Origin of the sequence: Chryseobacterium sp. CY350 (assembly GCF_027945075.1) — a bacterium.
Lineage (GTDB): Bacteria > Bacteroidota > Bacteroidia > Flavobacteriales > Weeksellaceae > Chryseobacterium.
Genome location: NZ_CP116034.1, coordinates 807400 through 922742 on the forward strand (window position 1 = coordinate 807400; position 115343 = coordinate 922742).

Annotated in this window: 108 protein-coding genes and 1 other RNA gene (1 of these 109 running past the window's edge); 26 read left to right on the forward strand and 83 right to left on the reverse strand. The window is 34.3% G+C overall.

From position 1 onward, the window contains the following. Window positions 1–97: 97 nt before the first annotated feature. The 3 genes from PGH12_RS03680 to PGH12_RS03690 all read left to right on the forward strand — a co-directional run bounded on the left by PGH12_RS03680 (window position 98) and on the right by PGH12_RS03690 (window position 3462). A complete protein-coding gene (locus PGH12_RS03680) occupies window positions 98–889 on the forward strand; it encodes a S1/P1 nuclease (RefSeq protein WP_267599155.1) in 792 nt (263 codons plus the stop codon). A gap of 353 nt (window positions 890–1242) precedes the next feature. Beyond that, a complete protein-coding gene (locus PGH12_RS03685; RefSeq protein ID WP_034757900.1) occupies window positions 1243–2109 on the forward strand; it encodes a sigma-70 family RNA polymerase sigma factor in 867 nt (288 codons plus the stop codon). Between the two features lie 234 nt (window positions 2110–2343). Then, complete coding sequence (locus PGH12_RS03690; protein ID WP_267599156.1) at window positions 2344–3462, forward strand: FAD-dependent monooxygenase; 1119 nt, start codon at window positions 2344–2346, stop codon at window positions 3460–3462. A 57-nt stretch (window positions 3463–3519) separates the two neighbouring features. On the opposite strand, the gene PGH12_RS03695 is transcribed toward PGH12_RS03690, so the two are convergent. From PGH12_RS03695 to PGH12_RS03725, 7 genes are all read right to left on the reverse strand, one after another. After that, entirely contained in the window at window positions 3520–5052 is a 1533-nt protein-coding gene (locus tag PGH12_RS03695) for a SulP family inorganic anion transporter (RefSeq protein WP_267599157.1), read from the reverse strand. Window positions 5053–5350: 298 nt separating this feature from the next. Further along, the gene (locus PGH12_RS03700; protein ID WP_267599158.1) at window positions 5351–5824 is read right to left on the reverse strand and encodes a DUF3347 domain-containing protein; all 474 of its coding nucleotides are present in this window, start codon (window positions 5822–5824) and stop codon (window positions 5351–5353) included. A 79-nt stretch (window positions 5825–5903) separates the two neighbouring features. After that, on the reverse strand, window positions 5904–8108 hold the full coding sequence (locus PGH12_RS03705) for a TonB-dependent receptor plug domain-containing protein (RefSeq protein WP_267599159.1): 2205 nt from the start codon (window positions 8106–8108) through the stop codon (window positions 5904–5906). 42 nt (window positions 8109–8150) lie between these two features. Then, the gene (gene kdsA / locus PGH12_RS03710) at window positions 8151–8960 is read right to left on the reverse strand and encodes a 3-deoxy-8-phosphooctulonate synthase (RefSeq protein ID WP_267599160.1); all 810 of its coding nucleotides are present in this window, start codon (window positions 8958–8960) and stop codon (window positions 8151–8153) included. Between the two features lie 403 nt (window positions 8961–9363). Further along, the gene (locus tag PGH12_RS03715) at window positions 9364–9888 is read right to left on the reverse strand and encodes a DUF1697 domain-containing protein (protein WP_267599161.1); all 525 of its coding nucleotides are present in this window, start codon (window positions 9886–9888) and stop codon (window positions 9364–9366) included. 29 nt (window positions 9889–9917) lie between these two features. Next, window positions 9918–11411 (reverse strand): DUF8728 domain-containing protein, encoded by a 1494-nt coding sequence (locus PGH12_RS03720; RefSeq protein ID WP_267599162.1) that lies wholly within the window; start codon window positions 11409–11411, stop codon window positions 9918–9920. A 102-nt stretch (window positions 11412–11513) separates the two neighbouring features. Continuing rightward, complete coding sequence (locus tag PGH12_RS03725; RefSeq protein WP_267599163.1) at window positions 11514–14999, reverse strand: glycosyltransferase family 117 protein; 3486 nt, start codon at window positions 14997–14999, stop codon at window positions 11514–11516. A gap of 224 nt (window positions 15000–15223) precedes the next feature. Between PGH12_RS03725 and PGH12_RS03730 the strand changes: the two genes are divergently transcribed. From PGH12_RS03730 to PGH12_RS03740, 3 genes are all read left to right on the forward strand, one after another. Continuing rightward, on the forward strand, window positions 15224–16261 hold the full coding sequence (locus PGH12_RS03730) for a PLP-dependent cysteine synthase family protein (protein ID WP_162089074.1): 1038 nt from the start codon (window positions 15224–15226) through the stop codon (window positions 16259–16261). A 74-nt stretch (window positions 16262–16335) separates the two neighbouring features. Next, complete coding sequence (locus tag PGH12_RS03735; protein WP_267599164.1) at window positions 16336–17598, forward strand: aminotransferase class I/II-fold pyridoxal phosphate-dependent enzyme; 1263 nt, start codon at window positions 16336–16338, stop codon at window positions 17596–17598. Between the two features lie 255 nt (window positions 17599–17853). Further along, window positions 17854–20040: a B12-binding domain-containing radical SAM protein gene (locus PGH12_RS03740; protein WP_267599165.1), complete on the forward strand. Its 2187-nt coding sequence runs from the start codon at window positions 17854–17856 to the stop codon at window positions 20038–20040. Between the two features lie 214 nt (window positions 20041–20254). Here the strand turns inward: PGH12_RS03740 and PGH12_RS03745 are convergent, their stop codons facing one another. The 3 genes from PGH12_RS03745 to atpD all read right to left on the reverse strand — a co-directional run bounded on the left by PGH12_RS03745 (window position 20255) and on the right by atpD (window position 23036). After that, the gene (locus tag PGH12_RS03745; RefSeq protein WP_267599166.1) at window positions 20255–21085 is read right to left on the reverse strand and encodes a hypothetical protein; all 831 of its coding nucleotides are present in this window, start codon (window positions 21083–21085) and stop codon (window positions 20255–20257) included. Window positions 21086–21163: 78 nt separating this feature from the next. Beyond that, window positions 21164–21445 (reverse strand): F0F1 ATP synthase subunit delta/epsilon, encoded by a 282-nt coding sequence (locus tag PGH12_RS03750; RefSeq protein ID WP_129536951.1) that lies wholly within the window; start codon window positions 21443–21445, stop codon window positions 21164–21166. Between the two features lie 82 nt (window positions 21446–21527). Then, window positions 21528–23036 carry a F0F1 ATP synthase subunit beta gene (gene atpD, locus PGH12_RS03755; protein ID WP_267599167.1) on the reverse strand — a complete coding sequence of 503 codons (1509 nt, stop codon included), beginning with the start codon at window positions 23034–23036 and terminating at the stop codon, window positions 21528–21530. A 183-nt stretch (window positions 23037–23219) separates the two neighbouring features. On the opposite strand from atpD, the gene PGH12_RS03760 reads away from it, so the two are divergent. Then, complete coding sequence (locus tag PGH12_RS03760; protein ID WP_267599168.1) at window positions 23220–24140, forward strand: bifunctional riboflavin kinase/FAD synthetase; 921 nt, start codon at window positions 23220–23222, stop codon at window positions 24138–24140. Between the two features lie 157 nt (window positions 24141–24297). Here the strand turns inward: PGH12_RS03760 and PGH12_RS03765 are convergent, their stop codons facing one another. Beyond that, on the reverse strand, window positions 24298–24657 hold the full coding sequence (locus PGH12_RS03765) for an MmcQ/YjbR family DNA-binding protein (protein ID WP_267599169.1): 360 nt from the start codon (window positions 24655–24657) through the stop codon (window positions 24298–24300). A gap of 97 nt (window positions 24658–24754) precedes the next feature. On the opposite strand from PGH12_RS03765, the gene PGH12_RS03770 reads away from it, so the two are divergent. Further along, window positions 24755–25411 carry an NAD(P)H-binding protein gene (locus tag PGH12_RS03770; RefSeq protein ID WP_267599170.1) on the forward strand — a complete coding sequence of 219 codons (657 nt, stop codon included), beginning with the start codon at window positions 24755–24757 and terminating at the stop codon, window positions 25409–25411. Window positions 25412–25509: 98 nt separating this feature from the next. Here the strand turns inward: PGH12_RS03770 and PGH12_RS03775 are convergent, their stop codons facing one another. The 11 genes from PGH12_RS03775 to PGH12_RS03825 form a co-directional block, all read right to left on the reverse strand. Continuing rightward, a complete protein-coding gene (locus PGH12_RS03775) occupies window positions 25510–26085 on the reverse strand; it encodes a glutathione peroxidase (protein WP_267599171.1) in 576 nt (191 codons plus the stop codon). A 25-nt stretch (window positions 26086–26110) separates the two neighbouring features. Beyond that, the gene (locus PGH12_RS03780; RefSeq protein ID WP_267599172.1) at window positions 26111–26773 is read right to left on the reverse strand and encodes a histidine kinase; all 663 of its coding nucleotides are present in this window, start codon (window positions 26771–26773) and stop codon (window positions 26111–26113) included. Window positions 26774–26915: 142 nt separating this feature from the next. Continuing rightward, window positions 26916–27638, reverse strand: a complete 723-nt coding sequence (gene kdsB, locus PGH12_RS03785) for a 3-deoxy-manno-octulosonate cytidylyltransferase (RefSeq protein WP_267599173.1) — start codon at window positions 27636–27638, stop codon at window positions 26916–26918. 243 nt (window positions 27639–27881) lie between these two features. Next, complete coding sequence (locus tag PGH12_RS03790; protein WP_267599174.1) at window positions 27882–30725, reverse strand: DUF2135 domain-containing protein; 2844 nt, start codon at window positions 30723–30725, stop codon at window positions 27882–27884. A gap of 45 nt (window positions 30726–30770) precedes the next feature. After that, a complete protein-coding gene (locus PGH12_RS03795) occupies window positions 30771–32066 on the reverse strand; it encodes a S1 family peptidase (protein ID WP_267599175.1) in 1296 nt (431 codons plus the stop codon). A gap of 79 nt (window positions 32067–32145) precedes the next feature. Further along, complete coding sequence (locus tag PGH12_RS03800) at window positions 32146–33399, reverse strand: pyridoxal phosphate-dependent aminotransferase (RefSeq protein WP_267599176.1); 1254 nt, start codon at window positions 33397–33399, stop codon at window positions 32146–32148. A gap of 45 nt (window positions 33400–33444) precedes the next feature. Further along, window positions 33445–33756, reverse strand: coding sequence for a four helix bundle protein (locus PGH12_RS03805; protein WP_324290986.1), 312 nt, complete (start codon window positions 33754–33756; stop codon window positions 33445–33447). A gap of 75 nt (window positions 33757–33831) precedes the next feature. Further along, window positions 33832–35547, reverse strand: coding sequence for a phospho-sugar mutase (locus PGH12_RS03810; RefSeq protein ID WP_267599177.1), 1716 nt, complete (start codon window positions 35545–35547; stop codon window positions 33832–33834). Between the two features lie 74 nt (window positions 35548–35621). Next, entirely contained in the window at window positions 35622–36323 is a 702-nt protein-coding gene (locus tag PGH12_RS03815) for a GIN domain-containing protein (RefSeq protein ID WP_267599178.1), read from the reverse strand. Window position 36324: 1 nt separating this feature from the next. After that, complete coding sequence (locus PGH12_RS03820) at window positions 36325–37275, reverse strand: glycosyltransferase family 2 protein (protein ID WP_267599179.1); 951 nt, start codon at window positions 37273–37275, stop codon at window positions 36325–36327. A gap of 17 nt (window positions 37276–37292) precedes the next feature. After that, entirely contained in the window at window positions 37293–37886 is a 594-nt protein-coding gene (locus tag PGH12_RS03825) for a DUF4199 domain-containing protein (protein WP_267599180.1), read from the reverse strand. A 132-nt stretch (window positions 37887–38018) separates the two neighbouring features. Between PGH12_RS03825 and ffs the strand changes: the two genes are divergently transcribed. After that, an RNA gene (gene ffs / locus PGH12_RS03830) (signal recognition particle sRNA small type) lies at window positions 38019–38116 on the forward strand. A 64-nt stretch (window positions 38117–38180) separates the two neighbouring features. Here ffs and PGH12_RS03835 read toward each other — a convergent pair. The 7 genes from PGH12_RS03835 to gyrA form a co-directional block, all read right to left on the reverse strand. Further along, window positions 38181–38867, reverse strand: coding sequence for a metal-dependent hydrolase (locus PGH12_RS03835; RefSeq protein WP_267599181.1), 687 nt, complete (start codon window positions 38865–38867; stop codon window positions 38181–38183). Window positions 38868–38968: 101 nt separating this feature from the next. Further along, window positions 38969–39898 carry a 1,4-dihydroxy-2-naphthoate octaprenyltransferase gene (gene menA, locus PGH12_RS03840; RefSeq protein ID WP_267599182.1) on the reverse strand — a complete coding sequence of 310 codons (930 nt, stop codon included), beginning with the start codon at window positions 39896–39898 and terminating at the stop codon, window positions 38969–38971. 57 nt (window positions 39899–39955) lie between these two features. Next, entirely contained in the window at window positions 39956–41452 is a 1497-nt protein-coding gene (locus PGH12_RS03845; RefSeq protein ID WP_267599183.1) for a PH domain-containing protein, read from the reverse strand. Next, window positions 41436–41981, reverse strand: a complete 546-nt coding sequence (locus tag PGH12_RS03850) for a PH domain-containing protein (RefSeq protein ID WP_267599184.1) — start codon at window positions 41979–41981, stop codon at window positions 41436–41438. Before PGH12_RS03850 ends, PGH12_RS03845 begins: the two co-directional genes overlap by 17 nt. A gap of 136 nt (window positions 41982–42117) precedes the next feature. After that, on the reverse strand, window positions 42118–42954 hold the full coding sequence (locus PGH12_RS03855; RefSeq protein WP_267599185.1) for a 1,4-dihydroxy-2-naphthoyl-CoA synthase: 837 nt from the start codon (window positions 42952–42954) through the stop codon (window positions 42118–42120). Between the two features lie 163 nt (window positions 42955–43117). Further along, window positions 43118–44170 (reverse strand): tetratricopeptide repeat protein, encoded by a 1053-nt coding sequence (locus PGH12_RS03860; protein WP_267599186.1) that lies wholly within the window; start codon window positions 44168–44170, stop codon window positions 43118–43120. Window positions 44171–44198: 28 nt separating this feature from the next. Then, entirely contained in the window at window positions 44199–46793 is a 2595-nt protein-coding gene (gene gyrA / locus PGH12_RS03865) for a DNA gyrase subunit A (RefSeq protein WP_267599187.1), read from the reverse strand. Window positions 46794–46941: 148 nt separating this feature from the next. On the opposite strand from gyrA, the gene PGH12_RS03870 reads away from it, so the two are divergent. Further along, on the forward strand, window positions 46942–47256 hold the full coding sequence (locus tag PGH12_RS03870) for a DUF4286 family protein (protein WP_267599188.1): 315 nt from the start codon (window positions 46942–46944) through the stop codon (window positions 47254–47256). 41 nt (window positions 47257–47297) lie between these two features. Here PGH12_RS03870 and PGH12_RS03875 read toward each other — a convergent pair whose 3' ends face one another. The 7 genes from PGH12_RS03875 to uvrA form a co-directional block, all read right to left on the reverse strand. Continuing rightward, complete coding sequence (locus PGH12_RS03875) at window positions 47298–47489, reverse strand: hypothetical protein (RefSeq protein ID WP_267599189.1); 192 nt, start codon at window positions 47487–47489, stop codon at window positions 47298–47300. 97 nt (window positions 47490–47586) lie between these two features. After that, window positions 47587–47733: a hypothetical protein gene (locus tag PGH12_RS03880; RefSeq protein ID WP_267599190.1), complete on the reverse strand. Its 147-nt coding sequence runs from the start codon at window positions 47731–47733 to the stop codon at window positions 47587–47589. An 83-nt stretch (window positions 47734–47816) separates the two neighbouring features. Next, window positions 47817–48311: a GNAT family N-acetyltransferase gene (locus PGH12_RS03885; RefSeq protein ID WP_267599191.1), complete on the reverse strand. Its 495-nt coding sequence runs from the start codon at window positions 48309–48311 to the stop codon at window positions 47817–47819. A 3-nt stretch (window positions 48312–48314) separates the two neighbouring features. Beyond that, window positions 48315–48827 (reverse strand): DUF421 domain-containing protein, encoded by a 513-nt coding sequence (locus PGH12_RS03890; protein WP_267599192.1) that lies wholly within the window; start codon window positions 48825–48827, stop codon window positions 48315–48317. A 109-nt stretch (window positions 48828–48936) separates the two neighbouring features. Beyond that, window positions 48937–49341: a hypothetical protein gene (locus PGH12_RS03895; RefSeq protein ID WP_267599193.1), complete on the reverse strand. Its 405-nt coding sequence runs from the start codon at window positions 49339–49341 to the stop codon at window positions 48937–48939. A gap of 378 nt (window positions 49342–49719) precedes the next feature. Continuing rightward, window positions 49720–50169, reverse strand: coding sequence for a hypothetical protein (locus PGH12_RS03900; protein WP_267599194.1), 450 nt, complete (start codon window positions 50167–50169; stop codon window positions 49720–49722). Window positions 50170–50179: 10 nt separating this feature from the next. After that, window positions 50180–53008: an excinuclease ABC subunit UvrA gene (gene uvrA / locus PGH12_RS03905; RefSeq protein WP_267599195.1), complete on the reverse strand. Its 2829-nt coding sequence runs from the start codon at window positions 53006–53008 to the stop codon at window positions 50180–50182. Between the two features lie 194 nt (window positions 53009–53202). On the opposite strand from uvrA, the gene PGH12_RS03910 reads away from it, so the two are divergent. From PGH12_RS03910 to PGH12_RS03920, 3 genes are all read left to right on the forward strand, one after another. Further along, window positions 53203–53772, forward strand: a complete 570-nt coding sequence (locus PGH12_RS03910; RefSeq protein ID WP_267599196.1) for a Crp/Fnr family transcriptional regulator — start codon at window positions 53203–53205, stop codon at window positions 53770–53772. Between the two features lie 417 nt (window positions 53773–54189). Continuing rightward, the gene (locus tag PGH12_RS03915) at window positions 54190–54873 is read left to right on the forward strand and encodes a type 1 glutamine amidotransferase domain-containing protein (protein ID WP_267599197.1); all 684 of its coding nucleotides are present in this window, start codon (window positions 54190–54192) and stop codon (window positions 54871–54873) included. Window positions 54874–54883: 10 nt separating this feature from the next. Then, entirely contained in the window at window positions 54884–55180 is a 297-nt protein-coding gene (locus PGH12_RS03920) for a putative quinol monooxygenase (protein ID WP_267599198.1), read from the forward strand. A gap of 99 nt (window positions 55181–55279) precedes the next feature. On the opposite strand, the gene PGH12_RS03925 is transcribed toward PGH12_RS03920, so the two are convergent. The 4 genes from PGH12_RS03925 to PGH12_RS03940 all read right to left on the reverse strand — a co-directional run bounded on the left by PGH12_RS03925 (window position 55280) and on the right by PGH12_RS03940 (window position 60483). After that, window positions 55280–56206, reverse strand: coding sequence for a DUF3829 domain-containing protein (locus PGH12_RS03925; protein ID WP_267599199.1), 927 nt, complete (start codon window positions 56204–56206; stop codon window positions 55280–55282). Window positions 56207–56230: 24 nt separating this feature from the next. Continuing rightward, window positions 56231–58114, reverse strand: coding sequence for a type VI secretion system baseplate subunit TssF (locus tag PGH12_RS03930; RefSeq protein WP_267599200.1), 1884 nt, complete (start codon window positions 58112–58114; stop codon window positions 56231–56233). Between the two features lie 19 nt (window positions 58115–58133). After that, the gene (locus PGH12_RS03935; RefSeq protein WP_267599201.1) at window positions 58134–58574 is read right to left on the reverse strand and encodes a GPW/gp25 family protein; all 441 of its coding nucleotides are present in this window, start codon (window positions 58572–58574) and stop codon (window positions 58134–58136) included. Between the two features lie 493 nt (window positions 58575–59067). Next, window positions 59068–60483: an APC family permease gene (locus tag PGH12_RS03940; RefSeq protein WP_267599202.1), complete on the reverse strand. Its 1416-nt coding sequence runs from the start codon at window positions 60481–60483 to the stop codon at window positions 59068–59070. 141 nt (window positions 60484–60624) lie between these two features. Between PGH12_RS03940 and PGH12_RS03945 the strand changes: the two genes are divergently transcribed. Continuing rightward, a complete protein-coding gene (locus PGH12_RS03945) occupies window positions 60625–61131 on the forward strand; it encodes a DUF4920 domain-containing protein (RefSeq protein ID WP_267599203.1) in 507 nt (168 codons plus the stop codon). Window positions 61132–61183: 52 nt separating this feature from the next. Here PGH12_RS03945 and PGH12_RS03950 read toward each other — a convergent pair whose 3' ends face one another. After that, window positions 61184–62293: a M14 family zinc carboxypeptidase gene (locus PGH12_RS03950; RefSeq protein ID WP_267599204.1), complete on the reverse strand. Its 1110-nt coding sequence runs from the start codon at window positions 62291–62293 to the stop codon at window positions 61184–61186. Between the two features lie 846 nt (window positions 62294–63139). Between PGH12_RS03950 and PGH12_RS03955 the strand changes: the two genes are divergently transcribed. Continuing rightward, window positions 63140–63676: a helix-turn-helix transcriptional regulator gene (locus tag PGH12_RS03955; RefSeq protein WP_267599205.1), complete on the forward strand. Its 537-nt coding sequence runs from the start codon at window positions 63140–63142 to the stop codon at window positions 63674–63676. Window positions 63677–63726: 50 nt separating this feature from the next. On the opposite strand, the gene PGH12_RS03960 is transcribed toward PGH12_RS03955, so the two are convergent. The 32 genes from PGH12_RS03960 to atpB all read right to left on the reverse strand — a co-directional run bounded on the left by PGH12_RS03960 (window position 63727) and on the right by atpB (window position 93498). Beyond that, on the reverse strand, window positions 63727–64893 hold the full coding sequence (locus PGH12_RS03960) for a proline dehydrogenase family protein (RefSeq protein WP_267599206.1): 1167 nt from the start codon (window positions 64891–64893) through the stop codon (window positions 63727–63729). Window positions 64894–64956: 63 nt separating this feature from the next. Next, window positions 64957–65886 carry a UbiA family prenyltransferase gene (locus PGH12_RS03965; protein ID WP_267599207.1) on the reverse strand — a complete coding sequence of 310 codons (930 nt, stop codon included), beginning with the start codon at window positions 65884–65886 and terminating at the stop codon, window positions 64957–64959. Window positions 65887–65896: 10 nt separating this feature from the next. After that, on the reverse strand, window positions 65897–66823 hold the full coding sequence (locus PGH12_RS03970) for a mevalonate kinase family protein (protein ID WP_267599208.1): 927 nt from the start codon (window positions 66821–66823) through the stop codon (window positions 65897–65899). A 62-nt stretch (window positions 66824–66885) separates the two neighbouring features. Beyond that, window positions 66886–68376 (reverse strand): MFS transporter, encoded by a 1491-nt coding sequence (locus PGH12_RS03975; protein ID WP_267599209.1) that lies wholly within the window; start codon window positions 68374–68376, stop codon window positions 66886–66888. A 797-nt stretch (window positions 68377–69173) separates the two neighbouring features. After that, entirely contained in the window at window positions 69174–70352 is a 1179-nt protein-coding gene (locus tag PGH12_RS03980; RefSeq protein WP_267599210.1) for an acetyl-CoA C-acyltransferase, read from the reverse strand. Window positions 70353–70376: 24 nt separating this feature from the next. Beyond that, complete coding sequence (locus tag PGH12_RS03985; protein WP_267599211.1) at window positions 70377–70730, reverse strand: hypothetical protein; 354 nt, start codon at window positions 70728–70730, stop codon at window positions 70377–70379. 44 nt (window positions 70731–70774) lie between these two features. Further along, window positions 70775–71158, reverse strand: a complete 384-nt coding sequence (locus PGH12_RS03990; protein WP_267599212.1) for a hypothetical protein — start codon at window positions 71156–71158, stop codon at window positions 70775–70777. Between the two features lie 158 nt (window positions 71159–71316). Next, window positions 71317–72399, reverse strand: a complete 1083-nt coding sequence (locus PGH12_RS03995; protein ID WP_267599213.1) for a hypothetical protein — start codon at window positions 72397–72399, stop codon at window positions 71317–71319. Window positions 72400–72477: 78 nt separating this feature from the next. After that, the gene (locus tag PGH12_RS04000) at window positions 72478–73167 is read right to left on the reverse strand and encodes a hypothetical protein (protein WP_267599214.1); all 690 of its coding nucleotides are present in this window, start codon (window positions 73165–73167) and stop codon (window positions 72478–72480) included. Next, window positions 73136–73687 (reverse strand): RNA polymerase sigma factor, encoded by a 552-nt coding sequence (locus PGH12_RS04005; protein ID WP_267599215.1) that lies wholly within the window; start codon window positions 73685–73687, stop codon window positions 73136–73138. The genes PGH12_RS04000 and PGH12_RS04005 overlap by 32 nt, the downstream gene beginning before the upstream one ends. A 108-nt stretch (window positions 73688–73795) precedes the next feature. Beyond that, window positions 73796–74770 carry a zinc metalloprotease gene (locus tag PGH12_RS04010; protein ID WP_267599216.1) on the reverse strand — a complete coding sequence of 325 codons (975 nt, stop codon included), beginning with the start codon at window positions 74768–74770 and terminating at the stop codon, window positions 73796–73798. A 194-nt stretch (window positions 74771–74964) separates the two neighbouring features. Then, on the reverse strand, window positions 74965–76224 hold the full coding sequence (locus PGH12_RS04015) for a nucleoside permease (protein ID WP_267599217.1): 1260 nt from the start codon (window positions 76222–76224) through the stop codon (window positions 74965–74967). 17 nt (window positions 76225–76241) lie between these two features. Continuing rightward, window positions 76242–76841, reverse strand: coding sequence for a bifunctional nuclease family protein (locus PGH12_RS04020; RefSeq protein ID WP_267599218.1), 600 nt, complete (start codon window positions 76839–76841; stop codon window positions 76242–76244). Between the two features lie 176 nt (window positions 76842–77017). After that, the gene (locus tag PGH12_RS04025) at window positions 77018–77965 is read right to left on the reverse strand and encodes an electron transfer flavoprotein subunit alpha/FixB family protein (RefSeq protein ID WP_267599219.1); all 948 of its coding nucleotides are present in this window, start codon (window positions 77963–77965) and stop codon (window positions 77018–77020) included. Between the two features lie 42 nt (window positions 77966–78007). After that, complete coding sequence (locus PGH12_RS04030; RefSeq protein ID WP_267599220.1) at window positions 78008–78754, reverse strand: electron transfer flavoprotein subunit beta/FixA family protein; 747 nt, start codon at window positions 78752–78754, stop codon at window positions 78008–78010. A 185-nt stretch (window positions 78755–78939) separates the two neighbouring features. Further along, a complete protein-coding gene (locus PGH12_RS04035; protein ID WP_267599221.1) occupies window positions 78940–79647 on the reverse strand; it encodes an SDR family oxidoreductase in 708 nt (235 codons plus the stop codon). A gap of 75 nt (window positions 79648–79722) precedes the next feature. Further along, window positions 79723–80727: a T9SS type A sorting domain-containing protein gene (locus PGH12_RS04040; protein ID WP_267599222.1), complete on the reverse strand. Its 1005-nt coding sequence runs from the start codon at window positions 80725–80727 to the stop codon at window positions 79723–79725. 115 nt (window positions 80728–80842) lie between these two features. Further along, window positions 80843–82222, reverse strand: a complete 1380-nt coding sequence (locus PGH12_RS04045) for a dipeptidase (protein ID WP_267599223.1) — start codon at window positions 82220–82222, stop codon at window positions 80843–80845. Between the two features lie 130 nt (window positions 82223–82352). After that, window positions 82353–82637, reverse strand: coding sequence for a hypothetical protein (locus PGH12_RS04050; protein WP_267599224.1), 285 nt, complete (start codon window positions 82635–82637; stop codon window positions 82353–82355). Window positions 82638–82692: 55 nt separating this feature from the next. Continuing rightward, entirely contained in the window at window positions 82693–83778 is a 1086-nt protein-coding gene (locus tag PGH12_RS04055; protein ID WP_420710320.1) for a class I SAM-dependent methyltransferase, read from the reverse strand. A gap of 67 nt (window positions 83779–83845) precedes the next feature. Beyond that, window positions 83846–84286: a DinB family protein gene (locus tag PGH12_RS04060; protein WP_267599225.1), complete on the reverse strand. Its 441-nt coding sequence runs from the start codon at window positions 84284–84286 to the stop codon at window positions 83846–83848. A gap of 12 nt (window positions 84287–84298) precedes the next feature. Continuing rightward, window positions 84299–85462: a methylmalonyl-CoA mutase family protein gene (locus PGH12_RS04065; RefSeq protein WP_267599226.1), complete on the reverse strand. Its 1164-nt coding sequence runs from the start codon at window positions 85460–85462 to the stop codon at window positions 84299–84301. Window positions 85463–85538: 76 nt separating this feature from the next. Beyond that, entirely contained in the window at window positions 85539–85895 is a 357-nt protein-coding gene (locus tag PGH12_RS04070) for an FtsB family cell division protein (protein WP_267599227.1), read from the reverse strand. Window positions 85896–85898: 3 nt separating this feature from the next. Next, window positions 85899–86513: a uridine kinase gene (udk, locus tag PGH12_RS04075; RefSeq protein ID WP_050380023.1), complete on the reverse strand. Its 615-nt coding sequence runs from the start codon at window positions 86511–86513 to the stop codon at window positions 85899–85901. A 107-nt stretch (window positions 86514–86620) separates the two neighbouring features. Continuing rightward, window positions 86621–86926 (reverse strand): ATP-dependent Clp protease adaptor ClpS, encoded by a 306-nt coding sequence (locus tag PGH12_RS04080; RefSeq protein ID WP_129536888.1) that lies wholly within the window; start codon window positions 86924–86926, stop codon window positions 86621–86623. 12 nt (window positions 86927–86938) lie between these two features. After that, on the reverse strand, window positions 86939–88300 hold the full coding sequence (locus tag PGH12_RS04085; protein WP_267599228.1) for a hemolysin family protein: 1362 nt from the start codon (window positions 88298–88300) through the stop codon (window positions 86939–86941). 96 nt (window positions 88301–88396) lie between these two features. Beyond that, entirely contained in the window at window positions 88397–89266 is an 870-nt protein-coding gene (gene atpG, locus PGH12_RS04090) for an ATP synthase F1 subunit gamma (RefSeq protein ID WP_267599229.1), read from the reverse strand. An 84-nt stretch (window positions 89267–89350) separates the two neighbouring features. Then, a complete protein-coding gene (atpA, locus tag PGH12_RS04095; protein ID WP_267599230.1) occupies window positions 89351–90928 on the reverse strand; it encodes a F0F1 ATP synthase subunit alpha in 1578 nt (525 codons plus the stop codon). A gap of 18 nt (window positions 90929–90946) precedes the next feature. Beyond that, complete coding sequence (gene atpH / locus PGH12_RS04100) at window positions 90947–91486, reverse strand: ATP synthase F1 subunit delta (RefSeq protein ID WP_267599231.1); 540 nt, start codon at window positions 91484–91486, stop codon at window positions 90947–90949. A 2-nt stretch (window positions 91487–91488) separates the two neighbouring features. Continuing rightward, the gene (locus PGH12_RS04105) at window positions 91489–91983 is read right to left on the reverse strand and encodes a F0F1 ATP synthase subunit B (protein WP_267599232.1); all 495 of its coding nucleotides are present in this window, start codon (window positions 91981–91983) and stop codon (window positions 91489–91491) included. Window positions 91984–92087: 104 nt separating this feature from the next. Further along, window positions 92088–92306, reverse strand: coding sequence for an ATP synthase F0 subunit C (locus tag PGH12_RS04110; RefSeq protein ID WP_050380016.1), 219 nt, complete (start codon window positions 92304–92306; stop codon window positions 92088–92090). 40 nt (window positions 92307–92346) lie between these two features. After that, on the reverse strand, window positions 92347–93498 hold the full coding sequence (atpB, locus tag PGH12_RS04115; RefSeq protein ID WP_267599233.1) for a F0F1 ATP synthase subunit A: 1152 nt from the start codon (window positions 93496–93498) through the stop codon (window positions 92347–92349). Between the two features lie 459 nt (window positions 93499–93957). Between atpB and ffh the strand changes: the two genes are divergently transcribed. Further along, window positions 93958–95319 carry a signal recognition particle protein gene (gene ffh / locus PGH12_RS04120; RefSeq protein WP_267599234.1) on the forward strand — a complete coding sequence of 454 codons (1362 nt, stop codon included), beginning with the start codon at window positions 93958–93960 and terminating at the stop codon, window positions 95317–95319. Between the two features lie 142 nt (window positions 95320–95461). On the opposite strand, the gene PGH12_RS04125 is transcribed toward ffh, so the two are convergent. The 4 genes from PGH12_RS04125 to PGH12_RS04140 all read right to left on the reverse strand — a co-directional run bounded on the left by PGH12_RS04125 (window position 95462) and on the right by PGH12_RS04140 (window position 98650). Then, on the reverse strand, window positions 95462–96076 hold the full coding sequence (locus PGH12_RS04125; protein WP_267599235.1) for an outer membrane beta-barrel protein: 615 nt from the start codon (window positions 96074–96076) through the stop codon (window positions 95462–95464). A 209-nt stretch (window positions 96077–96285) separates the two neighbouring features. Further along, window positions 96286–96807 (reverse strand): hypothetical protein, encoded by a 522-nt coding sequence (locus PGH12_RS04130; protein ID WP_267599236.1) that lies wholly within the window; start codon window positions 96805–96807, stop codon window positions 96286–96288. 128 nt (window positions 96808–96935) lie between these two features. Then, entirely contained in the window at window positions 96936–97598 is a 663-nt protein-coding gene (locus PGH12_RS04135; RefSeq protein WP_267599237.1) for a porin family protein, read from the reverse strand. A gap of 95 nt (window positions 97599–97693) precedes the next feature. After that, the gene (locus tag PGH12_RS04140) at window positions 97694–98650 is read right to left on the reverse strand and encodes a PhoH family protein (protein ID WP_267599238.1); all 957 of its coding nucleotides are present in this window, start codon (window positions 98648–98650) and stop codon (window positions 97694–97696) included. Window positions 98651–98778: 128 nt separating this feature from the next. Between PGH12_RS04140 and PGH12_RS04145 the strand changes: the two genes are divergently transcribed. The 7 genes from PGH12_RS04145 to rplI all read left to right on the forward strand — a co-directional run bounded on the left by PGH12_RS04145 (window position 98779) and on the right by rplI (window position 105581). Further along, window positions 98779–99606, forward strand: coding sequence for an SAM hydrolase/SAM-dependent halogenase family protein (locus PGH12_RS04145; protein WP_267599239.1), 828 nt, complete (start codon window positions 98779–98781; stop codon window positions 99604–99606). Window positions 99607–99669: 63 nt separating this feature from the next. Further along, window positions 99670–100989 (forward strand): dihydrolipoamide acetyltransferase family protein, encoded by a 1320-nt coding sequence (locus tag PGH12_RS04150; protein ID WP_267599240.1) that lies wholly within the window; start codon window positions 99670–99672, stop codon window positions 100987–100989. Window positions 100990–101168: 179 nt separating this feature from the next. Continuing rightward, window positions 101169–102599 (forward strand): serine hydrolase domain-containing protein, encoded by a 1431-nt coding sequence (locus PGH12_RS04155; protein ID WP_267599241.1) that lies wholly within the window; start codon window positions 101169–101171, stop codon window positions 102597–102599. 112 nt (window positions 102600–102711) lie between these two features. Continuing rightward, on the forward strand, window positions 102712–104076 hold the full coding sequence (locus tag PGH12_RS04160) for a chloride channel protein (protein ID WP_267599242.1): 1365 nt from the start codon (window positions 102712–102714) through the stop codon (window positions 104074–104076). A gap of 129 nt (window positions 104077–104205) precedes the next feature. Continuing rightward, window positions 104206–104547 (forward strand): 30S ribosomal protein S6, encoded by a 342-nt coding sequence (gene rpsF / locus PGH12_RS04165; protein ID WP_263002183.1) that lies wholly within the window; start codon window positions 104206–104208, stop codon window positions 104545–104547. A gap of 31 nt (window positions 104548–104578) precedes the next feature. Further along, window positions 104579–104881, forward strand: a complete 303-nt coding sequence (rpsR, locus tag PGH12_RS04170) for a 30S ribosomal protein S18 (RefSeq protein WP_034757623.1) — start codon at window positions 104579–104581, stop codon at window positions 104879–104881. 181 nt (window positions 104882–105062) lie between these two features. Continuing rightward, entirely contained in the window at window positions 105063–105581 is a 519-nt protein-coding gene (rplI, locus tag PGH12_RS04175; RefSeq protein ID WP_267599243.1) for a 50S ribosomal protein L9, read from the forward strand. Between the two features lie 297 nt (window positions 105582–105878). On the opposite strand, the gene PGH12_RS04180 is transcribed toward rplI, so the two are convergent. Continuing rightward, complete coding sequence (locus PGH12_RS04180) at window positions 105879–106460, reverse strand: thioredoxin family protein (protein WP_267599244.1); 582 nt, start codon at window positions 106458–106460, stop codon at window positions 105879–105881. A gap of 79 nt (window positions 106461–106539) precedes the next feature. Between PGH12_RS04180 and PGH12_RS04185 the strand changes: the two genes are divergently transcribed. Genes PGH12_RS04185 through PGH12_RS04195 form a run of 3 tightly spaced genes read left to right on the forward strand, consistent with a single transcriptional unit; the run spans window position 106540 to window position 109003 of the window. Continuing rightward, complete coding sequence (locus PGH12_RS04185; RefSeq protein ID WP_267599245.1) at window positions 106540–107424, forward strand: lysophospholipid acyltransferase family protein; 885 nt, start codon at window positions 106540–106542, stop codon at window positions 107422–107424. Between the two features lie 5 nt (window positions 107425–107429). After that, window positions 107430–108419, forward strand: coding sequence for a glycosyltransferase family 2 protein (locus tag PGH12_RS04190; protein WP_267599246.1), 990 nt, complete (start codon window positions 107430–107432; stop codon window positions 108417–108419). Window positions 108420–108448: 29 nt separating this feature from the next. Further along, window positions 108449–109003, forward strand: coding sequence for a 3'-5' exonuclease (locus tag PGH12_RS04195; RefSeq protein ID WP_267599247.1), 555 nt, complete (start codon window positions 108449–108451; stop codon window positions 109001–109003). A 3-nt stretch (window positions 109004–109006) separates the two neighbouring features. Here PGH12_RS04195 and apaG read toward each other — a convergent pair whose 3' ends face one another. The 5 genes from apaG to PGH12_RS04220 form a co-directional block, all read right to left on the reverse strand. After that, on the reverse strand, window positions 109007–109393 hold the full coding sequence (gene apaG / locus PGH12_RS04200) for a Co2+/Mg2+ efflux facilitator ApaG/CorD (RefSeq protein ID WP_267599248.1): 387 nt from the start codon (window positions 109391–109393) through the stop codon (window positions 109007–109009). Between the two features lie 80 nt (window positions 109394–109473). Continuing rightward, a complete protein-coding gene (odhB, locus tag PGH12_RS04205; protein WP_267599249.1) occupies window positions 109474–110724 on the reverse strand; it encodes a 2-oxoglutarate dehydrogenase complex dihydrolipoyllysine-residue succinyltransferase in 1251 nt (416 codons plus the stop codon). A 38-nt stretch (window positions 110725–110762) separates the two neighbouring features. After that, a complete protein-coding gene (locus tag PGH12_RS04210; RefSeq protein ID WP_267599250.1) occupies window positions 110763–113579 on the reverse strand; it encodes a 2-oxoglutarate dehydrogenase E1 component in 2817 nt (938 codons plus the stop codon). A 123-nt stretch (window positions 113580–113702) separates the two neighbouring features. Next, on the reverse strand, window positions 113703–114743 hold the full coding sequence (locus PGH12_RS04215; RefSeq protein ID WP_267599251.1) for an SRPBCC domain-containing protein: 1041 nt from the start codon (window positions 114741–114743) through the stop codon (window positions 113703–113705). A gap of 71 nt (window positions 114744–114814) precedes the next feature. After that, a protein-coding gene (locus PGH12_RS04220) for a glucose-1-phosphate adenylyltransferase (protein WP_267599252.1) crosses the window boundary here: on the reverse strand, window positions 114815–115343 show its 3' portion. 740 nt of this gene lie beyond the right edge of the window; the window shows 529 of its 1269 coding nt (coding positions 741–1269); the start codon falls outside the window, past its right edge — the gene reads right to left on this strand; it ends in the stop codon at window positions 114815–114817.

A 115343-nucleotide genomic window follows, 5' to 3' on the forward strand; every position in this document is an offset into this window, starting at 1 on the left:
ATTTAACAATGCTAAAAAGTTATTATAAAATAGATTGCATATTATCTGAATTCGGAAAGTGTACCTTATCTTTGTCGATCTAAAATTATTACTAAAAATGAAAAGTATTTATTTAAAAATGCTGTTTTTGATGTTGATCTCCAGTTCTTTATATTCTTATGCGTGGGGATTGACGGGACATCGTGTTATTGCCGAGATTGCAGAAAACCACCTTTCCGGAAAAGCGCGAAGAGAAATAAAAAAAATGATGGGACAAGAACGTCTTGCTTACTGGGCAAACTGGCCGGATTTTATTAAATCTGATACTACCGGAGTCTGGAAGCAGACATCAGTGTGGCACTATGTAAACATTGATCCACAGACAGATTTTTCATCTTTTGAAAAAAATCTTAAAGCTCAAGCCGGGCCGAGCCTTTACTCTCAGATCAAAACTTTATCTGCGCAAATAAAAGACGAAAAAACTTCTGAGAAAGACAGAAAAATAGCTTTGATTTTTCTGATTCATATGATGGGAGATCTTTCTCAGCCAATGCACACAGGAAGGTCTGAAGATCTTGGAGGAAATAAAATTAATGTTACTTATTTTGGAGAAAAAACAAATTTGCACTCAGTATGGGACGGAAAATTAGTAGATTCTCAAAAATACAGTTACACGGAATATGCTAAGCTTTTGGATATTAAGTCGAACGACGAAGTAAAGCAAATTCAGTCGGGAACGTTAGAAAACTGGTTATTTGATTCTCATCAAATCGCCAATAAAATCTATGCACAGACACCAGACGGCTCAAAATTAGCATACGATTATCAGTATAAATTTAATGATACAATGGAAAGACAGCTTCTATACGGAGGTTTAAGACTTGCAAAAGTGTTGAATGATTTATTTTAAATTTGAATTGTGAATCTGTGAATTTTTAATGTTAATTTTTAAATTCAATATAAATAGAAAGTGAGGCTTCGGTTTCACTTTTTTTATTTTCCACAATTCTACTACTTGTTTAGAAAATTATTGTAAATACTTAATTAATAAAAGATTGGTATGATTCATAAACCTGCCGATAGGTTTTATAGAAAGCTACGCTAATTGAAGATGATCTGTACATTAGATAATCAAGAGCGATAATTTACAACTAATTTCTCAACCATATTTTAATTAAATAAAAAATTATTAAAATCTCTGTAACCTTTTTAATATCTCAAACGTATAATAGAATAGTAACTCTATTTTTGAGAATAAAATAAATGAGACAATTAAAAATAACCAAGCAGGTTACCAACAGGGAAACCGCTTCACTAGACAAGTATTTGCAGGAAATCGGTAAAGTAGAATTGATTACGGCAGACGAAGAAGTTGATTTGGCACAAAAAATCCGCGCCGGCGATAGAGTCGCGTTGGAAAAATTGATCAAAGCCAACCTTCGTTTTGTAGTTTCAGTATCTAAACAATACCAAAATCAGGGACTTTCTCTTCCCGATTTGATCAATGAAGGGAATTTAGGACTGATGAAAGCTGCAAAAAGATATGACGAAACAAGAGGTTTTAAATTTATCTCTTACGCCGTATGGTGGATTCGTCAGTCGATTTTACAGGCTTTGGCTGAACAGTCGAGGATTGTAAGATTGCCACTGAACAAAATTGGTTCGATCAACAAAATCAATAAAGCTTACGCTCACCTTGAGCAGGAAAATGAAAGACCACCTTCTCCGGAAGAATTGGCTGAAGTTCTTGACATGAGTGAAGAAGACATCAAAGAATCAATGAAAAACTCTGGAAGACACCTATCAATGGACGCACCATTGGTAGAAGGAGAAGATTCTAACTTGTATGACGTATTGCGTTCAGGAGAATCTCCTAGTCCGGATAAAGATTTGATGCTGGAATCTCTTCAGATTGAAATTGAAAGAGCATTAAATACATTGACTCCAAGAGAGGCAGATTTGGTAAGATTGTATTTTGGACTGAACGGTAAACATCCAATGACATTAGAGGAAATCGGTGAAACTTTTGACCTTACAAGAGAGAGAGTTCGTCAGATCAAGGAAAAAGCAATTAAAAGACTAAAACATAATACGAGAAGTAAAATTTTGAAATCTTATTTAGGTAAATAATTTTAGTTTTAATAATTAAGGAGCGGAGTCTGAATTTTTCAGGCTCCGCTTTTTTTTGCAAAAATTATGAATATCTTTAACTGATTAAACTTGTAGGTTTAAAAATAAACTTAAATTTTATAATTTTAGCGCAAATACAATGAAAAAATTGAAAAATTAGTGTATATTTCTCCCGAAAAGCAAAATTAAAGAATAATTATCTAAAACAGATGCTTTAGAAAAATTTAAAAATAAATGAACCATATTTCAATTATCGGAGCCGGAATTGGTGGCTTAACTTTAGGAAACGTTCTGAAGCAGCAGAATTTAGACTTTACCATTTACGAATCTGCACAGGCAATAAAACCTGTGGGAGCAGGAATTATGATGGCAGTTAATGCAATGCAGATTTTCGACAAACTCGGTTTAAAAGAACAAATTGAAAATGCAGGAAACAAAATTCATGGAATTTCTATCACTGATGAAAAACTGAAAACAATTTCTACAAATAATATTTTAGCTTTAGAAAAGAAATTTAGTTCCTATAATGTCGCGATTCAAAGAGCTGATTTGCAAAATATTTTGGCAAAAAATCTAGGTTATGAAAATATAGAACTTGATCATCAATTAAATAGAATTGAAAAAACAGAAAATTATCACTTAACGTTCAAAAATGGCGATAACATTGAAAGCAAAATCGTTTTCGGCGCAGATGGAATTCACTCAAAAATTCGAAATCAAATTTTCAAAACGGGAAAAATCAGAAATGCTGAACAAAAATGCTGGCGCGGATTAACCCAATTTAATCTTCCTGAAAAATATCTTCATCATGCTTTAGAAATTTGGGGAAAAGGAAAACGCTTTGGTTTTGTTAAAATTTCTGAAAATAAAGTCTACTGGTACGCTTTGATCAACCAAAATAATTTTACAGAAAATATTGATCTAATTGAAACGTTCAGTGATTTTGACCCTTTAATTCTACAAATTCTGGAATCTACAAAACGCGAAAATATAATTGTGAATGATATCATTGACCTCGCTCCTATTCCCAAATGGTTTTCAGAAAACCTCTGTCTCATCGGCGACGCGGCTCACGCCACAACTCCTAATATGGGACAAGGAGCTTGTCAGTCGATTGAAGATGCTTATGTAATTGGGAAACTCTTAGAAAAAAACAGGAATTTTAATTCAGTATTTGAAGATTTTCAAAATATCAGAAGAAAAAAAGTTGATCATATCGTAAAAACCAGCTGGACAATTGGTAAGGTTTCGCAATGGGAAAAAGGAAACGCGATCCGGAATTTTTTCATGAGATTAATACCTGAAAGTACTAATCAGAAGATGATTGAGAAAATATTACAACTGGAAATATAAAAAAAAGAAACTCTTACAAGGGTTTCTTTTTACATTTTATAAGGACTTACTCATTTTTTATTTAGGTAGTACTTTATATGTAGGATCTTCATCAATATTCACTTCTATAAAACCTTCTGCATTCTTTAATAGTCTTGTACAATCTGCGCTTAGATGTTTTAAAATCACTTTTTTGTGATTATTTTCATATTTTTCTATTACTTTTTTTAAAGTCTCGATTGCCGACATATCTACAATTCTGGATTCCTTAAAGTCAATAATAATTTTTTGGGGATCACCGACGAAATCAAATTTTTCTGTAAATGCAGCAGTACTGCCAAAAAATAAAGGTCCGTAAATTTCATAAATTCTATTACCATCACTATCAGTAGATTTTCTTGCTCTAATTCGTTTTGCGCTGTCCCATGCAAAAACTAATGCTGAGATTATCACTCCAATCAGAACGGCCAACGCTAAATTATGCAGTAAAACCGTAATAACCGCTACAGTAATTCCGACAAAAATATCAGATTTTGGCATTTTCGTGATGATTCTGAATGATGCCCACTGAAATGTACCAATCGCTACCATCATCATTACACCTACCAGTGCAGCCATCGGAATCTGTTCGATTACAGGACCACCTGCCAAAATGATGATCAAAATAGTGACAGCTCCAATAATTGCAGAAATTTTGGTTCTCGCGCCCGCATCAATATTTACCAAAGTCTGTGCTACCATTGCGCAACCGCCCATTCCTCCAAAAAAACCGTTGGTAATATTAGCAATTCCCTGAGCCATTGCCTCTTGATTTGATTTTCCTTTTGTATTGGTAATTTCATCTACCATATTCAGAGTCAGAAGTGATTCTATTAATCCTACGCCCGCCATAATTGCAGCATAAGGCAAAATAATCTGAAAAGTTTCTATAGAAACAGGAATATTCGGTATGTGAAATTTTGGCAACGATCCGCTTACAGAAGCAATATCGATTACCTTTTTAGTATCTATTTTGAGAAAATAAACGACTGCGAACACTACAATGATTGCGACTAGAGAAGCCGGTACAGCTTTGGTAATCTTTGGAAAAACTATTACAATTGCGATCGTAAGTACCGTTAAACCCAGCATGGTATAAAATGGTGCACCATGCATTAAAGTGGAAACTCCATTTTCTACGACTTCAAATTGGGCAACCTGTGCCATAAAAATAATAACGGCAAGACCATTCAGGAAACCGTACATTACAGGTTGAGGAATTAACCTTACAAATTTCCCTAATTTTAAAACTCCCACAGAAAACTGAATTATCCCAGCCAAAACTACGGTCGCAAACAAATATTCAACACCATGAGCAGCTGCTAAAGCGATCAAAACTACTATGGTCGCTCCGGCACCACCTGAAACCATTCCGGGGCGGCCACCTAGAAAAGCGGTTACGATTCCCATCAAAAAAGCAGCGTAAAGTCCCGTCAAAGGTGACAGACCTGCAAGTATTGCAAAAGATAATGATTCAGGAATCATCGTCATTGCAACCGTAAGTCCTGCTAATATTTCAGTTTTTAAATTGACATTTTTTAATGATTGAAAACTTATTGTAATGTTTTCCATAAAGTAAAAAGATATATATTATTCCTCAAAGAGTTGGGAACTACATTATTAAAATCAGTTTGAATTACATAAGAATTCTGTCCAAAAAAGCAATTCCGGATATATAAATCATAAATCTAAATCAAGGCGATGTGATTTGCAATGTTGCAGAACAGAATTTTGTCATAAGAAGTGGCAAATTTATAAAAATTTAGTTAAGTTTTACAAATTTTCGTACATCGCCAGCGAAACCAATTTAAAGAAAATACATCTTATAAAAAAAGAGAAACCTACGTTGAGCTTCTCTTTTTTCTTTTTTTTACTTTATTTCAGATTTTACAGATCCGCAGTCAAGCATCGATTTTCCGTAATAAGGATTTACGATTTGCTTTTCGCTGCTTAGCCAACTTCCTTTTGCCATCGGACAGTATTGTACGAAAATGGTTTTGTCAGACAATTTATTTTCTTTAGCCAAACCAATCATGATATCTGATAAATTGTAAAATGCTTTTCTCTGAGTTTCAATTTTTTTTCCCTGAGCAATCGTCGTGGCATCAGTTTTTAACGAAATCAGATTCTTTTCTGCAATCATTTTTGCATTAACGGTTTTAGAAGTTTTTAAAAATTCTCCTGCAGCCATCGAAGTTTTCTTTACATCATCCGAAGCCAAAGCAGATTTTACAGAAAGATAATTCTGATAGAGCTTTACCAACTGCGGATTTGATTTTGACTGTGCCGTTGTTGAAACAAATCCTATTAAGACGAAAAGAAATGTTATTATATATTTTTTCATAATATTTTTATAATTGAGACAAATTTAAATGAATAATTCAGAATAAAAAAAACTCCTGAAAATTCGGGAGTTTGAAATCTTATTTTATTTTAAACTCAAGTTTTACATTAAAAAACCTTCCCGTCAACCGTACCGGAACAGGATACATCAAATTTGTATTCGCATCGGTAATCCATTGATTGGAAACCGTATTATTGATATTAAACGCATTGAAAACCTGAACACCTAAAATCAACTCTTCAAAATTCCCCCAAAATCCGTAGGTTTTTTTATTGTCTTTTCTGTCAATAAATACCTTCGATAATCCGATATCTACTCTTTTATAAGAAGGTAAAGTTTTTTGATATTGATAAGGATCTGTGAAAACAGGTGCTCCGTTTGGTAATCCCATCGCATAAGTCAACGTTAAATTCACACGCATAGAAGGAAATTTCGGCATATAATCCTGATAAAACATGGCAAATCTGAATCTTTGATCCGTAGGTCTAGGAATATCTCCTTTACCATCAATATTTTCATAAATTCTTGCATAACTGGCAGATAACCATGAATCTACACCTGGAACAAATTCTCCAAACAACCTTGTATCAATTCCGTAAGCGTATCCTGTCGCATTATTTTTTCCTGAATATCTAATTCTCACATTATCCATATAATAAGGAATCAGGTTATCCATCTTTTTATAATACAATTCGGTGGTAAGTTTGAAAGGGCGATTGTCAAATTCAAACTCAAAATCATTAGCAACGATTGCCTGAATCGAACGCTGGGATTTTATATTAGAATTAAAATTTCCATTGAGATCTTTTATTTCTTTGTAAAAAGGTGCCTGATAATAAACTCCTCCTGAAATTCTGAACAACATATCTGTATTCCAATCTGGTTTTATTGCAAACTGTGCTCTTGGTGAGAAAATCGTTTCATCATTGAAACTCCAGTGAGCAACTCTAGCGCCGGCGTTGACGAAAACTTTGCTTGATCCCCAATAAAACTTTTGAGAATATTGAGCGTAAGCTGAAAGTCTTGTCGGCTCAATTTTATTATTTCCGGCAATGCTGTAATATAAGTCTAAATCTGACGCGTCAGGAAACCTCGGATCGTCAACAGGATGCGGAATACTGTAACCTGAAGAGTCAACTAATTTCCACTCATTGGTGAGATCACTCAGATTTTCTTTTTCGAATTTAAAACCAACTTCAATATCTGTATTGATATTGGGTGAAAAACGGGTTCTAAACTGCGTTCCGTATGTTCTTACGAAAAGATCATTTCGTGCGTGTTCTATCTGTCCGGCAACATCATATGAGGTTACAGGATTTCCAGTAATGGGATCAAATGTTTGCAAGATGTAACTTGAAGATATCGTGTAATATTCCTTCTCTCTGTTCTGATAAGCAAACGTGTCTAAAGTAAATCTCCATTTATCAGACGGTTTATAATTCATCGAGAACGTTCCCATCATATTTTTATACTGATCATTTTCTTTACCATTATAAAAAACAGAGAGATTAATTGGTCGTTGTATAGATCCAAAATCTACAGAACGTTCCTTAGGAAACATCTCGTAGTCGTTTTTTGAATAATATCCGATGAATGACATTGTAAATTTTTCACTTACATGATAATTCAGATAGGTCTGAAAATCAAAGTATTTCGGGTTGAAATCTGTATCTTCATTCAGCGTATTCAAAACTAGATTGGTATTTCTGTATCTTCCTGAAAATAAAGCGGTCAGTTTATTATTTTTTGATGCTAAACCTGTTGTCAACCGTCCACCAATTAAACTTGCTTCACCTGAAAGTTCAAATTTCTCCGGCTCTCGGTAATAAATATTTAAAGCTGAAGACATTTTATCACCATATCTCGGCTCAAATCCTCCGGCAGAAAAGTTGACCGTAGAAACCATATCCGGATTGATGATACTGAGACCTTCCTGCTGAGAATTTCTAATCAGAAAAGGACGGTAAATTTCAATATCATTAATGTAAATAAGGTTTTCGTCATAGTTTCCACCACGCACCATGTATTGTGAAGAAAGCTCTGTATTTGAGTTTACAGACGGCAAGGTTTTTATTATTCCTTCAATACCTCCGGAAATGCTTGCAACATTCTGAGCATCTTTGGCAGATATTTTTACCGTGGTAAGGTCATTAGTACTTCCAACTACTTTTTTTTGGAAAACGACTTCCTCAATATCTGTTGTTCTTGTAGTATCTCTTTTTTTTGTTTGAGAGAATACTAACATGGGAACCATAAGGCTCAGTGGTAAAACTAGTTTTTTCAAAAGGAATGTTTTAGAATTCTAAAATTAAGGATTTTTTAACAATTACAAAATGGATTCTCTTACTCTTGTCAGTTTTTGTAACAAATCTTCTAATAAATCCAGTCGAAGCATGTTTGCACCATCAGATAAAGCAGTTTCGGGTGTTGGGTGTGTTTCGATAAAAATTCCGTCTGCGCCCACTGCAATTCCAGCTTTGGCTACCGTTTCTATTAAATCTGGTCTTCCGCCTGTAACACCTGAGCTTTGGTTTGGCTGCTGAAGAGAATGTGTAACATCTAAAATTACAGGAGCATAAGCTCTCATCGTTGGAATTCCTCTGTAATCAACAATTAAATCGGTGTATCCGAAAGAATTTCCTCTTTCGATGATCGCAACTTTTGGGTTATTAGAATCTGTGACTTTCTGAACGGCAAATTTCATCGATTCAGGTGAAAGAAACTGTCCTTTTTTTAATGAAACACATTTTCCAGTCTTTGCTGCGGCAATCAAAAGATCTGTCTGACGAACCAAAAATGCTGGAATCTGCAAAACATCAACATATTGAGCTGCCAAAGCGGCATGTTCGTTCTCATGAATATCTGTTGTCGTAGGAATATTAAAAGTTTCCCCGACTTTTTTAAGAATTTCCAGAGATTTTTCTTCACCGATTGACGTAAAAGAATCTACTCTACTTCTGTTTGCTTTTTTGAAACTTCCTTTGAAAATATATGGAATATTATATTTATTGGTCAGTTCAATTACTTTTTCGGCAATTCTCAACGCCATATCTTCACCTTCGATGATGCATGGCCCGGCTATTAAAAAAAAGTTTTTAGAATCTTTGTGTTGTATATTGTCTAAATATTGAATCATTTTTATTTGAATTAAAAGTTCAGTAAAAATACTTATAAAGTTTCAGAATTGGAAATTAATTATCACGAGTAATTAAAGATATCCTGCATTAAAGCAGTGTAAAAAACAGTAATCAAAATAAAAAGTAAAAAAAATAAAACTAAATACAAATAATAGTTTTCTACTTTAAATACTTTTATTAAAAGTAAATGAGAGAAAAATAAAATTGAAAAATAACCTCCAAAAGTTATAAAATCTTCCAAGATATAGTCAACTCCATCTATCAAACAATAAAATATTGAGAAAAGTATTATTATACTTAAACTTAATGAAAACCTTTTCAGTAAATTTATACGTATTGGAAAAACAAAGTAAAAGAAATTTGCTAGAGCAAAAGCTATTATTATTAATAAAATCCCAAACATTAAATTTTTTTCAAAATCTTCTCAAAAGTATTAATATTTCTGCTTGTAAACTGGTCTTTCAGATTTTTTCTACCTAAAATTTTCCCGAAAGTTGAATCTAAAGTATTCCCTTTCGGAACCTGCCAATAGAAATTCCCGTTAACGATTTTTGCTTCTTCATTTTCAGTTTTTAAAGCAGCGTCAAATTCTTTCATTAAAACATTCTCGACATCTTGATTTCCGATAAAAGTATAGACGTGCAAATCTTCGTTTTTCTCAAAAGGATTTGAATTCAAAAAACTTTCAATTTCATCCTGAGATTTTACAAATAGAAAAGCTTCGTATTTAAAATGCTCAGACATTGCTTTTTCGAGAATCAACTTTAAATTATCTGCTTTTTGATCAGATGAAAAAATTATATTTCCGGAAGCTAAAACCGAAAAAACATCTTTCATTCCTGCTTTTGTAAAAACTTCACAGACTTCCGCCATTTTCATGTTGGTTCCTTTTACATTAACGCCGCGAAGGAAAGCACAATATTTCATGGGTTTTGGTTTAGGTTAAAAGTTCGGAATTATTTATCTTTTAGTCTTTCATAAAGATTATAATCTGTTCCGGAAGGCTTCAGTTTGTAGATTTTCTCTAATATTTTGTTGTCATTTTGCAAATGATTTTTTATTCGGAATTCATTTAACAATTTGTAGTGGGTTTTGTAGTAAAAACCATCCTTTCCTTCAAATAAATTATTGTAAGACAACAGATATTTTGGTTGTCGCTTTTTTACTGTATTCAGCCAATAATGAGGTTTATCTTTTTTAATCTCTTCCTGAATTTGTTTGTCAACCAAGCCAACTTCATCGATGGTTTTTAAACCTGAGAAATAAGGGATATATCCTGCGGGTTCCAGCAAAATCCATTGTTTTTTGTCTTTCTCGTAATTATTCAGAAATATCCCGATAGATCGTCTGTAATTCCATTCTCCGTTTCCTGTTGCAATAGAATGTATGGTTTGGAAAGCCAGCATTGGCAGAATGTAAAAAATAATTAGTGCTGAAAGCCACCAGTTTCTTTTTATTTTTTGCTCTATTACAAATATTAAAACCGGAACGAAAAGTAAAATCTGAGGAACCCAGTAATACCAGTCAAAAAGACTTTTCTGAGAAAGAAAAATAATTTGTTTTGCCCATGCGAAAAGGAAGATCATCCAAAGAAAATAATTTCTTTTTTCCCGCTGTCTGATCAGGAAAATAAAACACAGCAATTCAAAAACTGCAATAATGATTGTAAATGGATTGAAGTCTCCCGGGAGTTTCAGCATTCCCCAAAAGTTGCCATAGTTTAATCTAAAATATTCAAAATCCTGACTTAAAGTATAAACTCTGTCATAAGCCAGTTTTTTAGCAACAATCGTATTATTAACGATTTCTCCAAAGTAAAACCAATTGAAAGCCAATGCTGCTGAAACGCCTAAAACTCCACCTAAAATATATCTCAAGTTTATTTTTTTATTCCAGAATACATCAACCAAAAAAACAATTCCGAGAAAAATTACGGTATCAATTCTTGTAAATAAAATTAAAACAGGAAATACAATAAATGCCCATTTTTTCTCATTTTTAAAGCCATAATAGAGCAAAGCCATTTCGAGGAAAAAGAGAATTCCGTATTCCATTCCGAGGATCGAAATTTTTATCGATGGTGGTAATAGCCCAAACAAAAAGATAAAAATTGCTTTATGCCAGGGATTTTTCAGCAATAAATGAGAAAGAAATAAACTTCCGATGGTAAAGAGAATCGTATTGGTCACCAAAAGCGGTACTATAAAATTTTCTTTTCCAAAAATTAAATTAAAAAAATAGGAAACAAAAACGTACAAGTGTGTTGTAGAAGCTGAAATTTTGGTATCGCCGTTGAAACCGATCACTCCGTAATCCAATAAATTCTGGGCAACTCGCCAGGTAATGAAAGCATCTTCCTGAATGTGATGCGTTAGAAGAAAATAAAGCTTGGCAATTACTGCAAATATCACAGCATACAACGGAAGATTTTTGTTTTTGTTCTCGGACATTGCGTTTTTTTGATGCACAAATATATATCTATTATTCTTGAATATCAACATAAAAAAAACGGAACCGAAGTTCCGTTTTTAAGTATTTGAGATTTATGTTTTCTACTGTGTTGCTTTAATAATAGAATTGGTAATCTGATCTTCTTTTTCTTTCGAATACGTAGAATCAAAAGGTTCCATAACATCAAATAAATATTGATAAAAAGGTGTAATTCTCTGTACGTTTTCAGACTCTTTTCTTGCCTTTTCTTTTCCCATCTGCTGCAGATCTTTGATGAAAACATTAAATTTCTTATCAATCGGCTCTATAGATTTTACCAGATACGAATAAGCTTTCTGATCCTGACCAATTTTTTTGTAAGCATCTGTAACTGATGAAACTACAAGAGAATATTCCATTGGTTTTGATCTCATCTGCCTTCCAACATATCTTTGATCGGCTTTACTTAATGTTAAATAATAATCATATTCTTCAAAAATTCCCTTTTTAAGAATCTCTGCAAGTTTTAATCCTTTTTGCTCTTTTCCGGCAACTATATATCCGTAAACCATTGAGCTTAAAGATCTTGGATCATTATACTTCTCAGCAGGAATTTCTTTTGCCGCCAAATCAAGAATTTCTAAAGCTTTAGCTTTTTGTCCTGATAATGCTAATGCTGCTGCTGCTCTGCTTGCTGAACTTCGGTAGCCTATTATATTTGACGTTGCAGTCTCATCAAAGTGAACATTCATATCTTTAAAGTTCCCCCATTTGAAGTTTTTCACGACGTTATATAATGAGTTTGCATCTACTCTACCCATCTCGCCGTCGCTGCTTCTTGGTGTTTTGATAGGAACCAATCTGTAGCTGAAACCATCAAACTGAAGATATTCATCCAGGAAGAAAATATTTTCACTGTCATAAACTCCACCTGACGAAAAATTAATCGGGCGTTTCCAGTCAAAATTGGCTAAAATATCAAACATCATCAGATTATTTTTATATAATGTTCCTGACTTATAAGTAATCATAATCTGGTCGACAGTATTTGGAAGATCAGAAGGATTGATGATTCCTGATTTAACTGCATTTTGCTTATTAACAGGTAAAATAAACTTGTTTACAGGTAAGAAATTATATTTCTCGAAACGTGCTTCACCAAAGATCATTTTTAAAACTTCATCTTTTTCAGGAGATTTTATTTTAAGGAAATTCACCGCATCTTTTAAAGTCATTGAATCCTGCACAAGATATTTCTCAAAAGGTTTAAGCATTTCTGCCGGAGCTCCGGATTCTTTCAGATTGCTTATAACACCTTGCCAATCGTCTTTTTTCATTAAATAAATCTGGTCATTCACACCATCTCTGTAATCTTCGTGCGTCAGCTGACTTGGGATCGGATTCGCATTGTACGTTTTTCTCTTCACCTGATCAATATTCCAAGGAGTTGAAAGAAGTGTAAAGTTTACAACTTTCACATCATCACGGAATCTCTCAGTTTCCTGCATTGCCCAAACCGGATACGTATCGTTGTCACCATAAACAAAAAGGATGTCTTCTTTCGGCAAAGATTTTAACATTGAGTATGAATAATCATACGCTGTATATCTTCCGCTTCTATCATGAACATTATAATTCTGGAAGCCCATCATTAAAGGAATCCCCAATAAAACAACACCAAACCCAATATTTGCAGCATTTGATTTTACTTTAGACTGTAAATACCAGAGAATTGCTCCGGCTCCCAGACCGATCCAAATTGCAAAGGCGTAAAAGGAACCGACAACCGCATAATCTCTTTCTCTTGGTTCAAAAGGTTTCATTCCTGTGTAGAAAACAATTCCGACACTTGTTAATATAAATAATGAAAGAATTGCATAAAATCTACCAAAATCTCGCATAAACTGGAAATAACATCCGATAATTCCTAATAACAACGGTAAGAAGAAAAATGCTACTGTACTTTCATTTTTAAATTTTGAAGGCATTGCATCCTGACTTCCCAACAACGCATTATCAATTGCAGGAATACCGGAAATCCAATTTCCTCTTGTGTTTTCACTGTTTCCTTCAAGATCATTCTGCCTTCCTGCAAAATTCCACAATAGATATCTTATAAAGTAGTATCCGTTTTGGAAAGTGATAAAATAGTCCATATTCTGAGCAAAAGATGGTCTCTGAACGGTAATCAGTTCATATGGTTTTACCTTCAGATAATCTGCTGCTGTTATACTTCCGTCTTCATATTTCCCTCTTAGTTCTTCAAAAATCTCTTTAGCCTGAGGATCATCTGCAATATTTTCGTTTCCATAATTAAACTGAAAATCCGGTGCTCCGTACATCGATATGTAGTTTGCCATGACGTCTTTATCTTCATTAAACATTCTTGGCATAAAACTCACATGAGCAGGATTAAATACATAATTAAAACGATCTCCTGTTTTTCTGTACGTTCCTAATTTCTCATCTTTTTCATAGATTTCTCCTGTCTTATTGGTTTTAAAACTTCCGTCTTCATTTTTTTCAATACCGCTGTTATCCAAAAATGCAGTGTAGTTCTGACCATAAATTGTAGGCCAGTCACCGTATTGCTCTCTGTTGTAGTAGTCAAGCATACCAATTGCAGTGTCAGGATCGTTTAAGTTCATTGGCGGATTGGCATTTGCTCTGATAGGAATTACCATCCAACATGAGAAACCAATCATCATATAAACAACTGACAACGCAATCGTCTGATAAATGTTCTTCTTCGCCTGTCTTGCATATTTTAAAATAAAGTAGCAAAGTGCAACTAAAATTATAAATCCGGCTATCGTTCCTGAGTGGAACGGAAGACCAATACCATTCACAAAAAATATTTCAAGTTTTCCGAATAGTGACATAATCACAGGGAAAATAATTTTGAAAACAACAATTAAAATTCCTAAAGTAATTGCATTTGCCCAAAGAAAATTCTTCCAGGTAAATTCATAATTTCTTGTATAATAAACTAAGCACACTGCCGGAATTGCCAACATACACATCATGTGAACACCCACAGAAAGACCTACTATAAAGAATATTAAAATAATCCATCGCTCATTATCAGATTCCGTATACTCATTTTCCCATTTTGTAATAAGCCAAACCAGAATTGCAATAAATAATGATGCCATTGAATAAACTTCGCCTTCTACCGCAGAAAACCAAAAAGTGTCTGACCACGTAAAACATAGAGAACCGATTACTCCGGCAAAAAGAATAGCTATTTCCTGATGTTTGGTCACTTCCTCAAAATCCTTATTGAGAAGTCTTCTTACAAAATGTGTAATCGTCCAGAATAGAAATAAAATCGTAAATGCGCTGAATAATGCAGACATTGCGTTGATTACAATAGAATAATTTTCACCTTGTCCAAACGCGAAAATCGCAGCAACCGCACCTACAATCTGGAACAGAGCTGCTCCCGGTGCGTGAGTTACCTCTAATTTCACGGCTGAAGAAATGTACTCGCCACAATCCCAAAAACTGAAGTTGGGTTCTATTGTTGAAAAGTACGTGAAAAATGCAATGACGAAAATCACCCATCCGATAAGGGTATTCCATTGCCTAAAAGTCCAGTTTTTCATAGTATAAAATCAATTAGTGCGAAAATAAGGTTTTTACTTCATTTTAAATTGATTTTAACAAAATTTAAAAGATTGGCTTGCTTTTTGCGAGCGTTTCGAGGCTGTTATGAAGAGCTTAAAAGCATATAATTTTACTTTCAACACTTATAATTTCTGAAAAGTTTAAGAATTATTTATTTTTTTGTATTTTTGCGGTCAGATTTTTATTTGAAAAATAACAAATAATGAGTAATGTTTACGATAATATTCTTGGCTTGATTGGGAACACCCCTTTAGTGAAACTTAATACGGTAACTAAAGAGATTCCTGCGAAAGTTTATGCCAAGTTAGAATCATATAATCCTGGACATTCCACCAAAGATAGAATCGCACTTCATATTATTGAAAACGCTGAGAAAAAAGGTTTATTAAAGGAAGATTCTGTAGTTGTAGAAACTACTTCCGGAAATACAGGTTTTTCACTCGCTATGGTTTGTATCATTAAAGGATACAAATGTATTTTAGCTGTAAGTGATAAAACGAAGGCTGAAAAGATAGCATATCTGAAAGCTCTTGGTGCAACAGTATATATATGTCCTGCGAATGTACCTGCGAATGACCCTAGATCATATTATGAAGTAGCTAAGAGAATTGCTGCCGAAACCCCAAATTCTGTTTATATCAATCAGTATTTTAATGAGTTAAATGTTGATGCCCATTATCAGACCACAGGTCCTGAGATTTGGGAACAGACAGAAGGAAAAATTACTCACCTTTTTGCATGTACAGGAACTGGCGGAACATTATCCGGTTCGGCAAAATTCTTAAAAGAAAAGAATCCAAACATCAAAATTATCGGTGTAGATGCTGACGGATCTATTTTGAAAAGTTATCACGAAACTGGAGAAATTCATAAAGAAGACGTTCATCCTTACCAGATTGAAGGTATGGGGAAAAATTTAATCCCTTCTGCTCTACTTTTTGATAAAGTGGATGAATTTGTAAGAGTAAACGACGAAATGTCTGCATACAGAACCCGCGAGATTGCTTTAAAAGAAGCTATAATGGGTGGCTACACAACTGGAGCCGTTACTCAGGGATTGATTCAATATGCACAATCTCACGAACTAACTGAAAATGATTTCGTTGTGATGATTTATCCGGATCACGGTTCACGTTATATTACAAAGGTATACAGTGACAAATGGATGGAAGAACAAGGATTCATCAACAACTGTTTCCACAATTATGATGAAGTTTTCAAAACTGAATTCATCAAATAAGAAAAATATATTAATACAAATTAAGCCTTTTCGTAAATCACAAAAGGCTTTTTTACATAAAACATACTCATACAATGGTAGATATTTTTGAAAGAATAAAACAAAATCCAGGACCACTTGGTCAGTTTGCAGACTACGCAGAAGGATATTTTGTATTCCCAAAATTGGAAGGTCCGATTGGCCCGAGAATGAAATTTCAAGGTAAAGATGTAATTTTCTGGAGTGCTAATGATTATTTAGGATTGTGTAACCACCCCGAAGTATTGGAAGCCGATGCAAAAGCTGCAGCAGAATTTGGAATGTTTTATCCGATGGGTGCAAGAGCGATGTCTGGTGAGACACAGCAACATCAGCAATTGGAAAAAGAATTGGCAGAATTTACTCAAAAAGACGCTGCTTATCTTTTAAATTTCGGTTACCAAGGGATGGTTTCATGTATCGATGCGTTGGTGACAAGACATGACGTGATTGTTTATGATGCTGATTCTCACGCTTGTATTGTTGACGGAGTTCGTCTTCACATGGGGAAAAGTTTTACTTTCAAACATAATGATATTGAGAGTTTAGAAAAAAACTTAGCGAGAGCAACCAGAGTTGCTGAAGAAAATGGCGGAGGAATTTTAGTTATTACGGAAGGTGTTTTCGGAATGAGAGGAATGCAGGGAAAATTGAAGGAAATCTGTGATTTAAAATCTAAATTCAATTTCAGACTTTTGGTTGATGATGCACATGGTTTCGGAACTTTAGGTAAAACCGGAGCTGGAGCTGGCGAAGAGCAAGGATGTCAGGATCAGATTGACGTTTACTTCTCAACTTTTGCTAAATCAATGGCTGGTTTCGGAGCATTTCTTTCGGGAGACGAAACTATTATCAGATTTTTGAAATATAATCTTCGTTCTCAGATTTTTGCTAAATCTTTAACAATGCCAATGGTAATCGGAGGTTTAAAGAGACTGGAATTATTAAGAACACGTCCGGAAATTAAAGATAAGTTGTGGGAAAACGTAACTAAATTACAAAACGGATTAAAAGAAAGAGGTTTCAATCTTGGAAATACAAATACTTGTGTAACACCAGTTTTCATTCAGGGAACTACGATTGAAGCAACACTTTTAGCAAAAGATCTAAGAGAAAATTATGGAGTATTCACATCTGTTGTTGTATATCCTGTAATTCCAAAAGGGATGATTCTGTTGAGATTAATTCCTACAGCTTCTCATACTGATTCAGAAATTAATGAAACTTTGACTGCTTTTGAAGGAATAAAAGAAAAATTAGAATCTGGAGCTTACGCAGAAATGGAAAAACAAATGAATATCGAGTACAAGCAAATGTAATTTCGATTTTCATTTAAATATTTATGAACCGTTAGAGTTTTCTAACGGTTTTTTTGATTTTAAAACATTAAGAAAATGAAATAATAAAGTTTTAAGATTGAAATAAATTTGAATGAAGTAGTCTGCTTAATAATATCTTTAGATATTTACTGAATCATTATAACCATCTAAAGTTTATTACTATTTAATTTTTCAAATCATTCAAAAATTTTCTTCCTTTTCCATTTAAACCCATAAATTTGCAAAAAATTACTTTTGAAAGATCTTCTTCTTATAACCCCACCTTTCACTCAGCTCAATACTCCTTATCCGGCGACCGCTTATATTAAAGGTTTTCTAAATACCAAAAATATATCAAGCTATCAGATTGATTTGGGGATTGAAGTGATTTTGGAATTATTCTCAAAAGGAGGAATTCAAAAAATTTTTACGAAGCAAATCGATTTAAAAAACGCATCTGAAAACTCACAAAGAATTTTTGCATTAAGAGATGAATACATCAAAACTATCGATCAGGTTATTCTTTTTTTACAAAATAGAAATCCTACTTTAGCAAGGCAGATCTGTTCAATGAATTTTTTACCTGAGGCTTCCCGTTTCAATCAGCTTGATGATATGGAATTTGCTTTTGGAAATATGGGTTTACAGGATAAGGCTAAACACTTGGCTACTTTGTATTTGGAAGATTTATCTGACTACATAGTTGAACACGTGGATCCTGATTTTGGTTTTAGCAGATATGCCGAAAGATTAGGAAAGTCTGCCAATTCTTTTGACGAATTATATTTAAAATTAAATTCAGATCAAACTTTTATTGATGATATCACTTTAAAAATTCTTTGCGACAAACTGGAAGTAGTTCAGCCAAAACTGGTTTGTTTTTCGATTCCTTTCCCCGGAAATTTATATTCTGCTTTTCGATCTGCCAAATTTATTAAGGAGAATTATCCTCACATTAAGATTGCAATGGGCGGAGGTTTTCCAAACACTGAGTTGCGGGAAGTTAAAGATAAACGAGTTTTTGAGTTTTTTGATTTTATTACTTTAGATGATGGTGAAGCTCCTTTGGAATTGGTTTATGAAAATTTAAAAAAAGATGAAAATTCTGAGTTTAAACGAACTTTTTTAATTGAAAATGAAGAGGTTGTTTATAAAAACAATTCCACAAAGCACGATTACAAACAGGCACAAGTCGGAACTCCGGATTATACTGATTTACAATTAGATCAATATATTTCGGTTATTGAAATTGCCAATCCGATGCACAGTTTGTGGAGCGACGGAAGATGGAATAAACTGACAATGGCTCATGGTTGCTATTGGGGGAAATGTACTTTCTGCGATATTTCTTTAGATTATATAAAAATTTACGAACCCATTTCTGCCAAAATTTTGGTTGATAGAATGGAAGAATTAATCGCTACAACAGGCGAAACCGGATTTCATTTTGTTGATGAAGCAGCTCCACCAGCTTTAATGCGAGAAGTAGCTTTGGAAATTTTGAGAAGAAATCTAGTTGTAACCTGGTGGACTAACATTCGATTTGAAAAAAGCTTTACCAAAGATTTATGTTTTCTCTTGAAACTTTCTGGTTGCGTTGCCGTTTCAGGTGGATTAGAAGTAGCAAGCGACCGATTGTTAAAATTAATTGATAAAGGAATTTCTGTTGAACAGGTTGCACAGGTGACAAGAAATTTTACTGAAGCCGGAGTAATGATTCATGCATATTTGATGTACGGCTACCCGACTCAGACCATTCAGGAAACGGTGGATTCTTTAGAAATGGTTAGGCAGCTTTTTGAAATGGGAATTTTGCAGAGTGCATTTTGGCACCAATTTGCGATGACAGCACACTCGCCTGTAGGATTAAATCCTGAAGAATTTGGAGTAACTCCCATCAAACAGGAAATTTTATTTGCCAACAACGATATTAATTTTACAGACAAAACCGGAATCGATCACAGTCAATTTAGTTTTGGTTTAAAAAAATCTCTGTTCAATTATATGCATGGAATCAATTTTGAATTGCCATTGCAGAATTGGTTTGATTTTAAAATTCCGAAAACAACGATTCATCCTGATTATATTCACGATTCACTTTTGGAAGAGGAAAATTTTTCATTTAAAGGAAATTCAAAAATTATTTTTCTGGAGAAAAACGTAATCGCTGAGAATTACATAAAAACAAAAAAACAAAACTCTTGGCCGTACACACGAATTACATTCCATTTAAAAACAAATGTTGTTTCGGTAGATTTTGAACAGGAAAAAGGAAATTGGCTGATAAAAGTTCTGCAGGAAAATACTTTTGAGAATAAGAAACGCATTACTTTGCAACAATTGAAAACTGATTTTGAAAATAGCTTTGAAGATTTTGAATTGTTCTGGTTTTCAAAACCGATGCAGCAACTCAAAGAAAACGGAGTGATTTTGAGTTTGTGACTTTTTAGTTTTTAGTTTTTAGTTTTTAGTTTTTAAAATTATAAATAAATTTAGATTCCTACGGAATGATAACCAGAACGTTAATCAAATTTATATAAAATAAAAATCCTTAAAGACAATTTCTCAGGGTTTTTAAGTTTTGGCTAATGCCATAGAATTTTTATTTTTTGTAACCGGGCCAAAGCCCGTTCCTAGTGATTCAGTTTTCAAAAATTTACTTTTTATCTTTTTCAACTCCATCTTTCACCACATCACCCACAATTACTTTTTCCTGAATTTTTATAAAATTAGGATCCAGAATTGCCATTCGTTCTGCGATTGCTTTATACGTTGGATATTTCAGGATTGAAGCTCTCCCTGACATTTCCCGATATATTGTAAAAGTTTTCCCACCTGCGGTTTTGATCTGTTTTGTTGTCGTAATATATTTTCCGATATATTTACTTTTAGCATCATAAATTTCGATGTCGATAAAAGTTTTGTCCGTAATTCGATCATCTGAACCGAAACTTACAGGCAAATTGGTAAAATATCCAACGGGAACGCCATTGCTCAAAATTTCACCAACGCTGTTGACTTCGAGATTTAATTTATCGATTTTTGTTCGGATCGTATATGCTTCTTTTGTTTTATTATCGAGTTTTCGTTTAGGCATATTTTTAAAGAGCTCATCCAAATTTTTAATATTGATTCCTCTTTCATCAATAATTTTCAGACTTTTTATACAAGTATACACCGCAGATTTTTCGTCACCCGAAAATGCGGATGGAGATATATAATCTAAATCTAAAGTTTTCTCACGGTTATATACCCGATTAATTTTTACGTAACTATCTCGTACTGAATCAACAACGCTTTTATCAACAAATTCAACAGTGAAAATAGGAGTTTCTTTTAAATCCATAAAAGTATATTCGTTAGATTTATTAGAAATTTTGGCTACGTGAGTTCCGTCGAGACTTACAATTCCTCTTTTTGTTTTGATAATTTGAGCATTACATATAAAACTCAGAACTGTAAAGAATAAGATTAAACTTTTCTGCATGAATCAGATTTTATAAGGCATAAAAAAAGTGTAACAAAGTTACACTTTCTTGAAAATATATTTAGCTTCTCAATTTAATTATTCGCAAAGGATGATTCCTTTATCGTGATTAAATTCTATCACACCACTTTTTATAGGATAAGAAAAAACAGAGTCTTTTTCATTTTCTTTGGTAAAGTTTTTAGCAAAAGCTTCGTTGATAGAATTTGCATACAACTTAACTTTACCTCCAACTAATGAAGAAACGATTCCTGCGTGGTTTTTCATGATGTGAAATTCACCATTTTTTCCAGGCAATAATACAGAGTTTACCTCTCCTTCAAAAACTACGTATTCTGGTGTTAAAATTTTTATATTCATTTTTCTCAGATTAAAGAGTAAAGAGAAAAGAAAAAAGAGTGAGAAATGTCTTTACTCTTTTTTCTTTATTCTATATTTCTAATTAAGCGTTGTCCGCTAACATTTTTTGTCCGGCTTCGATAGCTTCTTCGATAGTTCCTTTCAAGTTGAAAGCAGCTTCCGGTAAGTGATCTAATTCACCATCCATAATCATGTTGAATCCTTTGATGGTATCTTTGATATCTACCAATGATCCCGGAATACCTGTAAACTGTTCTGCAACGTGGAAAGGCTGAGACAAGAATCTCTGAACTTTTCTAGCTCTGTAAACTACAGATTTATCTTCTTCAGAAAGTTCTTCCATACCAAGAATTGCAATGATATCCTGAAGAGCCTTATATCTCTGAAGAATTTCTTTCACTCTCTGAGCACAGTTATAATGTTCTTCACCGATAATTTCCGGAGCCAAGATTCTTGACGTTGAAGCCAATGGATCTACCGCCGGGTAAATACCTAATGAAGCAATTTTTCTATCTAATACAGTTGTTGCATCTAAGTGAGCAAACGTTGTAGCAGGAGCCGGGTCAGTTAAATCATCCGCAGGTACGTAAACCGCTTGCACTGAAGTAATTGAACCGTTTTTAGTTGAAGTAATTCTTTCCTGCATCGCACCCATTTCAGATGCCAAAGTTGGTTGGTAACCTACCGCAGATGGCATACGACCAAGAAGTGCAGATACCTCAGAACCAGCTTGCGTAAAACGGAAGATGTTGTCTACGAAAAACAATACGTCTCTACCTTGTCCTGTTTCTCCACCGTCTCTGTAATACTCAGCTAAAGTAAGACCAGAAAGTGCTACTCTCGCTCTTGCTCCAGGTGGCTCATTCATCTGTCCGAAAACGAATGCAGCTTTAGAATCTTTCATAGCTTCTAAATCTACTTTAGAAAGATCCCAACCACCGTTTTCCATAGAGTGCATGAAGTCATCACCGTATTTAATAATACCTGATTCCAACATCTCTCTCAAAAGGTCATTTCCTTCTCTCGTTCTTTCACCTACTCCGGCAAAAACAGAAAGACCACCGTGTCCTTTTGCAATATTGTTAATCAATTCCTGAATCAAAACCGTTTTACCAACACCGGCACCACCGAACAATCCAATTTTACCTCCCTTTGCGTAAGGCTCAACTAAATCGATTACTTTAATACCTGTGAATAAAACTTCTGCAGAAGTTGAAAGTTGATCAAATTTCGGAGCTGGTCTGTGAATTGGAAGACCACCTTCCTTAGAAATATTTTGAAGCCCGTCGATAGCATCCCCAACAACGTTGAATAGTCTTCCGTTTACAGCTTCACCGATTGGCATCATGATAGGATTACCATATCCTATAACTTCCTGCCCTCTTTGAAGACCGTCTGTAGCATCCATTGCGATACATCTTACTGTATCTTCACCAATATGTTGTTCTACCTCTAAGACTACTTTTTCACCGTTCCCTTTGATAATCTCTAACGCATCATAAATACTAGGAATTGCTTCCACATTATTAAAAACTACGTCGATTACAGGACCAATAATTTGAGAAATTTTTCCTTTAATTTGGTTTGCCATTGCTAAATTTTTTCTTGGTGCAAATATAATGAATCTTCACAAACCTGCAATTGCTAAAAAAAAGATTTTTATCATGCTTTTTTCAATCTTCTAATAATCATTTTGCGGTATAAAACATTGGCAAATTGTTATATTGATACATTGTCACATTATGTTTATATTTGCAGTCAAAATTTTTCCGCTTTGAATATCTTCAAAAATTTTAAAGATTACCATTCAGAAAAGCCTTTAGCAATGTCTCTGGGCATGTTTGACGGTGTACATCTTGGTCATAAATATATTATCAACGAGCTGAAAAAGATAGGTTCTGAGAAGAATTTGGAGACGGCGATTCTCACTTTCTGGCCTCATCCACGTTTTGTATTTAATCCTAATGAAGATTTAAAACTACTTAATACGATTGATGAAAAGGAAGTTTTGATGGAAAAATATAACATCAATACATTATTTGTAAAAGAATTTGATAACGAATTCCGAAATCTTACCGGTGAAGAATTTGTACGTGAGATATTAATTGAAAAATTAAACGTAAAATATTTAATCATCGGCTACGACCATTATTTCGGTAAGAATAAAAGTGGCAATTTTGAGCTTCTTCAAAAATTGTCTTCTGAACTCAATTTTGAGGTCGAGCAAATGGAAGCCATTAATATTCACGAAAGTAATATCAGTTCAACGAAGATTAGAAACGCTCTTTTAAAGGGAAATATTAAAGAAGCCAACGAAATGTTGGGCTACTCCTACTCGATCTCCGGAACTGTTGTTCATGGAAAAAAATTAGGCAGAACGATTGGTTATCCTACTGCTAATCTTGAAACTGAGTCAATTAAGCTTCTACCTAAGAAAGGAGCATACATTGTTGAAGTTTTTGTAAAAAATCAGCATTATAAAGGAATGTTGAGTGTTGGAACCAATCCAACCGTCAATGGAGAGAAATTAACCGTTGAAGTTTATATTCTTGATTTTGAAGGAGATATTTACGACGAAAATATCACGGTGAAATTCAGAGATTTTCTACATGATGAAATTAAATTTGAAGGTCTGGATAAATTAATCGAAAGATTGGATGAAGACAAAAGGCTGACCGAAGAGTTTCAGTTTTAATAAATAAGAAACTACATAAAAATATGCAGTTTCTTCTTTATCTACTTGACTTGAAATAAGTTTTAATTTTATTCATTCCTTTACTATATTTTATGTATTATAATTTCTAATCTTCTAATTCAATAAGATTATGTCCTTTTGTAACATGATCATGCTACTAATTGTTAGAATTTCCAATCTCCTCTTTTACTTTCTTTGTCAAAGACTTGAAAACCAAATCATAAGAATGATCAATCATTTTTAGAATTAAATCTCTTTTAAGACCATCTATCATGACAGAATTCCAGTGAGTTTTGTTCATGTGAAATGCTCCTGTGATTTGCGGGTGTTTTTCGCGGAGTTCCTGACTCCATTCAGGATCTGTTTTTACAGCTATCGTTAAAGGTTGTTTTTCTAAAGACATGAGCAGAAACATCTTTGTTGCCACTTTCATTACTAATGTTTCCTGATCGAAAGGAAAACTTTCTGTCACTGCTTTTTTCGCAAGACAATAATCTAAAATTTCGTTAGCATCCATGTTTTTTATATATGATAGTTGATGTGTGATGAGTGATATTAATTTCAAATTTAGTAAATTTAAAAAAGAAAAATAAATCAGCATAATCACAATTAGTATGAGAGCTTTGGTAATCGGTGCTACGGGCGCTACAGGTAAAGATTTGGTCACTCAGTTATTAAATGATAAAGACTTTGATGAAGTGAATGTCTTTGTCAGAAAACCTCTCACTATTCAAAATGAGAAACTTAAAGTGCATGTCGTTGACTTTGAAAAACCCGAACTTTGGAAAAATTCTGTAATTGGTGATGTCGCTTTTTCTTGTATGGGAACAACTTTGAAAGATGCTGGTAGTAAGGAAGCTCAAAGAAAAGTGGATTATGATTACCAATATGAATTCGCAAAAGCTGCCAGAGAAAATAATGTAGACGACTATATTTTGGTATCAGCTTACGGTGCCAATTCTCACTCAAAAATTTTCTATTCTAAAGTGAAAGGCGAGCTGGAAGAAGCTGTTAAACAATTACATTTCAACAAAATTACCATTTTTAAACCCGGAATGCTTGAAAGAAAAGATTCTGCAAGAAACGGAGAAGTTTTGGGAAGCAGAATTATAAAGTTTGCAAATAGACTTGGACTTTTTGAAAGCCAAAAACCTTTACCAACAGATGTTTTGGCAAAAGCGATGATCAATTCAAGTAAAATAAAAAGCAACGGCTACTCAAGTGTGAAATTAGCTAATATTTTCGGATTTGCTGAAAAAAGCAGCGACTGATTTTTTTCTGGTTTGAAATCTGTAAATTCTAATTAAAAAAATAACTCCGCTCAGAAATTATCTAAGCGGAGCTTTTTTTTGCTGTAACCAAAGATCAATTATTGCAAATACTTCGTAATAGCCTTATCTGTAGGTTTTGTTGTGCTGATGAATGTATCAACTAATTTTCCGTTTTCATCAATTAAGAACTTTGTAAAATTCCAAAGAATCGTTGTGTTTTTTACTCCATTTAACTCTTTTTCAGTAAGATATTTGAAAATAGGAGCTGTATCATCACCTTTTACAGATACTTTTGCTGCTAAAGGAAACGTGACACCATAATTTTTTTGACAGAATGCTCCGATTTCAACGTTTGAACCTGGCTCTTGTCCGCCAAAATTATTCGCAGGAAAGCCAATTACAACAAGTTTATCTTTGTATTCGTTTGACAATTTTTCAAGATCTGCATACTGAGGTGTAAAACCACATTCTGAAGCAGTGTTTACGATCAGTATTTTTTTACCTTTATAATCTGCAAAATTAATCTGCTTACCTTCTTCCAAAGCATCAACCTTGTAATCGTATATCGTTTTTCCCATAAGTTCTTTACTTTTAGCTTTTGATGTGCTCTTTTTCTGTGCACAACTGTTGAAAAATGCTACGAATGAAAGCAGCATGATGAATAATTTTTTCATTAGATTTTAATATTGATGATAAACTTTAAAATTTAAAAACATTTGCCGGAAAAACTTTGTTGACATCTACTTTATTGAGAAGCATTACAAAATCACCGTCTTTTTTTGTGCTCGAAGATTCAATTCTGAAAGGCATTTGCAGATTTCCGACTTTTTTGTATTCAGAGTAGCTCAGAGTTTCATCTCTTTTTACTTCTTTCAAAAGCATGTATGTCTTCGTATCAAAATAATATAAATTTTTATTTACATTTTTGGTAAGTTCTACTTTATGACAATAGATCTCTCCTACTTTTTCTTTTCCTAAATATTTCGCTTCGAAACCCTTATTTTCCCAATCTATAAAATCATTATCAAAACTTTCTGATACATAATCGGGATAAACCTGAAGCTTATTGGTTGCATAATTCATTGCGTAGCCTTTACTTCCGTCATAGCCTTCTATTGCTGTCTCTTTGCCGCTGATTGTAAGTACAGTTTTGGTAAGATTTGGCCGTTGCTGATAAATTTTGATAGGGTATTCATCTTTAACTCCTAAAATAACTTTCCCTTGAAGTAATACTGAATTTAAAAGCTTCCAACTCGTTAAACCTCCGGACAATTCGATGTTTTTATCAATGATTTCTTTTGCTGTCTGCCCAAAAGATATCTGTGAAAATATCAGGACGAGTAGTAAGAGTAATTTCTTCATTCAATCAATTTATAAATTCAAATATAAGCCTTTCTTCTTTAATGTAGCAATCTATCACCATAACTGTATAACAAAATATACTGATTTTTTAAAGTGTTGGATTTTTAATTTTTTAATTTTTTATTAAACCTTTACTAAATCTTTATAACAACTTTCTGGCTTTTTCCAAATCTTCCGGCGTGTCGATTCCTACTCCTATAAAATTGGTTTCTATCAGCTTGATTTTCATACCATATTCAAGATAACGGATACATTCAATTTTTTCTGAAATTTCTAAGGGCTTCATTTCAAGTTTTGAAAACTGAAACAAAGCATGTTTTCTGAAAGCATAAACTCCGATATGTTTAAAATAGTGAACGTCATATGAAATTTCTCTGTGAAAAGGGATCACAGAACGGCTAAAATATAAAGCAAAACCATTGTTATCGGTAATGACTTTTACGTTATTCGGGTTCTCAATTTCTTCTTTTTCAGTCAGTTGAATTTTCAGAGATGCCAAAGAAATTTCCTGATTATCATCTGATTCAAAAACTTCAATAAGTTGCTTTAAAGGTTCTAGTTTAAGAAATGGCTCATCACCTTGAACGTTGATAACGATGTCGCAGTCGATATTCTGAACGGCTTCGGCAATACGGTCGCTTCCCGTCTCGTGTTGACCTGTCATCACAGCTTTCCCGCCATTGGTTTGGATTTCGTTAAAAATAATCTCAGAATCTGTTGCTACAAAAACTTCATCAAAAAGTCCGGTTTCCTCAACATTTTGGTAAGTCGTTGTGATTACGGTTTTATTACCCAAAATCTGCATCAGTTTTCCAGGAAAACGGCTTGCTTCGTAACGAGCAGGTATGACGGCGATAATTTTCATATATTTTCTTTACTTTCTAATCTAAAATCAAACTTGTATAAAAAACGATTCGCCCGCAGCCCGACTTGAGCGGAGCTTTTTTTGCCGGAACAACGTGGAGGCAAAAAAGCGGGAGCCCTTCGATAAACTCAGGATAAACTTCAGGCGGAAAAAGCTGCCCTAAAAAAACCGCTTATGAATATTGCCAAAAACTTCCATAAAAAATGCCGAAGTACAAATCTTCGGCAATTTATATGATTTTTTCTAAAACTCAAATTCTCCAATAAGAATTTTGCTGTCACGCTCCTGTTTATTCTCTTTCTGACTTTGAAAAACGGCAATTTTTCGTTCCTGTCTTCCGTCTGAATAGTATAGATAAACTTCTGCCATAACAGTCGTTGGTCCGGAAAGCATATTTTGCCTTTCACCGAAAAAGTTGGTTTTGATTTTATATTTTCCTTTGATTGCTTTTTTTAGTAAAAACTGTTCCGGACCAAAACCCTGTGTAAAATCATTGCTCAGCCGACCGCCGATTTGGGTCGATTTGTGGCTGTACGAGCAATCTTCTCCACGAGGATCTGTCACCCAAAGATCGATGTCGGTATTGTCTTTATTCCAATTGATTACGACACGAATGTCAACCGGCAGATCTGCTTTCAGACGATCATCAATCTTGCTTCCGTCGACATTTTGGTTCTGCTTTAAAATATTATTGATTTCCATAATCAGGATTTCTTCTATTCCGTTGTCTCTCACCGAAATTTCGTCTGTAAATTCCTGATAAAGCAATGATTTATAAACATTCAATGCTTCCTGTGGTTTTTTATTATCAACCAAAGCTAACGCATAATCTCTGTGACTTTGGGAATCAAAAGGTCGCCATTCTAAAATTTTCTGAGTAATCCACAATTCTTTATCATAATAACCACGCTGTTTCAGAAGATAATAAATGGTTTTATACAGTTCTTCGTTTTCCAAATCAAGTTCTGCTAGTGTACTTAAAACCCTCAGGGATAGTGATTTATCTCCCTTTTTGAAAAGCAATTTAGAAATATCAAAATAGTATGAAATCTGCTTTTCATATTTTGAGCGATTTTCTAAATATTTTTGATAAATAACTTCTGAAGACTGAAGATTTTGAAAATCATTCATATACTCTTCTTTGCTTTCAACGTCAACTAAAGTGATTTTTCCTTTAGGTTTTGGTACAAAAGCTACCTTTTTATTAGAACTTTCAACTTCTCGAACTACATTTGCTGACGCACTATATCCCATAACAACTACTTCTTGAAGTTCTCTACTATCTGCCGTGTCTCGCGTAGACTGATTAGAAATTGTAGGATATTTTTTTTCTGCTGAAGGTTTAAATTCTGTATTCCACCAGGTTTTTAATTCCCTTGTTTTGGCGAAGGCTTTAGATAAAAGATTTCTCCTCTCCTCTAAAATTCTTCCTTTATTCTGAGATACAATTTTATTATATTCTGCTCGTAATTCTTGTGGTGGCGTAATTTTGTAACGTACATAATCATTGATATCTTCCAAAACAATCAAGCTTGTATTTTTGCTTACAACTCCAAATTGTTCACTTATATTTTTTATTTCATTGCGGTTTTGGGTAGAATTCAGTTCCAGTTCATTGATTTTTCTCTGAGCCCAGAACTGAGCAATCTGCCAATTTTCAATCTGAGAACCTGCGTTAAAATCCACAGGTATTTCATACTTCTCGTTTCCAACGGAAAAAATAGCGGTCAGTTTTCCTAAATTTGGCGATGAAATTCCAAAAATATTGACAGGCTCATTTACTGCAGAACCTATTGTAGGAAATAGATCCTGAATCAACGGATTTTCTTTAAATCCTAAAAACTTTACCGGAAGTTTCTTATATGTTTTTAAAGCTGAATCTGTATCTACTTCATTTAAATTGATAAAATTGCCGCCAGATTGTGAAGATAAAAGTTTAAGCGTATTGAAGTCGGAAGTCGGTGTACTAGTAATACTGTTGAGCGGTTTTTTGAATTTGATTGAAAGATCTCCAAAATTAGAAATTCCATCAGAAAATAAAAGATATTCTTCAACATTCGGAATTTCTTTTAAAGCTCCGAAATCAGTTCCTCCATCATATTTTATATTTAAAATTTTATTTTTTAAATCACTCCAGTTTCCTGATGATACGATAAAATCTTCTGTCTTTTCTAAAGTGTTATTTAATAAAATAAATGATACCGAAACATCTTTATTATCATTAAAATATGCCTTTAGAAACTCAATTTCTTTATCTCGATTTCTTTTTGATCCGCTGAAAGAATTATCCCAAATTATTGCAATTTTCTGCGATTTAGTTTTCTCTTTTACCGGAAAATTCATGGCAATACTTGCGGCAAAATAAGACTGATTATCAACAGCTTTTTGAAACATTACATTTGCAGATTGATTGATCTTCGGAATTGTAATTTTAAGACTTTCGTGAGGTCTAAAATTGTCTTTCCGAAGCTCCGCAATCCATTGATTTCCTTGTTTCTGAAATGTAAAACTACCATCCGGATTTTCTGAAATTTTTGGTACTGAAGTATTCTCATGAATCGAAACATTCAAACTAAATTTTGAAATGGTAGTCGCATTGGCAAAACTTAAAAAATACTGATAATCTGAAGCCAGATTCTTCAATTCCTGATGATATGTAATCTGAACTGTTCTGCTTCCGTTCTGCGGGATGGGGTAAATTCTTGTTCTGAAATTATTTCCTTCTACTTTCTCAATAATTCCGGGATCTACATTTCTTCTTTCAACGCTTTCAAAAACTTCTTTTGCCCTTTCTTTGGGAACAGGAACTGCATTTCTGAGTTTTCCATTAATATCTAAAGCGTAACCGCTTACACTTATACCTTCAGGAAGTGGAAAAGTGAGCGTTCCTTCCAAAATTCTGCTACTTGGATTATAAAAAGTGTAAGTTGCCGTAGTTGTAGCAAGATTTCCTAGAATTTTTGTTTGAAATTTTGCTTCCTGCAAGATCACGGGATGCTTTTTTTGATTTTCAATTTCCAAAGTCGGAATTTGTGAAAAAGCCGCAGTGAAAAAGATTAATGCACAGATGTTTAAAATTTTATTCATATAAAGATGTGTTTCCTTTAGTTATTAGATTTTGTATCAGTCAAATTAGTTTTTAAAGATAGTGTGAATTTGTTTAGCAACAATCCCAAAATTAAACCCCTGAATTTCATCAACTCCACTAAAATTTACAGCAATTAACTGTCCGCATTTATTAAAAACAGGCGCTCCGCTGGCGCCGTGTGTAGAAGTGATACTGTATTGAATTTTATTACCGTCAGATTCTTTACTGATCTGCCCGTTATAAAGCTGAACCTTTATTCCAGTATTTGTCTGCGCCAAATCTACACCAAGAGGATAACCGATCATGATCGCTTTTTCGCCGGGTTTTAATGACTGATCTTCTGTAATTGCATTATTTAGATCGATAATGTTTGCAACACTTTCCGGTGTTTTTTTGTCACGAAGCTGTAATATTCCCAAATCAATATTTTTATCATCTGCTAGTTTTGCAATATCACAACTCAACCACTCTTCATTAGAATCATGCAATGCAACTGAAATTTCGATTGTTTTCATGTAAACCTCAATATTTTCCTCAGAAATATATTCTTTTTGCTGAATTGAAGCTGCAATATCTGTCGCCGCAATTGCGGTATCCGTTTGATATTCAGATGAACTCACAAATTCTTCTCCTGCATTCTCTTCAGATTCAAGGTCATTTTCAACATAAGAACTTTCTTCATCATATGCTGATGCGTTTTCCCAATTGCGGAGAATAAAACTTTCAAAACCATCTTCGTTAATATCTGTCGTAAGAATTGATGCGATTTTCATCTTCATATTCGAAATATTGGTCTGAATCTTTTCATTTTCCTTTTCATTAGAATTCCACGGTTGCAAAACATGACTGTTGGTAATTAATGAGCCTTCTGTATCAACAAAAAAGCCTGTTCCGTAAATAGTTTGTACAGCAGCTTCAGGAACAGTAAGTTGAAATTCTTTACCATTTATTTTCACAAAATAGCCGTATTGATGTTTGATGAGTACAACTGCATTTTTGTAGGCGTCGTAAACTTTAGTGTCTGTATCTAAGCATTGGTTTATTGCGGCAGGAGTAACTTTCGGTTTCATATATTTATAGCCAAAAAAAGCCACAGATCCGAGAATAACAACAGCTCCCAAACCATAAAATGCAATTTTGTAAGGATTTTTCTTTTTAGTTTCGGCAGGCAGAGTAACCTGATTGGTTTCTTCAGCTAACGAAATATTTTCTACAGAATCAATCTTAGAGTTTTCAGAAAGAGAATTTGGAGATTGAGAAAAATCGTAATGTTGTTGCGACTGTTCGCCGCTCGATTGAGAATCCAGACTGTTGTCAGGTTCGTTTTTTTCGTTGTTCATTTGTGTTTATTTGAGTTAAAAAAAATGTTGATCCCAGTAAAAGGATCAACATTCTGTAAAATTAAAGAAAATTCGTATATCATTTTAAATTATTCAAAGCATTTTCTAATTTCGGCATCATTACTTCAATCTCAGCGATGTCTAAACCACCAACTGAAGCTCTGAACCAAGGTTCTGTTTTTGCCTCACCGAAAGCCGAAAACGGCACCAAAGCAACTCCTGCATCGTTGATTAAATAGAAAACCAGATCAGAAGAATTTTCAATGACCGTTCCGTCAGGTTTCACTTTTCCTATATAATCTAATTTAATGGTAAGATATAAAGCTCCCATCGGCTCGATGCTTTCTACAAAAAGTCCTTTACCTTTCAGATCCTGAATTCCTTTGTGAAGAACTTTTAGACTTGCTTCAAGTTTTTCTTTAAATTCACTAACGAAAGTATTCACATTATCAGCGTTTTGATAATATTTTGCAGTTGCTTCCTGTTCAGGTTTTGGCGCCCAAGCTCCCACGTGAGTTAGAAGTGCTTTCATTTTATCAATGATGATTGCCGGACCAAATCCCCAACCTACACGCACTCCTGTAGCAGCCAGACATTTTGAAATTCCGTCGATATAGATCGTAAAGTCTCTCATTTCCGGGAAAAGTGAAACAGGATCCACATGTTTTGCACCAAAAGTAAGATTAGAATAGATCTGATCGTACATTACGTACAAAGGTTTTTCGTCTGCTCCTCTCCTCTTATTTTCTTCTAAAACCAGTTCACAAATTTCTGAAAGCTGCTCTTCTGTAAACATCGTTCCCGTAGGATTCAGCGGAGAACAAAGTGCCAGTAAAACAGCTCCTTCCAGATGTGGCTTTAGTTCTGCAGCCGTTGGTAAAAAGTTGTTTTCAGGTGTTGTTTTTACTTCAACTGCGTTTGCTGAAGTAAGATATGCGTAATGATTATTGTTCCAAGACGGTGTAGGATAAATTACTTTATCACCTTCATCTACAATTACTTTATATACAGCATAGATAAGCGGTCTTGAACCTGCCGTGATCAAAATATCATTGGCATTGTATTCAAGATTCCATCTATTTTTCAGATCATTAGAAACCTCTTTTCTTAAAGATAAAAGTCCATTCGCAGGCGGATAATTTGTTAAATTATTCTGATAAGCTTTCTGAATTTCTTCTTTCAACTCTGCTGGAATCGGATACAGATCAGAATTCAGGTCGCCAATGGTAAGGTTGGCTATTTCTGCTCCTTTTGCCTTAAGATCATTTACTTCATTACCAATTTTTACAATTTCAGAACCAATCAGGTTCGCCGCTAATTTTGAAACTTTCACTTTTTATATATTAGATGTTAAATGTTATAAGTTATTAATTATGAATTATGAGTTTTTACTCTTTGTGGTTATAATAATGCTTCTCAATATTTTAAAAATTTCCATTGCTGGATTTATTAACTTTTCAAATTCCTCTTTTGAAATATATTGGGTTTCATATAAAAGTTCTAGCCAATAAATTGTTTCGTCACATTCTTTTTGAGAGATGGATAATTTATGTATAAAATCTAATCTACTTTGTTCATTTAAAGCTTCGCGAACATTTGCTCCTATTGAAGTTCCTGATCGTAAAAGTTGTTTAGATAAAATATATTCTTTTTTATCAACTATAAACTTTCTATAAAAATTGACGATAATACAGCGATATCAAAACTTTTCTTACCAACAATGCTTTCACTCATAATTATAATTCAAAACTTATAACTAATTATATTAATTTAACTGAAGATCTTTTCTTACTTCTTCTATTTTTGCTTCCAAATCTTTTAAGGTCGATTTAAAATCTTCTTTTGAGTTTAAATTTTGTTTCACAGAAACGTAGAACTTAATTTTTGGCTCTGTTCCTGAAGGTCTTACGCAAACTTTTGTGCCATCCTGAGTATAATAGATCAAAACATTTGATTTTGGAATTTCATCCATCACGTGTTTTTGATTCTCAGAAACCACAAAATTGGTCTGCTCCTTAAAATCTTTTACTTCTTCAACTGGAGAACCAGCCAATGATTTTGGAGGATTTTCACGGAAATTCTTCATCATATTTTGAATTTCTTCTGCGCCTTCTCGTCCTCTTTTTGTAACGTTGATTAAACCTTCATAGTACATTCCGGTTTCCTGATAAATTTCGATCAGGTATTCGTACATGGTTTTCCCGTTGGCTTTACACCAAGCTGCAATTTCGCAAGCTAAAACAATACTTCCGCAAGAATCTTTATCGCGAACGAAATCTCCTGTCATAAACCCAAAACTCTCTTCGCCACCGCAAATGAATTTTTCCTGACCTTCAAAATCACGGATCATTTTTCCGATCCATTTGAAACCTGTTAATCCAACTTTACAGTCAACTCCGAATTTTTTAGCAATGTCAAAGAAAATATCTGAAGTTACAATCGTAGAACCTATGAATTCTTTTCCGGTAATTTTACCTTGTTTTTTCCATTGATCTAAAATATAATACGTTAAGATCGTATTACATTGATTTCCATTTAATAACTGAATTTCACCTTCCAAATTTCTTACTGCAATTCCTAATCTGTCGCCGTCCGGATCTGTTCCGATCACGATGTCAGCATTAGTAATTTTTGCTAAATCCATTGCCATTTCCAAAGCTGCAGGCTCTTCAGGATTCGGAGAATCTACCGTTGGGAAATTGCCGCTAGGAATCATCTGTTCCTTAACCAAATCAATTTTTTTGAAGCCTGCCTTTTCCAAAGCTTTAGGAACAGTTGTATAAGTCGTTCCGTGAATTGACGTAAAAACAATATTCAAATTTCCTTTTTCAACATCTTGATAAGTAGAATTTTCGATACAGGCATCGATGTAAACATCATCCTGCTCCTCTCCGATCCATTCGATCAGATCATCATTTCCGTTAAATTTAATTTCTTCAAATTTCACAGAATATACTTCATTGATAATTGCTTCATCATGCGGTGGAACGATTTGCGCACCGTCATTCCAATATACTTTATACCCGTTGTATTCTGGCGGATTATGAGAAGCTGTCAGCACAATTCCTCCGTTGCATTTTCTGTCGCGAACGGTGAAAGACAACTCAGGAGTTGGCCTGTGGTTTTTAAATAAAAGAACTTTGATTCCGTTTGCCGTTAAAACATCTGCAACCAACTTTCCGAATTCTTTTGAGTTGTGACGAACGTCATAGGCAATTGCAACACTAATTTCCTCACCTTGAAATTGCTGTAACATATAATTCGCAAGTCCCTGTGTTGCCTGACCTAACGTGTACTTATTTAAACGATTGGTTCCAACACCCATTATTCCGCGCATTCCTCCTGTCCCGAACTCTAATTCTCTATAGAAAGAATCTTCCAAATCGGGAGAGTTACCGTCAATCAATAATTGAACAGCATCTTTTGTTTCTTTATCGAAGGTATCGCTTAGCCAAAGTTGTGCTTTTTCTAATGTTGTCATATGTGTATTTCTAATATTATAGTTTGATTTTATTACTCAGTTTAGTCATAGATTTTTTCATCTTCACGAAATAATTACTGAAGTTTCTTATTTTCTACTCTCGTCGTCTTATCAACTTTAAAAGCTCTGATCGGATCATTATAATAGATAAACTTTGCAGTATTCTTCACAGTTCCTTTCAGTGAATCTTTTACATTGACTTCAGCATAATTTCCATTCTGAGAATCCAGATTAAGATTAGTAATTTTCCAGTAAGGAGCGATCAAACTTGCTGTATCTGAGATCTTTATCACTGCATTTTTAGTTTCTCCCAAAAAATTGGCTCGGCTTCTGTTCAGCATTTCAACTTCTGCTCTTCGTGTGTTCACTGAACCCATAAAAGTAGCATTATTTTTTAAATTGAGTCTAAAATTATCGGTTTTAATTTCGCTCGAAATATTCATTTCGACAGAATCTGAAAGAGAAACTTTTTCCAAATTATATTTTGAATAAATCGTTACATTGTAGAAATCTACACCTTTTGTTCCTCTGCCTTCTTTGATAGAAAGTGTTTTATCATCTACATCAACATCCAGATTATCAGCAATATTGGAATAGGTTTCTATTTCGATAAAGTTTTTTGGACCACGAGCATAAAATACACGGAATTTTCCGTCTAAATCTAGATTAACGAATTCTTCGACGTCAATTTCCTTTTTTTCCAAGTTACCTTTTGGAGAAATTTTTCCACAAGAAACTAAAGCAAAAAATGAAAGTACATAAAAAATCTTTTTCATCTTATATCACTTCGTCAATATTATAATTCTTATGCTCTCTATTCGTTCTGATAATCATTTCACCCAAAAATCCTGCTATAAAAAGCAAAGTTCCCATCAACATCATCGTTAATGCAATAAAAAACCAAGGATTGTCGGTAATTAAATGTCCATAAATTCCTCGTGCAACGTCAATTAATTTTGAAATGCCCAACCAAAATGCTGAAAGAAAACCTACGATAAACATGATGGTACCAACGGCTCCGAAAAAATGCATCGGTCTTCCACCAAAACGACTTACAAACCAAAGAGTTACCAAATCTAAAAATCCACGAACGAATCTTTCAGTACCAAATTTTGAAGTACCGTAAGGTCTTGCCTGATGCGGAACTTCTTTCTCTGTAATTCTTCTGAAACCTGCATTAGCAGCCAAAACGGGAATATAACGGTGCATATCTCCGTACACATCGATTGATTTTACGACTTGTTTTTTATAAGCTTTCAGACCACAATTGAAATCATGCAGATACACTCCAGAAACTTTTCTTGCCGCAGCATTGAATAGTTTTGAAGGAATATTTTTTGTCATTACGTTATCAAAACGCTTTTTTTTCCAGCCGGAAACGATGTCATAATTATCCTCAATCACCATTCTGTAAAGCTCAGGAATTTCTTCCGGAAAATCCTGTAAATCAGCATCCATGGTAATAATTACATCGCCGTTTGTTCTCTCAAATGCAGCATGTAAAGCCTGAGATTTTCCGTAATTTTTGGAAAATTTAATCCCATGGATCTGTGGATGTTGCACTTTTAAATTCTCAATAATGCTCCAGGATAAATCTGTACTTCCGTCATCTATAAACCAGACTTCGTAAGATAAATTACTGGTTTTACATACGTTATCAATTCTTGTAAAAAGCTCTTCGAGAGATTCTTCCTCGTTTAGCAACGGAATAACTATAGATAAATTCATTTAATTTCAGTAAAAAATTATTCTTCAATGATTTCTTCCGGCATCGTCTTCTTTCTGAAAAATGCTCCGAAAAATACTGACAAAACTACGTAAAATATAAGAATTGCCGCAAAATATCCTGAAAAATGACTTGCTGTCAACATATCTTTTCCTTTAACTATTTTAGGATCAAATCTCTGAAGACCTTCTTTATATTTTTGCTCCAGCTCGTCGATGTCTTTTTGATGTTTCAAAATCTTTTTTGCAGACAAATATTCTTTATCTAATTCTGATTTCTGTCTCTGTACATATTGATAATTCAAAAGATCTTTTGCATCGGTATCAATGAAATTTAAGAAAGAAAAAATGCTTACAATTGATAAAATTCCGCCTACGAACATCGGAACAAAAGCTCTTTTAAACGCCTCTCTAAAACCCATCCGATGTTTATTCCAACGGGATTTTACAGACCAAAAAGCTGCAAGAGCGTAAAATATTGGTAATACGAAAGCATTGACTTTCAATGAAGTATCAAAATATTTAACGCCTGAGAAAAGAAAATAAACTACAAAAAAGATCAACATTGTAGCAGCATAAAGCAAAATTCCTAAGATTACTGGACTTTTCGTCATAATTCTAATTTTTAGAAAATTTCTTAAAAAATATTGCTCTAAATTTCAGCGGTTTAGCTTTGATAAAGGTTTTTTCTAAGATTTTTTCTTTAATAATATTTTTAAGTTTACAATTAATTCCTATCTTTGCAACGGCAAGTCCTAAACAACCAGCTCCTGAGAACCCTCCAGGGTGGGAACGCAGCAAAGGTAATTGGTCGTAGCGGTGTGATTTAGGTAGCTTGCCATTTTTTATTTTTTAAACTAAGAGATTAAGATGATTTATTTAAATTACTTAATCTCTTAATTTTTTTGTTATATATCGAAACTTTCGCCCAGTTTTGGAAGAATCAATTCAACATTTTTTTCACTAAAATTTTTCATAGCATTTTCATGATCAATTTCTATTGCAGGGAAAGTATCAAAATGACAACCAATAACTTTTGGAGTTTTCAATAATTCTGCTGCTGCAAAAGCCGCTTTTCTTGAACACATTGTGTAATGACCACCAATTGGAAGGATTGAAAGATCTAAACGACCGTACAAAGCAGGAAACAACTGCATATCTGCCATTACTCCGGTATCACCAGCCAGATACACGTTTTTACCTTCTGGAAGTCTGAAAATATATCCTACAGGAACTCCACCATAACTTCCGTCCGGAAACGAACTCGTATGATGAGCCGGAACCATTGAAATCTTCAGATCACCGATTTTTGCAGATCCACCTAAATTTACATCGTCTTTATTTTTTGCATCTTTAAAGTATGCGCAGATTTCTGGCTGACCGATAATGGTAGTTTCAGGATAATGCTGCAAAACCTCTCCTACGTCAGCAATATGATCGCCGTGAGCATGAGTAATCAAAATATAATCGATTTTCTGTGCAGAAATATCAAATCCTGATTCTTCTTTTTTGTAGTTGTAAAAAGGATCACAAAGAATTGTTTTTTCTTTGTACGTAAACAGGAAACAGTTTTGTCCTAAGTATTGTATTTTCATTTTTAATTTTATTTGAATTTATTTTAACTACTAATGATACTAATATTTTCCAAAAATGGTAGAATTTAGAATTTAAGGATGTGCCAAAAATTAAATAATTTTTACCTGAAAAAATTCAGTCCGAAAGCTGTAAGTACAGCCATCATAAACGTGAGAATTCCGACCTGTTTCAAAAACGGATCAAGCTGCCTTGGCTCTTTTACTACCATGATTTTTCTTCTCAGTTTCGCAAAAGGAATAATTAAAATCATTACAATAAAAACATAATAATTCTGTGACTGTAAAAATCCGTTTACTGCTAAAAAGATCAAAATCAATATTAATGGAAACTGCAGTAAAACCATTTCGTAGATCATGGCATTTTTAAACCCAATCCTCAAAGCCAAGCTGTTTTTTCCAGACAATTTATCGCTTTCTATGTCTCTCATATTGTTGAGATTAAGAACTGCCATACTCATCATTCCCACTGCTGTTCCGGGCAAAAGCATATCCCAGCTGAAAGTTTTAGTGAATAGAAAATAACTTCCGCAAACTGAAACCAAACCGAAAAAAATAAAGACAAAAATATCACCCAATCCCATATATCCGTAAGGTTTTTTCCCGATAGTGTAACCGATCGCTGCTAAAATACTTGCGATTCCCAAACCGATGAAGATGTAAAATTCATTCATAAATTCCGGGATAAAAGCCATGTATAACAAAGCTACGGTTGCTACAAAAGACAAGATTGAAAATAAGATTACCGCATTTCTCATCTGTTTTGCGGTAATTTTACCGGAAGCCACAGCCCTTGATTCTGCTTCAGTTGCTCTTTTAGAATCAGTTCCTTTTATTCCGTCGCCGTAATCATTGGCGTAGTTTGACAAAATTTGATACAGTAATGTTACCAAAAGTGCCAATGCAAATATTTTCCAGTCCCAGGTTCCGCCTTCACCCCAAAGTCTCCACTTTGCGATAAACGAACCCATAATAATTCCGCTCAGGGAAAGCGGTAAAGTTCTCAGCCTTGCAGCCTTTATCCAATCGTTCATAATTATATTTGATAAGAGATAATTGATTAGTAAATATTGATTAACACTAATTAATTATCATTTATTTTTTGATGTTTCTATTTTATAAATACAGTAATTCAACATTTTTTGGAGTTTAAAAAAGTCTAAAGCGACCATTTTGAAGCGTCCTGCAGAAGTAATAAATGTGATGCTTCCTAAGTTTGTTTTCCGTTGCCAAAAATACTGAGAAATTTTCACAGTTTGAAGCTTTTCAACCTCAAAAGTTCGGTAATCTATATCCCAAATTCCTGATTTTAGCCTGATAAATCTTTCGTTAAAAAACAATGTAAGATTTCGAAAAGAAATCAAGATCAATGTTTCGGCCAAAACAACATAGATAACTGCTAATAACCAATAATTTAAAAATAAACCTTTATTAATGATGAGAAATAAAAATATCGGAAAAATGATCCATTGAAAATTATTAACAATAATCAATCTAAAATTTGGTTTTAAATAATTATTGAATAGAGGATTTTCATTCCAAATCGAAAAAACGAGTTGTTGCTTTTCAGTCATACTTATTCCCGGAACTGAAGAGACGTTTTTTTCGTTTTCGTTTTTTCCGATCTGCAAAAACTTTACATATGAAATTTTTAATTGTTTCTGAATCCAATTTTGTGTTTCGGCAATTACCTGCACTTTTGATTTTGTTACAATGGAATTTTTGGTATTAAACAAGCCAAATTCAAAAGAAAAACTCTGAATATTTTCCGTTATTTTAAAGTTGTAATATTTGATCAATGTTCGAGCAGCATTGATTAAAATTCCTATAAACATGATCAGCAAAACAACAAATACCAGCATCGGAACTGAAAATCTAAGAATTTGAGATTCAACGGTATCATAATCCAACACTGTATCAAACTTTGCTTTTTTCAAAAGATTATTTAGCTCAGAAAAACCGTAAACCATTAAACTCACAAGCGCAAAAAAACTTTGAAGATAATTGGCAGTTATACCATATTTTAATAGGCTCCAAACTGAAATTCTAATGTGAGATTTTTTATTTTTTTCATTAGCAAATTGTTCTTCTGTTACATTGCTACTTTCTTCAGAATGTAGCTCTGTGAGAAGATATTTTTTTAAGTCAATCGCATTTTGCTTTGTCAGTGCAGAAATCTTAACTTCTTTATCAGAGCTACCAGGCGTGTCTATTTCGAGTTTATAAATATTAAAGAATCGATGAATGAAAGGTTGTGAAATATTAACTTCCTGAATATTTTCTCGTTTTATTTTGATTACAGATTTGTTAATAATTCCTTCGTGAATTACAAATTCTTCATTTTCTTCATCAATAAAATATTTGAAATGATAATATTGTATTATTGTAGATATGATTAAAATTAACAATGCAGCGATAATTGCAGCAATGACCAACCATGAATTTACGCGGTCTTTATTTACAAAAAAAAGAATCACAAAAACCCATAAGCTTTTGATCACCGTTCCGATATTATAAAGGAAAAGTAAAACGATGCCTGTTTTTGATTGTCTTTGAGGCTGGAAAAATGAATTATGATTGTCCGCCATTTTCTGTTTTGTCTTTCGAAATACTTACCCGAATAATATGGTTAATTCCTTCTGCAATACTTTCAGGCAAGCCATTGACGGTAACATCACCTCCGCTCACGCCGGCTGTATATACGGTAATTGATTTTAATTGTAAAATTTTAGAAAACCAACCCTGCTCAACTTTAATATGTTGAATTCTGATAAACGGAACAATAATTAAACTTCTCTTGAGCCAGCCGTACTGATACACTAAATCTCTTTCACGAATTGCATACTTCCTGAACTTAAATCCTAAAACAGCACTTATAAAAATAAACGAAATCACCAGAAAAATTGCAATTACTGCAGTCGATATTTGTAAAACACTCAGATTATTGTGGAAAAAATAAAAAGCTAAACTAACCGCTGCAATCAAGAAGATAGAAAAAATAGAAACATTCAACAAAATAATCCTTAGATATTTAGGTGACACAGCCATTAATTTTAAATCATTAAAATCAGGAATCTCGAGATCAAGGATTTGAGAGTTTTGAAAATTTTCTTCCATACTTAATTTTGCAACACGTTTTGAGAGAGAAGCAGATTCAGTTTGTAATCTTGAAAATCACCAAATCTGCGAACAACATTTCAGACAAAATAATAGGTAATGAATTCGCTCATTACCTATTATTGTTATTTATGATTTAAGAAATCCATTGATCTTTACCAAAATCTGGTTTTCTCTTTTCGAGAAATGCATTTCTTCCTTCTTTTGCTTCTTCTGTCATGTAAGCTAAACGGGTCGCTTCGCCTGCGAAAATCTGCTGACCAACCATTCCGTCGTCTGTGAGATTCATTGCAAATTTCAGCATTCTGATGGAAGTCGGAGATTTCGCTAAAATTTCCTGAGCCCATTCATAAGCTGTATCTTCTAACTCTTCGTGAGGAATCACAGCATTCACCATTCCCATTTCCAGAGCTTCCTGTGCAGAATAATTTCTCCCTAAAAAGAAGATCTCACGTGCTTTTTTCTGTCCGACCATTTTAGCTAAATAAGCAGAACCATAACCTCCATCAAAACTTGTCACATCTGCATCTGTTTGTTTAAAAATCGCATGTTCTTTACTGGCTAAAGTAAGATCACAGACCACGTGAAGAGAATGACCGCCACCAACTGCCCAACCGGGAACAACTGCGATCACAGCTTTTGGCATAAAACGGATCAAACGCTGAACTTCAAGAATATTCAGACGGTGTCTTCCATCTTCGCCTACGTAACCTTGCTGACCTCTTGCATTCTGATCACCGCCGCTGCAGAAAGCCCAACCGCCGTCTTTTGTACTCGGTCCTTCTCCGGAAAGCAATACAACACCTATTGATGAATCTTCGTAAGCATCATAAAAAGCGTCATATAATTCTGAGGTTGTTTTGGGTCTGAAAGCATTACGAACTTCAGGTCTGTTGAAGGCAATTCTTGCGACACCATTGCATTTTTTGTAGGTGATGTCTTCGTATTCTTTGACGGTTTTCCACTCGATCATTCTGTAAAATTTTCCTCAAAGATAAGAAATTACATAGAAATTTCTGGTTGAAATCTGATGATAATCATGCAAAATACATAAACTTTTACTACTTAATATTACATCATAAAAAGAAAAACCGAAACAAGATTGTTTCGGTTTTAATTAATTCAATTGAATTAAATTATTTTGGCTGTTTAGCTTCAAGTTCAGCTTGTTTTGCTTTCAACTCGTTTGCTTTCGCCTGATTTTTTGTAATTCCGTAAATTTCGCGTAATGTCGTTACAGCATCCAAATTTTCTGTGTTGGTCTGATACCATTTTTCTGCGTAAGGCAATGCTTTATTAAATCTCTCCTTTCTGGCTTCAATCAATTTTGTAGCCTCATCAGGATTAGATTTTCTAACAGCGTTGATGCTTTCAACAGCTTTTGCATCATCACCAATTAATGTATACACTAAATTTTGGTTAGCATTATTAGTCAATGTTGGGTTATTAGCCGCAAGTTCAATTGCTTTTTGAAAAGAAGCAATAGCTTCAGCTTCTGTTGCAGGATTTTTAGACTGTAAAACTCCTAAATTATACCAATTTGTTCCGTCGTTTGGATTTTTAGCTAACTGCTCTTTTAGATTTGACATAAATTTGTCAGTATTTCCTGTAGCATAAAGTGCAGAACCTTGATATTCTTTCAATTTTGCATTGTTAGGAAATTTAGCAAGACCTTTTTCAATCAAAGCCAAAGCTTCGTCATTCTTTTTAGCATTCAAAAGTAATGTTGACAAAGTTTCGTATAAATCTGGTTCTACACTTTTAGTTTGCTCAGTTTTAAAATCCGTATAATCTTTTGAAGAAGATTTTTTAAGCAAATCCCAAGTATTCTTATCAAGTGTAGTAACTTCACCTGTCTTAGTTGCTTTTGCAGTATAATTGGTCTGCACTCCTGTGTATCCTGAATTTATTAAATCAGTATAAATCTTGATCGATTCATCTACATTATTTGCAAGAGCATAGCTTAATCCTGCGTAATACATATAGATTTTATCATCCTGACCACTTGTCTTCATTAAGTTGTAAACTTCTAAAAACTTTGGAGCTGCAACGGCATAATTTTTTGCCTGATAAGCATCCATTGCTGCTTTATTAGAAGCTTGTAATTGAGCATTCACATCCTTTGCATCTTTCTGTCCGAAAACAAATGCTGATGAAATGATCGCTATACCTAAAATTAGCTTTTTCATAATAATAACAATTTTATTTTTATTTTAATTATTCTTCAGAAGCAGTATCTTCAGTTGTATCTTCTGAGCTTTCGTTTTCTGAATTATTTTCTATTTCTGAAGCGTTACCTTCTTCTGTTGGCAAAATTGCAGTTTCTTCACCATCTAAAAGATCTTCTTCTTCCACAACGTCTTTATCCATTTCTACTTTTGCGATGGCTGCAATTTCGTCATTCTTTTTCAGATTGATCATTTTCACACCCTGAGTATTTCTACCCATCACACGCATCTCATTCATATTCATTCTGATCGCAACTCCAGATTTATTGATAATCATCAATCCATCGTCGTCTGTTACATTCTGAATCGCAATAAGGTTACCTGTTTTCTCAGTGATATTTAGCGTGATCACCCCTTTTCCACCTCTGTTGGTAATTCTGTAATCTTCAACGGCAGTTCTCTTTCCGTATCCTTTTTCAGATACTACAAGCACTGTGTCATTTTCGATGTCGTTCACCACAATCATACCGATTGCTTCGTCATTATCTTCCATGCTGATACCGCGAACTCCAATAGATCCTCTACCCACTTCTCTCACTTTCGCTTCAGGGAAACGGATACATTTACCATTCTTGGTAGCAATCATGATTTCAGAAGTTCCGTTTGTAAGGTATGCACCCAGTAACATGTCATTCTCTCTAATTTCAATTGCATTTACACCATTTACTCTTGGTCTAGAATATGCTTCAAGAGAGGTTTTCTTAATTGTACCATTTTTGGTTACCATTAATACGCTCATTTGATTTACATATTCAGAATCTTTTAAGTTATTGGTTCTGATGTATGCTTTAATCTTATCATCCGGCTCGATGTTGATCAAGTTTTGTACCGCTCTTCCTTTTGCAGTTTTAGAACCTTCAGGAATTTCAAATACTCTTAACCAGTAACATTTACCTTTTTCTGTAAAGAACAACATATATTGGTGATTAGTCGCAGATACGATGTATTCTAAGAAATCTGAATCTCTAGTCGTTGCCGCTTTATTTCCTACACCACCTCTGCTCTGAATTTTATATTCTGAAAGCAATGTTCTCTTCACATATCCTGCGTGAGAAATTGTAAGAACTACCGCTTCGTTCGGGATGATATCTTCAATAGACATTTCACCACCAGAATAATCGATTTCGGTTCTTCTTTCATCGCCGTATTTTTCTTTAATTTCAACCAATTCATCTTTAATGATCTGAAATCTTCTTGGTTCGTTAGCCAAAATATCTTCCAAATTATTAATTTCTTTCATAATTGCTTCATACTCATCACGGATTTTGTCAAGCTCCATTCCCGTCAAACGAGCCAAACGAAGGTCTAGAATCGCCTGAGCCTGAAGTTCAGACAAATCAAATTCCTGAATAATTCCCTCTTTCGCTGCCTGTGGATTGGCACTGTGACGAATAATGGCAATCGCTTTATCTAAAGAATCCTGAGTTCCGATCACCTTCATGAAACCTTCAAGAATGTGTGCTCTTTCTCTTGCTTTTCTAAGCTCATACTCCGTTCTTCTTACGATGATAACGTGTCTGTGCTCAACAAAATGGTGGATGATATCCTTTAAATTCAACTGTTCCGGTCTTCCGTGTACCAATGCAATATTGTTGACACTGAAAGAAGTCTGAAGTGAAGTATATTTATATAATAAGTTGAGAACAACATTAGGAATCGCATCGTTTTTCAATTCATAAACAATACGCATCCCGTTTCTGTCTGATTCGTCTCTGATTTCGTAGATGCCAGGAATTTTTTCATCCTTCACCAACTCAGCAGTTCTTGCAATCATTTCAGCTTTGTTAACCTGATAAGGAATCTCAGTTACAATAATTGCATTTCTGTTGTGTACTTCCTCAAAGCTCACTTTTGCTCTCAGAACTACTCTACCTCTTCCTGTATGGAACGCATCTCTTACCCCATCATAACCGTAGATAATTCCACCTGTAGGAAAATCGGGAGCAACGATGTGCTGCATTAATTCATCGATGGTAATTTCTCTGTTATCAATATATGCAGTAATAGCATCTACCGCTTCAGATAAATTATGAGGCGCCATATTGGTCGCCATACCTACTGCGATACCGGAAGTACCGTTTACCAAAAGATTTGGAATTTTTGTAGGCATTACGCTTGGTTCTGTCAAGCTGTCATCAAAGTTATTCTGGAAGTCTACCGTATCTTTATCAAGATCAGACAAAATCTCATCTGAAATTTTCTTTAGTCTGGCTTCCGTATAACGCATTGCTGCAGGAGGATCGCCATCCATAGAACCAAAGTTACCCTGACCGTCAACCTGTGGATAGCGCAAACTCCATGTCTGAGCCATTCTTACCATAGCATCGTATACGGAAGAATCTCCGTGTGGGTGATATTTACCTAAAACATCCCCTACGATTCTTGCAGATTTTAAGTGCTTTCTATTCGAAAAAACGTTCAAACCATACATCCCGTAAAGTACTCTTCTATGAACAGGTTTCAAGCCATCTCTTACATCCGGTAAAGCTCTTGAAACAATAACGGACATTGAATAATCAATATAAGATGACTTCATTTCATCAACAATGTTGATAGGAATCAATCTTTCTCCTTCTCTTTGCATATATAACTTTTATTGTAATGATAATCAGATGTTTAAAAAACCACCCGAAATCAATTTATTTTGAATATTTAATAACGGGCTAATTTACGAAATTTTTACCGATTTTTGCTGAACTATTTATTCAAATAATCTTAAAAATTCCTAAAATATGAGCGTATTGAGCATCACTTTCCATTGTACAAAAGATAAGATCGCAGAATGGGAAAATTACGTGGATGATACCTTGTTTTTGATGACAGAAAATCTTCTGGATGTTGAAAAGTATATCTTGTCTGAGGTACACAGCGATTTTATAGAAGATGGAAAAAACTACAATCTTCTTTTAATTTTTGATAACAGCGATAAACGGACAGAGTTTATTGAAAGCGAACTTGAGAACATTACAGAAATTATCGATAAAAAATTCGGTCAGGAAGTCATGATATTTAATACATTTCTGAATCCTAAAAAGACCAGACTGTAATTATTAAAAAAGAAAGAAGCTCCTGATGGAGCTTCTTTTATTTAGTGTCTGCCGTGATGATGGTGACCTCTCTTTTTAACTTGTCCCGGAGCGTAATGCTTTGCACTTCCACCATAAATTTTCTTAGCCTGACCCGGAGGCATTCTGCGACCGTGAGGTTGATGTACGACGCAAGATACCAATAGAGATCCTGCTAAAATTACTGTACCAAATACTTTTAAGAGTCCTTTCATAATTCTTTATTCAGACATTTCCATAAACAATCATGATGCCAAAGATTTATTAAATGAAGAACTAACTATTGAAGTTTAAGAATTATCAAATTACAAATTATCTGTTACTGGGATGCCTATCTTTCAGTTCCTGCACTTTTTTGTCGTGTCCTGGCGGCATCGGTCTTTTACCCGGATGAGGGACGCAGGAGTAGAAAAATGATGCAATAATTAACGCAGCGATTGTATTTTTAAGTAATTTCATTTCCATTAATTTTTAATTATTCATCAAAAGTATACAATCAAAATGCCAAAAGATTTAGCCTTTTAGTGACATTAGAACTTTATCTAAAGAATATTTGAACTTCTTCGTTCGAGCATCACTAAATCCATCCATTTTCCGTGAAGCTGACCCACTTTTTCACGGATTCCAACATTTCTGAAACCATTTTTCAAATGAAATTTTATGGATGCTTCATTTTCCGGAAAAATATTAGACTGTAAAGTCCAGAATCCATGATTTTCGCTGTCTACAATCAATTTTTTCAATAAAAGAGAACCTAAACCTTTTCCGGTAAAGTTTTTGTCAAAATATATACTGACCTCGGCCACACCTCTGAAACATTCTCTTTTACTAACAGGTTTTAAAGCACACCAACCAATCACCGTATTAGTTTCATCTTCCAAAACCCAGCGACAGTCGTTGATAAAACTGGTATTCCAAACCTCTACATTGGGAAGTTCGGTATCAAAAGTAGCGATTCCGCTGTCTATACCCTGCTGAAAAATTTCCATCACACGGCTTTCGTCTTGAGGAAGCATTTCTCTTATTTCGTAATTCATTTTTTAATGATATTTTCTTTTATTTTTTCTTTTAATTCGCGAATAATGCGTCTGCTTATCTTTTTCGTCCTCTGAGATAACACTGATATTTCCATCGACTTCCAAAATTGAAAGTTTTACATTTTCTATTTTTTCTATTCCGTGTTCTCTGATTGATTCATTCAGTTCGTCAAAACTAATCTTCACCTTTCGCAATGCTACATGATCTACAACTCCATCTTTCACTAAAATCACAGGATCAGCTTCCATAAAACTCGCAAAAGAACGATTGGAAAACATCAATCTTTTCAAAGTGAAATTTGCCGCAAACAATACTAAGGCAGCAACAATTCCGCCTTCAAGAGACGTATTCTCTCCCACCATTGCATTCTGTACGGCATTCGAAATCAATAGCAGCAAGACAACATCTCCTGCATTAAGCTGTGAAAGCTGATTTTTACCAAACACCCGAATCGCAATCACCATAAAAAGGAAAACGCAGAGAGAGCGGATAACAACATCGAGGATAGGATTCACGGTAGAAGAAATTTAAATTCAAATGTATACAATTACCGGAAATAAAAAAACTGCTTTTTCAAGCAGTTTAAGGGAAATTGTATATAGTTTGTTTATCAATTATTTCTGATTATCTGTTGTTGATATCAACTCTTACAGGCATTACGAAAGACGATGCGATCATATTTTCATTAAGTTTGTTTGCATCAACTTTGTACTGAAGATGGCTTAAAACATTTTCAATTTCTTTACTCACGTTTTTACAATCACCTTTTGAACGGACATTCACGATTTTTCCGTTTTCTGCAATATCAAATTTCACTTCTGAATTTACGATTCCTTGTTTGTAATCGGAATTTGTAAAATCAAAATTAGCAGCCAACAGATTTCTGATTTCATTGAAGGCATCATTTTTATTTAATTGAACTTCCTGAATCGTATTATTAGAAGTCGTTTGAGCTTTTACATTTCCTGCAATTACTGTTAATCCTAATGCGAAAAGAGAAGCAACAAATATTTGGATTTTATTTTTCATAAGTCTTTGATTTTAAATTATATATTAAACTTGTTTTGATTTCTAATTCAAAGATATAAAAAAATATTCATACTAATTTCACATTGAGTTAACATTGAGTTAACATTGAAATACAAAATATTGATAATCAAATAATTAAATTTTAAAAATAATTGAATTGTTAACATTGGATGCCGATTTTTAAGCACAAAAAAAGCTAAACTTTTAAGGTTTAGCCAATATTTAAAAATTACAAGCCTTCGATAATTCTTTTATTTTCCAATTCATTTATAATAAAATGAGCATCACTTTCACTGATATATTTGTTTTCATAAAGCCAATGTATTCTACCAATTTGCACGTGAACAGGAATTAAATTATCTACTTTATAATAGTTTTTTAGATAGTAGTCTCTTTACTTTCTTTGATTTTTGAAATGAATAAATCAACATCCATCATATCTTTTTTTGTATAGAAAAAGACAATTGGCTTTGTTGCGACCAAATTTTTTGAGTTTTCTTTTCTGAACTCATTATTACATAAACCTACAACCACTAATGCAGGGATCATTATTAAAGCGAAAACAAAAGCACCCATTGATCCTGACAAATCGAAAGATTCATTGATAATAATATTTATAAAAATAGCGTTGAATATGACTGATAAAGCAATACATAGCAATACGACATCTTTAGATTTTCTAAAAACTGTTTCATCATCCTGAATGTCTGTAAAATTCACTTTATATTCCTGTACTTCTTTAGCAAAATTATCTTTTACTAAAACTCCATCTTCAAGAATTTCAAAGTATTTAGAATTTCTACCGTTTTTTTGTTTTAAAATACTCATTAAAATAATACTACATCTCCTTCTTCAAATACTTCCCTGTCAAGCTTTTCTTCGATTTAATAATCTCCTCCGGAGTTCCTTTGGCAATAATCTCACCGCCGTATTTTCCACCTTCAGGACCAACGTCAATAATATGATCTGCCAATTTGATGACATCCATATTATGTTCGATGATGATGAATGAATTTCCTAATTCTACCAATTTATTGATGGCATCCATCAGAATTTTAACGTCTTCAAAATGAAGTCCGGTTGTAGGTTCATCAAGAATATATAAAGTATTTCCGGTTTGTCTTTTTGCGAGTTCTGTTGCCAGTTTGATCCGTTGCGCTTCACCACCGGAAAGTGTGGTCGATTGTTGCCCCATCGTTATATATCCCAAACCGACATCCTGCAAAGTTTTCACTCTTGCAAAAATCTTAGGAATCGGCTGGAAGAAATCTACAGCTTCATCAATCGTCATGTCCAACACATCGGAAATCGATTTTCCTTTGTAACGGACTTCCAGCGTTTCTCTGTTGAAACGTTTTCCGTTGCAGGTTTCGCAATGCACATAAACATCAGGTAAGAAGTTCATTTCAATGACTTTCAAACCGCCTCCCTGACAGGTTTCGCATCTTCCGCCTTTTACGTTGAAAGAAAATCTTCCCGGTTTGTATCCACGGATTTTAGATTCCGGCAATTCAGAAAATAAATTTCTGATATCGGTAAACATTCCTGTATAGGTTGCAGGATTCGAACGTGGCGTTCTACCAATCGGAGTCTGATCTACATCTACAATTTTATCTATATTATCAAGACCTTCTATTTTTTTGTAAGGTAACGGTTCCTGAACGGCTCTGTAAAAATGTTTGTTTAGTATCGGATATAAAGTTCCGTTGATCAGAGAAGATTTTCCGCTTCCTGAAATTCCTGTCACAACCACCAGTTTTCCTAACGGGATCTCAAGGTTTACATTTTTAAGATTATTTCCTGTCGCACCTTTTAAAACGATACTTTTTCCGTTTCCTTCTCTTCTGACTTCCGGAATGGCAATTTTTCTTTTTCCATTGATGTAATCTGCCGTAATCGTATCGGCTTTTAATAGATCTGCAGGTTTTCCCTGCCAAAGAATTTCTCCGCCGAATTTTCCGGCTCTCGGACCAATGTCCAAAACCTCATCGGCTTCCATGATCATATCTTTATCGTGCTCAACTACCAAAACAGAGTTTCCGATGTCACGAAGGTTTTTTAATGATTTAATGAGTCTCTCGTTGTCTCTTTGATGCAAACCGATACTTGGCTCATCCAAAATGTACAATACGTTCACCAGCTGCGAACCAATCTGTGTGGCCAAACGAATTCTCTGAGATTCACCTCCGGAAAGTGTTCTTGAACTTCTGCTCAAACTTAAATATTCCAAACCGACATCCAGCAAAAACTGAAGTCTTGTTTCGATTTCCTTCAAAATTTCGTGAGCAATGATTGCTTGTTTCGGCGAAAATTTATCTTTTACATCTCTCAACCAATCTTTTAAATCTGATAAACTCAAACCGTTGATTTCAGCGATATTTTTTCCGTCGATTTTAAAACTCAAACTTCCCGGCTGTAGACGAGTTCCTTTACATTCAGGACAGGTTTCTTCGGTAGTAAAATGTCTTTCCAACAAAACACCTTCATAAGACTCTTTTTCGTCAATGATTTCTTCCATGAAGGGAATCAAACCATCGAAACTGATCTTTATTTTTTTGGTAATTCCTGCATATTTCAGGTCTTTATTAAATTCTTTGTGGCAACCGTTGTACATATAATCCAACGCTTCCGCCGGAATATCTTTAAACGGAGTTGTCAGTCCCAAACCGAAAATTTCAAGAATATTTTTAATTTGTGCTAAGATCCATTTGTTTGATTTAATATCTTCCAAAGGCAACAATCCTCCCTGATTGATGGATAATTTCGGATTTTCAACAAAATAATCGGTATTGATTTTCTTTATTGTTCCTAAACCTTTACAGTTTGGGCAGCTTCCTTTCGGTGAGTTGAAAGAAAAGGTGTTTGGTTCCGGTAATGCTAAAGAATGACCTGTCTCGGCATCCATGAGGTTTTTTGAGAAATATTCAATTTCTGTACTTCCCAACATTTGAATTCCGATCAATCCTTCACCCATTTCCATGGCAGTTCTCAGAGATTTCTCCATTCTCGCTTCAGAAGCAGATTCGCCGATAATCCAGCGGTCGATGACGATGTCGATGTCGTGGGTTTTGTAACGATCAAGTTTTAAATCATACTCAATATCCTGCAATTCGCCGTCAATTCTAGCTTGTCCGTACCCTTTTTTAGCCATCTGAACAAAAAGTTCGTGGTAATGACCTTTTCTCGAACGTACAACCGGCGCCATCAACATCAGCTTTTCGCCTTTATAATTTTCCTTTATTGTATCAAGAATCTGATCTTCAGTGTAGCTTACCAATTTCTTTCCGGTCGTCTGAGAATACGCATCAGAAACTCTCGCAAATAATAAACGCAGGTAATCGTAAAGTTCTGTTACCGTTCCAACCGTAGAACGCGGATTTTTATTGGTTGTTTTTTGCTCAATTGCAATTACTGGAGAAAGTCCTTCAATTTTATCGACATCAGGACGTTCCAAACCGCCTAAAAACTGACGAGCATAAGCGGAGAAAGTTTCGATGTAGCGACGTTGTCCTTCGGCAAAAATCGTATCAAAAGCCAATGACGATTTTCCGCTTCCGGAAAGTCCGGTGATAACCACCAGTTCGTTTCGCGGAATTTTGACATCAATGTTTTTAAGATTGTGCTCTCTGGCTCCGTAAACTTCTATATATTCTTTTGATTCACTCATAATTTGGGGTGATCTTACATGAAAATCACGATTTGCAAAATTACGGAATTTTATGGAAATTATGGAGTTAAAAATAGTCTTGATTTAATCAGAAATGCATCTATTTCTTTAAATTTTTAAATCTAAATCTCATTCGTCGTTATCATATATCTTCATCAATTTTATTTAAATTTACATCGTATTAATCAATATTCATGAACAGATTACGGCAGCATATCGAAGAAATAAGTCCGATTACGGATGAAGAATTTGAATCTATTCAAAAATTTTTCATCCTTAAAAACGTCCGTAAAAATCAGTTTCTGCTTCACGAAGGTGATGACGTAAAATATGAATATCTGGTTTTAGAAGGAATTTATAAAGTCTTCTACCTCGACGAAAACGGGAAAGAACACATCGTTCAGTTTGCCAAAAAAAACTGGTGGATGACCGATTATTCTGCTTTTTTCAAACTAAACAGCTCGACGATGTTTGTAGAATGTCTCACGGAAGGTGAAGTTCTTTGTCTTACACTGGAAGGACGAGAAAAGTTATCAGCAGATTATCATAAAATGGAACATTTTTTCAGGGTGAAACTTACAAATGGTTTCGTTGCTTTGCAAGAAAGGATAAGGCTGTTGTTATCAGGCACGCCTCAGCAACGATATGAAGAATTTTCAAAATTATATCCTGATCTTATGCTTCAGATTCCGAAAAAATATATTGCAGAATATCTCGGAGTGAGCAGGGAAACTTTGAGCAGACTTTACTCGAATACAAAATAGTATTTATAACTCGTTAATTTTGATCTTTTTCTTTCAAAAATGAGTGAAATCGATGATTCTACGTAGTCAAAAGGCTTTGTTTGCATTATTTTTTTAAGTGTTCTTTATAATTCTTTGTATATCCTTGCTTTTATTTATCGCAAAGTAAGACTAGGATTTTACAATAATTTCTTTTTTAAGATAAACAATGGCATTTCATTTAGCAAAGAAAGACGAGGATTTTTAATTTTCAATTCCTTTTATACCTTTAAATAAATAACGATACTTATAAATTTTAATTGATTTAAATATTGTATAAATTAAGTGTGATTTCGGTCACACTTTTTTTGTGACTTCCCTCCTTCTGTTGAGGTTCTGGATCGCCATACATTTGGTATAGAAATTTAAATCAAAAAACATTCACTAAATTTTTTAAATATGAAACCAAAAGTATTAATCATTTTATCCAATGCAAACTCAATAGGCCCAAACAAAAAAAGAACAGGAATTTTTTTACCAGAAGTCGCACATCCTTACGCAGAATTTGAAAAAGCAGATTTCCAAACAGATTTCGCAAGTTTAACGGGTGAATCACCATTTTTAGATGCATTAAATTTAGCTGATGATCCTGATAATTTGAAATTCCTGACAGGCAAAGGCTGGGAAAATATGCACAAAGCTGCAAAACTTTCTGAAGTTGATGTCAAAAGTTACGATGCGGTATTTATTCCAGGAGGTTTAACGCCTATGGTCGATATGGCGGAAAATGCTGAGCTGAAAAAGGTAATTGCAGAAGTTTATGAGAGAAACGGCGTTGTAGCAGCAGTTTGTCACGGTCCGGTTTCTTTACTCAATGTAAAATTAAGCGATGGAAGTTATTTAGTAGATGGTAAAAATATCGCCTCGTTCACTACTGAAGAAGAAGAAAACTATGCAAAAGCTGATGTTCCTTTCGATTTGCAAACTGCATTGACGGCGCAAGGTGCGATTTTTCATGCGGCGGAAGCTTGGTCTGCGAACAGTATCGCTGACGGAAATTTGGTTACCGGACAAAATCCTGCGTCGGCAAAAGGTGTTGGTGAAAAGATAGTTGCCATTTTAGAATCTAAAAATTCAATTTAAATCAAAAAAAATGAATAAACCAGTTTACGTTCATGCCAAATGGCAGGTAAAAAAAGGAAACTTAGATAAAGTTTTACCACTTTTGAAAGAAGCTTCAAAAAAAAGTGCTGAAGAAGAAGGAAATTTGTTTTATAAAATCCATCAGGACAAAAATGATGAGAACACTTTAATTTTATTTGAAGGCTATGACGATGATGCGGCTCTGGAATTTCATAAAAGTTCAGATCATTTTCAGAATATGGTTGTAAAACAGATAGTTCCTTTGCTGGAAGGCAGGGAAGTAATTTTAATGGATCAGATTATTTAATTTAAAATTCCGAAAAGCTTCAGTTCAATTGATGCTTTTCGGAATTTTTTTGCAGATTAAAATTATAATTTAGTTATTCTGACTTACTTTTCATGATAATTATTTCACGAATGAATTGTAAGAATTTAAGACAGATTCATAAGCAGAATCCATCGTTCTGATGTTCGAATCTTCTATTTTTCCGGACGATTTTGAATCTCTGATCAGCTTTCTGAATTGATCAAGAAATTCTGAAGCACCTTTATTCAAGCTTTCAAACTGAGATTTTTTGTGTGCGTACTGAGGATCTTTTACGTCGAAAGTTTTTGCTGCGTTAGTTTCTACGGCTTTTGCAAACTCGTCATATTTTTTCTGCGCTTCTGCCTCATTAAAACCATTCTGATACTGCTTATCCAACACATCCATCACAGAATCCATAGAATTCATCAGGCTTTTAGATGAAACGATAAAGTTTTTCATCGGATGATCTTTGAGGATTACTTCTTCTGCTGCATCTGTTGCAGGTTTTATTTTAATTAAGATACTTTCACCCGCCGTGAAAAAATCCTGCGCTTCGGCATCAATTTCTTTTTTCAAAGCTTCAGCTTTTGCGCCTTTGTCATCTTTATAGTCTTCTGACGTCATGTAAGATTTCAGCTCTTCATATTTCTTTTCAATGCTTTCTTTTTTGGCTTTGTAGGTGTTGAAAGTGGTCTCAATAATTTCTCTGTCGTTTTCAAATCCTGTAGGAACTTCTTTTATTTTACTTAAAGAGTAATCGAGCGAACTTATTACAATCGGCATGATCATTACATCGCCGCCTTTTGCTTTGGTAAGGGCAGATTCTGCATATTTTACAATGCCTTCAATATGCCTTGTAGAATTTTTATAAGAATCTAAAAAGTCATTATTAAAATCTATAATTGCCTGAGAATTGTTTTCTCCTGCTTTCATGACTACGTTTCCCAGTTTATCCATCCCTTTTTTACAGCTCGTAGCGGCTGTACTCACCGTTATGGCGAGTGCAAATACAATTATTTTTTTCATATAAATCTGTTGTGGTATTATCTTTTAATTTTCAAAAAAATCGGTGTCTTCATTGGTGATCATTACACGATACTCTATTCCGTCTATTGCTTTTGAAACGATTTGATTTCTGAGAATGTTTGCCATATTTTCCCAATACACTCTGCCGTAAAACGAATAATTTTGCGGAACAACCTCAACGTCAACGGTTCTTACAAAGCCTTCTTTCGGTTTGATGCTGATCATTGTTCCTCTTTTTACACGCACGTCTTTCAATTCATCTTTCAGAACCATTCTTACGTAGCTTTTTACATCTTCAAGAGAAATTATTTTATCTCTGGTCGTCAAAGCGTATTTATATGCCTGAATGCTGTCTGTACCTTTCTGCTCTTCGGCGCCGCCTATTGTTTCGGTGACGAGTACCAGAGTTTGAGATTTGATCTGATTTGAAAGTTCGGTTCCCGGTCTCATATGATTGGCAAATGTACAATGGGTAATCCAGAAGGAAGCGTATGTGTGGTCAGTTTTTTCCACAGGCTCCATGATGACATAATTGAGTTCCTGTCTGATGTTTCTTTTGGCATTATTTACTTTCTGCACCATAGATTTCATCTTATCAGACATTTCGCTCAGCATACCTTTCACATTGTCCCGGTTTAGTAATGAGAAAGCGGCGATTTCATCTCTTGTAAGTTCAAGAACATGAGAAATCATATCTACGGCATTTCTATTATTAAATCTTTCCATTCCTCCTTTTCTGACGGTGTATAGACCTTTTTTTAAATCATCTGATGGCGTGAACGGAATTTCTGTATACTTTCTGCCATCGCCATCCTGCACTTCATCTACATAGAGAAAATGCTCACCTTCATCGGTGATTAGAGGAATGTTGTTTCCCATAATATCGAGACTGTACTCTGTTTTTTTCCAGCCACGGTTGTAAATAGGAAAAGCATTAAGAACAAAAGTAAAATTATCTAAAATCTCAGCCGAAAACTGCGGCGGAAACTCAAATGTCAGCCAAAGAATAGATTTTCCGTTGATGTATTTTTCTATTTCTTCCCTGCCATTCAGAAAATCTAAATCCTCAGGAAGTTTCCCCTGTTCTGAAAACAAATCTCTAGACAGGCCCGCAACCTCAATGAATTTATGATGATAAATACTTTTGATATCTTCAATAATTTTTGTCTGAATCGACTGCTCATGAAAAAGCTGTTCGTATCCTTCAGATTGTTCTTTTTTAAGATATGTGATGCCTTCTTTTACAAACAATGGATTTCCGTTGCTGGAAACTTTAACGTATGGTAGCAACTTGTATACATAATCCAAATGCTCAAACGCGGGGTTAGAACAATAAATTGCAAGCGATCTCGGAAACTTTTCGTTTGTATATTTTGAAACGTCAATCCCTACCGTAACTTTTCTGTAATCAGACGGTTTTCCCTGAAATCTGGAAATAGGAATCTTGTTTAAACTCTCGTCTATACTGTAACAGGTATTTCCGACGAACATAATGGAAGTCTGTATCTTATTAGTTCTGATACTTCCTATAGGTGTAAAAGGTATGTTGAGCTGTTTGTCTGATTCCGACTTTATGGTAGAATTCATCTGTTTTCTGAAGAAAAACTCTGTATGCTCAAGCAAAATCTCTGACGACTCAAAAGGCATCGTGTAAGCAACAGCATGCGCCGGGATAGGATGCGTATAAATTGAAGGCGTTAAAAGCTTCGCCAGTTTTTCTAAAATTCTTGCATTGACGGTTTGAATTTCATTATTAGCTTTAAAAACTTCTGTACTGAAAGCATCAATGAGAAGTTTTACGAATGGATCCAGCGATTGCGGACTTTTCAATCCCCAGACTTTGGTAGCATTCTGTAACATTCTGGCTTTTACAGATTCTTTCGAATAGATATTCTGATCTAAATTCATATTTGTGATAAGGTGGTGATTAATCTATTGACATCGGACTCAGAAAAAGCTCGGTGGAAAAACTGAAACGTTCTCCTGTTTCTTCCATTTTTGCGTTGATCGCAATTTTTACTTTTTTCTTGATCTCTGTATGTTCTTTGGTGTCGTAGTTGTGTTCTACGATTTCTACGTGTGCATCGATCTGTGGCTGAATAATTCTAGGCTCGAATTCCAGAATCTGGCGTTTGAGACTTTTAATGAAAACATTTTCCCAGACTGCCGATGTAACTCCGTTATCGAATTCTAAATTCCAAACGTCGTTTCCGTAGTTTTCATCATATCTGTTTTCGCCTTTTTTTGTCGTGATCAGAAGCATAATGTTGTGGGCAATACTTTCACCCATATCGCAGGTGTCTATACTTCCTCCTTCAGACATCAGCACTGATGGCACAAAGGGCATTCTGTAATTTGGTGTGTCCATAGATTTTTCTTCTCTATTTTATTTTTTTTGGTGTCATTAATTAAAATGAAATACCAAATTAATCATTTTCGGGAAATAATTTATGATAATCTTTTGAAACTTTGATGGGACGCAAATCTTGATAGCTAAAATTAATTTAATAAGAGCAATAAAGATTTCAATTTGTACATCATTTAAAATGAAAAAAAACATCATTTAAAGTCGGGAACTTACAAACAATAGTGAAACAAACCTCCCGAGAACTCCGGAAGTCGCAAACAAATCAGCTAACACTTCACGAGAAGTCGGGAACTTACAAACAATAGTGAAACAAACCTCCCGAGAGCTCCGGAAGTCGCAAACAAATCAGCTAACACTTCACGAGAAGTCGGGAACTTACCAACAATAGTGAAACAAACCTCCCGAGAGCTCTGGAAGTCGCAAACAAATCAGCTAACACTTCACGAGAAGTCGGCGAGATTCACTTCGGCTTCGCTTAGGAAACTGCAAAAATTTATGAGTCTGTATTTTTAGTACGATTAATGATATAATAAACCGGAAGTCCCAATAAAACAATCAAAAACCCTGGCCAAGTATATTGTTGCTTATAGATCAGGAGAAGAACGCAAAAAACCGTTCCTATCACCAGATAAATAATTGGCGTTACGGGATACAACCATGTTTTGTAAGGTCTTTCAAGATTGGGCTGTTTGATTCTTAAATAAATCACCCCGAAAACAGTAATCATATAAAAAAGAACGATGACGAATGAAATCATGTCTAAAAGATTTCCGTACTGTCCGCTAAGACACAATACCGAAGCCCAAACTCCCTGCATCCACAAAGCGTTTGACGGAACATCATTTTTATTGTTATCGATCGCTGATTTGAAAAACAAACCGTCTTTTGCCATCGTCTGGAAAACTCTGGCTCCCGCTAAGATCAATCCGTTATTGCAACCGAAGGTGGAAACCATCACCAAAACCGCAATAATTACGGTTCCTGCACTTCCGAAAATATTCTGTGATGCAGCCACCGCTACTCTGTCATTTGCTGCAAATGCAATCGAATCACGATCAATAGCATTTAAATAAACAAAATTAACCGCAATGTATAAAAGCATTACCGCTGAAGTTCCTAAGATCATGGCTTTTACAACATTTTTCTTCGGATTTTCAATTTCTCCCGAAACGAAAGTCACACTTTCCCATGCGACAGAACTGAAAACTGAACCTACCATTGCAGCAGCAATTCCGCCCATTAAAGTCATTCCGTCAATAGATTCCCAACCAGTTTTCAAGAAATTTCCTTCAGCATCTTTATTAATGTTGTTGAATGCACTATTTCCAAAGCTAAAATTTTCTGCTAAATGCGAAAAATCTACAAATATAAAACCTGCAGCAATCAATCCCAATAAAGCTACTATTTTTGAACCTGTAAATAAATTCTGAAGGATTTTTCCGCTTTCTACACCTCTTGTATTGATGTACGTGAGCAAAAGTATTATGGCAATTGCTAAAATCTGAATCCACGTGATTTGAAATTCACCACTCCGAAAAATAGGAGCCGCGTCATTTAATGAAGGAACGAGATACGCCGTAAATTTCCCGAAAGCCATCGCCACGGCAGCAATTGTTCCTGTTTGAATTACTGTAAACAATCCCCAACCGTATAGAAAACCCATTTTTTTGCCGAAAATTTCTGTAAGGTAAGTGTATTGTCCGCCTGCTTTTGGGAACAGTGCAGAAAGTTCGCCATAGCTTATTGCTGCGGCAACTGTCATGATTCCTGTGATTATCCAGACAACGATCATCCAGTATCCTGAGCCGAGATTCCGCATCATATCTGCGCTTACGATAAAGATTCCGCTGCCAATCATGGATCCCATTACGAGCATTGTTGCGTCCCAGAGTTTTAGTTTTTTCTGCATAATTAATTACTACCCTCAAATATAGATAAATCTTCAATTAATTTTGATTTTGTTTTAAATTCATAAACAAACTGATTTTATTCCGCTATATAATCAATATTAATTCAGATTTTATTATTAATTTTGGGGAAAATATTAAAAATGAAATTAAAATCCATATTATTTTTAGTTGCAATCAGTGCTTCTTCTTTGGCATTCTCTCAGGAACAGAAAAAATCTGGCCCGCCTGCCGGAAATGCAATCGTAGGTGATACTTACGGATCTGTAGTTACTTCACCGGAATCGAAAGCAATGACTGTTGATAAATTGGCCAAAAAGCTAAAAAAAGACAGCAAAAAAGTTGAGAATGTTGCGATCAAAGGAAAAGTGGTAGACGTTTGTGATAAAAAAGGTTGTTGGCTGACGATTCAGACGGAAGATGACACACAGTTTTTCGTAAAAATGAAGGATTATGGGTTTTTCGTACCAACTGCTTTGAAGGGTAAAAATGTAGTTTTAGAAGGTAACGCAGAAAGAAAAGTAACTTCTATCGACGAACAAAAGCACTATGCTGAAGATGCTAAAAAGCCTCAAGCCGAAATCGACGCGATCACAAAACCAAAAGAAGAAATCAGATTTGTTGCCAACGGAATTAAAGTTGTTAACTAAATTAAGATAAATTTTAAAGAAAAGCGGAACAGTTTATTTGTTCCGCTTTTTTTTATTCTTCAATTTTAAAACTGACTTCCGCATCCAATTTGGGATATTTTGTATCGCTTACAAATCTTTTTCCTGTACAATCGATCTCCAGCCAACCTTTTCTTTTAGTGACATCTCCAACTTCCATCACAAAAGGAATAAATGAAATTTCTTCTTTTCCTTCCTCCAAAATTTCTTTAAACTGAACGGCAATATCAAGAATGCATTCGTGCTCAGTATTCAATTTCACATTTCTGTAGATAATATCGTAATGTGTTTCCAGATTTTCCGGTATTTCAAGATACTTTTCCCATCCTGTAGTTTCAGATTTTAATTCGCTGATGGCTTTTAATGCGTAATAAAGAGCAATCGTATAATATTTTCTCGTTCCTTTACGTGTATAGTCATCTATAAAATGTCCTCCTTCGAAAAGAATCGTCGGCATTCCTGCCTTGATGAAATTATCACCTGTAGAAGTGGGATAGAACTCATCGGTATATCTTCCGATCTGATTAGGAATCAATTCTTTTAAATGGTCGTAAATCTGACCGATTACTGCCATACATTTCTTTCTATTTTCCGTAACCGATCTTTCTTCATTTTCTGAAGGAGCTAAAAACGAGAGTGTCGCAGGATGAACACCGTCTGTTGTGAAAATCGTGCGTTGCTCGTGGAGATTAAGAGCGTAATCATATTTTTTATCAAAAGCCAGACTTTTCAGAATTTTAATTTCTGTACTTGCTTCATTATGGAAATCACGGTTCAGATCAATTTCCTCAGCAGTAAGTCTCGTCCATCTTTCAGAACCGTCAGGATTTAGCATAAAGATAAAATCTAAACTTATCCGACTGAAAAGTTCATCCTTCAATTCATGAGCTTTATCCAATGTCACTAAAAGATCAAGCATTGCATGAGTTGCGTTCGATTCGTTTCCATGCATTTGAGACCACGCCAAAACTTTTGTTTTTCCAGTTCCAAGAGTCAATTTATAAATTGGCTTACCTAAGAAAGATCTACCTATCTCCACAATAGACTCGCTGAGATTGGCATGTAGGTAAGAATATAATTTTTCAGGAGAAATGTAGCGATTTAGGAAATCGGGATTTTGGATATACAAATGTTCAAAATTCATTTAACTCAATTTACAAGAGTCAAAATTAATGATTTTTGACAACAAATTAAAATTTACATTTGTAATAATGCTAAACAATGATAATTGCCAAAAAGTCTGTTAGTTAAATTGTGGATTGCGAAAAATTTAAATATACTACTTTAAAAAACTTTTAATCAACCATTTACATTATTTATATCAAGTAAAATTTTATAATTACTTTAAGTGTAGATTATCGTATATAACTGGAAATGAGTGTTATTTTGCTAAACATTCTAATTGTGGATTAACCATAAAATCAGGTAAATTACACAAATGTAAATTGGTGTAATTTTTCAATATTTCATCTACTTAAACACCTAAAATGTGCTTTACCGGTCTGATGTAATTGTTTTGATTAGTATTGAAAGAATGGTATAAAATCTTAGTCTAAATATTTTGTTAAAATTGCTATGGATTGCGGTTTCCTGGAAAATATTTAACCAAGAGAACTTTCAATATACGTATTTAACTGATATAACCAGGTAGATAGACTCTCTCCCACTCTATACAGATATAGGTGGCGATTTACTTCTGAAAGATATATTAAGTCTTTTTAAACTGTAAAATCGCCAAAATTTTTACTTAGAATAATTTGTTAACAATCTTATCTCGAGGTTTACTTTAAGTCTAAAGACGAAGGATACGAGTTCAAATTGTTTGCGACAGTAATTTGGAGTTATCAACAAATAATACTTAAGCAGTTGATCTACAGTCAGTTTTACAGTTTACTTTTGTATATTCATTTTCGTTTTGTTTATTTACATTTGTATTTTGCAATTGTAAACATTATTTTTACATTTGTAACAATATTTAAAAGCTTATTTTATGAGTTTAAATGAAAGAATTTCAAAGGTTATCGAGTATTCACAATTAAGTTCTTCAGAATTTGCAGATGAAATTGATGTGCAAAGATCATCGATTTCGCACATTACTTCGGGACGGAATAAACCTTCCCTCGAATTTATTATAAAGATAAAATCAAGATTTCCTGAAATTTTGTGGGATTGGTTGGTGAATGGCGAAGGTGAAATGTTAAAATCTGATTTGCCGGAAACAGATACTATAAATGCTGAAGAAAATTCAGAGGAGAAAACAAAACCAACATCACTTCCCGATTTATTCACAATGATGAATGATGATGGAGATTTTGGAAGCGATGAAAAAAATATAGAAGAAATTCCGGTGTTGCGAGAATCTGTTATTTCGAATCAGAGTAAAGCTGAAGAAAAAATATCCGATTCTCAGCGATTAGCAAAATCAAATGAAGAAATTATCAGTCAAGTTATTGAAAACCAAACAAATAAAATAAAACGAATCGTATTGTTCTACGAAAACGGAAAATTTGAAAGTTTTGAACCATAAAATAAAAAATCTGACCATTTCTGATCAGACTTTAATTTATTTTAAAAAAATTATTTTCTTCGTCTATCAAGTTCTTTTTTGATCAAACCTAATTCTCTTCCGGTTTGTCCGGCCACAGAAGTATTTTCTCTTGCTCTTCTCGTTAGATACGGCACAACATCTTTTACGGGTCCGTATGGTAGATATTTAGCTACATTATATCCTTTATCCGACAAATAAAAACTAATGTTATCGCTCATCCCATAAAGCTGTCCAAAGTAGATGTGAGGATTATCATTTTCCAAACCTTTCGCTTTCATCTTGTCCATGACCAACTCAGATGAAACTTCATTATGGGTTCCGAAGAACGCAGAAACTTTATCCAGATGATTCAATACGAAATCAATTCCTGCATTATAATTTTTATCTGAAGCGTCTTTATTTGGCTGAATAGGATCAGCGTAGCCTTTTTCTGTAGCTCTGGCTCTTTCTTTTTCCATGTAAGCACCTCGAACGATCTTGTAACCGATAAAATAGTTGCGTTCTCTTGCTTTCAGAAGGTTTTCTTCCATGTATTCAAGACGGTGAGTTCTGTACATCTGAATGGTATTCCATACTATTGGTTTTTCCTGGTTGTACTTTTCCATCATCTTTTCGCAAAGACTGTCTGCAGCGTCCTGCATCCAGGATTCTTCGGCGTCAATCATCACTTTTTTATCATGCTCATGACAAAGTTTACAGACTTCATCAAATCTTTTCACGACTCTCGCCCATTCTTCTTGTTGGCTTGAGGTAAGTTCTGCATTTTTCCCGACAGCTTCGTATAAATCGATTCTTCCGAAAGCGGTAGGCTTAAATACAATAAAGGGAATTGCAGGATTTCCTACTGAAAATTTAATGATATCTTTAATTTCCTGACAGACAGCATCAAAAGTCTCTTCATCTTCTTTTCCTTCTATCGAGTAATCGAAAATACTTCCTACACCTCTTTTGAAAAGCTGCTTCACCGCTTTCATGCTTTCTTCACGGGTTTCACCACCAACAAACTGCTCAAAAAGAGTGCTTTTTACAATTCCGTTGACGAACGGGAAGTTATTGTGAACTGTGAAATTAAGCAGAGAAGTTCCGATATTAGTCAAAGCAGGCTGTTCAATCATTTTAAACATCCAGTACGCTTTTCTTAACTGTGCATCTGTTTTATCAGCAAACGCAACTTTGGTATCGTTAAAAATGGGCATTCTTTATTAGATTTAGATTTTGGCAAATGTAAGAATAACCGTCGCGTTATTAAAATATATTTTCTACAATTTACCTTCGATTCCGTTGAGCAACATTGCAATAATGCCGACAAAAACCCAAAACCGTAATGTGTTGATTGTGAAAAACTTACTCTTTTTAGAATAATTTAAAATAAAATAAATACATAAAATCATCACAAACAATCCTGCAGAAAAGTAGTAAGACATGAATCCTGAAATCCCCGTTTTTGCAATCAGCTTCATGGAAACTGCCATTGTAAGAATAATCAGAAAAATAATGACTAATTTTGCCGTTTTATCTTTGAAGGAATTTGGAATTGTTTTGTATCCAAAAATTTTATCTGCGCTTTTCGTAAGTGTATCTTTTACAATATCTATACATAGGAGCATGAGAAATAAAAAAATGGCCATCAAGAGAACTTTTTTAGAGAAAGTTTCATAATAAACCATCATTCCGAAGAAAGGATATAATGTAAGACTTACAAACGTAAGATTATTTAAAATTAAAACCCGACTCAATTTATGACTGTAAAACCACATAAAGAACTGGTAAACAATGAAAAAGATTAAAACTCTGTAAGAAATAAAACTCGCAACACCCAAAGAAATTACCGTAAGAGCAAGATAAGCATAAAGGAAATATTTCTGTTTCAAAAAGCTCTGGATCCGTGTTCTGAAAGGTTTAACAACAAAGTCTTTTTCAAAATCATAAAACTGGTTGATAATTCCTCCGGCAAGTATTGAGAGAACTGTACAGAAAATTATACCATGAACTTTAAAATCGAAAACAAATTTTCGGAAAGTTTCGTCCTGATTAAAGAGGAAAAATGTAGAAACATATAAGGCAAAAGTGAGCAAAAGTGCCACAAAAAATCTTGCGCCTATCAAAAAACCGACAAATTGTGAGAGTCTGTAATATAAAGATTTGGAAACAAAATTCTTTTCCTGGAAACTTTCTTTTTCAGAATTCATTTCTGAAATATTAAAACCTATAGATCACTTCTTTATGAAAACCATCGAGCATTTTTTCGGCTTTTTCGTAATCTTTAGTAAAACCTAAGATATATCCGCCACCGCCGCTTCCGCAGAGTTTAAGATAATAAGCATTAGAATCAAGACCTTTTTTCCAAATGTTAAAAATACTTTCAGGAATCATAGGACGGAAATGTTCGTATGCCCAATGGGAAAGCTTTTTCAGATTTCTAAAGAAAGGATTCATATCTTTTTTCAGGAAAGAATCAATGCAGGCATTGTTGTATCGAATAAATTCTTCTTTCAAAGTCTTACGGAAACCTTCGGTCTTCATTTTTTCAAAGAAAATCTGAATCATCGGTCCGGTTTCTCCTGTAATTCCAGAATCGATAAGGAAAATTGCTCCTTTTCCTTCTTCACCTTTTGGCATGGCAACTTTACCTAGATTTTCTTTGTTTTCGATAAGAATAGGAAGATTCATGTAGCAAATTAAAGGATCCATTCCTGAACTTTTACCATGAAAATAGCTTTCCATTTCACCAAAAATAGCTTTGATATTTTTCAGATCGTTTCTGGAAATATTTTCAGGATCATGTTTTGTGAAACAGTATTTTTCGAAAATAGCTGCTACCAATGCTCCGGAACTTCCCACTCCATATCCTTGTGGAATGTTTGAATCAAAGAAAAGTCCTTTAGAAATATCTTCTTTAAATCTTGAAACGTCTAAAGAAAAGTTTTCCGGTAAATTTAAATTAACTAGGAAATCTGAATATTTCTGCAAATGTTGATTAGATTTTTTCTCAAATTCAGATTCAGAATCAGAGAATTTCAATGTGCCTTTATAGAAACTGTAAGGAACTACAAGACCCTGAGAATCTTCTATCATTCCATATTCTCCGAAAAGAATAATTTTAGCGTAAAATAAAGGGTTTGTCATTGATAATAAATCTTTTTGCAAAGTTAATGCATTCTGCTCAATATTAACAAATTTTAAGCCATTTACAAGGTGTCTCTGTTTTTAATCATGTTTACTTTCAGAAAACGTATCAATACCAATCCTGCAGCGAAGAAAACAGTCATAGAAAGAGCAGCATAACGCATATTATTAAACTGATCAATAAGTGTTGCGAAGATGAATGTACCTACAATGATCGCCAATTTTTCCAGTACATCATAGAAACTGAAGTAGGTTGTGTTCTCCATAGAATTTTCCGGAAGAAGTTTTGAGTATGTAGATCTCGACATCGCCTGAAGACCGCCCATTACCAAACCTACAACTGCAGCTACACCATAAAACTGATACTCTACATTAGGATTTTCTTTATTCAGAAAATAAGCCCAGATACAGGCAACGATCCATAATACGATTGCAATTGAAATAACGTTTTTATTCCCTATTTTTCTTGAAAGTCTTGAGAATAAAATAGCTCCGATAATCGCTTCTATCTGGATGATTAATAGTGTGCCGATCAGCTTATCCTGTGCAAGGTTGATTTCGCTTTTTCCAAATAATGTTGCCATCAGGAATATAGTCTGCATGCCTACACTGTAAAAGAAAAAACTTGACAAGAAATATTTTAGATTTTTATCTTTAAACAATTCATTCCCCACTTTGAAAAGTTCGTTGAAGCTTTCCTTGGCAACGTCTTTATAGAAGCTTATATTGTCTTTCAGAACTCCAAAGAAACCACCTTGCTCTTCGTGTCTTTTAAAGATATTTTTATAATTTAATAAAACAAGATCTTTCGGAAGCTTTTCTTTAACGTCCCCAAACTGAGGCAAATGTTTGAAAGTATATTGTGAGAAACCGAACCACCAAGCTCCGGTTAAGAGAAAAGTAATTCTTGTAAAAATCAGTTTCTGCTCTTCTCCTTTTGCTAAAAACATAATTAAAACCAGACAAAGAACCACCAAAACTACAGAACCTATATATCCATAAACATATCCTTTTGCAGAAAGCGCATCCTGTTTGTCTCTCGTCGCAATATCCGGAAGAAATGAATTATAAAATACGAGACTTCCCCAGAAACCGACACTGGCGGTAATGCTGAAAAGCAGTCCCAGAAAAACATTGTGCATACCGGTAAACATTGCCAATCCCATACAAGAGGTAGCACCAAGGTAACAGAAAAACTGTAAAAAAGATTTCTTATTCCCTATCGTATCTGCTAACGACGATAAAAATGGTGATAGCAACACGACGATGAAAAATGATATTGTGAGCGAATATCCGTAGACCGCATCCGGCTGATATTCTTTTCCGAAAATTCTGATGAGATGCCTTACGGGTACATCAATATATTTCCCGGTTGCCGCAACATATTCTTTCTGCTCAAATTTTGTAGTGATGATAGAATAATAGATGGGAAATATGGTAGACGTGATTACCAGAGAATACACCGAGTTTGCCCAGTCGTACACTGCCCAGGCTTTCATGATCTTCGGATTGTTCTTGATATTATTTGTGGTTTGAATTTCTGTTTCAGACATTTTCAATCGAATTAGTTGCACAAAAATAGAAAAACCGCTGAATGTTCGGTCGTTTTTTGTTTTTTATTTTTACTATTTAGCTAAGAATTAATAATGAGAATTATTTTTCATTCCAAATTTTCATTTTACAACAGGTCTGGTTATAAGATAAATCGGCCACAGTTTCGGGTTTTCTCCGTCGGAACTTCCGACGAGCATTCCTAATTCGGGTTTGCCCTGTCGGAAGTTCCGAAAGCTTCCCCTGGTTTTGGTTCTCTCCGTCGGAACTTCCGACAGCCTTTCCTAAAGTGGATTCATGTCGTCGGAAGTTCCGACGGCGTCCCCGGAAGTGGATTCGGGTCGTCGGAACTTCCGACGGTCTTATCCTTTTTGGGTTTCGATTGTCGGGACTTCCGCTGGAGGGTATTTTTATCGACCTCCAAATTTTTATTTAATATTATAAAGTTTATTGAGAGATTAGTACGTGATAAATTGATTAAAACCTTCTTTATAGAGATAGCATCATTTTTTTAGATTTGATTTAAACAAAAAAAAGCCAAAAACACGGATGCTTTTGGCTTTTAAATTTATTGTAAGTGGTTCTATTTATTTAAAAAATCTTTAAATCTACGATTCGTCACAAGTTTAAAAATAATTAACAGAATTCCTAAACATTGGATAACAGTACCTATCGTCAAGCAAATATTACCATTAATGGCCCTAAGTGAAATATGGGTAATTTTCAGCCAGGCTCCGAATAAATTGATTAAGAAACCTGCTAAAAAAATCATGATGGCATATTTTGCTTTCATACGATCTTACATATTTTCGATAACAATAGCCGAAGCTCCACCACCACCGTTACAGATAGCTGCAGCACCGTATTTACCGTTATTTTGCTTCAAAACGTTAATCAAAGTAACAATAATTCTAGAACCTGAACTTCCCAGCGGATGTCCCAAAGCTACCGCTCCACCATTTACGTTTACTTTAGCAGCATCCAATCCTAAGATTTTATTGTTTGCCAAACCAACGACAGAAAACGCTTCATTAAACTCGAAGAAATCAATATCAGTAAGTTCTAATCCCGCCTTTTTAAGAGCAATCGGTAGAGCTTTTGAAGGTGCCGTTGTAAAGTTTTCCGGCTCCTGAGCAGCATCAGCATAAGATATTATCTTTGCTAAAGGTTTCAACCCTAATTCTTCCATTTTCTCTTTAGAAACCAGAATTAAAGCAGAAGCACCGTCATTTAAAGTTGATGCATTGGCTGCAGTAACGGTTCCGTCTTCTTTTTTGAAAACTGTAGGAAGTGTAGGAAGTCTGTCAAAATTAACAGCTTTGTACTCTTCGTCTTCAGCAAATATAATTGGGTCTCCTTTTCTCTGAGGAATTGATACAGGAACTACTTCTTCAGCGAATTTCCCTTCGCTCCATGCATTTGCAGATCTTTTGTAAGATTGTGTTGCAAAATTATCCTGATCTTCTCTTGAAAAACCATAGTCTGCCGCACACTTTTCTGCGCAAACTCCCATGTGAACTTTATTGTAAACGTCTGTAAGACCGTCTAAAACCATTCCGTCCTGCATTTTTACATCACCTAATTTGGTAGCGTTTCTTGCATTATAATAATGAGGAACTGCAGACATATTTTCCATACCTCCTGCAACGATAACGTCTGCATCACCCGCTTTGATCGCCTGTGCAGCCATTGTCACCGCTTTCATTCCTGAAGCGCAAACTTTATTGATTGTAGTAGACGGAGTTTCATTTGAAAGTCCCGCGCCTAATGCCACCTGACGTGCCGGAGCCTGCCCTTCACCAGCCTGTAAAACGTTACCCATATAAATTTCCTGAACGTTTTTAGGATCAAGATTAATTTTGTCTAAGGCTCCTTTTACTGCCGTTGCTCCCAATTTTGTAGCAGGAACTGTAGATAAGCTTCCCATAAAACTCCCGATCGGTGTTCTTACTGCGGAAACAATGAATACTTCTTTCATTTTATATATTTATTTAATTTTTAATTACTCTATTTTTTCGAGGACAATTTCCTCCTTTTTATTATAGTTTATAGTTTCTATTTTGATAAACTGATGATCTGTTTCCAGAACTTTATAGGTAACGACGTCACCAATTCTCATAGGATATTTCCCGTCTGTTTTTGCAGTGACTGTTGCTTTGTACATGCAATTATCAAGAAAGTCAATTTTATATTTGATATAATCTTTATTGTTGTTAAAATATTCTCTCTGCGAATCTTTTTTAATCACAATGTTCCACTTTTTGGCAGATTCACCTTCTTTTATGAATTTTCCTTCTTTTATAAGATTACATTTTGTGGGCGAATCGGGTAACAAAAAATGTTCCTGAGCTTTCATTTTAGAAGAACAAAAAATAAAGATTAGTATTAGAAATGCCGCTTTCATATTTTTTTCTTCGTTGCAAATAACATAATTGCTGCTCCCAAAAATTCAATTGCCCAACCCCATTTTAGCTTCACCGTTGCGGCTAAAGTTTCTGTCCATGATTTGAATGGCAGAAAACTGAAATAACTGAAAGCCTGATATTTTGTAGCGAAAATGGTGAACAGAAATAATAGAATCAATAATACAGCAAATGTTTTAACGATTTTCGGACTGTTGTTCAAAATTCCGAATAAGGCGATCCCCGAGAAAAGCCAGCACGCGACTGCTAAATAATGATCTACTTGCCAGTAATTCCAGTTACCGATGATAGGAACATGAACAAGTGGCAGGAAACTTCCTACAACCACCAAAATCAATCCGACTAACTGTATATTTTTCATGTTTTTATCTCGTTCTTAGAATGCCAAAATACAAAAAAAAACACACTTATTCAAGGTGTGTTTTAAAATTAAATAATTGAAGATTAGCAAATACTATTAATAAATTATTTAATGAAGAATTAATTATAATTTAATGAAAATTAATTTTTTATAAACAATTAAAAATTTAGATATAATAATTCTAAACCAATTTGAAAACCATATTTGTTGTTTATTTTCACATTATCACCAAAAAATGGTGTGAAATCTTTTTTAACAAAAACATTAAGCGCGCCAAAACCTACCGATATTTTTCCTCCAAATAAAAAGTCATTTACCATATCCGGAATGTTTTCGCGGTCTACAACCCTATGATTGTCAGCATTTTTATAAATAATCTGATTTTGGGTTAAAACTCGCAAACCGCCATACACGCCTGCTGTTACCCTGAAGTTACCTTTGGTATTATCCAGCATTTTTTCACCGTTTTCTACCGTATATTTAGGATTCAGAACAAATACAAAGTCTAACGGCGCTACAATGTAATGATTTGTAAATCGCGATTTTTTCAAATGACCCAGAGTAAAATCCGTAAGAGAAATTTCATTATTATTAAAATCAGCTATCTGAGAATTTTTTGGGACAAATGTGTCGCCTCTGTATCCAAAACCGAATCGATAAAATACGGGTGAAGTTAACGATCCCAACTGTCTTGTAAATCTGAACTCTGTAACAGCGGATACTGATTTGCCAAATCTCATTTGAGAAGACTCACCTCCCAAAGCGAATGACGACGCCGATTTTGTAAGATCGATGTAACCAAAAGCAATATTTACGTCAAATGTTTTTAATATTTCTTTTTTTGTACGTTTAGAATCTTTAAAACTTATCAATGCATTATTCTGTGCAAATCCTATTTGGTCAGTAGATTTGTCTTTGCCAAGAACCGAATTTTTCACAATTTCTTTCGTTGCGTCTTCAAGATCAGATTTCTCATTATCCACTTTTTCATTGATAATTTCTTCATATTTCAAAGCCACTTCTTTTTTTTGTTTTTGCTTTTCGTCAGAAGATATTTTGTTGTTTTTAAAACTTTCTTCTAAAGCATCAAGCTCAACATTCATTTTAGATTTTTCGGAAACGATGATGCTGTCAATTTTTTTTGAATAGTTTCTCATTCTGGCGTCAGTGTAAGAATTTTCCTGAGCATTTGCATAAGACATTGCTGTAATGGCAGCGAATAAGGCAATTTTTGTTTTCATATTCAGTAATTATTTTTAGACATTATTTTACTTCTGCATACAATTGTTGCAGTTTTTTCACTTCAAAAACTTTATTTGTTATCTGGGATCTACGTACACACTCACTCCCAAAACAGTAACATTGTGAAAATTAGGAAGAACTTTGTCAAGATGTATAACGCCAAATTTTTTCTTCTCCACATTGGCATTTTCACGGGATCTATCCAGCTCTCTCCCAAGTAGTAAATCGTTTGCACTCACATAACTGATCTTTTTTGTTTCGGAAATTACAGGATTGCTCTTTTCAATAATTTCAGGATGTTCACTTTGATTTTCAGGTTGATTAATAACAATTATCGGTTGTGTTTGTTCTGAAATTTGGGATTTAATAAGTTCTTTTTGAGGTTTAAAATCTTTTTTAATAATCGGTTTATTTTTTGTTGCAGTTTCAGTGATCATTTTCGGAGCTGTTTTTTCGATTAAATTCTCCTCGTGAACCATTATTTGAGCAGGATTTTCAATTTTAATCAATTCTTTCTCTAAATTCTTTTTTACAAGATGATCTGTTTTCTCTGTGTTAGAATCTCCTGTAAAGTAGATCACTGTGCCGAAAGAAATTAGCAGTAAGACAATCGCCGCATATTTCAACCAGCCAAAAGATGAAGAGGATTTAACTGAAAGTTCAGATCCTTTCTCCAAAGCCGAATCTAATTGATCCCAAAGATCCGCAGAAGGCTTTATTTGAAGCTCCTCGTAATCAGATTTTAATTGTTTTATGTTTTTTTTCATTTTCCTTAGATTTTAAATAATCAGCGATCCATTTTTTAGCTTTATTCAGTTGACTTTTGCTTGTGCCTTCCGAAATCGTAAGAATTTCGGCAATTTCCTGATGTTTTTTTTCTTCGAAAATGTAGAGATTAAAGATCAGTCTGTAGCCTTCAGGCATTTTAGAAAATATTTCTTCAATATTAATGTCAATCAGCTCTTCATCGAAGTCTTCATCAGAAATATGATCTACGATTTCTATGTCTGCATAAAGAATATTTCTATTTTTCCTGAAAAAAGTAATGGAATCGTTCACCACAATTTTCCTCAGCCAAAAGGGAAAACTCTTCCACTCCTTGCAATCTGCGATTTTATTAAAACACTTTAGAAAAGAGTTTAATATGATATCTTCAGCATCATGAATGTTATTGGTATAAGAATTTGCAATCGCCAGCATTTTAGCTGAAAACAAATCGTAAAGAGCTTTCTGGGCTCTCCGATCCTGTTTTTTGGCAAGTTTAAAATTCTCTTCTAAATTCTTCATGTATCAGTTTCTATCTATAAGACGGTAAAAATTTGAAATGGTTGCCCTAAAATAAAAAAAAATTGCACTTTTTTTCAAAAGTGCAATAATATAGTTGAAGAAAGAAAATTATTGTGCGAAAGAATACCTTGGTCCGCCAGACTGGAAAACAGCTAACATCCTGCTTTTCTGATCATTTGAAAACATATACATTGCTCTGTCATCTACATAATCCATATAGTTCATAGTCATTTCTACAGGATTTCCGGCGCAAGTGCTGTAATGCGGATACGCAGGCGCACCATAATTTGCAGTATTGTGTGAAGGTGTATCAGCAACAAGATCGTTTCCGCATGTGGTATCTCCCCAAATATGACGTAGATTCATCCAGTGACCAATTTCGTGTGTGGCAGTTCGCCCTAAGTTAAACGGATAAACAGCAGTTCCTGTACTTCCAAAATATTTAGAATCGATAACAACACCGTCGGTTGCGCTAGATCCTCCGGGAAACTGTGCATATCCTAAAGTACCATTACCGATTGTACAAACCCAAAGATTAAGTTTTGTGGTTGCCGATATAGGATTTAAACCTCCTTGATTACTTTTTTTCATTGCGTCTCTTGTTCCCCAAGACGTCTTATTTGTTGATTTTCTTACGACCTGATCTAATACGAAGCGAATACCAACATTTGCTTTAACAGTAGAAAATGCTGCTGGAACATTATTGAAATCGCTATTTGTAGCATTAAAATCTTTATTTAAAATATCAATTTGCGATTGTATCTGAGTTTGAGAAATATTTTCTGCAGTCGTTTTATAAAGTACATTTACAACAACTGGGATCTCAATGACACCATTCACAAGCCTTGACTGAAAGTTTTCGCTTATTTTTGATTGGGTGAAATTTTCTATTTGCATCATTCTCGCCTTTAGCTGAGGATCATTTGCCATCTGTTCCTTTAAAACTTCATCAGAAGCGCAGCCACGATGTGCAACAGAATTGGAAATTTGATTTTCTTCTGATAAGTTTTCTCTTTTCTCATCCGACTCGCAGCTGATCAAAAATGCACTTGCTATTCCTAGCATAAAAATTGTTTTTCTCATATTATATTTTTATTTAAATGTTTAAAAAGCTATGTAATTCTTAATAAAATCACATTTCTTTAACAAATATAAAAATAAAACACACAAAAAAAACTTTTTATGTGTTAAAAATAAATATTTTATTACAATTCCTATTAAATCAAGGAAAATTCTTCATTAAAATAAGATTTTAACTTATTTATGGAACTTAGAGATCAATGATTGATGCTTGAAAGTTCATTAGGATCGTGTTTATGTTTAAAAAAGATAGCAAATAGAATGGTTATGATCAAGGCATAACCTGCAAAGATCAGCCAGATCTCATGCCACATTTTATCGCCATTTTCGAGGGTAAAGAAATTTGAGATAATCCATCCGCTGCCGAAGCTTCCCGCAATTGCTCCAAAACCGTTGGTCATCATCATGAAGAGACCTTGTGCTGAAGAACGTATTTTATAATCTGTAGTCGTTTCAACAAATAGCGAACCTGAAACATTGAAGAAATCGAATGCCATACCGTAAACGATACAGGAAAGTATGATTAAACCAAGTCCAAACCCGTAAGGATCGCCATAAGCAAAGAATGCAAAACGTAAAACCCAGGCAAACATCGAAATAAGCATCACATTTTTGATTCCGAATCTTTTTAAGAAGAAAGGAATTGCCAGAATAAATGCAGTCTCAGAAAATTGTGAGATCGACATAATTAAAGTAGATCTCTTTACTACAAAACTATCTGCATAAGCGGGATTTTTACCAAAATCTGACAGAAAAACATCACCATACATATTCGTTAATTGCAATGCAGCACCCAAAAACATTGAGAAAATAAAAAATAAAGCTAGTTTATAGTTGCCAAAAAGTCTAAAAGCATTTAAACCTAATTTCTCAGATAATGATGCATCTTTGGGAATTAAACTCTGTGGTTTGCAAGCCGGCAAAGTGAATGAATAAATAGCCAAAATTACGGCAAAAGCTGCTGCAATATAAAACTGATTTGCTGAGGCTTTGTTACCCGTTAAATTCGTGATCCACATGGCAGCTATAAAGCCTAGAGTTCCCCAAACACGTATTGGCGGGAAAACCTTAACCACGTCAAAATTATTATTCTTTAAAACATAATAAGCGATAGAATTTGAAAGCGAAATTGTAGGCATGTAGAAAAGCATTGCCACCAACATCACCCAAAAGAATGTTGTTGGATTATCCACCTGGGGCAAATAAAGCAATGTAATAGCGTATCCCAAATGTAGAATTCCGTACAGCTTTTCGGCGTTCATCCATCGGTCGGCAATGATTCCTGTAACGGCCGGCATGATGATGGAAGCGATTCCTAATGTCATGAAAACAATCCCAAATTGTTCTCCGCCCCACTGCATGGTACCAAACCAATAATTGGCAAAGGTGATAAGCCAGGCTCCCCAGACAAAAAACTGCAGAAAGCTTAGTATGGTCAATCGTAATTTTAAATTCATTATGTATTTATAAAATCTTAATCAATTTTCTTTTTTCTTCTTTTGATCTCTTCCTGAATCTCAAGAGCGGTATCAAAATCTTCTTCTTTTACTGCGTCATCCAGCAACTTTTGAAGTTCTTCCATAGAAATATTTTTCAGGCTATCTTCATCCTGAATAGTTTCAGAAAAAACATCATCCTCTTTGGCTGTTTCTTCTAATTCAAGAAGAATTCCTGCTTCGTTCAATACTTGCTGAGTTGTGAAAATAGGAGCATCGAATCTTACCGCCATTGCAACGGCATCAGAAGTACGCGCATCTAAAATCAGCTCTTCTTCGTTAAGTTTATTTTTAAAATTGATATTTGAAAAGAAAACTCCGTCAACGATCTGATAAATGATCACAGAAACCAATTCAAACTGTGCAGAAACTATAAATTTTGTAAATAAATCGTGAGTAAGCGGTCGCGGCGGATGAATGTCTTTTTCAAGGCCTAATGAGATGGATTGTGCCTCGAAATTTCCTATAACAACAGGTAATTTAATGTGTGTTTCTTCATGTTCCAATAACAAAGCGTACGCTCCCGATTGAGTCTGGCTGTACGATATTCCGCGAATGATTAGCTGTTTATAATCCATGACTACAAATATAAATTAATTTTTTATTGTAGGTTTTACTTTTTAGACAAAAATAAAAGCCCGGAAGCCGAGCTTTTATTGTATATATTTTAATTGTGAATACTCAAATGTCAATTCACTTCGTTGTCAATTTTAAAAAAATCACTATTGACTTGCGAAGCAAAATTCACAATTGCCTATCCTTTAATTGCTTTTATTTTTTCTGTTAAAGCAGGAAGAATCTGGAAAGCATCTCCTACAACACCATAATCAGCTGATTTGAAGAATGGAGCTTCAGCATCACTGTTGATTACAACAATAGTTTTAGAAGAGTTGACTCCAGCCAAATGCTGAATTGCCCCCGAAATACCGATTGCGATATATAAATTTGGCGAAATTGCTTTCCCAGTTTGTCCAACGTGTTCTGTGTGAGGTCTCCATCCGATGTCAGAAACTGGTTTTGAACAAGCGGTAGCAGCGCCCAAAACGTTTGCTAAATCTTCTACCATTCCCCAGTTTTCAGGGCCCTTCATTCCTCTACCGGCAGAAACTACCACTTCAGCTTCTTTTAGGTCTAATTTACCCGAACTCTGCTCGTGAGAAATCACTTTTGTATCTTCATTGGCCACTGAAAGATTTTTAACTTCTTCGGAACCAGAAACTGCATTTTCTTTCACACCAAAAGCATTCTGAGAAACTGTAACAATTACTCCGCTTCCTTCAGCTTTTGCGTGCATAAAACCTTTTCCTGAAAATGCTCTTCTTTTAACCTGAAATGGAGACTGGCTTTCCGGAGCTTCCAAAACGTTTGTAATTAAAGAAAAATTCTTCATTACCGCCAACATTGGTGCAACAGAAGATGCATCTGTAGTATGAGGAAAAACGATTGTATTTCCATCTAAAACTTCACTTACCGCCTGCGCATAAGCTTTTGCTGAGAAATTCTTAAGACCTTCGTCTTTGATATTGATAACGTTTGTTGCTCCATATTTATACAATAAATCTGAAGAATCTGTAGGGTTCACAGAGATTGCAGTAACGGTTTCACCCGCTTGATCTGCTACTGCTTTTGCATAAGAAACTGCTTCAAAAGCTGCTTTTTTGTAAACTCCGTTTATATTTTCTGCGTATACGAATACTGCCATTGTTTTAAAATTAAATGATTAAGAAATTTAATGGTTAAAAGATTAGATAACTTTAGCTTCCTCGTGAAGTAATCTTACCAATTCATCTAAATTATCCGGAGAAACCATCTTCACTGCTGCTCTCGGAGGAACAGAATCGTAAGAAACTCCCTGAACTTTCACTTCTGAAGACGTAGGCTCTACAACCTGCAAAGGCTTTGTTCTTGCAGACATAATCCCTCTCATGTTTGGAATGATTAAATCTTTCTCATCCACTAAACCTTTTTGTCCAGCAAATACCGCCGGAAGTTTTACTGAAATTGTCTCTTTGCCACCTTCTATTTCTCTAACAGCAGTAGCTTCGTTGCCATTAATATCTAAACCTACCGATGCATTTACGAAAGGCTGACTTAGTAACTGAGCTACCATTCCCGGTACAGAACCACCATTATAATCAATAGATTCTTTGCCACAAAGAACCAAATCGTAACCTCCGTTTTGAGCAACAGAAGCAATTTCTTTTGCTGTAGAATAACTGTCTTTGGGATCTAGATTTACTCTCACCGCATCATTTGCGCCAATGGCCAAAGCTTTTCTTATCACAGGCTCTGTCGTAGCATCACCAACATTCAATACTGTTACAGTTGCTCCCTGAGATTCCTGTAACTTGATTGCTTTTGTTAAAGCAAATTCATCAAGAGGATTAATCACCCACTGAATTCCGTTTTTGTCGAATGCAGATTTGTCTGCAGTAAAGTTAATTTTAGAAGTAGTATCAGGAACACTACTAATGCAAACTAATATTTTCATATGTTGTTTTAATTATTTATTTAAAATATGCTTTTCAATTTACTTTGATAACAAATTCTTCCGCTTACAATATCTATAAAAATGATAGAAACAAATTTTGTTTGTTAAGTTTTGTAAATATAATTAAAAAATATATTATGCATGCATAATACTTATTTAATTATTATTCAGCGCATTATAAGTTTCTAACTCTTTGGTTTTGTTGCTCTAAACTCTATTTTGCTTGGTAGAACACGAGGATTCATTTTTAAAATATCTAAGACTAAGTTCCCCATATCTTCAGGCTGTATTTTCCAATTATCTTTTTCTGAAGGTTCGTTTCCGTTAAAATGAGTTGCTACAGAACCGGGCATAATGACCGTAGATTTAATATTGTATTTTCTCAAATCAATCATTGCAGCTTGAGCAAAACCTACCACACCAAATTTTGACGCATTGTAGCCAGTTCCGTTCTCAAAGAAGTTGGCTCCTGCCAAGCTTGAAATAGTGATATAATATCCTTCACTCTTTTTCAATTCTCCAACTGACGCTTTTAACGTATGGAAAACCCCTGTAAGATTGGTCTCTATCATAGAATTCCACTCTGCAGAAGTTAATTCGTCGACTGGTTTGAAAATTCCTAATCCTGCGTTAGCAATTACAAAATCTAACTTCCCAAATTTATTTACAATACTTTGAACTGCTTTTTCTTCGTTATCTAAATTTCTCACATCCGACACAATCCCTAAAACCTGTGCAGAATACTTTTGCAATTCTTTTTCCGCTTCAACAACGTCTTCTTCTTTTCTACCAGAAAATGCCACTGAAATTCCATTTTCCAGTAATGTTTTAGCAATTCCGAATCCAATACCTTTTGTCCCTCCTGTAATGTACGCTACTTTATTTTCTATCATATTTTTAAATTTATTCTCTAAAATAACAAAAACGCCCCAATTGGAGCGTTTTAATTTATTAAGATCTATAAGTTCTTATTTTTTGATGAATTTTTCTGTTGAAATACCATCTTTAGTTTCAACGTTGATTAAATAAGTTCCAGCAGAAAGACCTGAAACATCAACTTTATTAACATCTAATTTTACATTTACTTTTCTACCTGTCATATCAGAAACAGATACTGCATTGATTTTTGAATCTGTCTTGATGTTTAAGATTTCTGAAGTTGGATTTGGGTAAATTGAGATACTTCTTTTATTAATTTCAACAGTTTTCACATCATTTATTGACAAAGTACCTGAATTTCCAAACTGAGAAATTATATTATCAACTCCTGCCGTATTACTAGAGGTATTGCCTGTTAAAGTAAGGTTTTGGATGTATATGTCTTTTGCAATCATTCCCGAAATCTGATCAGGATCGGTTGAAACAGAAGTTCCGCCACCAGGCCAAGACCATGACATAGCTCCATTAGTCTTATTATATGTAAAAGTTACAGAAACCCAAGTATTTACCGGGAAAACAGGTGCACTTGCATCAGCTAAAATTAAATATAGAGTAGGAACTCCACTAGCATTATTGAAAGTTCCTAATCCATTCAACTTCTTCGTTGTGAAATTGTATGTCAAACCTCCAAGAACTGATGCTGTAGTACTCGTTGAGCTGGTGTTTCCAACTACCGCAAACCTAAATTCACCTGCACCACTTGAAGATCCTGTATAAATTTCCGCACTTGCTTGTATAATATTATTTGAAGCAGTAGCTGTTATAGCAGGTTGTCTTGCAGCAGTTCTATTATTTGGATTTGAAGCAGCAGCATAACCGTTACCACTAGTAGTAGTCAACGATAAACCATGTGCTGCATCAATAGAAACTACTTGATAATCAACAGCAGTACCTCCTCCTGTTAACCATGAGTTTTGACTTCCTAAATTACCTGCTGTCAATGAATTAAAATTTTCGTTGATTAGAATCTGAACCTGCCCAAACATCATCATTGTTGCAGAAGTCAACAATAAAGAAGATAGAATTTTTTTCATAAAATTAATTTTAAATTATTTAATGTAAATATAATAAAGTTTAGCAAACTGAATTAAAAAATATTGTTAAAATATAAAAAATCCTCAAGAAAAACTTCCTGAGGACTTATTATCGTTATTTAGAATAATTTTCGAAGAATAGAGGTATACTTTCAATTCCTTTGTAAAAGTTGAATAAGCCGTAATGCTCATTAGGTGAGTGAATTGCATCCGAATCTAATCCAAAGCCCATTAATACAGATTTTGCATCCAAAACCTTCTCAAACATAGATGTGATAGGAATACTTCCACCGCTTCTATACGGAAGAACTTCTTTACCGAAAGCTGTTTCCATTGCTTTTTTAGCGGCTAAAAATTCTTTTGTATCGCTTGGTAAAACATAAGGCATTCCTCCATGATGAGGAGTTACTTTTACTTTTACATTGCTAGGAGCTATTTTTTCAAAATACTTTGTAAATTTTTCTGTAATTTCTTCCGGAGTCTGATAAGGAACCAAACGCATAGAAATTTTCGCAGAAGCCTTCGAAGGAATTACCGTTTTTGCTCCTTCTCCAGTGTAACCGCCCCAAATTCCGTTACAGTCTAATGTTGGGCGAATAGATGTTCTCTCAAGCGTTGTGTAACCTTCTTCACCTTCAACGCCCCTTAAACCAATTGATTTTTTAAATTCTTCAGGATTATCTTTCAGCTTATTCATTTCAGCTCTTTCTTCGTCCGAAACATCTTCGACGTTATCATAAAATCCATCAATGGTGATTTGTCCGTCTTCATCAATCAATTTTGCAATCATTCTGGAAAGTACGTGAATAGGATTCGGAACTGCCCCGCCATAAAGACCTGAATGCAAATCTCTGTTAGGACCTTCCACTTCTACTTCTACATAACTTAAACCTCTTAGACCTGTCGTTACAGTAGGTTGTTCATTACTGTAAATATGAGTATCTGAAATTAAAATACAGTCACAAGACAATTTTTCTTTAAACTCATTAACAAAATCACCTAAGCTCACAGATCCCACTTCTTCTTCACCTTCAAAAATAAATTTAATATTACAAGGAAGAGAATCTGTTTTCATCATCGCTTCAAAAGCCTTGATCTGCATAAAAAACTGACCTTTATCATCCGCTGAACCTCTAGCAAAAATTGCTCCTTCAGGGTGAAGTTCCGTTTTCTCAATATAAGGTTCGAAAGGTGGTTTTCTCCACAATTCTAAAGGATCTGGCGGCTGAACGTCGTAATGACCGTATACTAAAATTGTTGGTAAACTATTATCAATGATTTTTTCTCCGAAAACGATAGGGTAACCTTTGGTCTGGCAAACTTCTACATTGTCTGCTCTTGCATTTTTAAGATGTTCTGCAACTTTATCAGCGCAAAGGAGTACTTCATTTTTATAAGCCGGATCTGCTGATATTGAAGCAATTCTCAGTAATTCAAATAATTCATCTACAAAACGAAGTTTGTTTTCGTTGATGTAATTTAATGTCTCTTGCATGTAATTTAATTTGGATAAATTTAAAAAAATTGAACAGCTTCAACAAACAAAACACCTGTTTTATCTCGAAAAAGCTCTGAAACAAAAAATCCCGCCAAAGAGCAGGATCATAATATTTTTCTTAAAACTATTAGTGTTGTTCAGCGGAAGGTTTTTCTAAGCCTGAAGTTGTAACCTCAGGAGATTTCTGAGTATTTGTACTGTCAGATTTAGGAGTTTCAGCCTTATGCTCTTCATGCAAAACATCCGTATGCTTTTCTGCAAGATCTTCTTCTTTTCCGCTTGTTTGCTCATCATCAGAATATCTTTCTACACCTTCTTCAAGTTTTAGGGTATTTTTATTACCTCCTGCCTGAATTTTTTTACAGCTTACTGCAACCGAAGCAATTGCCAAACATATAATTAGTTTTTTCATTTCTAAATTTTTGATTGCCCAAAAGTAAGAAATATTGCATTTTTTGGCAACATTTTTATACTGATTTTAAGATTATTTTACCTTTTTTGGACTGAGTAAAAATTAGATAATCATTTCCTCCGTCTTTCAAGCCATATTTTTTCTTAATTTCCTCAGGTTTCAGAGGATAATTTTTAGAAATTATATTAAACTGGCTTTTCTTTTTAATCTCCTTACCATCAATCACTTCCATCTCAAAAACTCTACCCGGAAAATTATTTATCTTGTTTTCTGAAGTATAAATATGAGTATTTGGATGGAGTTTTTTCAGATTAAATTTTTTTGAAATTAAATTGAAAATCCCTGCTTTCAAAATTGTATTATTAGGAATATAAATGAATTTTTCAGGTTCCGAAAATTCCGAATGGGCATTTTCTTCGCTACCGAACTCGAAAATAAGGTCAGATTCTTCACTTTCCAGATTAATACAGTGACATTTAATATGTTGAGAATTTTCTTTTGATAAAAAAACAACGACTTCTTTCACATCATTTTTAACCGCAATAATATCAATTCTAGCAACATTTTTTAAAACAGAGGTAAGATATTTCAAATCAATAAGCGGAGACAACTTCACCACAACTTGCTTGGATAATGAAAGCAGTTTATCCTGAATGTCGAGAATGTTGGGCGACAGATGTTCTAATAGGAAAACTTTGTTTCTGTTAAGATCTCTACGCGCAGGATCAAGATAGATCACATCAAAATTTTCGGTATTTTCATTTAAAAAATCTTCTAGTTTTTGATTGATAAACCTTGCTTTTTTATGTAAAACATTCCAATTATGCTCTACTAAATTTAAAAGTTCAGTATTTTGCTCAACCAAAGTAACATCTTCGAAATTTTTTGAAAGATAAAAGGCGTCAATCCCAAAACCACTGGTAAGGTCAATGAATTTCTTTCCTTTTAAAATATTAGATTTATAAAAAGCTGTTTTATCCGATGAAGACTGCTCTAAACTAAGTTGTGGCGGAAAAACGATTCCATCTTTCAATAAAAAAGGAAATTTTTTCTGTGCCACCTGTTTTCCTTTAATTTGCTGAACAATTTCCTGAATTGAAACATCGGTAAAAGGCGATTTTTTCAACAACAAAGAATGCATATCTGAATTTAGATTGGCAGCAATATATTTCTGAACATCTCTATGGAGAACTGGAATTTCCAAATAATTATCTTTTATAAAAAATATAATCCGTTAAAATCGGTTGAATTCCCTTTTGTTTTAATAGCGAGTTAATTTGTCCGCGGTGATAGGTAGAATGGTTGATTGCCTGAAAAAGCATTTCAAAAACAGTATTTTCAAATCTTTCACCTCTCGAATTCTGATATTCTATTTTTTCATCTAAATCCGAATTTTCAACAATTAAAATACTCTTTTGGAGATTGTGCTTGTTTATTTCTTCTAATTTTTCAATCGGATAAATTTGCCAGACTTCAAAAGATTTTTCGTTTAAAATTCGTGAGTTCCAAACTTGTTGAGCGCTTAAAGTATGATTGATCAAACTGATTGTTTTCTCTTCTACTTCAGAAATTTTTTCAGAAATAACTTCTATTATTTTGCTGTTATAATGATACGTATATTCGAATAGATCAATTAGTTTTTCCTTCATTCCAGCAAAAAATTATTCAAACATTTCAGCCCAACGAACTGCTTTAATTTCCTTTTCGTTATAAAGTTCTTGAACGGATTTTTTAACGTCTAACTTTGGATATAGATTAACACCAATCAGTTTAATTTTTCCTTCCTCAACCCATTTTTGTTCTTCAACAGCTCGATCGTAGATTTGTTTCTGAAGAATTCCTTGTTTTAAATTTTCCAGATAACCTCCGGAATTTTCAATTTCTAAAAAGAATTGCCACGATATTTTCGCTATTTGCTCAGTAATGTCTTCGATATAATAACTTCCGTTTGATGCATCTTCAAAAACATTAATAATACTTTCGTAAGCCAAAACGATCTGTTGCTTGAATGAAATTTCCTCAGAATTCTCCGTATTATTTCCTATCTGATAATTGGTGCTGAAAACTGCATCTGCGCCGCCAATCATTGCCGCTGCAAGCTCTAAGGTTGAACGGATCAAATTATTTTCACTGTCAGAAACTGATTTATTTCTTGAAGACGTTTCAGCAAAAATATACGGAATATCATCTAAACCATACTCTTTTGAAAGCTGATTAAAAACGAGTTTAAAAGCACGTATTTTAGAAATCTCGAAGAAATAATTTGCACCGATTGCCAATTTAAAAATTAATTTGTTTAAGATTTCCGCTCCGTAATCTTCAACCAGTTCTTTTGTTTTTGCCAAAGCAATTCCTAACTGCTGAACAATTGATGCTCCGGAATTTTGATGAAGTGAAACATCAACACAGACATTTCTTTTAAAATCTTTTGCTAATAATTCTTTAACCAACTGATCATCAATTATTCCGTTTTTTTCATCAAAAACATCAATAAGAGAAAAATATTGGTCTTCATCCTGCGGACTGATATGTTCTGCCAGATCTTTATTATTGACAAAAATAGTTTTACTTACCAAATTTTCCACATTTTCGTTCAGTAAAAATGCAAAGACATCTTCTTCCAAAGTTTCATGATACGTCGCTACTAAATGCGTGCTTTCTTCTACCTTAGGAAGATTTACCAACGGCTTTTCTACTGAATCGTAAAAAGGCTTTACATCAATTCCCTCCAAATTTTCTTTTTTCAGAATCGTGTAAATATCATCAGTTTTTAGCTGTTTTTTAACGAGCTGTTCCCAATTAGAAAAGTTTTCTGTATATGGCATAAATTATGGGTAATAAGTATTGAGAAATTTTTAATTTAAAAAAAAGCGAATTGACAAATATCTTGTCATTCCGAAATTATTTTTTTGCAATATTTGCGCTGTCTACCACCAAAATAAAGATCTCCTCATTTGGTTTCTTCATAAAGTAGTTTTCTCTGGCGTATTTTTCTTTCTCAGATTTATTATTCATCAGCTTTTTGTAGAATTGATCATTCTTTTCGTATTCTGATTTATAGTAAGCAAGCTGCTCTTCGTACTTACCAATTTCACCATTCAGCTCATTGATTACTAAAAACGAAGTCTTATCGAAAAAAATCATCCAAACCAAAAAAAGACAAATTGCTATCACATATTTATTAAATACATAATTCTGAAGAAACTTTACAGTCTCCGATTTGGGTTGAATATCTTTGATTAATTCTTTCTCAGCCATTTTTTAATGTTTTCTCAATGAATTTTTAATTACGGTCGTCAGAAAATCTATCGCTACAGAATTTTGCTTCATATTGGGAATAATTAAATCTGCATCATTTTTTGAAGGCTCAATAAATTCCTGATGCATCGGCTTCAAAGTCGTCTGATAACGGTGTAATACTTCATTTAGATCTCTTCCTCTTTCCTGCGTATCTCTTCTGATTCTTCTAATCAGTCTTTCGTCGGAATCTGCATGTACAAAGACTTTCAGATCAAATTCCTTCAGCAATTCTTTGTTCGTGAGAACCAAAATTCCTTCTACTACCAAAACGTTTTTTGGCTCAACGGTTACGTGATCACCAGTTCTTGAATGCGTAACGAAACTATACACGGGCTGTTCGATTGATTCGTTATTTTTTAATGCTTTTACGTGTTTCAGCATGAGTTCAAAATCTATTGACTTAGGATGATCGTAATTTAACGCTTCTCTTTCCGTCAGTGTAAGATTATGATTATCATGATAATAATTATCCTGAGATAATATATTCATTCCCTCAATGTCAAGCTGTTGAATGATTTTATCGACAACCGTAGTTTTGCCGGATCCTGTTCCTCCCGCAATTCCTATTACAAGCATTTAATATAGTTTTTACAAATATACTATTTTAGATGAAATTTAATCTCAAAAATAATACTAGAGTTTACTTTAGAATTAAAAAACTCCGGCAATTGCCAGAGTTTATATTATACGATTTCGCTTGTTAAGCTTCTTGAAATTAATTTCTCATGCATAGGTTTCAAAACATCCATCGAGCCAGTTTTTACCGTGCATTTACCTTTATAATGTACGAGCATTGTACACTGCTCGGCTTGTATAAGGTCATGTTTACAAATTTCTATCAGTGCTTCTATGACATCATCAAAAGTATGGATATCATCATTATGCAAAATTAATTTGTAAACTTCATCCGTTTCATCCAAAACAAGAACTTCTTCTTCATACTGACGTTTCGGATTTTCGTAATCTTTTATGCTATTATAAAAAATCATTTTATCAAAATTTTAATCTTCTCCAAATTTATCTAAAATATCATCTACGATATTATTAGGTTCATTATAAATCAATTCTACCATCTCAACACTCTTATTATTCATTTTTAAGATCTTGAAGTGGTAATTCTCTAAGTCAAACTCCTGGTTTTCTTCAGGAATATCTTCTAAGGCGTGCAAAATAAATCCTGCCAAAGTATTGTATTCACTTTCTTCAGAAACAGTTAGTTTTTTAGGTAAAGATTCGTTAATCTCATCTAATGGCTGTGTAGCTTTTACCCAAAAAATATTATCTCCTACTTTGTCAACGAGCTTTTCTTCATCATCTTCCTCATCCTGAATTTCGCCAACCAGTTCTTCTAAAATATCTTCAAGAGTAATAATTCCTTCTGTACCACCAAACTCGTCAATAACGATTGCCAAATGCTGTTTTTTCTGCTGGAAAATTTTCAATAAGTCTGAAATCTTCTTACTTCCTACCACAAAAAAAGATTCCCGCATCAATTCTCGCAGATCTTCATGGCTTAATTCTCCTTTTCTTTTAACAAATTCTCGGATGATTTCTTTAGTATAAAAAACACCAATTATGTTATCAATAGAATTTTCATAAACAGGAATCCTTGAGTAACCGCTTTCCATGATCTTATTAATGATTTCATTTAAATCATCTGCAAAATCAATCGACGTAATATTTTGTCTTGGAACCATGATCTGTTTCGCAGAGTGATCTGTAAAATCGAATGCATTTTTAATGATCTCATAGTTTTCTTCTTCAATTTCACCGCTGTCTGCACTTTGTTTTACCAAAAGCTGAAGCTCTTCTGTAGAGTGAATTTCCTGCTCTGAAGCCGGATGGATTTTCATCAAACGCAAAACTCCATTAGACATTAAATTCATTAACCAGATAAATGGTTTGAAAACCGTATAAAACACTCTTAAAGGAACTGCAGTTGCCATTGTGGTTGCTTCTGCCTTTCTGATGGCGATCGATTTAGGAATCAATTCACCAAAAACGATGTGCATAACTGTGATAATCAGAAAACTGATGACAATCGAAATAGTTGTAACAGTAGATTCGCTAAAATTGATATTTAGGGAATGAAATAAATTATCAATTACGTGATGCATCGCACTTTCGCCAACCCAACCTAAAGCAAGTGATGCTAAAGTAATCCCAAGTTGCGTGGCAGAGAGATATTCATCAAGATGTTTGATTATATGTTCAGCTTGTTTTGCCATAGAATCACCTTCGGCGGCTTTAAGCTGAATTTGAGAATAACGAACTTTAACAATTGAAAATTCTGCGGCTACGAAAAAGCCATTTAATAATACAAGAAACAAAGCTAATAGTAGCCTGACTATGTCCGAGTCCATTTAAAAATTATAATTTATTACGCAAAGATATACAAAATAAAACTAACAAAAAAAGCACCGAAGTTATCGATGCTTTAATATTCTTTGAAAATTTTATTACGAGTTTTTCAAAGCTTCTGCTCCTGATACGATTTCTAAGATCTCGTTTGTAATGGCAGCCTGTCTTGCTTTGTTGTAGAAAATAACTAAATCATTCTTTAGTTCCTGTGCATTATCTGTTGCTTTGTGCATGGCTGTCATTCTGGCACCGTGCTCTGAAGCTACAGAATCTAAAACCGCTTTGAAAACCTGAGTTTTGATAGATTTCGGAATTAAATTGTCCAAAATTTCGTTTCTGTTTGGCTCAAAAATATAATCTGTTTCAACCTGAGTTTCCGCAGCATCGGTTTCTACCATAGAAATAGGGAGAACTTTTTCTGTCATTACTTCCTGAGTAGCAGCATTGATAAATTTATTGTAAATTACATAAACTTCGTCAAATTTACCTTCTCTAAAGTTGCTCATTACCGTTTCGGTAACATTTGAAACAACGTCAAAACTTAGCTTATCAAAAACATTACTTTCATTAGAGAAAACGGTACGCCCTCTTCTCACAGCATCGTAAGCCTTTTTACCAATGGTAAGAACTTCAATTTCGTACTGAGAATTGTTTTGGAACTGAATATTCAGTTCTTTCACAACATTAGAGTTAAAGGCACCTGCCAAACCTCTGTTTGAAGTTACAGCAATAAAAAGTACTTTTTTAACCTCTCTTTTTTGAGCATAAATAGAAACCTGATCAGGATCTGAACTAGAATTCACATTCTGGATGATTTCCTGCAGTTTTTCAGAATACGGTCTCAACATTACGATGGCATCCTGTGCTTTTTTAAGTTTCGCTGCCGAAACCATTTTCATTGCACGTGTGATCTGCATCGTAGATGAAATCGAACTGATTCTTCCTCGTATTTCTTTTAAGTTTGCCATATTGGGTTAGTTGTTGGTTGTCGGTTGTTGGTTGCTAGTTTTAGAAAATTCTGTCAACTATCAACCAACAATCATCAACTAATTTTAGTTATATTTTGAAGCTAAATCCTGAGCTGCCTGCTTAAGAACAGAAGTAATATCATTATCGATTTTACCTGCTTTGATTGCAGCCATTGTTTCAGGGTGCTTAGATCTTAAGAAAGCGATATATTCTACCTGGAATTCTTTTACCTTTTTGATAGGAACGTTTCTCATCAAGTTTTCTGTACCAGCGTAAATCATCGCAACCTGAGTATCTACAGGAAGTGGTGAGTTTACCGGCTGCTTCAACAACTCTACGTTTCTTTCTCCTTTAGAAATAACTGCTAAAGTAGAAGCATCAAGGTCTGAACCGAATTTAGCAAACGCTTCCAATTCTTTATATTGAGCCTGGTCTAATTTAAGAGTACCAGAAACTTTCTTCATTGATTTGATCTGAGCATTACCACCAACTCTCGATACAGAGATTCCTACGTTGATCGCAGGACGTACCCCAGAGTTGAATAGATCAGACTCCAAGAAGATCTGTCCGTCTGTAATAGAGATTACGTTCGTTGGAATATATGCAGAAACGTCACCCGCCTGAGTTTCAATAATCGGAAGTGCAGTTAATGAACCACCACCTTTTACGATTGGCTTTAATGAATCTGGTAAGTCATTCATTTGGCTAGCAATAGTATCGTCAGCAATCACTTTGGCAGCTCTCTCCAATAATCTTGAGTGAAGATAGAAAACGTCTCCTGGGTAAGCTTCACGGCCCGGTGGTCTTCTCAAAAGTAGAGAAAGCTCACGGTAAGCAACCGCTTGTTTAGACAAATCATCATAAATGATCAATGCCGGTCTACCAGTGTCTCTGAAGAACTCACCGATAGATGCACCAGCCATTGCAGAATAAACCTGCATAGGAACTGGGTCTGAAGCATTCGCAGCAACAATTACAGTATACGCTAAAGCTCCTTTATCAGAAAGCGTTTTAACGATTTGAGCTACTGTAGATGCTTTTTGCCCGATTGCAACATATATACAATATACAGTATTTCCCGCATCAAAAAATTCTCTTTGGTTAATGATCGTATCAATAGCAACAGTAGTTTTACCTGTCTGTCTGTCACCAATAATCAACTCTCTCTGACCTCTTCCTACAGGAATCATTGAGTCAATCGCAACAATACCAGTTTGTAAAGGCTCAGTAACCGGCTGTCTGTAGATAACACCCGGAGCTTTTCTTTCCAATGGCATTTCGTACAATTCACCTTCGATAGGACCTTTACCATCGATAGGGTTACCTAGAGTATCAACTACTCTACCCAACATACCTTCTCCTACTTTGATAGAAGAGATTCTGTTTGTTCTTCTTACTGTATCTCCTTCTCTTACCAATTTACTTTCACCTAAAAGAGCCACACCTACGTTGTCTTCTTCTAAGTTTAGTACGATACCTTCTACATCGCTAGCAAATTTTACCAACTCACCGTACTGTACATTTTCTAACCCGTATACACGAGCAATACCATCACCGATGGTTAAAACTGTACCTACTTCCTCAACGTTTGATTGAGTGTCGAAGTTGGCCAACTGTTGTTTTAAGATCGCAGATACTTCTGCCGGATTTATTTCTGCCATTATATGGTTGTTTTTTTCTTAATTTAAATGAAAATCTTTTTTGATATTATTAAGCTTAGATTTCACAGATGCATCGATCTGCTGATCTCCAACTCTTAAAATATATCCTCCTAAAATATCAGGATTGATGGTAAGATTTAAGTCAAAGTTTGAACCCGCTTTTACCAAATCTGTAGATTTTAAAATCTGATCAATATTTTCTTTAGAAAGCTGAGTCGCTGTAGTAAGAGTGATTCTCTGTACCCCATTGATATCTTCAACTTTGTTGATGAATTCCTGAGCAATATTTTTCAATTGATTTTCACGACCGTGTCTGATCACTAAAGTAATCAAATTTTGAGAAACCGGTGAAAAACCTTTAAAAATCTCTTTTGCAACGTCTTCTTTCTTTTTTGCATCAATGTAAGGCGTCTTGAAAAATTTGTTTAAATCCTCAGATTCAGACATCACTTTCTTAACATCTTTCATTTCTGAAAATACAGCAGCAGTCTGTCCGGATTCGTTTGTGAAATCCAGCAAACCTTGTGCGTATCTTTTAGCTACTTTAGATGTAAGCATTCTTAGTTAAGATTAGATTTATTTAAATAATTTTGAACCAACTCGTCCTGAGCCTCAGTTTTCTCTAAATTTTTCTGCAAGATAGATTCTGCAATATTTACAGATAAAGCACCAATCTGAGTTCTGATTTCTGACATTGCAGCATTTTTCTCAGTCTGAATAGTTTGCTTAGCAGCATCAATGATTTTATCACCTTCAGCTTTAGCAACATCTTTAGCCTCACCTACAATTCTGTCTTTAATTTCTCTAGCTTCTTTAAGAATAGAATCTCTTTCAATTTTAGCTTCACGAATAATTCTTTCGTTATCAGATTTAAGATCTTCCATTTCTTTTTTAGCCAATTTAGCCTGATTTAAAGCATCAACGATAGAAGCTTCTCTGTCATTTACTGCATTTACAATTGGTTTCCAGGCAAATTTCGCAAGGATAAATAATAGGATAGCGAATGTAAGCGTCATCCAAAACAAAAGTCCAATTCCAGGTTCTATAATTCCCATATCTGTAATTCTTTTTTTAATGTAATAATTTATGGATATCTTTTTTAAAAATCCTTAGCAGCAGCCAACCGCTTCACTGCTAAGAATATTTTCTCTGAGGATAATTACTTGATGAAAGCACCAAAGATGATCGCGATAAGACCAGCACCTTCGATAAGACCTGCAGCAATAAGCATTGCTCCTTGAATCTTACCAGCTTGTTCTGGCTGTCTAGCGATAGCATCCATAGCATGCCCACCGATTTTACCAATACCAAGACCTACTCCTAATACTGCTAAACCGATTCCTACGTAAATTAATCCTAATCCAGTTGATGGTTCCATAATAAATAAATATTTAGTTAAAATTATTTTTTTTGTTTAATTAAGCTACCATTGTGTCGTGACCTACACTGTCATCATCGTTGTGCGCATGATCGTGATCGTGTTCTGCAACCGCGATACCGATAAACAATGCTGATAATACTGTAAAGATATAAGCCTGCAATGCTGCAACTAAAAGTTCCAATACTGAAACAAATAATGCCAATGGTACAGATGCAAATCCTAAAAATGGTGATTTAAAGATAAAGATCAAAGAGACAATTGCTAAGATCATAATGTGACCTGCAGTAATATTTGCGAAAAGTCGCATCATTAAAGCGAAAGGTTTTGTAAAGATTCCTATGATCTCGATTGGAACCATAATTGGGTATAACAATAATGGAACCGGTGGCATAAAGATGTGTTTCCAGTAATCTTTATTTGCACTGAATAATGTAATTAATAAAGTAATGATTGCCAAAACTGAAGTGATTGCAATATTTCCTGTCAAGTTAGCTCCACCAGGAAAGAAAGGAATCAATCCGAATAAGTTATTGAACCAGATAAAGAAAAATGCAGTTAATAAGTAAGGCATAAATCTTTTATACTTTACTGAACCAATATTTGGAATAGCCACTTCATCTCTGATAAATACAATAACAGGTTCTAATAATTTTCCAGCTCCTTTCGGTAATTGAGATTTTTTATAATTTTTAGCCATTCCTAGGAAAATAATCAGCATAAAAATTACTGATAAAAACATTGAAGCCGTATTCTTTGTAATTGACATATCAAAAAACACATCGCTTGCCTTTTGTTTTCCTGAAATCACAGCAAAAAGAGTTGCTTTTTCGATCCCTTTAGTTGAGACTACCTGACCTTCATGTAAAGTATAGCCATCATGTTCGTGACCGTGTGCAATATCTTTAGATAAGAAAGTATGCCATCCTGTATTGTCCTTGATAATGATTGGTAATGGTATTGAAAAATGATCTTCCTTTCCGTTTTCATCTTTAGTAGTCCATAAATGCCATTCGTTTGAATCACTAATGTGTTCCATGATCATCTTTGTAGCATTAAAGGGCTTATCGCCTTCTGCATGCTCTACCTTTTCAGCTGATTTTTCACCTTCAGTCTCGTGCTGTGCAGCGGCAAAACTGCTCATAAACACAAATAAAAATGCGAAAAATAATGAAGAAACTTTTCTGTTCATATCTCTTTTTTAATCGTGTGCAAATATATTGATTTTATTAAACTCTACCAATATTAAAAATTGATATTTATCATCAAAAATATCAGGATTTGTTAATTTGCTTTATTACCGGCATATATATAGTAATAGATGCAATAATAAAGCAGATGATAATCAATAAAAAATTAGCTTTAGTCTTTTCTATTATCAATAATGAAATAATCAGCCATAATAGATCTTTCGAAATATTAAGTACAATAAATCTCATTGCGGCATTTTCTTTCCCGTACAGATATTTTTTAAATATTATAAATACAATAATATTCAAAATTGCTATCAGAGAAATGACAATAAAGCTATCCCAAAAATTCATTTTGCAAAAATAGGATTATAATTTACATTCAAAACAAATCTCTTAATACTATATATGATAAATTATTAAAAATTCCTTATTTTTGCACACTATAATTTATAATCAATATGTTCAATAGTTTACAGGATAAATTAGACAAAGCACTTCACAATCTTTCCGGACGCGGAAAAATTACCGAAATCAACGTTGCGGAAACCGTAAAAGAGATCCGTAGAGCATTGGTAGATGCCGACGTTAATTATAAAGTTGCTAAAGATCTTACGAAAAGAGTTCAGGATAAAGCATTAGGCGAAAACGTTCTTACTTCGCTTACACCAGGACAGTTGATGACAAAGATTGTTCATGATGAGTTGGTAGATTTGATGGGAGGTTCTCAGGAGGGAATTAATCTTTCAGGAAAACCATCTGTAATTCTGATCGCCGGTCTTCAGGGTTCTGGTAAAACTACTTTTTCGGGAAAGCTTGCTAACTATTTAAAAACTAAAAAGAATAAAAAACCTTTATTGATAGCGTGTGACGTTTATCGTCCTGCAGCAATCGATCAGTTGAAAGTTCTTGGCGGACAACTCGGAGTTCCTGTTTATACTGAAGAAGGCGCAACAAATCCTTCGACTATTGCAGAAAACGGAATCAATTTCGCAAAGCAAAATGGTCATGATGTGGTGATCGTCGATACGGCAGGTCGTCTTGCGATTGATGAGCAGATGATGAGCGAGATTAAATCTGTTCATTATTTCATCAAACCAAGCGAAACTTTATTTGTTGTTGACGCAATGACAGGTCAGGATGCTGTAAATACGGCGAAAGCTTTCAACGAAGCTTTGAATTTTGACGGAGTTGTTTTAACTAAATTAGACGGTGATACTCGTGGTGGAGCCGCTCTTACTATTCGTTCAGTAGTTGAAAAACCAATCAAATTTATCTCTACCGGAGAAAAAATGGAAGCTTTAGATCTTTTCTACCCGGAAAGGATGGCCGACAGAATCCTAGGAATGGGAGACGTTGTTTCTTTGGTAGAAAGAGCTCAGGAACAATTTGATGAAGAGGAAGCAAAAAAGCTTCATAAGAAAATTGCTAAAAATGAATTTGGTTTTGATGATTTCTTGAAGCAAATTAATCAGATCAAAAAAATGGGAAATATGAAAGACTTGATGGGAATGATTCCCGGAGTTGGAAAAGCCATTAAAGATGTTGAGATTAGCGATGATGCATTTAAACATATTGAAGCCATTATTTATTCGATGACTCCTGAGGAAAGAAGAAGACCTTCGATCATTAATACTCAGAGAAAAAGCAGAATTGCCAAAGGTGCAGGAAGAAAAATTGAAGATGTGAATGCATTAATGAAACAGTTTGACCAGATGGGAAAAATGATGAAAATGATGCAGGGACCACAAGGAAAACAAATGATGCAGATGATGAGCAAAATGCCAAACATGCCTGGAATGGGCGGAATGTTCGGGAAATAGTCAAAAAAAATTTAAAAAACATAAACTCTCAGAATTATTTCTGGGAGTTTTTTTTGTTTGTGAGTTTGACTTAAATTTTTAAAAAAAAAGTTCTAAGAAATTAATCTTAGAACTTTCTTTATGAATAATATTTTGCTGTTAATTACTTAGCAAATACATATTTAACACCGATACCAACGTTAGCTAGGTTTAAACCGAAGTTGAAGTTATTTGTATTTTGAGCACCTTCAACATCCCATTTAGTAGTATTGTAACCAAATTCACCGATTGTAGCTTCAATAGTCCAGTTTTTATTTAAGAAATAATCTAAACCTGGCTTCACAGAAACTCCGAATGAATTGTATTTAACTTTGTCAGAAAGTGAAGTGTTGTTTTCAGTTTCTTCATATTTTGAATTTCCGAATTCCATTGGAACTGAAAGCTGACCAAAGATATATAATTTATCTCCTAAAGTCCAGTATTTTCTTACGAAAGGTTCTACAACGAATGCAGATAAAGTTGCTTTTTCGAAACCGTCATTGTAAGTAGCCTTTTCACTGCTTGAAGCATAACCAACTCCTACTCCAATAGCCAAGTTAGGTGCAACAAAATAACCTACAGTTGGGATAATTCTGAAGTCTTCAGTTTTTGTATCGTCATTATTATCTTCAGTAGAAGAATAAGCAGCAGTTCCTGATAGATATACAGTTCCTTTAGCAATTTGAGCGTTTGATAAACCGAAAAGTGCAACAGCACTTGCAATTAATAATTTTTTCATTTTGAATAATTTTATACTTTCTTGGCTGCAAATGTATAATGACGAAATCTAATATTAAAATTTGTTAACATGATAAAAATCACCCATGAACATTGACTTTTTTGGATTAAAATCAAATCAGGGAGAATTACTTAAATAAAATTTAAAAATATTAAATAAAAAACTCCAATTTTGCAATTGGAGCTTAATATGACTTATTTAAAAATATTTTACTTTAAAAAGAAATTGACCCCAAAGTTGATCGCTCCGAAATTATTATCTATTCTTTCTCTGTCAAAATCTCTTCTGCTTCCGACAGTTTGATATCCAATATATAATTCAGCTTTCGGCATTTGATAACCAAATTTCGGCTGCGCGTATAAACCACCATCTACTCCATCTTTCACTGAAATTGCGTATCCTAAATCTAAAGCAACGAAAATAGGCGCTTTTGCAAATCTATATTTCCCTGCAACAGCAATGGGTATGAAGCCAAAATCATCAGATTTATAACGGTTACCTCTAAATTCATAATCTTTACCTACAAAATGTGAGTAACCTGTAGCCACACCAAGATCGAAGTTTTTTGCGATGTTCCACATATAAGCTCCGTCTACACCAAAGGTAAAAGAAGAATAACTGCTTGCATCTCCCACAGGAACGCCGATGTGACCACCAAGTTTTAGTCCTTCCTGTGCGTGAGCTGCGCCTCCAAACAATGCGAATGCACCTAATAAAAGTAATTTTTTCATTTTTATTGATTTAAAGTTTATTATGACTAATGATTTCACATGAATAGCAAATTAGATGCCGCTTGGTACCACATCACAAAAAAAGCAGGACAAAATGCCCTGCTTATATCTTTGGAAAATGTAAATTCTTAGTTTCCTCCAAATTTGAAACCTACACCAACTTGTAAGAAGCTGTTTGTAAGTTTTTCTCCATTTGCAGCATCTTTAGCTAAATTAGATACACCCATATTATATCTCGCGTCGAAAAACAATCCATTCTCAAGCATATATTCAGCACCGATGAAGGGAGCAATATTTAAAGTATTTGTTTGATCTTTAATATCAACTTCATCACCAATCGAAATTCCTACTCCTGGTAAATTAATTCCGGCATTCACTTCATACTTTGTTTTAGCAGAAATTATAATTCCGAAACTTGCTCCTGCAGAAAATGATAAATTTTCAGTTGCAAAGTATTTAGCAGAAATTGGAACTAACACAGTACCAAAATTAATTTTTGCTTGAGCAGCAATAAATGTGTTTTGGTCAACTTCAACAGCTTCATCGATTTTACCACCCAACGGAGAATATAAAACTTCTCCTTGAAGACCAAATTTATCACTTATTTTGTGCTCAACAACACCACCAACATAGAAAGTATGTAATGGATCGGAACTTTCAGATCCTTCATTAGATTTAGCTTTTAAAGTTGACATAGAATAACCTGCTTTAACACCAAATCTTGTTTCTTGCGCTTTCACAGCTACAGAACCAAACATTGCCAAAGAAGCAACCAATAATAATTTTTTCATAGTTTAAAGTTTTAACAAATTTTAAGACTCCAAATATATCACTTTTTATAGAATGGCAAAATATTTTCAAAAAAATATTAAAACTTAAAAAAAACTTATTCTTTTGACCTCTTGTCTTCCTCATTGTAAGCAAGAATAATTTTCTTTACAACAGGATGCCTTACGACATCTTCTTCAGTAAGATAAACAAAACCGATCTCTTTTACATCTTTCAATATTCTCATGGCCTCTTTTAATCCGGAATGCTGTTTCGGAGGTAAATCTATCTGTGTAGGGTCACCGGTAATGATAAACTTAGCATTCATCCCCATTCTAGTCAGAAACATTTTCATCTGTGCGTGCGTAGTATTTTGAGCTTCATCCAGAATTACAAATGCGTCATCAAGAGTTCTCCCTCTCATGAAAGCAAGCGGAGCAACCTCAATTACCTTTTTTTCCATGAAACCTTCCAGTTTCTCATGCGGAATCATATCCCGAAGTGCATCATATAAAGGCTGTAAATAAGGATCAAGTTTTTCTTTAAGATCACCCGGCAAAAACCCAAGACTTTCCCCTGCTTCAACGGCCGGTCTTGTTAATACAATCCTTTTCACCTCTTTATCTCGTAAAGCTTTTGCTGCTAAAGCGACACTCGTATATGTTTTACCTGTTCCTGCCGGTCCGATGGCGAAAACCATATCTTTTTTCTCGGTTTCTTTCACAAGTCTTTTAAGATTGGTAGTTTTTGCCTTTATTATTTTTCCGTTGACACCTTTTACGATGATGTCCTGATCAAAAACGAGATGTTTTTCATTTTCATCTTTAAGATTAAGAAAGTTTTCTACATCTTTAAGACCGATAGAATTATTTTTTGAAATAAACGACACGATGTCGTCTAGTTTTAGTTTAAATATATCAAGAGCTTCCTGATTTCCCATCGCAAAAATATGGTGATCTCTGCCGGTAATTTTAAGAGTTGGAAAGCTGGATTTTATTAAATTGAAATATTGGTTATTAACTCCGTAAAAGTTTTTTGCATCAATACCTTCTAAATCATACGTTAATTCAAACATGCAAATATTTTTATTGTTTAGATTTTAAATTTAAAAGTTTTTTTTCAGATTTAAACCAAATTCTTATCCACATTATTTATTTCTTTCCTTTTATTTTAGATAAATTTGCAGTTCTATCAGATTTATTCATGTCAATTATTACCCTCACCTCAGATTTCGGACGTTTAGATTACAGAGTTTCGGCTATGAAAGGGAAAATACTGTCTTTGAATCCTGAAGTCGACAGTATTGATATCAGCCATGACATTCAGGCATATAACCTTATTCAGACGTCCTATATTGTAAGAAATGCATACCGATATTTTCCAAAAGGAACCATTCATATTATTGCCGTAGACAGCTTTTTTCACAAATCAAGAAAAAATATTTTGTATAAAGCTGACGGATCTTATTTTATTGCAGCCGACAATGGATTGTTGAGTTTGATTTTTTTTGATATTAAACCTGAAGCGATTTATGAAATTACTCTTAACAACAGATTTGATGATGTTGTAAATTTTACTTCAACGGATGTCTTTGTTCCTGTGGCAGTACATTTGGCGAATGGCGGACTTCCTGAAGTGATCGGAAGAAAGATAGAATCTGCAAAACAGCTTTTATTTCCAAAACCTGTTTATAATGAATCTGAAAAGATGATCATTGGTGAAGTAATGTACATTGATAATTTCGGAAACATAATATCAAATATTAGTAAGGAATTCTTTGAAACTCTAGCCAAAGGTTTCGAAAAGTTTACAATAAAGTTCAGAAATTTGAGTTTATCGAAAATCTACTCAAGCCACACGGAAGTTGTAACAGACTGGGACAGAGAAACCGAGTACCACGGGCAATCCGCAGCAATTTTCAACGACAGCCAACAATTGGAATTAACCATTTACAAAGGCAGTAAAAAGAACGGTGCCAAAACACTTTTCGGATTAAACGTCGGAGAAAATATTTACATCGAATTTTTCTAAAATTATCTATTTCATAAAAAAACCGATTTTTTTTATATATTTGTCAAAATCTAAAATTAGAAAATGGCAGAATACAAATTATTGCTTCCTTCTATGGGTGAAGGCGTGATGGAAGCTACGGTGATCACTTGGTTATTCAATGAAGGTGATCAGGTAAAAGAAGATGATTCGGTAGTAGAAATTGCAACAGATAAGGTAGATTCGGATGTTCCGACACCAGTTTCGGGGAAAATTGTAAAAATCCTGAAACAGAAAGACGAAGTTGCAAAAGTAGGTGAAGCCATTGCTATTTTAGAAATTGAAGGAGAAGGCGGAAGTACAGATGCACAAGAAGCTAAAACAGAAACTTCAACTCCGGACGCGGAAACCATCAAAGCAATTGAAGAGCCTTTAAATCCAACAACTACTTCTCACGTAGAATTTTCGGGAGACCTTTATTTGTCACCTCTTGTAAAATCGATCGCTCAACAGGAAAATATTTCTGAATCTGAACTAAAAACCATTAAAGGAAGCGGTTTAGAAGGAAGAATTACCAAAGAAGATATTTTAGCACACGTTTCCAACAGAGGAAATCAGCCACAAAAAGAAACTCAGCAACAAGCTACTCCGGTTCAGGCAGCTTCTACTCCACCAGCGGCAACGTCAGCTCCGGCTTCTACAATTTCTGTAGCTGCAGGTGACGAAATCATTCCAATGGACAGAATGAGAAAAATCATTGCTGAAAACATGGTGAAAGCAAAACACATCGCGCCTCACGTTACCTCTTTCATCGAGACAGACGTTACCAACGTTGTAAAATGGAGAGCGAAAAACAAAGATATGTTTGAAAAACGTGAAGGTGAAAAACTGACTTTCATGCCTATTTTTGTGAAAGCGATTGTGAAAGCAATTCAGGATTTCCCGATGATCAACGTTTCTATCAACGGTGACAATATCATAAAGAAGAAAAATATCAATATCGGTATGGCAACTGCTTTACCAGACGGAAACTTGATTGTTCCAGTAATTAAAAATGCTGATCAGTTATCATTATCAGGTTTGGCAAAAGCAATCAACGATTTGGCTTACAGAGCAAGAAATAAAAAATTAAGACCAGAAGATACTCAGGGAGCAACATACACAATTTCTAACGTAGGAAGTTTTGGCAACTTGATGGGAACTCCAATTATTCCTCAACCGCAGGTTGCCATTATGGCAATCGGAGCGATCGTTAAAAAACCTGCAGTTCTTGAAACTAAGGATGGTGATGTTATCGCAATCCGTCAGTTGATGTTCATGTCTCACTCTTACGATCACAGAGTTGTTGACGGTTCTCTAGGTGGAATGATGCTAAAACACGTTCATGATTACCTTCAAAACTGGGACTTGAATACTGAAATATAAGTAATGAGTAATGGGCAATGAGTAATTTTTGCCGATTTCAAAATATAACCTTCGAATTTTTTCGGAGGTTTTTTGTTTGAAATCGGCTGTAACATTTTATAATAAATACGAATAAAAAATGTAATAGAATAAGCTTTTCAGCTGTCTTACATTAGAACAAGAAATAAGATTCTCAAAATATGAAACAAATTTTCTTAACAGCTATAGCTTTAAATATTTCTGTTGCAGTTTTCTCACAGCAAACCAATCAGTTTAAATTAATTGACAATTATGTAAAAGAAGCTATTAAAGCAAACCAAATTCCCGGATTAGCTGTTGGTGTTATAAAAGATGGTAAAATAATTTTTGAACAATATTATGGAGTAGAAAATCTAGAAGACCTTAAAAAAGTAAGTCCATCTTCAATGTTCAGAATATATTCCACCTCAAAATTAATGACCAACGTGGGCATCTTTCAATTAATCGAACAAGGAAAATTATCTTTGGAAGATGATATCTCAAAGTATGTTGACAATCTCCCAAAAGACTGGCAGAATGTAAAACTAAAGAATCTCCTTACACATTCGTCAGGAATACCTAATTTTATAGAATTTAGCGATATTTTGCCTGAATACTCAAGTTTTAAAACAATTGAGCGTTTAAGTAAAGAGAAAATGGATTTTACAACAGGAAATCAATATAGGTATAATCAAACAAATTATATGCTTCTTGCTATGATTATTGAGAAAATTACAGGACAATATTTTGAAAATTTCATTCTTAAAAATCAGTTTCCAGATGTTAAAAATCAAGTAGTTTTTTCTTCAAATGCTCTTGAAAAAATTCCGAACCGTATTATAAAGTATAATTACAATTCAGAAACGAAAGAATATCAAAAGTCTACGGATATTGAAGGGAAGAAGGCGTATCCGGGAAATGGATTAGCAATTACTCTTCCCGCCTTTTTAAAATGGAGCAGTCATTTAATCAAGAATGATTTTCTGAATCAAAAAACGAAAGATATAATGTGGCAATCCTTTGATTATGGCAATAAAAAAGATGTCTTTGGATATGGTTGGGAAATCAGCAAAGCAAATAATATTCCGTCTTATGGCTTTTCTGGCGGGAATGTAAGTGCGTATAGAATCTTCCCACAAAATAATATGGCAATTGTCTTGATGTCGAACGGATATAATTTTTTCCCAGCTCAATATCAGATCGTTAATCATATTGCAGCAATTATTGATAGAAATTTAACTGATGAATATTCTTTAGCTGAAGAATCCGTCATTTTCGAATTTTCTAAAAAAGATAATCCCAATGCAGAAAAGAATTATTATAATATTAAAGAAAAAAATCCGAAATGGAATTTCGAAGATACATTGAATAACACTGGATACATTTTATTGAGAACTTCAAGAATTAATGAGGCACTAAAAGTTTTTGTGTTAAATGCCAAAGAAAATCCTCAATCGGCAAATGCTTTTGACAGTTTGGGTGAAGCATATCTTTCAATTAAAAACTATCCTTTGGCTATAGAAAGCTATAAAAAATCTTTAGTATTAAATCCTGAAAATACAAACGCTTCCAATATGATCAACAAAATACAGGATTTAATGAAAAAAAAGTAACATTCATTATAAAATAGATATTTCAATAAAAAGTTAATCCTGACTAGAGTTGGGATTTTTATTTGTAAAATATCATTAAATAATTTTATTTTTATATCTCCAAAACAAATAGATGCTGAAAATTTTCACTCTCTTACGAAAAAGTCTTAAAAAATCCTTCGACAATATCCGAAACGAGCAGCTGAAGAATAATCTTCTCCAGGCGATTCCTTTCTGGATCGGCTCTGTGATTACAGGCTTTTTTGCGGTGATGTATGCCAAAATTTTTGCTTGGGGAGAAAAATTGTTAGACTTAATGCTGAATTGGAATGACTGGATGATTTTCTTTGTCGCTCCAATCGGATTTGTACTGTCGTGGTGGCTGGTCAAAGAATTTGCTCCTAATGCAAAAGGCAGCGGAATTCCACAGGTAATGGCAGCTGTGGAGCTTGCGAATCCAAAAGAACATACTAAAATCAGAAGTCTTTTAAGCTTAAAAATTATTGTTTTTAAAATTATCTCATCGGTAGTTTTAGTAATTGGCGGCGGTGCAGTAGGGCGAGAAGGTCCGACTATCCAGATTGCGGGTTCTATTTTCAGGAAAGTGAATGAATATTTACCAGATTGGTGGCCAAAGATCTCAAAGAAAAACATGATCATGACAGGAGCTGCGGCAGGATTGGCAGCGGCTTTTAATACACCACTCGGCGGAATTGTATTTGCCGTAGAAGAACTTTCAAAAACGCACATTAATTATTTTAAAACAGCTCTCTTTACGGCTGTAATTATTGCGGGTTTAACGGCTCAGACATTAGCAGGCTCATATTTATATTTAGGATATCCAAAGACAAATGATGTTTCGCTAATGGTGATGTTTCCAATTATTTTAGTCGGAGGAATTGCAGGAATTTTAGCAAGTCAGCTTTCGGTTACAATGTTAAAAATTAATGATTGGAAAAAGAGAAAACTAAAAACCGACAGAGCGAACGTCGCTTTTTTAATATTGTGCGCTTTGTTTATAGCATGCATCTCCTTTTTTATCAGCCGTGAAGTTTTAGGTTCAGGAAAAGAAATCATGGAACGCGTACTTTTCACTCAGGATAAACACGAAGATTGGTATGTTCCCATATTAAGAATGCTTGGCCCTGCCCTATCTTTTACTTCCGGTGGCGCAGGCGGAATTTTCGCTCCGGCTTTGACGGCGGGCGCAAGTATTGGTTCGGTAATTTCAGGGGCGATACATTTAACACCAAATGAAACCAATGTTGTGATTCTTGCAGGAATGGTTGCATTTCTTACAGGAATTACAAGAGCTCCGTTTACGTCTGCTATCATTGTATTGGAAATGACGGACAGACATTCTTTAATTTTCCATCTGATGTTGGCAGGAATGGTTTCCTCAATTGCTTCAATTTTAGTGAGCAGACATTCCTTATATGATGTTTTGAAAGTGAATTTTCTTGTTGAAATCAGAAACAAAAAAAATGAAGCTGTTTAAATTTAATTTAAAATGATAGAAATGATTTCATTTGAATTTATTTCATCATAATACCGCTCATTTATTGTGTATTATAAATATAATTCATATTTTTGCACCTCGAAATAATTAACAAATTCATTTAACATTATGAACAATTACGAAACTGTTTTCATTTTAACTCCCGTTCTATCTGAAGCTCAGGTGGAGGAAGCAGTGAACAAGTATGTAGATCTTTTAAAAGAAAAGAACTGTGAAATTGTCACTAGAGAAAATTGGGGATTAAAGAAATTAGCTTATCCGATTCAATTGAAAAAGAACGGATTTTACACTTTAATCGAGTTTAAAGGTGAAGGAACTGTAGTTGCTGACTTAGAATTAGCATTCAAACGTGACGAAAGAGTAATTCGTTACCTTACTACAAAACTAGACAAGCATGCAATTGACTATGCGGTAACTAGAAGATCTAAACTTAAAGCTTCAAGAGCTTAATTACTAACCCAAATTTAAAAAAGACAACGACATGGCAATAGATGATATGGCTAAACAAGCCTCTGCTGGAGGTGAATCTGAAGTAAAATTTCTTACTCCACTTGATATCAATACAAAAACTGATAAAAAGTACTGTAGATTCAAAAAATTCGGAATCAAGCACGTTGATTACAAAGACGCTGATTTCTTATTACAGTTCGTGAACGAACAAGGTAAAATTTTACCAAGAAGATACACTGGTACTTCTTTAAAATACCAAAGAAAAGTTTCTTCGGCGATCAAAAGAGCAAGACACCTTGCTATGATGCCTTACGTAGCTGACTTACTAAAATAAGACAAAAAGAAACAAGAGAAAAGAGAAAAGATTTCTGGTCTTTTTCTCTTTTTTTAAGTTGCTGAATAAATAATTAATTCTAACGATTTTTAGATTGAAGAAAAGAAATAATTTTTAAGACAACAGTCTTTCTTCTTTTTTCTTTATTCTTTTCTCTAAAACTAAAAAACGGACAACAACAATGGAAATTATCCTTAAAAAAGACGTAGAAAACTTAGGTCTTGAATTCGATACAGTAAATGTAAAACCAGGTTATGCAAGAAACTTCTTGTTACCTCAGGGAATCGCTCTTTTAGCTACACCAAAAAACAAAGCTACTTTAGAAGCTACTTTGGAAGCTAGAAAAGAAGAAGAAGCTAAATTAATCGCTACAGCAAACGGTGTGGTTGATCAATTGAAGAAAACTTCTATCACTATTCCTGCAAAAGTAGGTTCTGGTGACAAGTTATTCGGATCTATCAACAATGCAGATCTTTCTGCAGCATTGGCTAAAGCTGGTGTACAAGTTGAGAAAAAATACATCAAAATCCCAGGAAACACAATTAAGAGAACTGGTAAAGTAACTGCAGTAGTTAGACTTCACAGAAATGTAGAGTACAACTTCGAGTTTGATGTAGTATCTGATGCACCGGTAGAAGCTCCTAAACCAGCTGCTCCTAAAAAAGTTGCAGTAGAAGAAACTCCTTCTGAAGAAGCTTAAGATCTTAAGAGACCTTTTCAAATATAAACCACTTCTGTCGAAGTGGTTTTTTTATTTGTATTTTGATTTATTTAGTAAACGTGGTTATAATAAATATCGCTTCACATAATTTAAAATCAGCAGTATTATTAATCACATTTAGGAACATAGAACGCCCTTCTTTAGATTTAATCATGATAAATAATATCTAAATGTCATAAAATCTAACAGAACCAAAAACTGCTAAATATTGATCTTCGATGATCCGATAGGAGTTTTTCTGTAAACTAAAAAACCGAGAGAACTCTCGGTTTTATGTTATGATTTTGTTGTCCATTTGTTGAAAAAATCTTTTACTTTTTCGAGACTACAACCTTTACCTTCTTCCAGTACATCACTTTGCTGTACATGCACCATCTTGCCATTTTGATCTAGAACAATGAAAACTGGATAGCCAAATTTATCTCCAGGATTTCCATATTTCTCAAAAACTTTTTCGTTCTTGTTATCTGGTGAATAATTGAGGTGATAGTAAAGATAATTATCATCCACCAATTTTTTAAGCTCAGGAGTAGTTTGTACATATTGGTTGAATCTCAAGCACCATATACACCAGTTTCCCCCGGCCTGAATCATAATATTCTTCTTTTCCTTTTTAGCTCTGGCCACCAAATTCTGAATGTCTTTATCAGCATCAGCCTTCGGATCATAAGGTTTAGGAAGTTTGGCTTTCTCTTCAGCAGCCTTTTTCTTAGCATCAAGTTCCTGATGATCTGCTTTTACTATTAAAGCTTTATCATCAGAATTTTTTACAGAATTTTCTTTTATATTTTGCGCGAAAGACAAACTTCCGACTGACAGAAATCCTAGAATTGCTATGTTTTTTGAAATCTTTTTCATTATATAAATTTAAAAAAATAATACTTATTCGAAGCAAAAATGAAACCGTAATTTTATTATTACTAAATTTGTAGACTTTATGAATTTTCTGATCAAAATACTCTACTTAATTTCGAAACTGCCGCTTAAAATATTATATATTTTTTCGGACATTATTTTCTTTTTAAACTATTATTTTGTAGGCTACAGAAAGAAGATAATTACTCAGAATCTTAAGAAATCATTCCCGGAAAAAACGGCAGAAGAAATTTCCGAAATCAGGAAAAAATTTTATTTAAATTTTTCAGATTATCTTGCTGAAACCGTCAAATCTTTTACAATGTCTAAGACAGAGACGCGGGTGAGAATGCAGCACATTAATCAACATCTTTTTCACGAAGCTAAAGCTGAAGGTAAAAATATCATCCTTTTGGCTGGTCACGTATTTAACTGGGAATGGATGAATGCTTTGGCTACAGTGGTTCCGCAAAAAAACTGTCATCCTGTTTATCGTAAAGTAAATAGTGAATTTTGGGAAAAACAGATGAAAAAAGTAAGAAGCAAGTTCGGAAATGATGCTTTGGAAGCCAATGAAGTTATTCTCAATATTTTCAGGAATAAAAATGACGGAGATTCTATCTATCTTTTTGTTGCTGATCAAACTCCTCATTCTTCCCATGTCAATTATGGTTTAGAGTTTTTGAATCAAAAAACTCCCGCTTTTATCGGTTATGATAAATTGGCAACGAGAATGGATCTGATTTTCCTTTACACTGAAATGAAGAAGGTAAAACGAGGTCATTATCAAATCAATTATTCAAGAATAGAGCCTGACGGAGAAAAATTTACCAACAACGAAGTCGTGAGAAAGTTTCACCGCTTACTGGAAAATACAATCAAAAGAAGACCAGACAATTACCTTTGGTCACATCGAAAATGGAAGTATCAGGATTCTATCAAAACATTTGATTCTGAAAAAATTTAACATCAATGTCTGAAAATTTAGCAATCGTCATACTCAACTGGAACGGTAAACACTGGCTGGAAAAATTTCTTCCGAGCGTTATTCAGTACGCCCAAAATGCTGAAGTTTATGTTATTGATAATTGTTCTACGGATGATTCTATAAAACTTCTTCAGACACAGTTTTCTACGGTTAAAATCGTTCTCAACAACAAAAATTATGGTTTTGCAGGCGGTTACAATGAAGGTTTACGATCAATCCGGGCAGAATTTTACTGTCTTTTGAATTCTGATGTTGAAGTCACAGAAAACTGGATTGATCCTGTTTTGAATTTGTTTAAAACGGATTCTAAAATTGCAGCCATTCAGCCAAAAATTTTATCATTTAACAATCATAAATTTTTCGAATTTGCGGGAGCGGGAGGCGGACTGATAGATAATTTAGGATATCCGTACTGCAGAGGACGAGTTTTTGATGACGTAGAAGAAGATAAAGGTCAATATGATGATGAAGCAGAAATTTTCTGGGCATCCGGCTGTTGTTTATTTATCAGATCTAAAGATTTTTGGGAGCAGAATGGTTTTGACGCTAGATTTTTTGCTCATCAGGAAGAAATCGATTTATGTTGGAGAATGAAAAATTCCGGCAAAAAAATATATTATACAGGAAAATCAAAGGTTTATCACGTTGGTGGTGGAACATTAAACAAACAAAGTCCTCAAAAAACCTTTTTAAACATCAGAAATAACCTCTCGATGATGCTTAAAAATTTGCCCTTTCCAGATTTAATCTGGGTACTTTTTTTAAGAATGATTCTCGATGGAGCGGCATCTTTTTACTTCGCTTATAAAAACGGCATATCGCATCTTTGGGCTGTATTAAGAGGACATTATGGCTTTTATGCTCACATTCCGGGAACCTGGAAGCTTAGAAAGGAAAATCAGATGAAAAAATATTACCAAACAAAATGGCTCATTTTCAAACATTTTTTAGGAGGTAAAAAAAATAATTATTAATACAAATTACTTATCATTTACGCTAAATTATGGATTTCTGCGCAATAGATTTTGAAACAGCTACCCACGAGAGACATTCTGCTTGTGAATTAGGAATCTGTGTGGTAGAAAATTCACAGATTGTCTCAACAAAAACATGGCTCATCAAGCCGCCGAGTTTTCCCTACTTTAATCAGAGAAATATGGATGTACACGGTATTTTACCTCACGATGTGAAAGACTCACCTACCTTTGATGAAATATGGTACGAGGTACAGGAAATGATGTATGGAACTTTAATGATTGCGCACAATGCGAGTTTTGATGCAGGCGTTTTACGCAGCTGTCTTGATTATTATGGAATGTTTAAACCTAATCTAAATTATCTTTGCAGCATTCAACTTGCAAAAAAATCATGGAATTATCTTCCAAAATATGGTCTGAAACATTTAGCAGAAACACATCAAATTAAATTTAATCACCACAGAGCGGGAGACGACGCAGAAGCTTGTGCGAGAATTTCATTATTGGCTTTCGAAAAACTATTTATAACCAGAAACGAGGAAATTAGCGAAAGTTTCCAAAGTAAGATGAAAAAATTATAATAATTAGTTGATCAAAACCGTTGACAGCAGATTAAATTTCGGAATATCAATCTCAAAATTTTCTTGTGTCTCTTCGTTTCTTACTAAATATTTCCCACTCATATTCCCAACGCCTGAACGAAGCATAACATTAGAAAAATAAGCAAATTCATCAGTAGGAGGAATTTCAGGAGTAAGTCCGATAACGCCATCACCCACAACTTCTGTAAAACCGAAACCTACATCAAAAATCAACCATTTTCTCTTCAGAATTTTTATCGGAAAATCACCATCGTTTTCAATCACGATATTGTATTTAAAAACAAATCGGTTTTCGGAAGGATAACTATTTTTGCTATCATACTCAGGTGTAACAGACACCTTGATATTCGAAGTAATTTTAGAAAACATTTTGTTCTTTTTTTAATTTGATACAAAAATCTCGCCCTTTTTTCGAAGGCGAGATTTTAAATTTATATTGGCATGATCGATTAAAGTTCTAGACCTTTCTTCTCATCACCTCCAAGCAAGAACTCAACTGGATTGTCGATACCTTCTTTTACAGCGACCAAAAAGCCTACAGACTCTTTTCCGTCAATAATTCTGTGGTCATACGACATAGCAACATACATCATAGGACGAATCACAACCTGCCCGTCAACCGCAACCGGTCGTTGGATGATATTGTGCATTCCTAAAATTGCAGACTGCGGCGGGTTAATAATAGGGGTTGACAACATAGATCCGAAAGTACCACCGTTTGTAATAGTGAAAGTACCACCAGTCATTTCATCAACAGTAATTTTACCGTCTCTTACTTTTACTGCTAAATCTTTGATATTAGCTTCAACACCTTTGAAAGACATATTTTCAGCGTTTCTCAATACCGGAACCATTAATCCTTTCGGACCTGAAACTGCAATTGAAATATCGCAGAAATCATAATTGATCTTAAAATCTCCGTCAATAGATGCATTAACATCCGGATATAATTTAAGAGCTCTTGTAACCGCTTTGGTGAAGAAAGACATGAAACCAAGTCCTACCCCATGTTTTTGAGCAAATTCTTCCTTATATTGTTTTCTTAATCTGAAAATTTCAGACATATCAACTTCATTGAAAGTCGTCAACATTGCAGTTTCGTTCTTCACAGAAACCAATCTCTGCGCGATTTTTCTTCTAAGAACAGAAAGCTTTGTTGTCGTTGTAGATCTTGAACCGGTAGCCGTAAGAGAACTTCCGCCCATTGCAGGAACAGCAGCCAATTCAGCATCAGTTTTAGTGATTCTACCGTCTCTTCCCTGTCCTGAAACCTGAGAAGCGTCAATTCCTTTTTCGTCAAGAATTTTCTTTGCAGCAGGAGAAGGAGAACCTGTAGCATAAGATTGAGGAGCAGCTGGAGCCGGTTTTGGAGCTTCCTGTTTTACAGGTTCTGCAGCTTTAGGTGCTTCTTCCTGTTTTGGAGCTTCTGCAGCCGGAGCGGCAGCACCTGCTGGCTTAGCAGCATCCATATCAATTAAACAAACTACCTGACCTACCTGTACAACGTCACCTTCTTCAGCTTTTAAAGTGATGATACCACTTTGTTCTGCAGGCAATTCAAGAGTTGCTTTGTCTGAATCTACTTCAGCGATAGGTTGATCTTTTTCTACGTAATCACCATCTTTTACAAGCCAAGTTGCAATTTCAACTTCTGTAATTGATTCGCCCGGTGAAGGAACTTTCATTTCTAAAATTGACATATGAGTATTTTTTATTTTTTAATTGAATATTATCTAAATTAAGCGGTAACAGGTCTTTTTGCGGGAGCATCATCTCTGTCAAAAACTCTGTTGATTACTAAGTTTTGGTTTTTCTCAAACATTTTGTGACTTCCGGGAGCCGGTGCACCACTTGCTACCGGAGAAATTACCTGAATTCCTGTATCTCTGAAGTTTCTTAAAATATACGACCAAGCTCCCATATTTTCCGGTTCTTCCTGAGCCCAAACGATTGACGTTTTGTTTCCATATTTAGCAAATACAGCTTCGATAGCATCATTTTGAAGAGGATATAATTGCTCAAATCTCACCAAAGCAACATTTTCGCAGTTCAACTCTTCTTTTTTAGCTAATAATTCGAAATATAATTTACCTGAACACAATACTAATTTTTCAACCTTTGCCGGATCAGCAGTAGGATCATCTAAAATGGGCTGGAATCCTTTTTCTGAGAAATCTTCAAGCGGCGAAACCACTTTTGGATGTCTTAATAAAGATTTCGGACTCATCACTATCAATGGTTTTCTGAATCCCCATTTCAATTGTCTTCTTAAAAGGTGGAAGTAATTGGCAGGTGAAGTAATATTTGCCACAACCATATTTTCGTTCGCACAAAGCGTTAAAAATCTTTCCAGTCTTGCTGAAGAGTGTTCTGCACCTTGTCCCTCGGATCCGTGAGGTAACAACATCACCAAGCCATCCTGGATCTTCCATTTTTCTTCTGCTGCAGCCAAATATTGATCAACAATAATCTGCGCACCATTCACGAAATCACCAAACTGAGCTTCCCAAATCGTTAAAGTATTCGGAGACGCCATCGCGTAACCGTAATCGAATCCTAAAACTCCGTACTCTGAAAGATGAGAGTTGAATACATCAAATCTATTCTCAGAAACATGTCTTAATGGAATATATTCTTCTTCAGTATCTTCAGTTTTAATGACTGCATGTCTGTGAGAAAAAGTTCCTCTTTCAACATCTTCACCAGAAATTCTGATATTGTGACCTTCTGTAAGCAAAGTTGCATAAGCCAACCATTCACCCAATGCCCAATCCAGAGAATTGGCATCAATTGCTTTCAGACGGTTATCAAAAAGTCTTGTAATTTTATTTATGAATTTTTTATCAGCTGGAAGAGTTGACATTTTAACTGCCAATTCTTTAAGTTTAGCTAAATCATATTTAGTATCAACCGCATTCTGAACCGCTCCTCTTTTTGCAAGCGGGAAATCCGTCCAGTCTTCTGACATAAACAAATCCATTACATTTTTCTCAATCTCTTTGGACGCATCAAAATCTTTATCTAAAAGTGCTTTAAAGTCAGTTTCCATCGTTTTAAGAACGTCACTTGAGATCACACTGTCCTGAATCAATTTATCTTTATAAATTTCTCTAGGATTAGGATGTTTTGAGATTAATTTATACAAATTGGGCTGTGTAAATCTTGGCTCATCCCCTTCGTTGTGACCATATTTTCTGTATCCCAATAAATCGATATAAACATCTTTACCAAATTTAGCTCTGAAATCTGCTGCAAAATGAATCGCATGCACTACTGCTTCAGCATCATCTGCATTTACGTGCATTACAGGAGATTCTGTAACTTTAGCAATATCTGTACAATATGTTGAAGATCTCGCATCAGCGTAATTTGTAGTAAACGAAACCTGATTGTTCACAACAATATGAACTGTTCCACCAGTTTTGTACCCTTCCAAAGTCATCATCTGAGCAACTTCATAAGCGATACCCTGACCTGCAAGAGCTCCGTCACCATGAATAACGATTGGTAAAATCTTAGAAAAATCACCTTTGTACTTATCATCTACTTTTGCACGGCAAATACCTTCTACCAAAGCAGAAACGGTTTCTAAGTGAGACGGATTCGGTGTAAGGTTAATTGAAACTTCTTCTCCTGATGCCGTTTTTATTTTTTTAGATGAACCTAAGTGATATTTCACATCACCTGAGAATACATCTTCTTCAAATTCTTTTCCTTCAAATTCTGAGAAAATCTGCTTGTAAGACTTCCCAAAGATATTAGATAAAACATTCAATCTTCCTCTGTGAGCCATCCCAAGAACAACCTCATCTACACCTAATTGAGAAGATCTTGAAATCAATTGATCCAATGCAGGGATTAACGTTTCGCCACCTTCAAGAGAAAATCTTTTCTGACCTACAAATTTTGTGTGAAGATAGTTTTCAAATGCTACAGCCTGATTTAGTTTTAATAAAATCTCAGTTTTTTCATTAGCATTAAGGCTTGGATGATTTTCGTTTACCTGAAGCCACTGCTTGATAAATTCTTTTTCCTCAATATTATTGATATAAGTATACTCTACCCCGATCGAATCGCAGTAAATATTATCTAGATGTCTGATAAGCTCCTCCAAAGTCGCGGGACCTTTCATCCCGGTTTCTGTAGCGCAATTGAATTTTGTATTTAAATCTGATTTATCTAAACCGAAATTTTCTATGTCTAAAGTCGGTGTATAATGCCTTCTTTCACGGACAGGATTAGTTTTTGTAAACAAGTGACCTCTCGTTCTGTAAGCTTCGATAAGATTTACAACCTTAAATTCCTTTTTGATGTGCTCAGGAACTTCTCCGTTGGCTGCTGCCTGAGAAATTTGCTGAATTGCGGGTGCAGAAGTCACAGAATTTTGAACAAATTCTATTCTCTCGTCATCGTTGTAATTCTCCAACGCAAAATCAAAACCTTGAAAAAAGGCTTTCCATGATGGTTCTAAAGAATCCGGGAATTTTAAATATTGTTGGTATAAATCCTCAATTAACTGAGAATGAGCTGCGTTTAGGAATGAAAATCTGTCCATTATTACAGTTTATCTATTATTAAATTTTGTTAGTAATATTAATCTTCAAATTTAATAAAAAAAACCGACTTTGGGCAGAACCAAACTATTAAAAAAAATATAATGAACTGATTTGTATCATATTTATTTATAAACAGATAGAGACAGCTTAATATTCACATCTTTATCTGCCACAGGCTGTTCTATAAAAGTCTGATAAATATCTCCGTACCGCATTTCGTCTGTTTTTGCTTTTTGCATCAACTGCTGAATTGCTTTTACTCTTCCGGCATATGTACCTTTATAATACATCACATAATTTTGAGTTGGGCTCACAGATCTGAAACTAAAATTATTATCGTTAACTCCTGATTTTTTAGACAAAGGAATTCCAAAATAATATGAGACTTCATTATCCTTAAAATTATCGGCATCTGTAATCAAAACCGGATAGCCAAATTCATCATCTTTTTTGCCTAAATCCATCGTTACAAAATTGTAAATCTTATTGTAATTCATCACAATATTTCTGTATAAAGCATCTTTTTTGTTGGATGTGCTTACGCTGATTCCTAAAAGCATTCTGGCTTCTTCTTTCTCAACCATCAGGCTGTCGTACTTTATTGATGCCATTAGATTGTCTTTTGAAACTTTATTACCCAGCACATTTTTAAGATTCACCATACTTTTTTCGATATTGTCGGTAAATTTATCTTCAGTCCAGAAGTTTTGAGCTCTTGTCAAAACCGATAATTTCGGAGTATGAACAAACCATGTTATTTTGGTTTTTTCTGCAGATACAGGAGTAAATTTTACGTCGATTAAAGTCGGATTTTCATCCTCATCTTCAAAAAGCTGATATCGTAATGTTTTGTTTGGATTTTCGTATCTGATGAACATTTCACCGCCATCTTCGCTCTTCGGATCATTATAGCTGATAGCACTACCTTGTCCTTCGTATGGCGTGTAATAATCGATAGTAATGGTTTTTGAACTCGTAAAGAAATTATTCCATCGGGTAAAATGCTGGAGATTATTAAATTGATTAAAAACTTTCTCTAAAGGAAAATCAACCTCTTTTTCAACTTTGAAACTTTTGCTTTCGTCAACAAAATAATACATAGAAGCAGCATAAGCTCCTACAAGCAAGGTGATTATTATGGCTATGATTTTGAAAAAACGCATCGCACAAAAGTAAGACAAATAAAAAAAGTGACCAATATATGATCACTCTTGTTTGTTATGTTTTTAACATCTTAGCCAATATGAGTTCCCGGCAGCAAAACCGCACCTTTCTTCACGCAGACAATACCATCCTGAACAGAATATGTTCCGTAATCTCCGTCATTAAGATGTTTTCCGCCGATGATTCTTACATTATCACCAATGTAACAATTTTTGTCTAAAATAGCTTTTTCAATATAGCAATATTTCCCGATTCCCATATTGGGTAAACCCTGACTGTCATTGCTTACAATTTCTTGGGTGTTTTGATAAAAATCTGCTCCCATCACATAAGAATTTACAATGGTACTTCCTTTGTCTATTCTGGTTCTGTTACCAATAACAGAGTTTTCGACTTTATCTGCTAAAATGATACATCCGTCACCAAAAACAGCTTTACTCACGTACGAACCATTAATTTTCGAAGGCGGAAGCATTCTCGCTCTGGTGTAAATAGGTGAAGATGAAAATAGATTAAATTGCGGAAAATCCTGGCACAGATCAATATTCGCTTCGTAGAAAGATTCGATTGTCCCGATATCCGTCCAATATCCTTCATAT

Bases quoted from the DNA above. Each gene is read 5' to 3' on its own strand.
- PGH12_RS03680 (WP_267599155.1), top strand. From the start codon at position 98: ATGAAAAGTATTTATTTAAAAATGCTGTTTTTGATGTTGATCTCCAGT.
- PGH12_RS03685 (WP_034757900.1), top strand. From the start codon at position 1,243: ATGAGACAATTAAAAATAACCAAGCAGGTTACCAACAGGGAAACCGCT.
- PGH12_RS03690 (WP_267599156.1), top strand. From the start codon at position 2,344: ATGAACCATATTTCAATTATCGGAGCCGGAATTGGTGGCTTAACTTTA.
- PGH12_RS03695 (WP_267599157.1), bottom strand. From the start codon at position 5,052: ATGGAAAACATTACAATAAGTTTTCAATCATTAAAAAATGTCAATTTA.
- PGH12_RS03700 (WP_267599158.1), bottom strand. From the start codon at position 5,824: ATGAAAAAATATATAATAACATTTCTTTTCGTCTTAATAGGATTTGTT.
- kdsA (WP_267599160.1), bottom strand. From the start codon at position 8,960: ATGATTCAATATTTAGACAATATACAACACAAAGATTCTAAAAACTTT.
- PGH12_RS03715 (WP_267599161.1), bottom strand. From the start codon at position 9,888: ATGAAATATTGTGCTTTCCTTCGCGGCGTTAATGTAAAAGGAACCAAC.
- PGH12_RS03720 (WP_267599162.1), bottom strand. From the start codon at position 11,411: ATGTCCGAGAACAAAAACAAAAATCTTCCGTTGTATGCTGTGATATTT.
- PGH12_RS03725 (WP_267599163.1), bottom strand. From the start codon at position 14,999: ATGAAAAACTGGACTTTTAGGCAATGGAATACCCTTATCGGATGGGTG.
- PGH12_RS03730 (WP_162089074.1), top strand. From the start codon at position 15,224: ATGAGTAATGTTTACGATAATATTCTTGGCTTGATTGGGAACACCCCT.
- PGH12_RS03735 (WP_267599164.1), top strand. From the start codon at position 16,336: ATGGTAGATATTTTTGAAAGAATAAAACAAAATCCAGGACCACTTGGT.
- PGH12_RS03745 (WP_267599166.1), bottom strand. From the start codon at position 21,085: ATGCAGAAAAGTTTAATCTTATTCTTTACAGTTCTGAGTTTTATATGT.
- PGH12_RS03750 (WP_129536951.1), bottom strand. From the start codon at position 21,445: ATGAATATAAAAATTTTAACACCAGAATACGTAGTTTTTGAAGGAGAG.
- atpD (WP_267599167.1), bottom strand. From the start codon at position 23,036: ATGGCAAACCAAATTAAAGGAAAAATTTCTCAAATTATTGGTCCTGTA.
- PGH12_RS03765 (WP_267599169.1), bottom strand. From the start codon at position 24,657: ATGGATGCTAACGAAATTTTAGATTATTGTCTTGCGAAAAAAGCAGTG.
- PGH12_RS03770 (WP_267599170.1), top strand. From the start codon at position 24,755: ATGAGAGCTTTGGTAATCGGTGCTACGGGCGCTACAGGTAAAGATTTG.
- PGH12_RS03775 (WP_267599171.1), bottom strand. From the start codon at position 26,085: ATGAAAAAATTATTCATCATGCTGCTTTCATTCGTAGCATTTTTCAAC.
- PGH12_RS03780 (WP_267599172.1), bottom strand. From the start codon at position 26,773: ATGAAGAAATTACTCTTACTACTCGTCCTGATATTTTCACAGATATCT.
- kdsB (WP_267599173.1), bottom strand. From the start codon at position 27,638: ATGAAAATTATCGCCGTCATACCTGCTCGTTACGAAGCAAGCCGTTTT.
- PGH12_RS03790 (WP_267599174.1), bottom strand. From the start codon at position 30,725: ATGAATAAAATTTTAAACATCTGTGCATTAATCTTTTTCACTGCGGCT.
- PGH12_RS03795 (WP_267599175.1), bottom strand. From the start codon at position 32,066: ATGAACAACGAAAAAAACGAACCTGACAACAGTCTGGATTCTCAATCG.
- PGH12_RS03810 (WP_267599177.1), bottom strand. From the start codon at position 35,547: ATGACAACATTAGAAAAAGCACAACTTTGGCTAAGCGATACCTTCGAT.
- PGH12_RS03815 (WP_267599178.1), bottom strand. From the start codon at position 36,323: ATGAAAAAGATTTTTTATGTACTTTCATTTTTTGCTTTAGTTTCTTGT.
- PGH12_RS03820 (WP_267599179.1), bottom strand. From the start codon at position 37,275: ATGAATTTATCTATAGTTATTCCGTTGCTAAACGAGGAAGAATCTCTC.
- PGH12_RS03825 (WP_267599180.1), bottom strand. From the start codon at position 37,886: ATGACGAAAAGTCCAGTAATCTTAGGAATTTTGCTTTATGCTGCTACA.
- PGH12_RS03835 (WP_267599181.1), bottom strand. From the start codon at position 38,867: ATGAAAATACAATACTTAGGACAAAACTGTTTCCTGTTTACGTACAAA.
- menA (WP_267599182.1), bottom strand. From the start codon at position 39,898: ATGAACGATTGGATAAAGGCTGCAAGGCTGAGAACTTTACCGCTTTCC.
- PGH12_RS03845 (WP_267599183.1), bottom strand. From the start codon at position 41,452: ATGGCGGACAATCATAATTCATTTTTCCAGCCTCAAAGACAATCAAAA.
- PGH12_RS03850 (WP_267599184.1), bottom strand. From the start codon at position 41,981: ATGGAAGAAAATTTTCAAAACTCTCAAATCCTTGATCTCGAGATTCCT.
- PGH12_RS03855 (WP_267599185.1), bottom strand. From the start codon at position 42,954: ATGATCGAGTGGAAAACCGTCAAAGAATACGAAGACATCACCTACAAA.
- PGH12_RS03860 (WP_267599186.1), bottom strand. From the start codon at position 44,170: ATGAAAAAGCTAATTTTAGGTATAGCGATCATTTCATCAGCATTTGTT.
- gyrA (WP_267599187.1), bottom strand. From the start codon at position 46,793: ATGCAAAGAGAAGGAGAAAGATTGATTCCTATCAACATTGTTGATGAA.
- PGH12_RS03870 (WP_267599188.1), top strand. From the start codon at position 46,942: ATGAGCGTATTGAGCATCACTTTCCATTGTACAAAAGATAAGATCGCA.
- PGH12_RS03875 (WP_267599189.1), bottom strand. From the start codon at position 47,489: ATGAAAGGACTCTTAAAAGTATTTGGTACAGTAATTTTAGCAGGATCT.
- PGH12_RS03880 (WP_267599190.1), bottom strand. From the start codon at position 47,733: ATGAAATTACTTAAAAATACAATCGCTGCGTTAATTATTGCATCATTT.
- PGH12_RS03885 (WP_267599191.1), bottom strand. From the start codon at position 48,311: ATGAATTACGAAATAAGAGAAATGCTTCCTCAAGACGAAAGCCGTGTG.
- PGH12_RS03895 (WP_267599193.1), bottom strand. From the start codon at position 49,341: ATGAAAAATAAAATCCAAATATTTGTTGCTTCTCTTTTCGCATTAGGA.
- PGH12_RS03900 (WP_267599194.1), bottom strand. From the start codon at position 50,169: ATGAGTATTTTAAAACAAAAAAACGGTAGAAATTCTAAATACTTTGAA.
- uvrA (WP_267599195.1), bottom strand. From the start codon at position 53,008: ATGAGTGAATCAAAAGAATATATAGAAGTTTACGGAGCCAGAGAGCAC.
- PGH12_RS03910 (WP_267599196.1), top strand. From the start codon at position 53,203: ATGAACAGATTACGGCAGCATATCGAAGAAATAAGTCCGATTACGGAT.
- PGH12_RS03915 (WP_267599197.1), top strand. From the start codon at position 54,190: ATGAAACCAAAAGTATTAATCATTTTATCCAATGCAAACTCAATAGGC.
- PGH12_RS03920 (WP_267599198.1), top strand. From the start codon at position 54,884: ATGAATAAACCAGTTTACGTTCATGCCAAATGGCAGGTAAAAAAAGGA.
- PGH12_RS03925 (WP_267599199.1), bottom strand. From the start codon at position 56,206: ATGAAAAAAATAATTGTATTTGCACTCGCCATAACGGTGAGTACAGCC.
- PGH12_RS03930 (WP_267599200.1), bottom strand. From the start codon at position 58,114: ATGAATTTAGATCAGAATATCTATTCGAAAGAATCTGTAAAAGCCAGA.
- PGH12_RS03935 (WP_267599201.1), bottom strand. From the start codon at position 58,574: ATGGACACACCAAATTACAGAATGCCCTTTGTGCCATCAGTGCTGATG.
- PGH12_RS03940 (WP_267599202.1), bottom strand. From the start codon at position 60,483: ATGCAGAAAAAACTAAAACTCTGGGACGCAACAATGCTCGTAATGGGA.
- PGH12_RS03945 (WP_267599203.1), top strand. From the start codon at position 60,625: ATGAAATTAAAATCCATATTATTTTTAGTTGCAATCAGTGCTTCTTCT.
- PGH12_RS03950 (WP_267599204.1), bottom strand. From the start codon at position 62,293: ATGAATTTTGAACATTTGTATATCCAAAATCCCGATTTCCTAAATCGC.
- PGH12_RS03955 (WP_267599205.1), top strand. From the start codon at position 63,140: ATGAGTTTAAATGAAAGAATTTCAAAGGTTATCGAGTATTCACAATTA.
- PGH12_RS03960 (WP_267599206.1), bottom strand. From the start codon at position 64,893: ATGCCCATTTTTAACGATACCAAAGTTGCGTTTGCTGATAAAACAGAT.
- PGH12_RS03965 (WP_267599207.1), bottom strand. From the start codon at position 65,886: ATGAATTCTGAAAAAGAAAGTTTCCAGGAAAAGAATTTTGTTTCCAAA.
- PGH12_RS03970 (WP_267599208.1), bottom strand. From the start codon at position 66,823: ATGACAAACCCTTTATTTTACGCTAAAATTATTCTTTTCGGAGAATAT.
- PGH12_RS03975 (WP_267599209.1), bottom strand. From the start codon at position 68,376: ATGTCTGAAACAGAAATTCAAACCACAAATAATATCAAGAACAATCCG.
- PGH12_RS03980 (WP_267599210.1), bottom strand. From the start codon at position 70,352: ATGAAAGAAGTATTCATTGTTTCCGCAGTAAGAACACCGATCGGGAGT.
- PGH12_RS03985 (WP_267599211.1), bottom strand. From the start codon at position 70,730: ATGAAAGCTCAGGAACATTTTTTGTTACCCGATTCGCCCACAAAATGT.
- PGH12_RS03990 (WP_267599212.1), bottom strand. From the start codon at position 71,158: ATGAAAAATATACAGTTAGTCGGATTGATTTTGGTGGTTGTAGGAAGT.
- PGH12_RS03995 (WP_267599213.1), bottom strand. From the start codon at position 72,399: ATGAAAACAAAAATTGCCTTATTCGCTGCCATTACAGCAATGTCTTAT.
- PGH12_RS04000 (WP_267599214.1), bottom strand. From the start codon at position 73,167: ATGAAAAAAAACATAAAACAATTAAAATCTGATTACGAGGAGCTTCAA.
- PGH12_RS04005 (WP_267599215.1), bottom strand. From the start codon at position 73,687: ATGAAGAATTTAGAAGAGAATTTTAAACTTGCCAAAAAACAGGATCGG.
- PGH12_RS04010 (WP_267599216.1), bottom strand. From the start codon at position 74,770: ATGAGAAAAACAATTTTTATGCTAGGAATAGCAAGTGCATTTTTGATC.
- PGH12_RS04015 (WP_267599217.1), bottom strand. From the start codon at position 76,224: ATGAATTTAAAATTACGATTGACCATACTAAGCTTTCTGCAGTTTTTT.
- PGH12_RS04020 (WP_267599218.1), bottom strand. From the start codon at position 76,841: ATGGATTATAAACAGCTAATCATTCGCGGAATATCGTACAGCCAGACT.
- PGH12_RS04025 (WP_267599219.1), bottom strand. From the start codon at position 77,965: ATGGCAGTATTCGTATACGCAGAAAATATAAACGGAGTTTACAAAAAA.
- PGH12_RS04030 (WP_267599220.1), bottom strand. From the start codon at position 78,754: ATGAAAATATTAGTTTGCATTAGTAGTGTTCCTGATACTACTTCTAAA.
- PGH12_RS04035 (WP_267599221.1), bottom strand. From the start codon at position 79,647: ATGATAGAAAATAAAGTAGCGTACATTACAGGAGGGACAAAAGGTATT.
- PGH12_RS04040 (WP_267599222.1), bottom strand. From the start codon at position 80,727: ATGAAAAAAATTCTATCTTCTTTATTGTTGACTTCTGCAACAATGATG.
- PGH12_RS04045 (WP_267599223.1), bottom strand. From the start codon at position 82,222: ATGCAAGAGACATTAAATTACATCAACGAAAACAAACTTCGTTTTGTA.
- PGH12_RS04050 (WP_267599224.1), bottom strand. From the start codon at position 82,637: ATGAAAAAACTAATTATATGTTTGGCAATTGCTTCGGTTGCAGTAAGC.
- PGH12_RS04055 (WP_420710320.1), bottom strand. From the start codon at position 83,778: ATGCATTCTTTGTTGTTGAAAAAATCGCCTTTTACCGATGTTTCAATT.
- PGH12_RS04060 (WP_267599225.1), bottom strand. From the start codon at position 84,286: ATGAAGGAAAAACTAATTGATCTATTCGAATATACGTATCATTATAAC.
- PGH12_RS04065 (WP_267599226.1), bottom strand. From the start codon at position 85,462: ATGCCATATACAGAAAACTTTTCTAATTGGGAACAGCTCGTTAAAAAA.
- PGH12_RS04070 (WP_267599227.1), bottom strand. From the start codon at position 85,895: ATGGCTGAGAAAGAATTAATCAAAGATATTCAACCCAAATCGGAGACT.
- udk (WP_050380023.1), bottom strand. From the start codon at position 86,513: ATGCTTGTAATAGGAATTGCGGGAGGAACAGGATCCGGCAAAACTACG.
- PGH12_RS04080 (WP_129536888.1), bottom strand. From the start codon at position 86,926: ATGATTTTTTATAATAGCATAAAAGATTACGAAAATCCGAAACGTCAG.
- PGH12_RS04085 (WP_267599228.1), bottom strand. From the start codon at position 88,300: ATGGACTCGGACATAGTCAGGCTACTATTAGCTTTGTTTCTTGTATTA.
- atpG (WP_267599229.1), bottom strand. From the start codon at position 89,266: ATGGCAAACTTAAAAGAAATACGAGGAAGAATCAGTTCGATTTCATCT.
- atpA (WP_267599230.1), bottom strand. From the start codon at position 90,928: ATGGCAGAAATAAATCCGGCAGAAGTATCTGCGATCTTAAAACAACAG.
- atpH (WP_267599231.1), bottom strand. From the start codon at position 91,486: ATGCTTACATCTAAAGTAGCTAAAAGATACGCACAAGGTTTGCTGGAT.
- PGH12_RS04105 (WP_267599232.1), bottom strand. From the start codon at position 91,983: ATGGGAATTATAGAACCTGGAATTGGACTTTTGTTTTGGATGACGCTT.
- PGH12_RS04110 (WP_050380016.1), bottom strand. From the start codon at position 92,306: ATGGAACCATCAACTGGATTAGGATTAATTTACGTAGGAATCGGTTTA.
- atpB (WP_267599233.1), bottom strand. From the start codon at position 93,498: ATGAACAGAAAAGTTTCTTCATTATTTTTCGCATTTTTATTTGTGTTT.
- ffh (WP_267599234.1), top strand. From the start codon at position 93,958: ATGTTCAATAGTTTACAGGATAAATTAGACAAAGCACTTCACAATCTT.
- PGH12_RS04125 (WP_267599235.1), bottom strand. From the start codon at position 96,076: ATGAAAAAATTATTAATTGCAAGTGCTGTTGCACTTTTCGGTTTATCA.
- PGH12_RS04130 (WP_267599236.1), bottom strand. From the start codon at position 96,807: ATGAAAAAATTACTTTTATTAGGTGCATTCGCATTGTTTGGAGGCGCA.
- PGH12_RS04135 (WP_267599237.1), bottom strand. From the start codon at position 97,598: ATGAAAAAATTATTATTGGTTGCTTCTTTGGCAATGTTTGGTTCTGTA.
- PGH12_RS04140 (WP_267599238.1), bottom strand. From the start codon at position 98,650: ATGTTTGAATTAACGTATGATTTAGAAGGTATTGATGCAAAAAACTTT.
- PGH12_RS04145 (WP_267599239.1), top strand. From the start codon at position 98,779: ATGTCAATTATTACCCTCACCTCAGATTTCGGACGTTTAGATTACAGA.
- PGH12_RS04150 (WP_267599240.1), top strand. From the start codon at position 99,670: ATGGCAGAATACAAATTATTGCTTCCTTCTATGGGTGAAGGCGTGATG.
- PGH12_RS04155 (WP_267599241.1), top strand. From the start codon at position 101,169: ATGAAACAAATTTTCTTAACAGCTATAGCTTTAAATATTTCTGTTGCA.
- PGH12_RS04160 (WP_267599242.1), top strand. From the start codon at position 102,712: ATGCTGAAAATTTTCACTCTCTTACGAAAAAGTCTTAAAAAATCCTTC.
- rpsF (WP_263002183.1), top strand. From the start codon at position 104,206: ATGAACAATTACGAAACTGTTTTCATTTTAACTCCCGTTCTATCTGAA.
- rpsR (WP_034757623.1), top strand. From the start codon at position 104,579: ATGGCAATAGATGATATGGCTAAACAAGCCTCTGCTGGAGGTGAATCT.
- rplI (WP_267599243.1), top strand. From the start codon at position 105,063: ATGGAAATTATCCTTAAAAAAGACGTAGAAAACTTAGGTCTTGAATTC.
- PGH12_RS04180 (WP_267599244.1), bottom strand. From the start codon at position 106,460: ATGAAAAAGATTTCAAAAAACATAGCAATTCTAGGATTTCTGTCAGTC.
- PGH12_RS04185 (WP_267599245.1), top strand. From the start codon at position 106,540: ATGAATTTTCTGATCAAAATACTCTACTTAATTTCGAAACTGCCGCTT.
- PGH12_RS04190 (WP_267599246.1), top strand. From the start codon at position 107,430: ATGTCTGAAAATTTAGCAATCGTCATACTCAACTGGAACGGTAAACAC.
- PGH12_RS04195 (WP_267599247.1), top strand. From the start codon at position 108,449: ATGGATTTCTGCGCAATAGATTTTGAAACAGCTACCCACGAGAGACAT.
- apaG (WP_267599248.1), bottom strand. From the start codon at position 109,393: ATGTTTTCTAAAATTACTTCGAATATCAAGGTGTCTGTTACACCTGAG.
- odhB (WP_267599249.1), bottom strand. From the start codon at position 110,724: ATGTCAATTTTAGAAATGAAAGTTCCTTCACCGGGCGAATCAATTACA.
- PGH12_RS04210 (WP_267599250.1), bottom strand. From the start codon at position 113,579: ATGGACAGATTTTCATTCCTAAACGCAGCTCATTCTCAGTTAATTGAG.
- PGH12_RS04215 (WP_267599251.1), bottom strand. From the start codon at position 114,743: ATGCGTTTTTTCAAAATCATAGCCATAATAATCACCTTGCTTGTAGGA.